The 113,425-nt window shown below is 59.4% G+C and carries 109 protein-coding genes, 1 other RNA gene and 1 pseudogene (1 of these 111 cut by a window edge); 65 read left to right on the top strand and 46 right to left on the bottom strand.

All coding sequences use genetic code 11. The features are described from left to right. The 6 genes from N4A58_RS02360 to N4A58_RS02335 all read left to right on the top strand — a co-directional run. On the top strand, positions 1–260 hold the 3' portion of the coding sequence (locus tag N4A58_RS02360; protein WP_293707448.1) for a TRAP transporter small permease. It extends 313 nt beyond the left edge of the window; 260 of the gene's 573 nt are visible here — the last part of the coding sequence; its start codon lies off the left edge, out of view; the stop codon is at positions 258–260. A gap of 12 nt (positions 261–272) precedes the next feature. Further along, positions 273–1,529 (top strand): TRAP transporter large permease subunit, encoded by a 1,257-nt coding sequence (locus tag N4A58_RS02355; protein ID WP_293707447.1) that lies wholly within the window; start codon positions 273–275, stop codon positions 1,527–1,529. Positions 1,530–1,697: 168 nt separating this feature from the next. Continuing rightward, a complete protein-coding gene (locus tag N4A58_RS02350; RefSeq protein WP_293707446.1) occupies positions 1,698–2,888 on the top strand; it encodes an acetyl-CoA C-acyltransferase in 1,191 nt (396 codons plus the stop codon). A 174-nt stretch (positions 2,889–3,062) separates the two neighbouring features. After that, positions 3,063–4,157, top strand: coding sequence for a carboxynorspermidine decarboxylase (locus tag N4A58_RS02345; protein ID WP_293707444.1), 1,095 nt, complete (start codon positions 3,063–3,065; stop codon positions 4,155–4,157). A 61-nt stretch (positions 4,158–4,218) separates the two neighbouring features. Then, positions 4,219–5,466 (top strand): saccharopine dehydrogenase family protein, encoded by a 1,248-nt coding sequence (locus tag N4A58_RS02340; RefSeq protein WP_072707482.1) that lies wholly within the window; start codon positions 4,219–4,221, stop codon positions 5,464–5,466. Between the two features lie 110 nt (positions 5,467–5,576). Continuing rightward, positions 5,577–6,692: a class I SAM-dependent RNA methyltransferase gene (locus tag N4A58_RS02335; protein ID WP_293707442.1), complete on the top strand. Its 1,116-nt coding sequence runs from the start codon at positions 5,577–5,579 to the stop codon at positions 6,690–6,692. Positions 6,693–6,696: 4 nt separating this feature from the next. Here N4A58_RS02335 and N4A58_RS02330 read toward each other — a convergent pair whose 3' ends face one another. Next, positions 6,697–8,316, bottom strand: coding sequence for a methyl-accepting chemotaxis protein (locus N4A58_RS02330; RefSeq protein ID WP_293707440.1), 1,620 nt, complete (start codon positions 8,314–8,316; stop codon positions 6,697–6,699). A gap of 249 nt (positions 8,317–8,565) precedes the next feature. On the opposite strand from N4A58_RS02330, the gene aroQ reads away from it, so the two are divergent. The 6 genes from aroQ (at position 8,566) to N4A58_RS02300 (ending at position 18,268) form a co-directional block, all read left to right on the top strand. Next, positions 8,566–9,000 (top strand): type II 3-dehydroquinate dehydratase, encoded by a 435-nt coding sequence (aroQ, locus tag N4A58_RS02325; RefSeq protein ID WP_072707476.1) that lies wholly within the window; start codon positions 8,566–8,568, stop codon positions 8,998–9,000. A gap of 396 nt (positions 9,001–9,396) precedes the next feature. Next, positions 9,397–10,281: a formyltetrahydrofolate deformylase gene (gene purU / locus N4A58_RS02320; RefSeq protein WP_293707439.1), complete on the top strand. Its 885-nt coding sequence runs from the start codon at positions 9,397–9,399 to the stop codon at positions 10,279–10,281. 712 nt (positions 10,282–10,993) lie between these two features. Next, positions 10,994–13,408 carry an Ig-like domain-containing protein gene (locus N4A58_RS02315; protein WP_293707438.1) on the top strand — a complete coding sequence of 805 codons (2,415 nt, stop codon included), beginning with the start codon at positions 10,994–10,996 and terminating at the stop codon, positions 13,406–13,408. Between the two features lie 100 nt (positions 13,409–13,508). After that, the gene (locus N4A58_RS02310) at positions 13,509–14,804 is read left to right on the top strand and encodes a TolC family protein (protein ID WP_293707437.1); all 1,296 of its coding nucleotides are present in this window, start codon (positions 13,509–13,511) and stop codon (positions 14,802–14,804) included. Further along, a complete protein-coding gene (locus tag N4A58_RS02305; protein ID WP_293707436.1) occupies positions 14,801–17,089 on the top strand; it encodes an ATP-binding cassette domain-containing protein in 2,289 nt (762 codons plus the stop codon). The genes N4A58_RS02310 and N4A58_RS02305 overlap by 4 nt, the downstream gene beginning before the upstream one ends. 3 nt (positions 17,090–17,092) lie before the next feature. Further along, a complete protein-coding gene (locus N4A58_RS02300; RefSeq protein ID WP_293707435.1) occupies positions 17,093–18,268 on the top strand; it encodes an HlyD family type I secretion periplasmic adaptor subunit in 1,176 nt (391 codons plus the stop codon). Positions 18,269–18,350: 82 nt separating this feature from the next. On the opposite strand, the gene dtd is transcribed toward N4A58_RS02300, so the two are convergent. The 8 genes from dtd to N4A58_RS02260 all read right to left on the bottom strand — a co-directional run bounded on the left by dtd (position 18,351) and on the right by N4A58_RS02260 (position 26,577). Continuing rightward, positions 18,351–18,794 carry a D-aminoacyl-tRNA deacylase gene (dtd, locus tag N4A58_RS02295; protein ID WP_293707434.1) on the bottom strand — a complete coding sequence of 148 codons (444 nt, stop codon included), beginning with the start codon at positions 18,792–18,794 and terminating at the stop codon, positions 18,351–18,353. Beyond that, positions 18,791–19,711 (bottom strand): carbohydrate kinase, encoded by a 921-nt coding sequence (locus N4A58_RS02290; RefSeq protein ID WP_293707433.1) that lies wholly within the window; start codon positions 19,709–19,711, stop codon positions 18,791–18,793. The genes dtd and N4A58_RS02290 overlap by 4 nt, the downstream gene beginning before the upstream one ends. Positions 19,712–19,771: 60 nt before the next feature. Beyond that, entirely contained in the window at positions 19,772–20,872 is a 1,101-nt protein-coding gene (locus tag N4A58_RS02285; protein ID WP_293707432.1) for a TFIIB-type zinc finger domain-containing protein, read from the bottom strand. 81 nt (positions 20,873–20,953) lie between these two features. Next, a complete protein-coding gene (locus N4A58_RS02280; protein ID WP_293707431.1) occupies positions 20,954–22,078 on the bottom strand; it encodes an SPFH domain-containing protein in 1,125 nt (374 codons plus the stop codon). Positions 22,079–22,102: 24 nt separating this feature from the next. Next, a complete protein-coding gene (locus tag N4A58_RS02275; RefSeq protein ID WP_293707430.1) occupies positions 22,103–23,083 on the bottom strand; it encodes a DUF2927 domain-containing protein in 981 nt (326 codons plus the stop codon). 20 nt (positions 23,084–23,103) lie between these two features. After that, positions 23,104–24,312: a toxic anion resistance protein gene (locus N4A58_RS02270; RefSeq protein ID WP_293707429.1), complete on the bottom strand. Its 1,209-nt coding sequence runs from the start codon at positions 24,310–24,312 to the stop codon at positions 23,104–23,106. A gap of 33 nt (positions 24,313–24,345) precedes the next feature. Further along, entirely contained in the window at positions 24,346–25,224 is an 879-nt protein-coding gene (locus N4A58_RS02265) for a 5-bromo-4-chloroindolyl phosphate hydrolysis family protein (protein ID WP_293707428.1), read from the bottom strand. Positions 25,225–25,650: 426 nt separating this feature from the next. Next, positions 25,651–26,577 carry a pseudouridine synthase gene (locus N4A58_RS02260; protein ID WP_293707427.1) on the bottom strand — a complete coding sequence of 309 codons (927 nt, stop codon included), beginning with the start codon at positions 26,575–26,577 and terminating at the stop codon, positions 25,651–25,653. Between the two features lie 63 nt (positions 26,578–26,640). Here N4A58_RS02260 and N4A58_RS02255 point away from each other — a divergent pair, with 63 nt between their 5' ends. The 8 genes from N4A58_RS02255 (at position 26,641) to N4A58_RS02220 (ending at position 31,796) form a co-directional block, all read left to right on the top strand. Beyond that, the gene (locus N4A58_RS02255) at positions 26,641–27,090 is read left to right on the top strand and encodes a nucleoside deaminase (protein WP_293707426.1); all 450 of its coding nucleotides are present in this window, start codon (positions 26,641–26,643) and stop codon (positions 27,088–27,090) included. Between the two features lie 175 nt (positions 27,091–27,265). Then, entirely contained in the window at positions 27,266–27,553 is a 288-nt protein-coding gene (gatC, locus tag N4A58_RS02250) for an Asp-tRNA(Asn)/Glu-tRNA(Gln) amidotransferase subunit GatC (RefSeq protein ID WP_072707451.1), read from the top strand. A 4-nt stretch (positions 27,554–27,557) separates the two neighbouring features. Continuing rightward, on the top strand, positions 27,558–29,039 hold the full coding sequence (gatA, locus tag N4A58_RS02245; protein WP_293707425.1) for an Asp-tRNA(Asn)/Glu-tRNA(Gln) amidotransferase subunit GatA: 1,482 nt from the start codon (positions 27,558–27,560) through the stop codon (positions 29,037–29,039). Positions 29,040–29,068: 29 nt separating this feature from the next. Further along, positions 29,069–29,803 (top strand): hypothetical protein, encoded by a 735-nt coding sequence (locus tag N4A58_RS02240; protein WP_293707424.1) that lies wholly within the window; start codon positions 29,069–29,071, stop codon positions 29,801–29,803. Further along, positions 29,767–30,477 (top strand): N-acetylmuramoyl-L-alanine amidase, encoded by a 711-nt coding sequence (locus N4A58_RS02235; RefSeq protein WP_293707423.1) that lies wholly within the window; start codon positions 29,767–29,769, stop codon positions 30,475–30,477. The genes N4A58_RS02240 and N4A58_RS02235 overlap by 37 nt, the downstream gene beginning before the upstream one ends. Before the next feature lie 12 nt (positions 30,478–30,489). Then, an RNA gene (gene rnpB / locus N4A58_RS02230) (RNase P RNA component class A) lies at positions 30,490–30,862 on the top strand. A 124-nt stretch (positions 30,863–30,986) separates the two neighbouring features. Continuing rightward, a complete protein-coding gene (rpmG, locus tag N4A58_RS02225) occupies positions 30,987–31,154 on the top strand; it encodes a 50S ribosomal protein L33 (protein WP_007814563.1) in 168 nt (55 codons plus the stop codon). 126 nt (positions 31,155–31,280) lie between these two features. Then, positions 31,281–31,796: a GNAT family N-acetyltransferase gene (locus N4A58_RS02220; protein ID WP_293707422.1), complete on the top strand. Its 516-nt coding sequence runs from the start codon at positions 31,281–31,283 to the stop codon at positions 31,794–31,796. Positions 31,797–31,868: 72 nt separating this feature from the next. Here the strand turns inward: N4A58_RS02220 and N4A58_RS02215 are convergent, their stop codons facing one another. Together N4A58_RS02215 and N4A58_RS02210 are read right to left on the bottom strand one after the other, a co-directional pair. Then, the gene (locus tag N4A58_RS02215) at positions 31,869–32,627 is read right to left on the bottom strand and encodes a Bax inhibitor-1/YccA family protein (protein WP_072707441.1); all 759 of its coding nucleotides are present in this window, start codon (positions 32,625–32,627) and stop codon (positions 31,869–31,871) included. 130 nt (positions 32,628–32,757) lie between these two features. Then, positions 32,758–32,976, bottom strand: coding sequence for a DUF1127 domain-containing protein (locus tag N4A58_RS02210; protein WP_293707421.1), 219 nt, complete (start codon positions 32,974–32,976; stop codon positions 32,758–32,760). Positions 32,977–33,094: 118 nt separating this feature from the next. Between N4A58_RS02210 and N4A58_RS02205 the strand changes: the two genes are divergently transcribed. Beyond that, a complete protein-coding gene (locus N4A58_RS02205) occupies positions 33,095–33,949 on the top strand; it encodes a LysR family transcriptional regulator (protein ID WP_072707440.1) in 855 nt (284 codons plus the stop codon). On the opposite strand, the gene N4A58_RS02200 is transcribed toward N4A58_RS02205, so the two are convergent. Continuing rightward, positions 33,950–34,909, bottom strand: a complete 960-nt coding sequence (locus N4A58_RS02200; RefSeq protein ID WP_293707420.1) for an NADPH:quinone oxidoreductase family protein — start codon at positions 34,907–34,909, stop codon at positions 33,950–33,952. It abuts the gene before it with no gap. 306 nt (positions 34,910–35,215) lie between these two features. Between N4A58_RS02200 and N4A58_RS02195 the strand changes: the two genes are divergently transcribed. The 3 genes from N4A58_RS02195 to N4A58_RS02185 all read left to right on the top strand — a co-directional run bounded on the left by N4A58_RS02195 (position 35,216) and on the right by N4A58_RS02185 (position 37,914). Further along, entirely contained in the window at positions 35,216–35,590 is a 375-nt protein-coding gene (locus N4A58_RS02195) for a helix-turn-helix transcriptional regulator (RefSeq protein WP_072707520.1), read from the top strand. 56 nt (positions 35,591–35,646) lie between these two features. After that, positions 35,647–36,462: a histidinol-phosphatase gene (gene hisN / locus N4A58_RS02190; RefSeq protein ID WP_293707419.1), complete on the top strand. Its 816-nt coding sequence runs from the start codon at positions 35,647–35,649 to the stop codon at positions 36,460–36,462. 108 nt (positions 36,463–36,570) lie between these two features. Continuing rightward, positions 36,571–37,914 carry an 8-oxoguanine deaminase gene (locus tag N4A58_RS02185; protein WP_293707418.1) on the top strand — a complete coding sequence of 448 codons (1,344 nt, stop codon included), beginning with the start codon at positions 36,571–36,573 and terminating at the stop codon, positions 37,912–37,914. A 74-nt stretch (positions 37,915–37,988) separates the two neighbouring features. Here the strand turns inward: N4A58_RS02185 and guaD are convergent, their stop codons facing one another. Further along, on the bottom strand, positions 37,989–39,284 hold the full coding sequence (guaD, locus tag N4A58_RS02180; protein WP_293707417.1) for a guanine deaminase: 1,296 nt from the start codon (positions 39,282–39,284) through the stop codon (positions 37,989–37,991). 125 nt (positions 39,285–39,409) lie between these two features. Between guaD and mgtE the strand changes: the two genes are divergently transcribed. Continuing rightward, the gene (mgtE, locus tag N4A58_RS02175; RefSeq protein WP_293707416.1) at positions 39,410–40,804 is read left to right on the top strand and encodes a magnesium transporter; all 1,395 of its coding nucleotides are present in this window, start codon (positions 39,410–39,412) and stop codon (positions 40,802–40,804) included. Beyond that, positions 40,801–41,358: a 5-formyltetrahydrofolate cyclo-ligase gene (locus N4A58_RS02170; protein WP_293707415.1), complete on the top strand. Its 558-nt coding sequence runs from the start codon at positions 40,801–40,803 to the stop codon at positions 41,356–41,358. Before mgtE ends, N4A58_RS02170 begins: the two co-directional genes overlap by 4 nt. Here N4A58_RS02170 and N4A58_RS02165 read toward each other — a convergent pair whose 3' ends face one another. From N4A58_RS02165 to N4A58_RS02150, 4 genes are all read right to left on the bottom strand, one after another. Continuing rightward, the gene (locus N4A58_RS02165) at positions 41,359–42,261 is read right to left on the bottom strand and encodes a DMT family transporter (RefSeq protein WP_293707414.1); all 903 of its coding nucleotides are present in this window, start codon (positions 42,259–42,261) and stop codon (positions 41,359–41,361) included. Positions 42,262–42,421: 160 nt separating this feature from the next. After that, positions 42,422–43,162 carry a YebC/PmpR family DNA-binding transcriptional regulator gene (locus N4A58_RS02160; protein ID WP_072707427.1) on the bottom strand — a complete coding sequence of 247 codons (741 nt, stop codon included), beginning with the start codon at positions 43,160–43,162 and terminating at the stop codon, positions 42,422–42,424. A gap of 96 nt (positions 43,163–43,258) precedes the next feature. Then, positions 43,259–45,037 (bottom strand): SLC13 family permease, encoded by a 1,779-nt coding sequence (locus tag N4A58_RS02155; protein WP_293707413.1) that lies wholly within the window; start codon positions 45,035–45,037, stop codon positions 43,259–43,261. Between the two features lie 126 nt (positions 45,038–45,163). Then, entirely contained in the window at positions 45,164–45,985 is an 822-nt protein-coding gene (locus tag N4A58_RS02150) for a TIGR00282 family metallophosphoesterase (RefSeq protein ID WP_293707412.1), read from the bottom strand. A gap of 183 nt (positions 45,986–46,168) precedes the next feature. Here N4A58_RS02150 and N4A58_RS02145 point away from each other — a divergent pair, with 183 nt between their 5' ends. The 5 genes from N4A58_RS02145 (at position 46,169) to N4A58_RS02125 (ending at position 50,765) form a co-directional block, all read left to right on the top strand. Beyond that, positions 46,169–46,492, top strand: a complete 324-nt coding sequence (locus N4A58_RS02145; protein ID WP_293707411.1) for a hypothetical protein — start codon at positions 46,169–46,171, stop codon at positions 46,490–46,492. A gap of 182 nt (positions 46,493–46,674) precedes the next feature. Further along, positions 46,675–47,310: a transcriptional regulator BetI gene (betI, locus tag N4A58_RS02140; protein WP_293707409.1), complete on the top strand. Its 636-nt coding sequence runs from the start codon at positions 46,675–46,677 to the stop codon at positions 47,308–47,310. Then, positions 47,307–48,761 carry a betaine-aldehyde dehydrogenase gene (gene betB / locus N4A58_RS02135; protein WP_293707408.1) on the top strand — a complete coding sequence of 485 codons (1,455 nt, stop codon included), beginning with the start codon at positions 47,307–47,309 and terminating at the stop codon, positions 48,759–48,761. The genes betI and betB overlap by 4 nt, the downstream gene beginning before the upstream one ends. A gap of 10 nt (positions 48,762–48,771) precedes the next feature. After that, the gene (gene betA / locus N4A58_RS02130; protein ID WP_293707407.1) at positions 48,772–50,427 is read left to right on the top strand and encodes a choline dehydrogenase; all 1,656 of its coding nucleotides are present in this window, start codon (positions 48,772–48,774) and stop codon (positions 50,425–50,427) included. A gap of 92 nt (positions 50,428–50,519) precedes the next feature. Beyond that, positions 50,520–50,765, top strand: a complete 246-nt coding sequence (locus N4A58_RS02125; RefSeq protein WP_072707416.1) for a YdcH family protein — start codon at positions 50,520–50,522, stop codon at positions 50,763–50,765. A 57-nt stretch (positions 50,766–50,822) separates the two neighbouring features. Here N4A58_RS02125 and N4A58_RS02120 read toward each other — a convergent pair whose 3' ends face one another. Further along, positions 50,823–52,214, bottom strand: coding sequence for a short-chain fatty acyl-CoA regulator family protein (locus N4A58_RS02120; protein ID WP_293707406.1), 1,392 nt, complete (start codon positions 52,212–52,214; stop codon positions 50,823–50,825). Between the two features lie 55 nt (positions 52,215–52,269). Next, positions 52,270–53,472, bottom strand: coding sequence for a multidrug effflux MFS transporter (locus N4A58_RS02115; protein ID WP_293707405.1), 1,203 nt, complete (start codon positions 53,470–53,472; stop codon positions 52,270–52,272). A gap of 181 nt (positions 53,473–53,653) precedes the next feature. Here N4A58_RS02115 and N4A58_RS02110 point away from each other — a divergent pair, with 181 nt between their 5' ends. The 7 genes from N4A58_RS02110 (at position 53,654) to N4A58_RS02080 (ending at position 59,444) form a co-directional block, all read left to right on the top strand. Further along, positions 53,654–55,186: an acyl-CoA carboxylase subunit beta gene (locus N4A58_RS02110; protein WP_293707404.1), complete on the top strand. Its 1,533-nt coding sequence runs from the start codon at positions 53,654–53,656 to the stop codon at positions 55,184–55,186. A gap of 18 nt (positions 55,187–55,204) precedes the next feature. Further along, the gene (locus N4A58_RS02105) at positions 55,205–55,552 is read left to right on the top strand and encodes a hypothetical protein (protein WP_293707403.1); all 348 of its coding nucleotides are present in this window, start codon (positions 55,205–55,207) and stop codon (positions 55,550–55,552) included. After that, positions 55,552–55,947 (top strand): DUF6497 family protein, encoded by a 396-nt coding sequence (locus tag N4A58_RS02100; protein ID WP_293707402.1) that lies wholly within the window; start codon positions 55,552–55,554, stop codon positions 55,945–55,947. The genes N4A58_RS02105 and N4A58_RS02100 overlap by 1 nt, the downstream gene beginning before the upstream one ends. A 220-nt stretch (positions 55,948–56,167) precedes the next feature. Next, positions 56,168–56,314, top strand: coding sequence for a hypothetical protein (locus N4A58_RS02095; protein ID WP_177218570.1), 147 nt, complete (start codon positions 56,168–56,170; stop codon positions 56,312–56,314). A gap of 84 nt (positions 56,315–56,398) precedes the next feature. Then, a complete protein-coding gene (locus N4A58_RS02090) occupies positions 56,399–56,764 on the top strand; it encodes a hypothetical protein (protein ID WP_072707403.1) in 366 nt (121 codons plus the stop codon). A 331-nt stretch (positions 56,765–57,095) separates the two neighbouring features. Next, entirely contained in the window at positions 57,096–57,302 is a 207-nt protein-coding gene (locus N4A58_RS02085; RefSeq protein WP_072707401.1) for a hypothetical protein, read from the top strand. Between the two features lie 141 nt (positions 57,303–57,443). Continuing rightward, complete coding sequence (locus N4A58_RS02080) at positions 57,444–59,444, top strand: acetyl/propionyl/methylcrotonyl-CoA carboxylase subunit alpha (RefSeq protein WP_293707401.1); 2,001 nt, start codon at positions 57,444–57,446, stop codon at positions 59,442–59,444. Between the two features lie 44 nt (positions 59,445–59,488). Here N4A58_RS02080 and N4A58_RS02075 read toward each other — a convergent pair whose 3' ends face one another. Next, on the bottom strand, positions 59,489–59,926 hold the full coding sequence (locus tag N4A58_RS02075) for a DUF4174 domain-containing protein (RefSeq protein ID WP_293707400.1): 438 nt from the start codon (positions 59,924–59,926) through the stop codon (positions 59,489–59,491). Between the two features lie 108 nt (positions 59,927–60,034). On the opposite strand from N4A58_RS02075, the gene scpA reads away from it, so the two are divergent. The 4 genes from scpA (at position 60,035) to N4A58_RS02055 (ending at position 63,912) form a co-directional block, all read left to right on the top strand. Then, the gene (gene scpA, locus N4A58_RS02070) at positions 60,035–62,164 is read left to right on the top strand and encodes a methylmalonyl-CoA mutase (protein ID WP_293707399.1); all 2,130 of its coding nucleotides are present in this window, start codon (positions 60,035–60,037) and stop codon (positions 62,162–62,164) included. Positions 62,165–62,265: 101 nt separating this feature from the next. Continuing rightward, positions 62,266–62,751, top strand: a complete 486-nt coding sequence (locus N4A58_RS02065; protein ID WP_293707398.1) for a GNAT family N-acetyltransferase — start codon at positions 62,266–62,268, stop codon at positions 62,749–62,751. A gap of 43 nt (positions 62,752–62,794) precedes the next feature. Next, a complete protein-coding gene (locus N4A58_RS02060) occupies positions 62,795–63,478 on the top strand; it encodes a molecular chaperone DjiA (protein WP_293707397.1) in 684 nt (227 codons plus the stop codon). 41 nt (positions 63,479–63,519) lie between these two features. Further along, entirely contained in the window at positions 63,520–63,912 is a 393-nt protein-coding gene (locus N4A58_RS02055; RefSeq protein WP_293707396.1) for a hypothetical protein, read from the top strand. Here N4A58_RS02055 and N4A58_RS02050 read toward each other — a convergent pair. The 4 genes from N4A58_RS02050 to N4A58_RS02035 form a co-directional block, all read right to left on the bottom strand. Then, entirely contained in the window at positions 63,909–65,453 is a 1,545-nt protein-coding gene (locus N4A58_RS02050; RefSeq protein WP_293707395.1) for a Ppx/GppA family phosphatase, read from the bottom strand. The two genes, N4A58_RS02055 and N4A58_RS02050, sit on opposite strands and share 4 nt — an antisense overlap. A gap of 64 nt (positions 65,454–65,517) precedes the next feature. Then, positions 65,518–67,692 carry an RNA degradosome polyphosphate kinase gene (locus N4A58_RS02045; protein WP_293707394.1) on the bottom strand — a complete coding sequence of 725 codons (2,175 nt, stop codon included), beginning with the start codon at positions 67,690–67,692 and terminating at the stop codon, positions 65,518–65,520. 38 nt (positions 67,693–67,730) lie between these two features. Further along, entirely contained in the window at positions 67,731–68,408 is a 678-nt protein-coding gene (locus tag N4A58_RS02040; protein ID WP_293707393.1) for a DnaA/Hda family protein, read from the bottom strand. 3 nt (positions 68,409–68,411) lie between these two features. Then, positions 68,412–69,479, bottom strand: coding sequence for an AI-2E family transporter (locus N4A58_RS02035; protein ID WP_293707392.1), 1,068 nt, complete (start codon positions 69,477–69,479; stop codon positions 68,412–68,414). Between the two features lie 157 nt (positions 69,480–69,636). Here N4A58_RS02035 and proS point away from each other — a divergent pair, with 157 nt between their 5' ends. The 5 genes from proS to N4A58_RS02010 all read left to right on the top strand — a co-directional run bounded on the left by proS (position 69,637) and on the right by N4A58_RS02010 (position 75,456). Further along, positions 69,637–70,992: a proline--tRNA ligase gene (gene proS / locus N4A58_RS02030; RefSeq protein WP_072707384.1), complete on the top strand. Its 1,356-nt coding sequence runs from the start codon at positions 69,637–69,639 to the stop codon at positions 70,990–70,992. A 228-nt stretch (positions 70,993–71,220) separates the two neighbouring features. Further along, positions 71,221–71,721 carry a DUF2937 family protein gene (locus N4A58_RS02025; protein ID WP_072707381.1) on the top strand — a complete coding sequence of 167 codons (501 nt, stop codon included), beginning with the start codon at positions 71,221–71,223 and terminating at the stop codon, positions 71,719–71,721. 53 nt (positions 71,722–71,774) lie between these two features. After that, positions 71,775–73,061: a lipoprotein-releasing ABC transporter permease subunit gene (locus N4A58_RS02020; RefSeq protein WP_293707391.1), complete on the top strand. Its 1,287-nt coding sequence runs from the start codon at positions 71,775–71,777 to the stop codon at positions 73,059–73,061. Further along, complete coding sequence (locus N4A58_RS02015) at positions 73,054–73,728, top strand: ABC transporter ATP-binding protein (protein ID WP_293707390.1); 675 nt, start codon at positions 73,054–73,056, stop codon at positions 73,726–73,728. Before N4A58_RS02020 ends, N4A58_RS02015 begins: the two co-directional genes overlap by 8 nt. Positions 73,729–74,748: 1,020 nt before the next feature. Further along, a complete protein-coding gene (locus N4A58_RS02010) occupies positions 74,749–75,456 on the top strand; it encodes a hypothetical protein (RefSeq protein ID WP_293707389.1) in 708 nt (235 codons plus the stop codon). Here N4A58_RS02010 and parE read toward each other — a convergent pair. Together parE and N4A58_RS02000 are read right to left on the bottom strand one after the other, a co-directional pair. Further along, positions 75,453–77,411 (bottom strand): DNA topoisomerase IV subunit B, encoded by a 1,959-nt coding sequence (gene parE, locus N4A58_RS02005; protein WP_293707388.1) that lies wholly within the window; start codon positions 77,409–77,411, stop codon positions 75,453–75,455. The genes N4A58_RS02010 and parE overlap by 4 nt on opposite strands. A 168-nt stretch (positions 77,412–77,579) precedes the next feature. Next, positions 77,580–77,915, bottom strand: coding sequence for a hypothetical protein (locus tag N4A58_RS02000; protein WP_293707387.1), 336 nt, complete (start codon positions 77,913–77,915; stop codon positions 77,580–77,582). A 285-nt stretch (positions 77,916–78,200) separates the two neighbouring features. Here N4A58_RS02000 and ppk2 point away from each other — a divergent pair, with 285 nt between their 5' ends. After that, positions 78,201–79,202 carry a polyphosphate kinase 2 gene (gene ppk2 / locus N4A58_RS01995; RefSeq protein WP_293707386.1) on the top strand — a complete coding sequence of 334 codons (1,002 nt, stop codon included), beginning with the start codon at positions 78,201–78,203 and terminating at the stop codon, positions 79,200–79,202. Positions 79,203–79,272: 70 nt separating this feature from the next. Next, positions 79,273–80,691, top strand: a complete 1,419-nt coding sequence (locus N4A58_RS01990) for an MATE family efflux transporter (protein ID WP_293707385.1) — start codon at positions 79,273–79,275, stop codon at positions 80,689–80,691. Here the strand turns inward: N4A58_RS01990 and N4A58_RS01985 are convergent. Together N4A58_RS01985 and N4A58_RS01980 are read right to left on the bottom strand one after the other, a co-directional pair. After that, the gene (locus tag N4A58_RS01985) at positions 80,688–81,116 is read right to left on the bottom strand and encodes a hypothetical protein (RefSeq protein ID WP_293707384.1); all 429 of its coding nucleotides are present in this window, start codon (positions 81,114–81,116) and stop codon (positions 80,688–80,690) included. The genes N4A58_RS01990 and N4A58_RS01985 overlap by 4 nt on opposite strands. Before the next feature lie 21 nt (positions 81,117–81,137). Further along, complete coding sequence (locus N4A58_RS01980; protein ID WP_293707383.1) at positions 81,138–82,340, bottom strand: pyridoxal phosphate-dependent aminotransferase; 1,203 nt, start codon at positions 82,338–82,340, stop codon at positions 81,138–81,140. Positions 82,341–82,429: 89 nt separating this feature from the next. On the opposite strand from N4A58_RS01980, the gene N4A58_RS01975 reads away from it, so the two are divergent. The 3 genes from N4A58_RS01975 (at position 82,430) to N4A58_RS01965 (ending at position 83,681) form a co-directional block, all read left to right on the top strand. Continuing rightward, on the top strand, positions 82,430–82,819 hold the full coding sequence (locus tag N4A58_RS01975; RefSeq protein WP_072707365.1) for a helix-turn-helix domain-containing protein: 390 nt from the start codon (positions 82,430–82,432) through the stop codon (positions 82,817–82,819). 44 nt (positions 82,820–82,863) lie between these two features. Next, positions 82,864–83,091, top strand: a complete 228-nt coding sequence (locus tag N4A58_RS01970) for a succinate dehydrogenase assembly factor 2 (RefSeq protein WP_072707513.1) — start codon at positions 82,864–82,866, stop codon at positions 83,089–83,091. A 92-nt stretch (positions 83,092–83,183) separates the two neighbouring features. Next, positions 83,184–83,681, top strand: a complete 498-nt coding sequence (locus tag N4A58_RS01965) for a winged helix DNA-binding protein (protein WP_072707363.1) — start codon at positions 83,184–83,186, stop codon at positions 83,679–83,681. Positions 83,682–83,768: 87 nt separating this feature from the next. Here N4A58_RS01965 and N4A58_RS01960 read toward each other — a convergent pair whose 3' ends face one another. Beyond that, positions 83,769–84,197: a VOC family protein gene (locus N4A58_RS01960; protein WP_072707361.1), complete on the bottom strand. Its 429-nt coding sequence runs from the start codon at positions 84,195–84,197 to the stop codon at positions 83,769–83,771. Between the two features lie 124 nt (positions 84,198–84,321). On the opposite strand from N4A58_RS01960, the gene N4A58_RS01955 reads away from it, so the two are divergent. From N4A58_RS01955 to N4A58_RS01945, 3 genes are all read left to right on the top strand, one after another. Beyond that, positions 84,322–85,101: a thymidylate synthase gene (locus N4A58_RS01955; protein ID WP_072707511.1), complete on the top strand. Its 780-nt coding sequence runs from the start codon at positions 84,322–84,324 to the stop codon at positions 85,099–85,101. Next, entirely contained in the window at positions 85,098–85,577 is a 480-nt protein-coding gene (locus N4A58_RS01950; protein ID WP_072707359.1) for a dihydrofolate reductase, read from the top strand. The genes N4A58_RS01955 and N4A58_RS01950 overlap by 4 nt, the downstream gene beginning before the upstream one ends. 138 nt (positions 85,578–85,715) lie before the next feature. Further along, positions 85,716–86,066 carry a hypothetical protein gene (locus tag N4A58_RS01945; RefSeq protein ID WP_293707382.1) on the top strand — a complete coding sequence of 117 codons (351 nt, stop codon included), beginning with the start codon at positions 85,716–85,718 and terminating at the stop codon, positions 86,064–86,066. A 71-nt stretch (positions 86,067–86,137) separates the two neighbouring features. Here N4A58_RS01945 and N4A58_RS01940 read toward each other — a convergent pair whose 3' ends face one another. Then, entirely contained in the window at positions 86,138–86,344 is a 207-nt protein-coding gene (locus tag N4A58_RS01940; RefSeq protein ID WP_072707354.1) for a cold-shock protein, read from the bottom strand. Positions 86,345–86,549: 205 nt separating this feature from the next. On the opposite strand from N4A58_RS01940, the gene N4A58_RS01935 reads away from it, so the two are divergent. Beyond that, on the top strand, positions 86,550–86,864 hold the full coding sequence (locus N4A58_RS01935; protein ID WP_293707377.1) for an ArsC/Spx/MgsR family protein: 315 nt from the start codon (positions 86,550–86,552) through the stop codon (positions 86,862–86,864). A gap of 62 nt (positions 86,865–86,926) precedes the next feature. Here N4A58_RS01935 and thrS read toward each other — a convergent pair whose 3' ends face one another. Next, positions 86,927–88,873, bottom strand: coding sequence for a threonine--tRNA ligase (thrS, locus tag N4A58_RS01930; RefSeq protein WP_293707375.1), 1,947 nt, complete (start codon positions 88,871–88,873; stop codon positions 86,927–86,929). Between the two features lie 112 nt (positions 88,874–88,985). Between thrS and N4A58_RS01925 the strand changes: the two genes are divergently transcribed. Together N4A58_RS01925 and N4A58_RS01920 are read left to right on the top strand one after the other, a co-directional pair. Continuing rightward, on the top strand, positions 88,986–90,248 hold the full coding sequence (locus N4A58_RS01925; RefSeq protein WP_293707374.1) for an MFS transporter: 1,263 nt from the start codon (positions 88,986–88,988) through the stop codon (positions 90,246–90,248). Positions 90,249–90,303: 55 nt separating this feature from the next. Then, the gene (locus N4A58_RS01920; protein ID WP_293707372.1) at positions 90,304–91,053 is read left to right on the top strand and encodes an alpha/beta hydrolase; all 750 of its coding nucleotides are present in this window, start codon (positions 90,304–90,306) and stop codon (positions 91,051–91,053) included. A gap of 315 nt (positions 91,054–91,368) precedes the next feature. On the opposite strand, the gene phaZ is transcribed toward N4A58_RS01920, so the two are convergent. Further along, entirely contained in the window at positions 91,369–92,625 is a 1,257-nt protein-coding gene (gene phaZ, locus N4A58_RS01915) for a polyhydroxyalkanoate depolymerase (RefSeq protein WP_072707342.1), read from the bottom strand. Positions 92,626–92,727: 102 nt separating this feature from the next. Between phaZ and N4A58_RS01910 the strand changes: the two genes are divergently transcribed. From N4A58_RS01910 to N4A58_RS01895, 4 genes are all read left to right on the top strand, one after another. Continuing rightward, the gene (locus tag N4A58_RS01910; protein WP_293707370.1) at positions 92,728–94,524 is read left to right on the top strand and encodes a class I poly(R)-hydroxyalkanoic acid synthase; all 1,797 of its coding nucleotides are present in this window, start codon (positions 92,728–92,730) and stop codon (positions 94,522–94,524) included. A 131-nt stretch (positions 94,525–94,655) separates the two neighbouring features. After that, a complete protein-coding gene (locus N4A58_RS01905) occupies positions 94,656–95,108 on the top strand; it encodes a phasin family protein (protein ID WP_072707338.1) in 453 nt (150 codons plus the stop codon). Positions 95,109–95,239: 131 nt separating this feature from the next. Next, a complete protein-coding gene (phaR, locus tag N4A58_RS01900) occupies positions 95,240–95,791 on the top strand; it encodes a polyhydroxyalkanoate synthesis repressor PhaR (protein ID WP_293707367.1) in 552 nt (183 codons plus the stop codon). 3 nt (positions 95,792–95,794) lie between these two features. Beyond that, positions 95,795–96,760 carry a LysR family transcriptional regulator gene (locus tag N4A58_RS01895; RefSeq protein ID WP_072707333.1) on the top strand — a complete coding sequence of 322 codons (966 nt, stop codon included), beginning with the start codon at positions 95,795–95,797 and terminating at the stop codon, positions 96,758–96,760. A gap of 67 nt (positions 96,761–96,827) precedes the next feature. Here N4A58_RS01895 and N4A58_RS01890 read toward each other — a convergent pair whose 3' ends face one another. The 13 genes from N4A58_RS01890 to secG all read right to left on the bottom strand — a co-directional run bounded on the left by N4A58_RS01890 (position 96,828) and on the right by secG (position 109,622). After that, on the bottom strand, positions 96,828–98,045 hold the full coding sequence (locus N4A58_RS01890) for an aminotransferase class I/II-fold pyridoxal phosphate-dependent enzyme (protein WP_293707365.1): 1,218 nt from the start codon (positions 98,043–98,045) through the stop codon (positions 96,828–96,830). A gap of 96 nt (positions 98,046–98,141) precedes the next feature. Then, positions 98,142–99,443, bottom strand: a complete 1,302-nt coding sequence (locus N4A58_RS01885; protein ID WP_293707364.1) for an FAD-binding oxidoreductase — start codon at positions 99,441–99,443, stop codon at positions 98,142–98,144. Beyond that, positions 99,440–100,798, bottom strand: a complete 1,359-nt coding sequence (locus N4A58_RS01880) for a glutamine synthetase family protein (RefSeq protein ID WP_072707327.1) — start codon at positions 100,796–100,798, stop codon at positions 99,440–99,442. Before N4A58_RS01880 ends, N4A58_RS01885 begins: the two co-directional genes overlap by 4 nt. Next, positions 100,795–101,478 (bottom strand): type 1 glutamine amidotransferase, encoded by a 684-nt coding sequence (locus N4A58_RS01875; protein WP_293707359.1) that lies wholly within the window; start codon positions 101,476–101,478, stop codon positions 100,795–100,797. The genes N4A58_RS01880 and N4A58_RS01875 overlap by 4 nt, the downstream gene beginning before the upstream one ends. 53 nt (positions 101,479–101,531) lie before the next feature. After that, positions 101,532–102,866: a glutamine synthetase family protein gene (locus tag N4A58_RS01870; RefSeq protein ID WP_293707358.1), complete on the bottom strand. Its 1,335-nt coding sequence runs from the start codon at positions 102,864–102,866 to the stop codon at positions 101,532–101,534. 83 nt (positions 102,867–102,949) lie between these two features. Beyond that, entirely contained in the window at positions 102,950–103,756 is an 807-nt protein-coding gene (locus tag N4A58_RS01865) for an ABC transporter permease (protein ID WP_293707357.1), read from the bottom strand. Further along, positions 103,753–104,640 (bottom strand): ABC transporter permease, encoded by an 888-nt coding sequence (locus N4A58_RS01860; RefSeq protein ID WP_293707462.1) that lies wholly within the window; start codon positions 104,638–104,640, stop codon positions 103,753–103,755. Before N4A58_RS01860 ends, N4A58_RS01865 begins: the two co-directional genes overlap by 4 nt. Positions 104,641–104,718: 78 nt before the next feature. Next, complete coding sequence (locus tag N4A58_RS01855; protein WP_293707356.1) at positions 104,719–105,450, bottom strand: transporter substrate-binding domain-containing protein; 732 nt, start codon at positions 105,448–105,450, stop codon at positions 104,719–104,721. Positions 105,451–105,475: 25 nt separating this feature from the next. Next, a complete protein-coding gene (locus N4A58_RS01850; protein ID WP_293707355.1) occupies positions 105,476–106,252 on the bottom strand; it encodes an ABC transporter ATP-binding protein in 777 nt (258 codons plus the stop codon). Between the two features lie 149 nt (positions 106,253–106,401). Further along, the gene (locus N4A58_RS01845) at positions 106,402–106,839 is read right to left on the bottom strand and encodes a TerB family tellurite resistance protein (protein ID WP_293707354.1); all 438 of its coding nucleotides are present in this window, start codon (positions 106,837–106,839) and stop codon (positions 106,402–106,404) included. Between the two features lie 42 nt (positions 106,840–106,881). Continuing rightward, entirely contained in the window at positions 106,882–107,319 is a 438-nt protein-coding gene (locus N4A58_RS01840) for a TerB family tellurite resistance protein (protein ID WP_072707311.1), read from the bottom strand. Positions 107,320–107,442: 123 nt separating this feature from the next. Beyond that, positions 107,443–109,086 (bottom strand): CTP synthase, encoded by a 1,644-nt coding sequence (locus N4A58_RS01835; protein WP_072707309.1) that lies wholly within the window; start codon positions 109,084–109,086, stop codon positions 107,443–107,445. 161 nt (positions 109,087–109,247) lie between these two features. Beyond that, complete coding sequence (secG, locus tag N4A58_RS01830) at positions 109,248–109,622, bottom strand: preprotein translocase subunit SecG (RefSeq protein WP_293707353.1); 375 nt, start codon at positions 109,620–109,622, stop codon at positions 109,248–109,250. A gap of 253 nt (positions 109,623–109,875) precedes the next feature. Here secG and N4A58_RS01825 point away from each other — a divergent pair, with 253 nt between their 5' ends. The 3 genes from N4A58_RS01825 (at position 109,876) to N4A58_RS01815 (ending at position 111,940) form a co-directional block, all read left to right on the top strand. Continuing rightward, entirely contained in the window at positions 109,876–111,171 is a 1,296-nt protein-coding gene (locus N4A58_RS01825; protein ID WP_293707352.1) for an adenylosuccinate synthase, read from the top strand. Continuing rightward, positions 111,171–111,413: a DUF2842 domain-containing protein gene (locus N4A58_RS01820; protein WP_293707351.1), complete on the top strand. Its 243-nt coding sequence runs from the start codon at positions 111,171–111,173 to the stop codon at positions 111,411–111,413. Before N4A58_RS01825 ends, N4A58_RS01820 begins: the two co-directional genes overlap by 1 nt. A 128-nt stretch (positions 111,414–111,541) precedes the next feature. Next, entirely contained in the window at positions 111,542–111,940 is a 399-nt protein-coding gene (locus tag N4A58_RS01815; RefSeq protein WP_072707300.1) for a hypothetical protein, read from the top strand. Between the two features lie 75 nt (positions 111,941–112,015). Here the strand turns inward: N4A58_RS01815 and N4A58_RS01810 are convergent. After that, positions 112,016–113,425: pseudogene (locus tag N4A58_RS01810) on the bottom strand (hypothetical protein); the annotation flags it as partial.

Here is a 113,425-nt window from a genome sequence, read left to right as displayed (position 1 = left end):
ACTTGCGGCGCGGTCTTCTGGTGATGATCGAAGTCGCGATCATCGTGATTTCTGTCACAGTTCTACAGTCCAGCCAGCCAATCCTGATTGCGTCCAAGTTCCAGACTTTGTCGACGCTGGGGATCAAGCAGTACTGGGGCTACCTGAGCCTTGTTTACGCATTCGCAGGTATGGGCCTGATCTCGGTGCTCGAGATTCTGCGCCTGCTGAGTGGTGCGTCCGTGGCGACCAGCGACGTCGAACGTCGCAGTTTGAGTTAAGAGGGGGAAGCCATGACCGGACCTATGATCTGGGTATTCTTTATCCTGCTAGCGTTTGCGGTGCCGATCGGGCACGCGATGCTGGGGGGCGTTGCAGCCGCCCTATGGCTGGATGGCAAGCCGATGGCGGTGATTGCGCAGCGCCTGTACACGCCGACGCAGAGCTTTCCGATGCTCGCGATCCCGTTCTTTATTCTGGCGGGCAACCTGATGATGTCGGGCCGGTTCGGGCAGTACCTCGTGAACATTGCGCGCCTGTTCGTGGGGAACATGAAGGGCGGTTTGGGCCAAGTCTCGATCATCGGCTCTGTGATGTTCGGCGGCGTGTCGGGTTCGGCTGTGGCGGACGCTTCGGCATTGGGGAACGCGCTGATCCCGGTGCAAAAGAAACAGGGCTACCCGTCGGGCTTTGCGGCTGCGGTGAACTCGGCATCCTCGACTGTGTCGGTGCTGATCCCGCCATCGATCCCGCTGATCCTGTTCGGCCTTGTGTCGAATGTGTCGATCGTGGACCTGTTCGTTGCGGGCGTGCTGCCGGGTGTTCTGTTGGGGGTGGGCATGTTCACCACCGTCTGGTGGACCGCGCGCAAGCAAGACCTGCCACGCTCGCCGCTCGAAGGGGGCTTCCGCGCCTTCAAAGGGCAGCTTTTTGCTGCGATCCCAGCGCTGATCATGCCCATCTTCGTCATCGGCACCCTGCGTTTCGGCATTGCGACCCCGACCGAAGTGTCGGTGATGGCCGTGGCCTACGCACTGCTGGTATCGGGTGGCATCTACCGTGATCTCGGCCCCAAAGAGATTTGGGACGCACTTGTCGATACGGCCGCCATGACCGGTGCGGTCATGTTGATCATCATGGCGTCTTCGATCCTCCAGTGGGTGATGACCGCAGAGCGCATCCCCCAGGAACTGGCATCTTGGGTCGCCGCGACCTTTGCGGACCCTTGGATGGTCATTCTGATGCTGAACCTCGTGATGCTGGTAGTGGGTGCCTTCCTTGACCTGCCCGCAGCTGTGCTGCTGCTGGGACCGCTGTTCGTGACGATTGGTCAGTCGATTGGTCTGGATCTGGTGCAGCTGGGTCTGATGATGGTCGTGAACCTTGCTGTTGGCCTGTATACGCCGCCGGTGGGAACGACGCTGTTTATCTCTATGGGGATTGCGGATTCAAAGTTGGGGCCGACAGTCAAATCGCTACTGCCGTTTTATGCGGTGGCGCTGATTGTGTTGCTGCTCATATCTTATGTGCCTGCCCTGACGATTTACTGATTGCAGCTATCCGAGACGTAGCGAACGCGGGTCCTGTGGGGCCCGCGTTTTCGTTTGTGTGACGTAGCGTGACTTCGCCCGACCGCTGGACAGGAGGGCAGGTGGCGGATCACTCTGGCGCGGACCGGCACGGAGGAGCGTGCCGCGGACGAAACAGGGGAGAGTTTCATGTCCAGCAAAGATCCGATCGTCATTGTCGGTGCATCTCGAACAGCGATGGGCGGTTTCCAAGGCGCGCTCGAAGGGGCCTCTGGGGCTGAACTGGGGGCCAGCGCGATCAAAGGTGCTTTGACCGGTGCAGGCCTGAGCGCGGATGCAGTGGAAGAGGTGATTATGGGCTGCGTCTTGCCTGCGGGGCAGGGGCAGGCTCCGGCCCGTCAGGCGGCTTTGGGCGCGGGGCTGCCTTTGTCTGCTGGGGCAACGACCGTCAACAAAATGTGCGGATCAGGTATGAAGGCGGCGATGCTTGCACATGACCTCATCCTCGCGGGCAGCGCGGATGTCATGATCGCGGGCGGGATGGAGAGCATGTCGAACGCCCCCTACCTGCTGCCCAAAGCGCGCGGCGGCTACCGGATGGGGCACGGTCAGGTGATTGACCACATGTTTCTGGACGGCCTGGAAGACGCCTACGACAAAGGCCGCCTGATGGGCACCTTTGCCGAGGACTGTGCCGAGGCCTATCAGTTCACCCGAGAGGCACAGGATGCCTATGCTATTGCGTCTTTGGACCGCGCGAATGCCGCGATCAAAGAAGGCAAGTTCACGTCAGAGATTACGCCGATCACTGTACGTCAGGGACGGGCAGAGGTTGAGGTCGATACCGATGAGCAGCCCGGCAACGCACGCCCTGATAAGATACGCGGCCTGCGCCCTGCCTTCCGCAAAGACGGGACGGTCACGGCGGCAAATGCGTCTTCTATCAGCGATGGCGCTGCGGCGATGGTCCTGATGAGGATGTCCGAAGCAGAGCGGCGCGGTTTGACGCCCCGTGCGATCATCCACGGGCACAGCACCCATGCCCATGAGCCGAACCTGTTCCCGACGGCCCCGATTGGGGCCATGCGCAAGCTGTCAGAGAAGACGGGCTGGGACCTGAAGGATATTGACTTGTTCGAGGTCAACGAAGCCTTTGCCGTCGTCGCGATGGCGGCGATGCGGGACCTCGATCTGCCCCATGACAAGGTAAATCTTCATGGCGGCGCTTGTGCCTTGGGCCATCCCATCGGGGCCTCTGGTGCACGGGTCATGGTCACACTGCTGAGCGCGCTGGAAACGTATGACCTGAAACGCGGGATGGCGTCCCTCTGCATCGGCGGCGGGGAGGCGACAGCTATCGCCATCGAACGTGTCAATTAGGTCCGCATAAGAATGTTGTGAGCTTTCAGTCTTTGGAGTTTTCGGCAACGGGCGCTAAGTATCCGCATGGGAAACGATTCCCGTGAATTATCGGCGATCCTTGGCTTGTCGGGTCTGGGGTCTTTCCATATATGCCGATGTCCTGTGCGGATGCGCTAACCGGAAGGCAGAGACATGCTCCAGACGCCCTATTACCTGATCGACAAATCGCGCCTGTTGCCGAACATGGAAAAGATCGCGTGGCTGCGCGAGCATTCTGGGGCCAAGGCTTTGTTGGCGCTGAAATGCTTTGCCACTTGGTCCGTGTTCGACATGATGAGCGAGTACATGGACGGCACGACCTCTAGCTCGCTTTACGAAGTGAAGCTCGGGCGCGAGAAGTTTCCGGGCGAAACCCATGCCTATTCCGTGGCGTGGGCCGATCACGAGATCGACGAAGTCTTGGCAAGTTCGGACAAGGTCATCTTCAACACCGTCGGGCAACTGAACCGTTTCGAGGAAGTTAGCCGCAACCACACGCGCGGTCTTCGTGTGAACCCGGGTGTATCGACCAGCGGTTTCGATCTGGCGGACCCGTCGCGCCCCTTTAGCCGCCTTGGCGAGCATGATCCTGCGAATATCGAACCCGTGGTCGACCTGATCAGCGGCTTCATGTTCCACAACAACTGCGAGAACGCGGATTTCGAGCGCTTTGATGCGATGCTGAACGGCATTGAGCAGCGCTTTGGCTACCTGATCCGCCAGATGAAATGGATCAGCCTCGGCGGCGGCATCCACTTCACGGGCGAAGGCTATCCGCTGGACAAACTGGCTGAGCGTCTGAAACGCTTTAGCGACCAGAATGAAGTGCAGGTCTACCTAGAGCCCGGCGAGGCCGCGATTACCAAATCCACCACGCTCGAGGTCACCGTTCTGGACACTCTGTTCAACGGCAAAAACCTTGCCATTGTGGACAGCAGCATCGAAGCGCATATGCTGGACCTGTTGATCTACCGCGAGAGCGCTCGGATGGAGCAATCCGGTGATCAGGAATGGATGGTCTGCGGCAAGTCCTGTCTGGCCGGTGACATCTTTGGCGAATTCAAATTCCCCGAGCCGCTAAAGGCAGGGGACCGCATCAGCATTCAGGATGCGGCTGGCTATACGATGGTCAAAAAGAACTGGTTCAATGGCGTGAAGATGCCCGCTATTGCCATCCGCGAATTGGACGGAACCGAGCGTCTGGTTCGAGACTTTGACTATCAGGATTTCGCGGCAGCATTGTCGTGATCGCGTCGTCTTCGGGCGATAGAACTTTTCCCTAAACACAGAGACAAGGGGGTTCGATACGTTGAAACAGAACGTACTCATCATCGGCGCTGGTGGCGTCGCTCAGGTCGTGGCGCATAAATGCGCGCAGAACAACGATGTGCTTGGTGATATCCATATCGCAAGCCGGACGCTTTCCAAATGCGAGGCGATCCTTGAGTCGGTCCGTGAGAAGGGCGCGATGAAGCAAGAGGGCGTTCTGGAAGCCCATCAGGTTGACGCGATGGACAGCGCGGCTGTTGCAGCGCTGATCAACAAGACCGGCGCGCAGATTGTGATCAACGTCGGCTCGGCCTTTGTGAACATGACCGTCATGGATGCCTGCATCGAAACCGGTGCGGCCTATATCGACACCGCTATTCACGAAGACCCGACCAAAATTTGCGAGACCCCGCCGTGGTACGCCAACTATGAGTGGAAAAAGCGCGACCTGTGCGCCGAGAAGGGCGTGACCGCCATTCTGGGTGCGGGCTTTGACCCAGGTGTTGTGAACGCGTTTGCGCGCTTTGCGATCGACGAATACATGGACGAAGTGAAGTCCATCGACATCGTGGACATCAACGCGGGCTCGCACGGCAAGTACTTTGCCACCAACTTCGACCCCGAGATCAACTTCCGCGAATTCACTGGCGTCGTCTACTACTGGGAAGACCAGCAGTGGAAAGAGAAGAAGATGTTCGAAACCGGCCATGACTGGGAGCTGCCGGTCGTTGGAACCAGCCGCGCATACCAGTCCGGCCACGACGAAGTGCACTCGCTTGCGACCAACTACCCGCAGGCAGATGTGCGTTTCTGGATGGGCTTTGGTGATCACTACATCAACGTATTCACCGTCCTGCAGAACCTTGGCCTGCTATCTGAACAGCCTGTTAAGACCGCTGAAGGACAGGAAGTCGTTCCGCTGAAAGTGGTGAAGGCCGTGCTGCCTGATCCGTCGAGCCTCGCGCCGAATTATACCGGCAAAACCTGCATCGGCGACCTGGTCAAGGGCACCAAAGACGGTCAGGACGTCGAGGTGTTCGTTTACAACGTGGCCGACCACAAGGACGCCTACAACGAGGTTGGCTCGCAAGGCATCAGCTATACCGCCGGTGTACCGCCCGTGGCTGCTGCGATGCTGGTTGCGACCGGCGAGTGGGACGCCAAGACCATGAAAAATGTCGAAGAGCTGGACCCCAAGCCTTTCTTCACCATCCTCGATAACATCGGTCTGCCGACCCGTGTGCAGGTCGGTGGCTTGGGCGGCGAGGATAAAGCCTGGAACGAATAATCTGTCTGATTGACAGATGCAGGGCGGGGGTTTCCCCGCCCTTTTTCGTTTGCGTGCCTATAACCTGATTTCTGTCGCGTGCCTGCCGGAATGCCGCTAATGAAGCGGGCATGGAATCTGAAAACACCTTCGACATCTTCTTGGTTGCCCCGCCGGGGCTGGAAAGCGTCATCGCCGCCGAGGCCCGCGAGCGCGGCTTCTCAGGCGTGACCCAGCAGGCGGGCGGTGTCACCGTTCGCGGCGACTGGCCCGAGGTCTGGCGCGCCAATCTGCAACTGCGGACTCCAGTGCGGGTCTTGGCCCGTTTTGCCAGTTTTCGCGCGATGCACTTGGCGCAGCTGGACAAGCGCAGTCGCAAGATCGACTGGGCCGCACTGCTGCCGCAGGGTGTATCCGTCAAGGTCGAGGCCACCTGCCGTAAATCCAAGATTTACCACGACCGCGCCGCAGCCGACCGTGTGAAGACCGCGCTGAAAGACAGTGTCAGTGCAGTCATTGATCCCGAGGCCGAGTTGGTGATCAAGCTCCGGATCGAGGATGACCTCTGCACATTTAGCATCGATACCAGCGGTGAGAGTCTGCACAAACGCGGCCACAAGGAGCGTGTGAACAAGGCGCCGATGCGCGAAAACCTTGCCGCCGCTTTCCTGCGGCAGATGGGGTATGACGGGTCGCAAGCGGTACTGGATCCGATGTGTGGGTCCGGCACCTTTGTGATCGAGGCGGCGGAAATGGCGATGGGTCTCTATCCCGGCCGCACCCGTAGTTTTGCTTTCCAGACGCTGAGGAATTTTGATGCAGCCGCGTTTGACGCGGTGAAGGCCGGTGTGCAGCCCCAAAAGGTCGCCGCTCAGTTCTACGGGTCGGACCGCGATACCGGCGCTATTCACATGAGCACCGTGAACGCAGAAAAGGCGGGCGTCGCTACCTTGACGGAATTCCGCCACGCAGCGGTCAGCGACTTACAGCGCCCCGATTGCGCACCCGGCATTGTCATCGTGAACCCGCCCTATGGTGGTCGCATTGGCAATAAAAAACAGCTTTTTGCGTTGTACGGCGCCTTGGGTAAAACCCTGTTAGAGCGTTTCAAAGGCTGGCGTGTTGGCATCATCACTACAGATGGTGGTCTGGCCAAAGCGACCGGTTTGCCGTTCCTGCCCACGACGCCGCCCGTACCCCACGGCGGCATGCGGATCACACTGCATCAGACAGACCCGCTGTCCTAGAATCTTAGGCGGGCGTGAAGTCTACTTTCTGGTCCTTCTTCTCCGCGGTCTCGTTCAAAGACAGCTCAATTGGTGTGTCGCTGGCAACAACGAATTCGCTTAGATCGGTCTCGGGGCTCGGTTCGTCGATGTAGTCGCTCAGGCGGAAGATGCGGATCGAATCGCGCAACGTGGCTGCCTGTGCAGACAGCTCTTCGGCAGTGGACGACAGCTCCTCGGAGGCGGCCTCGTTCGCCTGTGTCGAGCCATCAAGTTCCAAGATCGTCTGGCGCACGCTCTGCGCTCCCATCGAGATTTCAGCGTTAGACCGCGAAATACCCGCCACAAGGTCGGATGTCTGTTCGATTGCCGTGACCAGCTTGGACAGCATTTCGCTGGCGTTCTGGGCTGCATCGACGGTGCCATGAGAGATCGCGCCGATTTCGGTTGCGGCATACTGGCTGCGCTCGGCCAGCTTGCGCACTTCCGAGGCGACAACCGCAAACCCACGGCCATGTTCCCCCGCCCGAGCGGCCTCGACCGCAGCGTTCAGGGCCAGCAGGTCGGTCTGTCGTGCGATCTCTTGGACGACTTCGATCTTGGCCAGGATATCGTGAAGGGCAGACATGGACTGGTTCACCGCGTCGCCGCTCTGGCGTGCCTCAATCGCTGCTTCGGCTGCGAATTTCTCAGTCTCGGCAGCGTTCTCGGCCGTTTGAGCGATGTTGGCCGTCATCTGTTCGATTGCAGCGGATACACGCTCGGTCGAACTGGCTTGCGTGGTCGCTGAGGTGCGCAAATCCTCGGAGGTTTGTGCCATCTGGTTCGACCCGATCGCCACATTCTGAGCACCCGTCGACACTTCGCCGACGATCCCGCGCAGACTCGTCACCATTCGGTTCAAGTTGTCCAGCAGGTCGCCAATCTCGTTTCTGTCGTTGTGTCGTGCCGTCTGCGTCAGATCCCCATCTGCTACGCGCGCGCTCAGGTCATTAGCCTTGCGAAAACCGCGGGACAGGGTGGACACGGTGCTAATCGAAGACACGATAGAGACCAGAGCTGCGACAGTGAGAAGACCGATTGCAATCATCCGCGCTTGGTCAAAGGTTTTGGCTGATTGGACCAGTGCGGCGTCCATCGCCTTGCGTTCCTTGTCCAGAATGCCGCCAATCAGCGTGGCCATTTCGGAGTCGACGATAGAGCTGTTCATATAGAGCAACTCGCCTGCTTTGGACGCTCCGCCAAAGGTCAGGACCTGCATGACCTTCTTGTTGATCGTTTCCAACTCGTTTCGCAGACCAGAGTAACGGTCCAGCAGCGCCAGCGTCTCGGGCGAGGCCCCGTCGCGCGCTTTGGCTAAACGGTCGTCGAGTTGCGCGCGGTTCGCCTTGAGTTCCGCCTTGAAGGACCGGCGCTGCTCTTTGGCGTCGAGCAACAGGTAATCCCGCATGATGCGCTGGATCACGGCTTGGCGTTCGGCAAGCTCATCAAAGATTTGCACACGTTTGAAATTCTCGTTCACGATGGCGTCGCTGTTGGCCTGAATGCGGCTGAGTTCATAAAGAACCAGAACCCCCATGCCGACGAGAAATGCGAATTGCAGGAGAAACGTTACCACAAGGCGAAACTTGAGAGACAGGCGCATGGATGGGCTCCAAAGCTATCGGCTACCCCAATGGCATGCCGAGTGGACCGGAAGAGTGATCTATAGCTTAACCGCAGCGCGCAGACCGCCGCTCCGTGCATCGGGCTGTTTCACCTGTGAAAAAGTAGGCTCAGTTTTGGCACCCCACCCAGAAGTGTGTGGCCGCTGGTGATCGCCCGATGGCTCTACGCAATTGACCGGAGCGCCGGAATTTGAGAGGCCTTGGCCAAGTTATTCCGGAGCATTCCTATGTCGAAACCGATTTTTGTCCTGAACGGGCCCAACCTGAATATGCTGGGGACCCGCCAACCCGAAGTCTACGGCTATGACACGCTGGCTGATGTTGAAGCCAAGTGCCGTGCATTGGCGTCGGAGCATGGGCATGATCTGGTCTTTGCCCAGAGCAACCACGAAGGCGAAATCGTCGAGCTGGTTCAGCGCGCGCGGCTCGAGGCCTGCGGGATCGTGATTAATCCCGCCGCCTACACGCACACGTCGGTCGCGATCCGAGATGCACTCGTCACCTGCGAGATGCCTATCTTTGAAGTGCATATTTCGAACGTGCATGCGCGCGAAGCTTTCCGTCACCATTCTTATGTCTCTGATATCGCGACCGCTGTGATCGCCGGTCTGGGCATCGAAGGTTACATGGCCGCGCTGCGCCGTCTGGTTCAGTTGGTCTAACGTTCCCATCGGTACGAGGCGTCCATTATCGGAAACCCCTGTTCCCATGGCAGACATCGAAACGCCCCTTTCGTCAGAAAGCGGGCGTTTTTTCGTTCCGATAGGGCAGGGGATCGGGATACTCGCCCGCACGCCTCAGGTTCGGGGTGGACCTTGGAATTGGAGCAGAACCCGTATGGACGCTGCAGATACTCTTTGCCGCTCGCAACAGCGCAGGACGCTAATCGCAGGTGATCTGGCGTTTTCCGACAGATTCTTTCCAAAACGACGCGCTAGGAATTGCTTCAGGAAAGCTGCTCTGCGTCACCAAAGGGGAAACCACGCGGGCCGAGGCGCAGTTCTACGCCAACACTTATCGTATTTCACGCTCAAGACGACCGCTCAAGGATCACACGCATGACAAAGTATGCTCTGACCGTCACCTGCCCCTCGACCCGCGGGATCGTGGCCGCCATCGCAAACTACCTCGCCGACAAAGGCTGCAACATCACCGACAGCTCGCAGTTTGACGACAAGCAAACCGGCAACTTCTTTATGCGCGTCAGCTTCAGCAGCGAGAAGGGCAAAGAACTGCCCGAGCTGGAAGAGGGCTTTGGAGGTCTGGCGGGCGAGTTCGACATGGACTTCACCTTCCATGACGAGTCCGAGAAGATGAAAGTCGTCATCATGGTCTCGCGTTTTGGCCACTGCCTGAACGACCTGCTGTACCGCTGGCGTATCGGCGCGCTGCCCATCGATATCGTGGCGGTGATCTCGAACCACATGGACTACCAGAAGGTCGTCGTGAACCACGATATCCCCTTCCATTGCATCAAGGTGACCAAAGAGAACAAGCCTCAGGCCGAGGCGCAGATCATGCAGGTCGTCACCGACACCGGCGCCGATCTGATTGTTCTGGCGCGCTACATGCAGATCCTGTCGGACGAGATGTGCCAGAAGATGTCCGGCCGCATCATCAACATTCACCACTCATTCCTGCCCTCGTTCAAAGGGGCAAACCCTTACAAGCAGGCTTTTGAGCGCGGCGTGAAGCTGATCGGCGCGACATCGCACTACGTCACCGCCGATCTGGACGAAGGTCCGATCATTGAGCAGGACATCATCCGCGTGACCCATGCGCAGAGCCCCGACGACTACGTCTCGCTGGGCCGTGACGTCGAAGCCCAGGTTCTGGCCCGTGCGATCCATGCGCACATTCACCGTCGCGTCTTCCTGAACGGCAACAAGACCGTGGTCTTCCCCGCGAGCCCGGGGTCCTACGCGTCTGAGCGCATGGGCTAAGCGTCCGCCACAATTAAACTCTGCAAGGCCTGCACCCAGTGGTGCGGGCCTTTTTCTTGCCCAATCTTCGCCTCAAAGCGGTGCGGTTGCCCGAAAACGCAGCTATGCGACCGACAAAAATACAAAATAGAGAGCAGGGCCTGAGAGCTAAATACTGCGCATCCTCGTCTATACGAAAGAGAAATGGCACGCCTCCTATCTCAATTTGCGAGTGGGGCTCTTTCTGATGAGCTATCTAGAAATCGTAATTATGAATAACGGATATGGTCCGGAGGACTTCCTTTGCGGAAGGGCAGAATACGAATTGGGCGCGAAAAACAAAAGGAAAACGACGAAATTACAGATTCGCGATGCGCATGATCATGGACAGAAACTCGATTCTTCGGGCCTGTGGATAATCCGGAAATTCTGCGCGAGACGCCTGTGTTAGAGCAGGAAGCTCGTGCGATCCGCTCCTGCTCGCGTCTGGAGAGTCGTTGCAACAATCTTTGTGATCGGAATGTACTGTTGCAAAAATATAGATCAAACGGGCTAGGCTTCGGTGATTTCCGCCCTCCTATCCATGCGAATTGTCCGATAGAGCGTGATTTAGGCCACAATGGGCCCCGCTTCCCCAAAAATACTGGAGATTGTGTCCAAAAGGGGGTAGCTTCAGTACCAATGGTAATAAGGCCACGCGAAAAGACGGGCCTATTTGAGGCGGAGCAGAGCAATGCAGTCAGTTGACTATGTCGTCAAGGACGGCACAGGTATTTATCGTGGTGGCTTAGCAGGGGAGGGCGGTCAGACCGTTCTTCAAGTTACAGGTGGCCAGGAGATTTCTCTGAACTTGCGTCGTGATTCAGTCATGAATTACGTTCGTGAGGGGGCCAACCTTCAAATCGCGCTGGCCGACGGCCGCGTGATCGTGCTGCAAGATTATTTCAGTGGCGCGGAAAACAAGCTTTTCGTATCGGCCGACGGTGAACTGTCGCAGGTGATTATCACCGGCGAAGAAGGCGCGTCGACCTTTGGTGGATACGCAGACGTTGCGACCTGGGGCAAGTGGAGCCCGTCGGACGAACTGATCTTTGTCGATGGCGATGAGATTTTCGCCATGGCACCCGAAGATGACGAAGCCGTCGCGATGCTGGCACCCGCCGCACTCGCAGGCCTTGGACCGGCAGGTCTGGCGGCAGCGGGTCTCTTGGGCCTTGCGGCCTTGGCCGATGGCGATGATGACGATGGCAGCGGTGATGACTCGACCAACACGCCGGTCGTGCCCACCGTCGATCCAGGTGATTACACTGTCACCTCGGACGAAGAAACGCAGTCGGTTCCGATCACCGGCACTGCGCCTGCAGGCTCGACAGTTGAAGTTGTTATCGGCGACGTGACCCTGACAACCACCGCTGATGACGATGGCAACTGGGCCGTTTCGACCGAACCGGGCAATATTCCGGACGAAGGTAGCCACATCGCCGAGGTGACCATCACCGACCCCGATGGCACCGTGACCAACCTCGAAGGTCCGTCTGTCTTTGTCGACACGATTCCGCCGGAAACCATCATTACCGATGGTGCTGTTTCGACTGACGACGTGTGGAACGAAGAGGAATATGAAGATCAGGATGGCGTTCTGATCGTCGGCGAGGGCGAGCCGGGTTCTACCGTTGCACTGACCATTGACGGCACCACGCGTGACACCGTCGTTGCGGAAGACGGCTCTTGGAGCATCGCCTTCACCTCGGATGAAGTAGCGGACGGCGACGCGAACCCTGACGGTACGCGGAACACCCCGATCACCATCGTTTCGACCGACATCTACGGCAACTCGATCACCACGACCGATGAGCTGGCGCTGGATACCGAGACCTATGTGACCGCTGACTACGAGTCCTTTGGCAACGAAGGCACTGCGTATGATGACGACTTTACTGCGAATGCAGAAGAGGTCGCAGATGACGGCGTGACCCTGACCGGGACAGCCGAAGCCGGCGCAACCGTGACCATCCGCGTTGGCGGCGAGCAGGGCACCACGGAGTACACCGTCACTGCAGACGACACTGGCAACTGGGAACTGGTTGTGCCCGAGGACGAGGTCACTTTGGGCGACCGCTACGACGTGCCGCTCTACATCTATGCGACCGACGACGAGGGTAACACCGCAGTCGAGGGCAACCCCGATGCAGATCCCAACGATGGCACCGTCAGCGCGACCGGCACCGTTTATGTTGACACCGTTGTGACCAATCTGGCCATTGATGATCTGACGCCGACCGGCACCGTCTTCAATTCCGAAGACACAGCGGATGGCCTGACCCTGACCGGTACTGCTGAAATCGGCGCGACCGAGGTCTACGTGACCCTGAACGGCGATGACAGCACCCAGACGCTGGCGACGGTTGATCCGACTACTGGTGAATGGACTGTGACCTTTGACGCTTCGGTCGTTCCCGAGGTGAACAACGGTGAAGTTCTGGTTCAGCTGGACGTGACCGACCTTGCGGGTAACACCGACGGGATTGGCGACGACTACGGCGATGATACCACCATCACAGTCGACAATGTGGTCCCCGAAACGCTGAACGCTGGCTTCATCACCATCTCGCAGGACAACGTGAACACCGTTGGCTTCCGTACCACTGGTGAGAGCGAAGAAGTGCAGGTGTATTCGGTCAGCGAAGAGGGCGCGACTGCAGAAGTTGCGACCACTGCGACTGAACTCGCAACCTACACCAGCGTTGACTTCGCAACGGGTATCAATGGCACCTTGGGCAACGACGCGATCCTCGAGAACTCGGACGACGCAGGCAACTCCTCTTCGGTGTACATCGCATTGCCAGACAACGACGACACCGCAGTCGACACCGATTGGACGGGCCTTGACGAGTTCAACATCGACTCGATCGACCTGTCGTTCCTGTCGGATGCGACACTCGAACTCACCGAAGAGCAGATCCAAGGTCTGTCTGACAATGGTGACACTGTCACGATTGCGGGCGAAGGCGACGATACCGTCACCGTGACCGGCGCAACCGCCACCGGCGAGACCCAGACGATCGATGGTCAGACCTACGATGTCTACACAGTCGGCGACGATGGCGCGACCATCGTGGTGGACGAAGACATTCAGTTCAACACCTGATCATAACGAGCAAGACAGGGCGGCGCGGACCACGCGCCGCTCTTTGAGGCCCGCACCGAACTAAAAAATCATAACGGTGCACGAGCGGAGTTCTGAATACATGAGACGGGCAGCGACCCTCGCTGCCAGCGTTGCCGTCTTTGCGCTGGCTGGCTGTTTCGGTAAAAGTTACGAAGAGACCCATGGGTCTCCGTTTGCGTCTGGTGCTGCCGAGCCGGATGCGGAAATGATTCGAGAGCAGCGCTCTGAAATCATTGCCACCCTTCAAGCGCGTGAAAGCCTGCTGCCTGACCAAAGCCCGTATGACACCGTGGCCGATGCAGTGATGGCTGCGAACGCACGAGCGGCCGAGGCCGAGTTGCGTGCCGCGCTTCTGCGTTCCAAGGCTGCAGACAAGAACTGGCTGCCGCAGTTGGGGCCGTCGATCTCCTTGACCAGCATGAGCGATTTCGTTGCGAGCCTGTTCATCGAGCAGGTGCTGTTCGACAATGGCAAGCGCAAGGCCGAGCGAGAGCTAGCCCGTGCTGACGTCGAAGTCGCCGCTGTCACCCTGTCCGAGGACAGCAACCGCCGTGTAATGACCGCGCTGGAGCTGTACCTTCAGGCCGAAAAGGCCCGCGCCCGTGTCGGGATTACCCGTCAGGCCGCAGCTGATATGACCGAATTCATGCGCATCATGGAAGCGCGTGTGGCGGGGGGTGTATCCGATACCTCGGACGAGCAGGTGCTACGTCTGAAACTGGACGAGGCACGCGAAACCCTGAATGCTGACTTAGAGGCAGAGCGGACCGCGCTGGCCGAATTGGCCGCGATGTCGGCGTATCCGTTGGACCACGTGACTGGCGTGGCCGACGTGCCGATGTTTCCTGCAGGTGTGCAGCCGCTGGACGTGCTTCGTGCCCGGGCCGAGATGGAACGCGACGTCGCCGAAACCAAGATTGAGCGCGCTGGCTTCTTGCCGTCGCTGACCGCTGGCGGCACCGCGAGCAATGTGAGCACCGATTTGGGTGTCACAGTAGAAACCGATAATCTGATCGGTCTGGGGACCGGCGCCGCGTTGGGCGCCATCGAGGCAGACAAGAAAGCTGCCGCGGCCCGCATTGAACAAGCGCAAGAGGACTCGGATCGCAAGATTGCCCGCCTGCGTGAATACCTCGCGTCGCTTGACCGTCAGAGCGCGAATACTGGGACACTGGCCCGTCAATCGGTCTCGAACTATCGGACCTTTCAAGAGCAGTATGAGGCTGGCCAGCGTCAGGTGATGGATGTGGTGAATGTTTACGAAACCATGGTTTCGCGCCGGCTCGAACATGTCGGGCTGAAGTACGACGCGATCCTGACAAAACTGCAGATGGCCGAGGAATTCGGTCTGTTGGTAGACGGGGATGACGTATGAGCAGCAAGGCACCCATCGCACTGACCGTACAACCCGGTGGCAAGGACGCCGGAGGAAAAGCCAAGGCGGTTCTCCCGCCCGACGTCACGCCGCCCAAGAAGGCGGCGAATCCTATTCTGGGCATCGCCCAAATCGCGACCAAGTGGGCAACCAAGCCCAAGGCCGACCCCGAGGGCAGAGCCAAAGCGCGCGCCGATCTGGCTTCGGTCTACGCTGGATATCTGGGGGTGAACGTCCCGCCGCGTGATATTCTGGACGCGATGATGAAGTCGGGCTCGGCCGATGCCACCCAGCCCAAAGCGCTGGCAGCCGGTCTGCAAACCGCGGGTCTGCACACCAAGATCATGACCGTCGGCGCATTGACGCCCGCCCATTGGCCCGCAATCGCGCAGATGGTCAGCGGTCAGTCGATCCTTGTGCTGGATCAGATCGGCAGCGAAGTGGTGATCTACGACACCTCTTGCGTCGACAATCGCGCCTATGTGCCCCTGACCGAGTTCGAACCATTCTTCGCCGGTGTTCTGATCCGAGCAGAAGTCAGCGTCGAGCAGATCAAGAAGATCCACGCCCCGACCCAGGATGAATCCCACTGGTTCTGGGGAGAATTCCCCAAGTTCAAGCGCCAGATCGGCGAGATCGCTTTGGGATCGTTGATTGCGAACATTCTGGCCGTGTCGGTCGCACTATTCTCGCTGCAGGTTTATGACCGCGTGATCCCGCACCAGTCCGAGGCGACCCTCTGGGTGCTGGCCATCGGCGCACTGGTGGCCTTGGGGCTAGAGGCGATGATGAAGCTCGCCCGCGCGCGTCTGATGGACTCGGCTGGTCGCCAGATCGAGCTAAACATTCAGCGCATGCTAATGGAAAAGCTTTTGGGCATGCGCTCGGATCGCCGTGGAGTGTCGTCCTCGCAGCTGTTTGGTGCCATGCGCGAATTCGGCTCTGTCCGTGAATTCTTCACCGCGGCGTCCATCGGATCGCTGGCGGATCTGCCGTTCATTCTGGTTTTCCTGATCCTCGTCGCCTCGATCGCCGGTAGTGTGGTTTGGGTGCTGGTAATCGGCGGCATCCTGATGGTCGTGCCCGGCTTCTTCTTGCAAAAGAAGATGATCAAGCTGACTCGTGAGAGCCAAGGGGCGTCTACCCGCTCTTCGCGTTTGCTGCATGAGACCATCTTTGAACTCGATACCATCAAGACACAGCGCGGCGAAGATCGCATTCGCCGCCTTTGGATGGAGTTGACCGGTCTGTCCTCGATCAAGTCGGGCGAACAGCGCCGCATGGCGACCGCGCTGACCTACTGGAGCCAAGGCATCCAGCAAGCGACTTACATCGCAGCGGTTGTTACAGGCACCTATCTGGTCTTTATCGGTGAATTCACAGTGGGGTCGATTATCGCGGTCGGCATCCTGACCAGCCGGACACTGGCTCCTTTGACACAGCTCGCGGGAACCTTGGCCCGCTGGTCAAACGTTCGCGGTGCACTTGATGCACTGGACGCGATTGCCGAAGCCGAACAGGACTTGGCCGATGGCCGCACCTACCTGCGCCGCGATCAGCTGGAAGGCAGCTTCGAATTCCGCAACGTCCAGTTCAAGTACGACAAGGACAGCGCGCCCATTCTGGACATTCGCGCCTTGGCCATCGGCAAAGGTGAGTCCGTCGCAGTTCTGGGTGTGAACGGCTCTGGCAAATCGACCTTCCTCAAGCTGTTGTCCGGCCTGTATGCGCCGACCGAAGGCCGCGTGATGATTGACGGTGTGGACATGGGGCAGATTGCGCCCCGCGACCTGCGCCGCAACATAGGCTACTTGGGTCAGGACGTTCGCCTGTTCGCAGGCACCCTGCGCGAGAACCTGAACCTGCATCAGCTAGAGCGCGACGACGAGCGCCTGTTCGAAGCCTTGGATTTCGCGGGCCTTGGCCCCTTTGTCAAAGGCCACCACAAGGGTCTTGATCTAGAGATCACCGATGGCGGGCAGGGCCTGTCCGTCGGTCAGCGCCAGTCCATCGGTTGGGCGCGGATCTGGCTGCAGAACCCCCCGATCGTTTTGCTGGACGAGCCGACCGCGTCGCTGGACCAAACGCTCGAAGCCACTCTGGTTAGCCGTCTGGACAGCTGGCTCAAGGGACGCACGACGATTGTGGCAACGCACCGTCTGCCCATCCTGTCGCTGACCAAGCGCACATTGATTTTCCAAAATGGCCGCATGGCTGTGGACGGACCCCGCGAAGAAGTTGTCGCCCATCTGACAGCCAACGCGGCAGGCAAGATCACGAGGTAACCCATGACAACCCTCTCGACAGAATTCGAGGGCCGCACACGCGGCCCGAGCCGCATCATCTGGATGACAGGAGCGGTTCTTATTGCGTTTATCGTGTGGGCCGCTTTGGCACCCTTGGATGTGATCGTGCGCGGTCAGGGCGAGATGATCTCTTCATCCCGCCCTCAAATCATTCAGAACCTCGAAGGCGGCATTCTGGCCGAGCTCTATGTGAAAGAGGGCGATCAGGTCGATCGTGGGCAGATGCTGGCCCGCTTGCACGGTACCCAGTTCAAGTCCGAGGTGGACGACATCGCAGCGCAGGTCACCGCGCTAGAAATTCGCCGCGCACGCCTTGAAGCCGAGTTGGCTGGCGAGTTCTCTTTCGAAGTGCCCGCCGCAATGCAAGAGGCCGCCCCCGAGATCGTGGCATCTGAACGTAAGCTGCTTGAGGCGCGACAGTCCGACTACGTCAAAAGCCGTGATGGCGCGCAGCAGGTGCTGAACCAAGCCAGCGAAGAGCAGGCTCTGCTCGAAAAGCTGCTTGAGCGCAAAATCGTTGCGCTGATCGAGGTGACCCGCGCGCGAAAGGCGACTGCTGACGCGCAGAAGCGCTATGACGAGATCGTCACCCAGACGGATCTGCAGCGGGCAGAGAGCTATTCAGAGACGCTCAAAGAGTTGAACACCCTAAAGCAGAACCTGAAGGCCAGCCGCGACCAGTTGGACCGGACGACCCTGATCAGCCCCATGCGCGGTGTGGTGAACAATCTGGCTGTGACGACCATTGGTGGCGTTGTGCGCTCTGGCGAAGAGATCATGCAGATTATCCCAATGGACGATGAGCTGTTCGTCGAAGCCAAGATCAAGCCCAAGGACATCGCTCAGGTCCGTCCGGGTCAGAAAGCCACGATCAAATTGAGCTCTTATGACTACACGATCTACGGTGCCCTGAACGGCGAAGTAGAGTTGGTGTCTGCGGACACCTTCAAGGACGAACGTTCCAGCGCGCCCGATGGCGATCCGCACTACAAGGTCACCGTGCGGGTTGATCTGAGCAACCTGACAGAACGCCAGCGCGAGATCGAGATGCGTCCCGGCATGCTGGCCACGGTCGAGCTATACACCGGCGAAAAGACTGTCCTGCAGTACCTGCTGAAGCCCCTGTACAAGTCCCAAGAGGCGCTTCGCGAACCCTAAGTCCCCGCCCTCTTACCTCGTCGGCGGAATCACAAGGCCCGGGTGTTCGAAGCCCGGGCCTTGCGTCGTTCTGGGGAAGGGGTCAGGAAGCTGTGTCGACCCAGATGGTGACCGGCCCGTCGTTACAAAGGTGCACCTGCATGTCAGCACCGAACTGACCATTTTCTACGTGCACACCTAGCTTGCGCAGAGCCTCGCTGAAGTACTCGTACAGTGCGTTGCCCTCGTCGGGGCGGCAGGCGGTCGAGAAACCGGGACGGTTGCCGCGGCTCGTGTCGGCGGACAGGGTGAACTGGCTGACCACCAGCGCGGCCTTGTGGGTGTCCATCAGGGACAGGTTCATCTTGCCTGCGTCATCCTCGAAGATGCGCATCTTGCTGATCTTGGCCGCTAGTTTATCGGCGTCCGCTTCGGTGTCGCCTTGCATGCCACAGATCAGGATCATCAGGCCGGCGTCAATCTTGCCGACGGTCTCGCCCGTGATATCGACGCGGGCTTCGGAAACGCGTTGTAATAGTGCTCTCATAGCTCGTGGGTCCAGGGCGGGTTGGCTCCGGCCCGGCTGACCGTGATGGCCGCCGACCGTGCCCCAAGACTTAGCGCGTTCGCAATCACCTCGTCGGACAGGTTTGCGACCCCTTCCTTCGACAAAACGCCAGCCTGCTCCAGCGACGCCAGAACACCAGCATTAAACGTGTCGCCCGCGCCCACAGTATCCACAACGGTCACAGTGTTCGCAGCCACATCTACGCGGCCATTCGCGGTGTAGCCCGATGCGCCATCCTTGCCGCGGGTGATGCAGACCAGCTTGGGGCCCATCGCCAGAACCTGTGCGGCGTTGGCGTCGATATCCTCGCCGCCCATAAGCCACGCCAGATCCTCGTCCGACAGCTTCACGATGTCGGCCATGCCCATCATGCGGTCGATGCGCGCGCGATAGGCGGCCTCGTCCTTGATAAAGCCGGGGCGGATGTTCGGATCGATCATGGTGACGCGCTTTGCCGCCTCGCGGGTCATCAGCGCCTCGTAGGTCGCGCCGCAGGGTTCGACCACCAGAGAGATGCCGCCAAAGAACAGCGCGTTCACATCGTCCGCCAGATCGGGCAGGGCGTCGGTGGGCAGCATACGGCCCGCAGTGTTTTCGTCGTAGAAGGCATAGGTCGCGTGACCGTCCACCAGTTTGACAAAGGCCACGGTGCAGGGCGCATCGGCGCGGTGGACGTACTGGGTGGACACCTTGGATGACTCCAGCGTTTCCGCCAGCAGGTCGCCAAAGAAGTCGGCGGCCAGACCGGTGAACATCGCCACCGGTGCCCCGAGGCGGCCCAAAGCAATCGCGGTGTTGAACACCGCGCCGCCTGCATGGGGGGCAAAAGCGTTTTCGCCCGTCGTCGCCTGACGGGGCAGCATGTCGATCAGGGATTCTCCGCAGCACAGGATCATTGGGGGCCTCACTTGGTCATGTTTGCGCTACCAATACTCGAAGATCGGAATTCTTCAAGTTTATTGATTTATTGCCACCAAGTATCCCACCCCTGCGGCCACGATCAAGCCAGCGATGACCGCGAGCGTGATCTTCCATGCAGAATACGGCCGTTCACCCTGCACGCGGCCTGTCCGCCCGTTCACGACAAAACGGTAGGTTTTGTCGCGATATTTGTAGGCCGCAACCCAGACAGGCAGAAGGACGTGCTTGAAAGTCACGCCGCTGACCTGCGTGTCCATATTGCTGATCCGCTGACGGTCGCCGCCAATGTCGAACTTCACGTCGCGCTCGATCACGCGGGACATCTTGATGCGCGCAGTCTCGAACCCTTCGTCGAGGGCGACGGTGTAACCTTCGGCACGGAAACCGGCGAGGAATTCGGGGGAATAGGGTTCCAGCGCGGACAAGTCCCATGGCTCCAGCGCATCAGTGTATTTCTGCGGCAAGGATTTCGAGGCTAGAACCAGCACGTCATCGAACCAGCGCGCTACGCGGCCAGAGACGGGCGTCCAGCGGACCTTTTGAACCGTGCGGGTCTCGGATTTGCCATTCACCATTACGCGACGCGTTTCATGGTAAACGGTGCCCCGAGCGCCGGTGTATCGGGTCTTGGTATCCGCGTCGTAGGTGAAGTAGGGCACATAGACGCCCTGCATCTTGCGGCCCTTGCGAGCATACTTTTGCAGGCCATTCGGGGCGAACCATAGGCTGCCGAGCCAGTCATTCATCGCCACCCGTGCCCCGTTTTCATCGACCCCGAAGGGCAGAATGCCGCGCGGTTTGATGTGGCGGTGTTCGCCGGTGTCGGTGACCACTGGGGTCGCGCAGAACGGGCATTCCTTGGCGTGGGTTACGCCGTCGAACTCGACTTGAGCGCCGCAATTCGGGCAGTTCAGCACCCGTGTCGTCTCGGTTTCTGCCTCGGGCAGTTGGTGGTTCAGGGCGGCGTTGAAATCCAGTTCGGCGATCGCGGGCGCCGCGGGGCGGTCCACCATCGGCGCTGTGTTGCCGCAGTGATCGCAGACCAGCATGCCCTTTTCAGGAGAGAAACGAAAGTCCGCGCCGCACTGATCACAGGGAAAGCGGTGCTCTTGGCGGTCGGGAGTCTGGGGCGCCATATGTGGGGAACCTGAATGTCTTGGGTCGTTCTGAAAAGAAACCCCGCCCGCGCCGGATGGCAGGGGCAGGGGAGGGTCGGATCAGCCCGCAGGCGGCGGCGGAGGGGGCGGCGGCATAACGGTAAAAAGCTGTGCCAGCTCCATCACATCCTCGGCCCGTTTCCAGCCGTCCTGACCGGGGGTCCAAACGTAGGTGTCGCGTGTCAGTTGCCCTTCGGTTGCCATGCGGCCCATGCGCGCCTTGGAATAGGGGCCAGAGGTCGCGCCGTTCTCGGCGATGTGCCAGACATGCTCGACCGGCGGTGGGGGCGGTGCAATGGGCGCGGCTTGCGGGGCAGGCGCAGGCGATTGCATCGCGCCCCAAGGGCCCATCTGGTGCCCCATGGAGATGCCCATGCCTGCGCCCATGCCAGTTGCCATAGCCGCGCCTGCGGCAGAACCAGAGGCATTCATCGCTTCGGCTGCACGCCACTTCATATGATCGTCCAGATTGCCTGCAATGCCGCGTGAGGTACGGGCGTCCAGCGCCTTTTCGACCTCGGGCGGAAGGGAAATGTTCTCGACGTAGAACTCGGGCATCTCTAGCCCGTACTCGGCCAGTGTGGGCGAGACTTGCGCTGCGATCACCTTGCCCAGATCATCAGTGTTTGCCGCCATATCCAGTAGGGGAATGCCGCTCGCAGCCAAAGCCTGCGAGGCACGGGTCACGATGATGTTGCGGATCTGGAAGCTGATCTCGTCGCTGGTGAACTCGCCGTCGGTTCCGACGATTTCGGTCATGAAGCGCGCGGGATCTATAATGCGGATCGCATAGGTGCCAAAGGCCCGCAGGCGCACGGGACCAAATTCCGGATCACGCAGCATGATCGGGTTTTTGGTGCCCCATTTGAAGTCTGTGAACCGCGTGGTCGAGACATAGTAAATCTCGGACTTGAAGGGCGAGCGGAAGCCATGATCCCAGTGCTGCAGGGTGGTCATGATCGGCATATTGTTCGTTTCCAGCATATAAAGGCCGGGGGTGAACACGTCTGCCAATTGGCCCTCGTGGATGAACACGGCGGTTTGCCCTTCTCGGACAGTTAGCTTGGCGCCGTATTTGATGGCGTGCCCTTCGCGTTCAAAGCGCCACACCATCGTATCGCGGGTGTCATCCGTCCAATGGATGACATCGATAAATTCACCCTTGAGAAAATCGAAAATCCCCATAATGCGAGGTCCTTCTGATAAGTATTATCCCAGCAACTCAGCCGCGATTTGTCGAACAATCGGGACGGCTTGTTTTTTGGTCATGCCCGGCTGCAGTCTGCGATCATACAGGATGCGGAGCAAGAGTTCGTCGTGTCGCGTGAGGAGTGCAAACTCCTCGTCGTCATTAAAAATCGAAGGTCGCGCGGTCGGGCTGTCATTGGGCAGACCCAGGGCCTGTGCCATTTCCTCGTGCAGGCAGGACATCTTGAGCAGCTGCGGATGCTCGGCGCGGATCATGGCCATAGCCTTGGCAAAGCGCGGGCTGCCGTTCTGGTCGCGGAAGGTAACCGCCACGCACAGCTGGTTGCGCGGTGTGTATTTGAAAACATTCATCGCTGCCGTGTCGATTTCCGGAATGGCGCGTTTCAGGCTCTCGCCAAAGGGCATCCGGTCATCTTCGCCCATGAACATCACGTAGTAATTCGCGTTCTCGCGCGTGGTCATGCGGATGTCGTGGCCCGTCACGCGGGCCAAGCGGTTGGTGTAGGATGTGACCGACGCCATCATGCGTTTGCGTTCTGCCGGCGGGACGGACGCACCAAAGACGGTAAAGACGCGAACAGGCTTTTCCCAGCGGCGCAGGACACTGTCTCTGCTCTTATGCATGCGACCGGAGCCGCCGTGGATGTACTCGTTCTTGAGCGCGATCTCGACGAAATCTTTGGTCAACTGGTCAACCGTTAGCGGGATGTCTCGCCCCAGATCTTGACGCAGCTTGCCCGAGGTGAGCAGCTGGTCCTGCATACGGCTGTAATACGTGCCCACGGATTTGCTTTTGTAGCTGGCAGGCACGTATTCGGGGTTTGGATCGGGCAACAGCGCTCTGGCTTCGTCACTGACCGGATTGGCGGCGCGGGGCACCGCAACTGTCGGCGAAAGCGGGTCGGGTGCACATCCCGCCAGAAGAATTCCGGCGAGGCTCGCAGCGGTCAGCAGACGGAGACAGTTGAGGTATTGTAACAAAACAGAGTGCCTTTCGGTCGTTAACTCGGGGGTACAGAGGTGCCTGCAGTATCACCAAGGCCGGTCTTCTTGGCCTTGGCTGCCGCGAGCGTATCGCGCAGTTCGGTTTCCATCGCCTTGAGGTCGGCTTCGGCAGCCGCGCGCTTGGCTTTGCCCTCGTCGGCGATCTGCAGGCTTTCTTGTATCGTCGCGATAAGGTCCGCGTTGGCGGTCTTGATTGCTTCGATGTCAAAGACCCCGCGTTCCATTTCCTGACGAACCTTGCGGTTGGTTTCGCGCAGGTTGGCGGCGTTGGCGGTCAGAAGTTCGTTGGTCAGATCATTCGCCCCACGGATCGCATCCGCCGCTTCGGCGCTGCGCTGAATCGTGACGGCCTGCGCCAGCTGGGTCTCCCAGAGCGGCACGGTGTTCACGAGGGTCGAGTTGATCTTGGTGACCAGCGATTTGTCATTCTCCTGCACAAGACGGATCGAGGGCAGGGATTGCATAGTGACCTGCCGCGTGAGCTTTAGATCATGCACACGGCGTTCCAAATCGTCACGGGCGGCGCGCAAATCGCGTAATTCCTGCGCTTTGATCACCTGATCATTCTCGGCAGCGGCCTGAACCTCGGCTTCTTTGGCAGGGATGGTCTGGCTGTCCATCTCGGCGATCTTGGCCTCACCCGCTGCGATATAGAGCGCAAGCTCGTCGTAGAATTCCAGCGTCTTGGTATATAGCAGGTCGAGCGACTTGATGTCTTTCATCAGCTTGTGCTCGTGGCCCAACAGGTTGTCGGTGATCTTGTCGATCTGCTCTTGCACGGTTTCGTAGCGGGCAGCGAATTTGGCGGCGGGCGCGGCGCGTCCTAGCAGTTTTTCCCACCAGCTGCGGTCGCGGCGGATGTCCAGCTCGCTGATCGAGAAGCCGCGAATGGTGGTCACGATATCACGCAGACTGTCACCGGCAGGGCCGACATCCTTGTTGCGTACACCGTCCAGCATCTGTTGCGAAATTTCCTGCAATTCGGCCTGCGCGGCTGAACCGAACGTGACGATCGAGTTGGAATCGCTCATGTCCAGTTCGGCCATCCGGCGGGTGATTCCAGCAGAAGCAGGGGCGTCGGCAGTTTCCAAGGGCACAATCTCTTCGGTTGGGGGCGGCAGAATGGCCGCATTCAATTGTTCAACCTCTTTAAGGTCTTGAGCCGCTTGGACGTAGGCTTTTTGCGAAGTCGGAGTGGTGGTCATGGGTCAGTCCTCTGAAATGAACTCTGAACAAAATTACTCAGTATGACGAATGCCCTCTCGGGCGAGGCGGTCGCGAAGCACGCCGATCTCGACATCCAGATCGGCTTTGTCATTGACCATGAGTTTGCGGGTGCGGTCGGCGAAATTCTGTTGCAGGTCATCCAGCAGCGACAGGTAGTCGGCGCGGGCCTCTTGGGACGGCGCTCGTTCGGCCAGATCAGCGTATTTGACCGTCGCATCGCGGGCCCCCAGCAAATACACGCTCAGGTATTTGCGGACAGAGGTCAGGTCGCGGGGATCAGCCTCGACCGTGCGGAACAGATCGCGGGCAGTGTCGGCAAAACCGTTGACGCGAAGTTCTATCTGGCGGTCACGGGTCTGACGCGCGGCTTCGGACATGGCGGCCAAGTGCGCCTCGGCCTCTTCGACGGCGCGGGCCACGCGGTCGGTCTGGAAGGTGTCGACGCCCTCGGCTGATTTGTCCTTTAGCGGGTCGATACCAAACGCCAGTACGTGCAGCACCAGTCCGACAACTGCGTAGAGCACTGGTTCGATTACGCTACCTGAACCGGAGAAGGTACCGAGCGCGAGTCCCACGCCGATCAAAGCTGCTGCGAACATCTTGCGCGGAATTGCTGGACGGCGGGCAATACGTCGGGCGTTGTAGGCTTCTTCGGCGATCAGACCTTCGCGGGTCAACCACGCGGCCAGTAGAAGCGCGCCCATCGCGGCCAATTTAAAGGTCATCTCGACGGGACCAGAGCCAAAGACGGCCCCGATCATCGGCAGAGGTGCGATGAACAGCAGGTTTGCCCGCCCGCCTGCGCGCTTACGCTTGGGCGACTTCATGGGTTTCGACGCGCTGGTCTGGCTGCCATCAGGGCTGAATTCGCCACCATATCGCTGAGCCATCATACACCCCCCGAGATTGCGACGCGCAGGATCAGGATGAACAACAGAATAAACGCAATTTTCTGCAAGGTCGTGCCGGACACCCTCTACCTCTTTAGCTGAATTGATGGCTGGTTCCCGCGCGGTCTGTGAGCGGCGTCCGGCGCGATCGCGCGGACGGGACAGGGCAGGGCGGAGCTGGTGTCTTTGTGTCTCACACCCACTAAGGTAGGAAACAAACCGGCGGATTTCACCCCAAACCTAGGGAAAACCCGCCTAATCCGAGGGCAACTGGCGGTAACCCGCTGGTCCGGACGCGCGATGCGCACCCGATCTCTGACGCCGATCTGAGCGGCTGCCAGCATTGCGATACCTCTGCCTCACTAGAACACCTGCTAGGTGCATAGCCCAGCTTGGGCTCAAAAGATATGAAGGACTTGTGAAAAGTCAGGGTTTGCGGCGTGGCACACGAGGCGGGCGTCGTTTCGCAGCAGGCTTGCCCGGTTTTGCAGGGGTTTCCTCGGTCTCTGGTGCCGGACCTAGGCCAAGTTGATCACGCAGGATTCGCGGACGCACTTCTTCGACCTCGCCTTCCTTGAGCTGACCCAGCTGGAAGGGACCATAACTGACGCGCAGCAGACGGTTCACGTTCAGGCCGATCTCTTGCATGGCGCGGCGAATTTCGCGGTTCTTGCCCTCGCGCAGGCCGACTGTCAGCCACGCATTCGCGCCCTGCTGGCGGTCAAGGTTCACGATCATTGGCTGGAAGATTTCGCCATCCGCTTCGATGCCTTTGCGCAGCGGCTCCAGCGTTTCGTCGGTGGGGCGTCCATTCACGCGCACGCGATATTTGCGCAACCAACCGGTCGAGGGCAGTTCCAGCTTGCGCTTCAATTCGCCGTCGTTGGTCAGCAGTAGGAGGCCCTCGGAATTCAAGTCGAGGCGGCCGACAGACATCACCCGTGGCAGATATTCGGGCAGATTTTCGTAGATGGTGGGGCGGCCCTGTTCGTCCTTGTGCGTCGTCACGAGGCCCGTAGGCTTGTGATAGAGCCACAGGCGCATCGGTTCCGCAGCGGCCAAGGGTTGGCCGTCTACAGTGATGCGGTCACGCGCAGTGACGTTCAAGGCGGGGCTGTCGATGACCTTGCCATTCACCGCGACAACGCCGGCTGTGATCAGCTTCTCGGCTTCGCGGCGCGATGCAACACCGGCGCGTGCCAGAACTTTGGCGATGCGGTCGCCCTCGGGGGTGCCAGCTTGGGGCTTGGCCTGCGGCTTAGGGGCGGGCTTGGCCTTGGGGCGCGATTTGAACGAGCCTTTGGGGGCGGGCTTGCCGGACCGGGGACGGTTTTGCGGTGTTTTCTGGGTCATTGGGCGCGTCTAGCGAAACTCTGTGGATTGCGAAAGGGGGAACGCTACAGATAAGCCTAACCCATGACGTTCCGTTCGCATATGCAAATCGCCCTGACCGAAGCCGAGGCCGCGGCCGCCCGAGGAGAAATCCCCGTGGGGGCTGTGTTGTTGCGGGACGGCGAGGTCGTCGCGCAGGCTGGGAACAGGACGCGCGAGCTGAACGACCCCACCGCCCATGCGGAAATACTTGTGATCCGTGAGGCTTGCCGCGTTTTAGGGCAGGAGCGCCTGACGGGTTGTGATCTGTATGTGACACTGGAGCCGTGCCCCATGTGCGCGGCGGCTATTTCCAACGCGCGGATCGGGCGGCTTTATTATGGGGCCTCGGACCCCAAGTCGGGCGGTGTGGGGCAGGGGCCGCGTATCTTCAGTCATCCCCAGTGCCACCATGCGCCCGATGTTTATGACGGAATCGACGAGGCGCGATCTGCGGCCCTGTTGGCCGATTTCTTTGCGAAGTTGCGAGAATGAGCGCCTATGGCGCACAGGTTTGTTCGGGCTGACGCCCGGTGCCTCCGGCTGGGGTATTTTGGCCAAGATGAAGGATTGGGCGCGTTTCGTGGCGGGTGCGGGTGGTCTGATGCTTGCGGGCGCGGGCTTTGGGCGGTAAAGCCCGAGGGAAATACGAGACACACGGAGATGGCCCATGTCGATCGACACTGGCACTGCCGCAAAAGTGGCGAAACTGGCCCGGATCAAGGTCGAGGACGACCAGCTTCCTGCGCTGGCCGAAGAGTTCAACCGCATTCTGGGCTTTATCGAACAGCTTGGTGAGGTGGATGTTGAGGGCGTAGAGCCCATGACCTCGGTTACGCCGCAGCGTTTGAAGCGCCGCGAGGACGTGGTCACCGATGGCAGTTACCAGGACAAGGTCCTGTCGAATGCCCCCGACGCCCGCGAGGGCTTCTTTGCCGTGCCGAAAGTGGTGGAGTGATCCGATGAACGAGCTGAATAAACTGACGCTGGCCGAAGCGCGTGATGCGCTGCGCAAGGGTGATGTGACGTCGGTCGAATTGACCGAAGCGTGCTTGACTGCGATTGATGGGGCTGATGCGCTGAATGCCTTTGTCAACAAGACTCCTGAGTTGGCGCTGGAGCGCGCGAAGGCTGCGGACGACCGGATCAAGGCTGGCGATGCGCCTGCCATGTGCGGCCTGCCCATCGGTATGAAGGATCTGTACTGCACCAAGGGTGTGGCGAGCCAAGCGGCGAGCGGCATTTTGGAGGGCTTTGTTCCCGAGTATGAGTCGACCGTCAGCCAAAAGCTGCAGGACGCCGGCGCTGTCATGCTGGGGAAACTGAACATGGACGAGTTCGCCATGGGCAGCTCGAACGAGACCTCGGTCTATGGCGACTCGGTTAACCCTTGGAAGATTGACGACCGCAAGCTGACCCCCGGCGGGTCTTCGGGGGGGTCGGCGGCGGCTGTTGCGGCAGACTTGTGTCTGGCGGCAACAGGCACCGACACCGGTGGTTCCATCCGTCAGCCTGCTGCCTTCACCGGCACTGTAGGCATCAAGCCGACCTATGGCCGTTGCTCGCGTTGGGGCATCATCGCTTATGCAAGCTCGCTCGATCAGGCGGGTCCGATGACCAAAACCGTGCGTGACGCGGCGATCATGCTTGAGGCGATGGCCGGTCACGACATGAAGGATTCGACCAGCGCAGACCTGCCGGTTCCGAACTTCGAAGCCATGCTGACCGGTGATATCCGCGGCAAGGTCATCGGTATTCCCAAAGAGTACCGCCCCGAAGGGATGTCCGAAGAGATTGCCAAGCTGTGGGACGAAGGCGCGGAGATGCTGAAAGCTGCCGGTGCCGAAATCCGCGAGATCAGCCTGCCGCACACCAAGTACGCGCTGCCTGCCTATTATGTGATCGCGCCTGCAGAGGCCTCGTCGAACCTCGCCCGCTACGATGGTGTCCGCTACGGCCACCGCGCAAAGCTGTCGGCTGGCGATGGCATCAACGAGATGTACGAGAAAACCCGTGCCGAAGGGTTCGGTGACGAGGTGAAGCGCCGCATCATGGTTGGCACCTACGTGCTGTCCGCAGGCTTCTACGACGCGTATTATAACAAGGCGCGCAAAGTACGCACCCTGATCAAGCGTGACTTCGAAGACGCGTTTGCCGCTGATGTGGATGCAATTCTGGCGCCCGCAACGCCGACCTCGGCCTTTGGTCTTGGTGAGATGAAGAGCGCGGACCCCGTCGAGATGTACCTGAACGACGTGTTCACCGTGACGCTGAACCTTGCTGGTCTGCCCGGCGTCGCAGTGCCCACGGGTCTTGACTCCAAAGGTCTGCCGCTGGGTCTTCAGCTGATCGGCCGCCCGTTCGAGGAAGGTGATCTGTTGAATACCGCTTACGCGCTGGAACAGGCTGCAGGCTTTGTTTCCAAACCGTCGAAGTGGTGGTAAGTGCTGAAATGGCACAACTTTGAGGTGAGATGATGCTTCGACACACGGGATTGGTTCTGTTGGCTCTGGCTGGGTTGTCCGCATGTGGGCCAACCGTACCTGACAGCGCAGCGGGAATCACATCGAACAGCTATCGTTCAGCGCGTGAAGCGCAGCTGAACGGCGGCATCCCGTCGGCACCCGTAGTTTCGCAAGAGACCTTGGGCAATGTGGGCACACTGACCCCAGGCCAGCCGCCCCGTGCACGCACGCTGGCCGAGGTGAAAGCCGCGTCCGAAGAGGCGATCAACACCGCGAACCTTGCTGCATCCAACAGCGGGGCTGTGCCGTTACAGGCCAGCCCGTCCAACCCTGCACCTGAATTGGCGACAACGGCCAATGGGATCTCGTCCGAGAATGATTTCTCGGCAGTCAGCAACGAGCGGAGCATCGAGGACGACAAAGAGCTGATTGAGCGCAACCGCAGCCTCTATACCGTCATTCAGCCCGAGGCTCTGCCTTCGCGTCCCGATGGCAGTGTGAATGTGGTGTCCTATGCCTTGGCCACCAACAACCGTGTGGGGCAGCCGCTGTATCAGCGCAGTTCGTTCCGAGCAGAGGCTAAGTATGCGCGCGCTTGTGCGGATTATGCGTCTGCGGATTTGGCTCAGGCGGCGTTCCTCGCCAAAGGCGGGCCTGAAAAGGACCGCTTGGGTGTAGATCCCGATGGGGATGGATTTGCTTGCACATGGGATCCGCAACCCTTCCGCAACGCGGTGCGTTGAGCCGGTCCCCCAATCACGGCCCCCGCAAAGGGGATGTGCGGCCCGACATGATCGTGCTGCACTACACGGTGATGGACTTGGATGGCTCTCTCAACCGTCTGTGCGATCCTGAATTCGAGGTTTCGGCCCATTACGCCCTCTGTCCAACAGGGGGCGTTTTTCCGTTGGTGGATGAGGATCGCCGGGCATGGCACGCGGGGCTGTCCCATTGGGATGGCGTGGCGGATGTGAATTCGCGGTCTATCGGAATCGAGATCGTGAATGATGGAGAGAGCCCGTTTTCCGTGCCGCAGATGGATGCGCTTGTCACATTGCTGGACCAGATTCGCGGGCGCTGGGATATTCCTGATCATCGGATTGTCGGGCATTCGGACGTCGCGCCGGGGCGCAAGGTTGATCCGGGGCGCAGATTTGACTGGTTGGGCCTGTCGCGGCGCGGACACGGGGTGTGGCCGGACGCGGTGGGGCAGGGGGTCGACACCTGCTGGCACACGTTCCTGCAGGCGCTACGGGACTATGGCTACACCGCACAGGCAGAGCCCGAGGTCTTACTGGACGCCTTCCGTATGCACTTCCGCCCGTGGGCCCATGGGGTGCTGTCCGGCGCGGATGTGGCGGCCGCTGTAAACCTTGCCGACCGCTTTGCCGTTGACCGCGCGCCCGACACCCAATAAGGCCCCATGTGCGCGGAGGGCCGGATGGCCGCGGGCAGGTCTCTGTCCGAGGAAAGTCCGGACTCCACAAGACAAAGGTGCCGGGTAACGCCCGGCCGGGGTAACCCGAGGGAAAGCGCCACAGAGAACAGACCGCCCCGTTTATCGGGGTAAGGGTGAAACGGCGGTGTAAGAGACCACCGGGGGACTGGTAACAGGCCCCGCATGGCAAGCCCCACCTGGAGCAATGCCGAATAGGAGCCTCGCGCGGCATGTCCGCAGGGTCGTCTTGGCCCTGAGGTTCGGGTTGGCAGCTAGAGGCACGCAGGCAACTGCGCGCCAAGATGAATGGTCATCCAGAGCGTTTACGCTTGGACAGAATCCGGCTTATAGGCTCTCCGCGCAATTAACCTGCTTTTTCTGCTCGAATGGTGTTGACTCTTTGCCCGCCAACCGTAAAAGGCGGGGTTCAAGAGATTACACGCGGGTGGCCGCAAACACCGCCCGACCTAGCGAAAGACGAGAGTACCATGGCGAAGCCTACCACTATCAAAATCCGTCTGAACTCGACCGCTGGCACGGGCCACTTCTACGTGACCAAGAAGAACGCACGCACTATGACCGAAAAAATGGTCGTACGTAAGTACGATCCGGTGGTGCGCAAGCATGTCGAGTACAAAGAAGGCAAAATCAAGTAAGCCTTCTGGATCACCAGACAAAAGAGCCGCACCAGCAAACACTGGCGCGGCTCTTTTTATTTTTAAAGCATGGTCGCGCCGGAGATTTCTCAAAGAAATTTTCACCCGGCGAAATGGAGAGAGACCATGCCACCCTTACCTTTAATCTATACCATCAGGCCTGCCGAAATAGGTGATGCTGAGCGGGTGACCGCCCTGCTGCAACTGTCCTACCCGGTGCTCTTGGAACGCGACTATCCGTCCGAGCTGTTGCGGCGCGCGTTGCCGCGGATCAGTGTGGCCCGCCCCGAGCTCTTGCGCTCTGGCTCCTACTACGTGGCAGAGACGCCACAGAGGCAGATCGTCGCTGCAGGGGGGTGGAGTTGGTCAAGCCCGCTCAGCGCCTCTACGCCCGCTGGAATGGGGCACATCCGTCATGTTGTGACCTCGCCCGATTTTGTCCGTAGGGGCGTTGCACGGGCCATTCTGGACCGCGCTATGGATCATGCCGCGGAAGAGGGCGTCAGGCGGCTGGAATGCCTGAGCACCCGCACCGCTGTCCCGTTCTACGAGGCTCTAGGCTTCAAGACCTTGGCCGAGATTGAACTCTCGCTAGGACTGGACGTCCGTTTTCCCTCTGTACACATGACCACGCTTCTATGACCCAGACCCGACGCAATAAAAAAGGGCCGGTCTTTGCGACCGGCCCTATCTGTTTCTAAGCTGCCGCAGTGATTATTCGCGGTTGCCCATGAACTGCAGCAGGAACATGAACAGGTTCACGAAGTCGAGGTAGAGCTGCAGCGCGCCCATGATTGCCGACTTACCTAGCCATTCCTGATCGCCCGAGTGAGCCATCTGCAGGTAGGTGTTTTTAATGTTCTGGGTGTCATACGCAGTCAGACCCGCAAAGATCAGAACACCAAGGACCGAGATCGCGAACTGAAGTGCGCTCGATGCAATGAAGATGTTCACCAGCGACGCGACGACCAGACCGATCACACCCATCATAAGGAAGGTGCCGAAGCCCGACAGGTCTTTCTTTGTGGTGTAGCCATACAGGGATAGACCCGCGAACGAGATCGCCGTCACGAGGAAGGTCTGGATGATGGACACGCCGGTAAAGACCATGAAGATCCAGCTGAGCGACAGACCCATTGCGGCCGCGTAGACGTAGAAGAACACCTGAGCAGCCGCAGCCGACATTTTGTTCAGCATCGCGCTGAACGCGAAAACCATGACCAGCGGAAGGAACATGATCACCCACTTCAGGGGCGAGTTGTACAGCGCTTGGCCCAGACCAGTCAGAACGGTGTTGCCGGTGGCCGGATCGACAGTTGTCGCAAGGCCAGAGATCGCCCAAGAGGCTGCTGCAGTGATGAGCATGCCCACGGACATCGTGCCGTAAACCTTGTTCATGTGGGCGCGCAGGCCCTCGTCGATACGAACCGCACCGGCGCTAGTGCCAGCGTGCGTCGTGCGGAATTCAGCCATTTCGATCCTCCAAAAATCCGAAGCTGTTGGGTGCACAAACAAAAACGCACACCCGTTACCTGTGAATATCGGCAGGGATGTGCGTGATTTCAAGTACACTTGTTCGGGTTTTTGGAGGATCCTCTGTCAATTAGACCCGCCAATGTGCAGGGACGTCCCAAGGGGCGCGGTCAGCTTCGGATTTTGCTTCGGTCTGGGTCAGGCCGATATCCTGAAGAAGCCGGTCATCCAGCTGGGAAAGCGCGTGCCGCTGGCGCGAGATCGCAGCGTAGTTGGCAAAGGCGCTAAAGAGGGAAGAGAACCGGAAAGGTCTGCTTGCGATCGCAAGTCTGCCGAGTTGAGTAGCCATGTCATTCACCATTATTTGATTGATTGCGCGCGTTGCATCAACGCGCTTGATGTATGTGGCATTTTCTGGTTCATTTTGGAAATGAATGAATGTGACGTATTTCATCAGGAGTTGTGATATGGCCAGAAATCTGGATCTGACTGCGCTGCGGTCTTTTGTGGCGGTGGCAGATGCAGGCGGGGTGACACGTGCTGCGGGGTTCCTGAACCTGACCCAGTCGGCCGTTTCTATGCAACTGAAACGTCTAGAAGAATCGCTTGCGACGAATCTTTTGGACCGAACGGCGCGCCAAATCGCGCTGACCCCTGCGGGCGAGAAACTGTTGGGGTATGCGCGCCGGATGCTGGAGCTGAACGACGAGGTTTGGTCGCGCCTGACCGATGATGTTTACGAAGGTGAAATTGTTTTGGGGGTGCCCCACGACATCGTCTACCCAGCGATTCCGCGCGTTCTCCAGCAGTTCAACTCCGAATTCCCGCGCATGCGAGTGCAGCTGATCTCGCTGTATACCAAGGGGCTCAAGGTCGCTTACAGCCGCGGTGAATGCGACATCATCCTGACCACCGAAGATGGCGTGTCGGATGGCGGTGAAACTCTGAAAACCTTGCCGCTGCTCTGGATCGGGGCACCGGGGGGATCAGCTTGGCGCCAGCGGCCCTTGCGTCTGGCGTTCGGTCGGCACTGTATCTTCCGCGCCGGTGTGATCCGACGCGTCGAAGAGGCAGGCATCCCGTGGGAATTGGCCGTGGAGTCCGAGATGGATCGCGCGATCGAGGCGACGGTGAGCGCCGACCTCGCCTTGAACGCCATGCTCGAAGGCACCGAGCCGCCTCATTTGGAGCGGGTGCAGCACAAGGGCGCGCTGCCAGAACTGCCGTCAAAGAAGATCAACATGTATCTGTCCGACGCGATCAAGGGTGAGGCCGGCCTGCGGATGGCCGACCTGCTGCGACAGGCCTACGACCAGATGTAATCAGATCGTAATGACGACTTTGCCGGTGGACTTGCGGGCCTTCAGCATCTCGAGCCCATCGGCGACCTGGTTCAGCGGAAACGTCTCGCTGACGTGGGGCTTGATCTTGCCTTCGCTGTACCATGCAAACAGCTGCGCCATGCTGTCGGTAAGAGCCTTGGCGTTGAATTTCAGATAACCGCCCCAGTACATGCCGATCACGGTCAGGTTTTTGACCAACATGTGGTTTGCGGGAATGGGCGGCACGTCCCCGCTGGCAAAGCCGATGGCCAGCAGGCGCCCGTCTGGGTTCGTCGCGCGGAAGGCCGCTGTGAATTGCTCTCCGCCGACGGGATCATACACCACATCTGCGCCACCCAAGGACTTCACGACGTCGCGGATGTCTTCTTTGGTGGCGTCGATTACGTGGTCTGCGCCATAGGCTTTGGCGATCTCCAGCTTCTCGGGGCCGCGGGCGCAGGCGATGACCTTGGCTCCCATGACTTTGCCGATCTCGACGGCGGTTAACCCAACGCCGCCCGCTGCGCCCAACACAAGCAGCGTCTCGTTCGGCTGTAGACGTGCTTTGTAATCGAGAGCTAAGTGTGAGGTCCCGTAAGCAATTTGGAAGCCCGCTGCATCGACCTCTGACATGTTGTCGGGCAGGGGGATTGCCCTTTCGGCAGGAAAGCATCCGTACTCTGCCAGACCACCTTGCCCCGCAAATAGGGCGACCCGCGTCCCGATCGCAGGCTCTGAAACGCCTGGTCCATGTGCGTCAACGATGCCTGCGACCTCCATCCCCAAGGTAAAGGGTGCCTGCGGTGTGTCCTGATATTTGCCTTTGATCATCAGAAGATCGGCAAAATTGAGACCACAGGCCGTAATCCTAAGGCGTATTTCGCCTTCTGCGGGATCACCTTTTGGTAGATTGACCAGTTGCGGGGCTTCCCCAGAAGTATAAATATGATAGGCTTTCACGCGAATGTTCCTCCGTTTGAAGGTAGAACACGGTCTGCCTTTGCGTGTGTCAATGGGACATAGGGCTCTTATTATCCTTAGGAATACCCCTATCGATCATAAGGCTAGCTTGGTTTTTCCGCATAGGTTTAGTTACATATTGTCTTACATGGGTTAAGCAGGGCTTGAAGTCGCTCTGGTTGTGTGGCCTTAAGTCGCCGGTATCGCTGATGGGGGTGTGAGTGTCGGCGGATTTTGGGGAAAGATACGAAACAAATTACAGCTCGCGCAAAGATTGACGACGGGCTGACCATAATGGAGCTAAAAATGACGCACCCTGTGGATGTCCACGTTGGCCGTCGTATTCGTCACCGCCGATGGATGATCGGCATGACGCAACAACAACTGGCAGAGCGGGTTGGAATTAAATTCCAGCAAATCCAGAAATACGAAACAGGAGCTAACAGGGTTAGCGCATCTCGCTTATGGGATATCGCCACCACTCTTGAAGTTCCGGTGAGCTTTTTCTTCGAGGGCCTCGAAGGACAAGACGCACCTGCCGCAGACAAAGCCCCCGCACTGCCTGCTGATATCTTGGGCGACAAAGAAGCTCTGGACCTGATCCGCTCCTATTATGCGATTCCGGAAAACCAGCGCCGCCGTCTCTTTGATCTCGCACGTGTTCTGAGCGACGTGGCTTGATTTGAAACGCCCTACGGGGTAGCGCCCTTTGAAACCACTCACCAAAGGGCTGCCCCATGTCGCGTTTCACATCCGAGACCCAAACCACTCTGATTGATGTGGCTTCTGAAATGGCCGACGCTGCCCGCGCGGCCATTTTGCCGTTTTTCCGCAATCCAGACCTGATGGCGGACAACAAGGAAGAAGATGGCTTTGACCCCGTGACCGAAGCCGACCGCGCTGCCGAAGCTGCGATGCGCAATGTGCTAGAGCGCCGGCGCCCGCAAGACGGCATCTTTGGCGAGGAAATGGGCAAGCAAGAGGGCGAGAGCGGGCTGACTTGGGTCCTAGATCCCATCGACGGCACGCGCGGTTTTCTCAGCGGCACACCGACATGGGGCGTCTTGATTGCGCTGTCTGATGAAAACGGCCCGATCATGGGCGTCGTGGATCAGCCCTACATTCAGGAACGCTTCTTTGGCGGGTTCAACCAAGCTTGGTGTGATGGGCCCCATGGTCGCCGCAGCCTTCGGGTTCGAGGTCCGCGCCCTTTGAACGAATCGATCCTCTTTACGACATTCCCCGAGGTGGGCACGCAGGACGAGCGCCGCGCCTTCCACTACTTGGGCGATCGCATGCAATTGGTGCGCTATGGTATGGATTGCTACGCGTATGCTTTGCTCGCGGCGGGCCAAATCGATTTGGTGGTCGAGGCGGGGCTGAACCCCTACGATATCCAAGGGCCTCAAGCTGTTGTCCAAGCGGCGGGTGGGATCGTCACCGATTGGCACGGAGGGCCGGCCCACAATGGTGGTCGTGTCATCGCCGCCGCGTCCGAGGCGCACCACGCCGAAGCGATGCGTTTTCTGGAAGAAGGTCTTGCGAACATCTGATTTGCGGGCTTAGAGATGTGAGAGCGGTGTATCCTTTGTCCTTCTCTGGCGCCGCGCATCTCTGATTGTGATCTGAGAGGGACATGGCTGACCAGAAGGGGAAATGCCGTGTCCGACATTCTCATTCGCAATATAGATACTCTCATCACCATGGACGACGACCGTCGCGAGTTGACCGGCGTGGATCTGCGCCTCTCTGGCGGCGTAGTAGCCGAGATCGGGCAGGGGCTCGAGTCTGGCATGGCGGAAACGGTTGATGCGCGCGGCTGCGTTGTCACGCCGGGCCTCGTAAACACGCACCATCATCTGTACCAATCGATGACACGCGCCGTACCCGGGGCGCAGGACGCGTTGCTCTTTGGCTGGTTGCAGAAACTCTATCCAATCTGGGCTGCAATGGGACCCGAAGAGATGTTTGTCTCTGCCCAAGTTGGGCTGGCAGAGTTGGCACTGTCGGGCTGTACGCTCAGCTCGGACCACTTGTATCTCTACCCCAATGGCGCAAGGTTGGATGACACTATCGCTGCTGCACGCGAAATCGGGCTGCGGTTCCATCCGACCCGTGGGGCCATGAGCATCGGCGAAAGCGATGGCGGCCTTCCACCTGACAGTCTGGTCGAGCGGGAGGCGGACATCTTGAACGACTGCATCCGTGTCATTGATGCCCACCATGACGCATCCGTAGGGGCAATGGTCCGTGTGGGTATTGCGCCGTGTTCGCCGTTTTCCGTCAGCCGCGATCTGATGCGGGATGCGGCGCTTTTGGCGCGCGACAAGGGTGTGATGCTGCACACCCACTTGGCCGAGAACGAAGAAGACATCGCTTATAGTCTGGCAAAATTTGGGTGCCGTCCTGGCCAATACGCTGAGGAGCTGGGCTGGACCGGTCCCGATGTGTGGCATGCACACTGTGTGAAGTTGGACGGTGCTGAGATTGATCTGTTCGCCCGCACTCGGACAGGGGTCGCACATTGCCCCTGTTCGAACTGCCGCCTTGGGTCGGGCATCGCACCCGTCCGAGCGATGCGGGATGCGGGCGTTCCCGTTGGCCTTGGCGTGGACGGGTCGGCCAGCAATGACGCTGGCAACCTCATCGCCGAGGCGCGGCAGTCCATGCTCTTGCAGCGGGTGCAGAACGGAGCGGACGCCATGAGCCCACGCGAAGCGCTAGAGATTGCAACGCGGGGCGGCGCCGATGTTCTGGGACGTCCCGAGTGCGGCCGTGTGGCGGTCGGCAAACGTGCAGACATCGCCATCTGGGATACGCGCGGGATCGAAAGTGCCGGCAGTTGGGATCCTGCGGCCTTGCTCTTGGCGGGCCCGTCCCGCGTGCGCGATCTATTCGTCGAAGGTCGTCAGGTTGTGTCAGACGGGCAGCTATCCACAGTCGACTTGGGGCAACTTGTGGAAAAACAAAACCGCCTTGCGAAGCGGTTGGCCGAACGCACCTAAAAGGTTAATAAATCGTTAACGCCTGTGGATAACTCTGTGTGGGAAATTCGCCGCAATGGCGATTTCCCTTACCTTCATTCGCCTGTGACCGGATGACCGTTGACCCACACGGATTTGATAGCGCGATCGTCGCCCATCATAATTGTTGGGAAGAGTGTTTCCCAAATGTCTTTCGCACGGGCGTGGCGTTGCGCGATTGCAGGGGTGGAGGCCAGATCCAGAACGGTGATGTCAGCCTCGCTGCCGATGGCTAACGTGCCGATGCGATCCTCGGCCTTCAGGGCGCGCGCCGAGCCTTCGGTGGCAAGCCACAAGAGTTGCGCTGGGTGCAGCGCAGTGCCCGCCAGCTGACCGATTTCGTAGGCGGCTGCCATCGTCCGCAGCATTGAGAAGCTAGACCCTCCGCCAGTGTCTGTCGCCAGCCCGACGCGAATGCCCCGCGACGCCATCTTGGCGGCCTCGAAGACCCCGGACCCGATAAAGGTATTAGACGTTGGGCAGTGTACGACCGCTGCGCCCACTTCGGCCAGACGATCCATCTCGCGCGGCTCCATGTGGATCACATGACCATAAAGCGCGCGTTCCCCGAGTAGGCCAAACTGCTCATAGGTCTCTAGGTAGTCTTTTGCGTTCGGGAACAATGACTTGACCCATTCAATCTCGTCGGTCTGCTCACTAAGGTGCGTTTGCATCAGGCAGTTCGGATGCTCTGCCCACAGAGCGCCAAGCGCCTCGAGTTGTTCCGGAGTCGAGGTGGGTGAAAACCGCGGAGTGATGACGTATTCGGCGCGGCCCTTGCCATGCCATTTGCCGATCAATTCTTTGCTCTGATCATAGGCGGTTTGCGGTGTGTCGCGCAGGCCATCGGGCGCATTGCGATCCATACAGGTTTTGCCTGCAAAAACACGCATTCCACGCGCTGCAGCTGACTCAAAGAAAGCATCCACACTGCACGGATGAATGGTGCAGTAGCTGACCTGCGTGGTGGTTCCATGTGCGAGCGCCAAGTCCAGCGTCAGGTCTGCACGGGCACGTGCCTCGGCAGGATCGGCAAGGGTCACTTCCTCGGGAAAGGTGTAGGTATTCAGCCAGTCAATCAGACGCTTGCCCCAACTCGCGATCATTCTCGTCTGGGGATAATGCATGTGGGCATCTACGAAACCGGGCAGGATTAGTCCTTCTCCACAGTCCACGACGTCTGCCTGTGGATAACTTTTTCGGAGGTCATCTGCATCCCCGCGGTCTGCGACTTTTCCACCGTCAATCAGAATGCCGCCGCGCCGATGATAGCGTGCTGCATCAGCCACGTTTTGCATGGCATCGCCTTCAAACCACAGGGTTTGGCCGATCATCAGCGTTTGATTGGACATGAACGTCGCCTCCTACTTAGCGGATCAGACCATAAGTGGCGTCGCGGCAAAGGAAAAGGTGGCTTCCCTCTGTCCCTTTTTATAGTGGCTCGCTAAGGTGCCCACAAATCAGAATGGAGGGCGACATGTTGGATGACAAAGACGAGTCCGAAGTACATGACGTTCTGGACAACGAGGATGAGGCGATCCTCGACGGCAAGCGCGTGGCAGCCATTCGGCTGGCGCTGGCGGCTGGCGATTCTGAACGTGTCTCAGCCTTGCTCGAGCCGCTGCACGCAGCGGATATTGCCGACTTCCTAGAGCAGATCGATGGCGGAGAGCGGCGCGAAATTCTGCTGCTGGCCCCTGCCTTGTTCGACGGTGAGGTACTGTCCGAACTGGACGAGGCGATCCGCGAAGATGTGATCGAGTTTCTGCCGCGCCAGTACCTCAAGGATGCGGTCCGGGATCTGGAATCCGATGACGTTGTTGACCTGATCGAAGATCTGGAAGGCGAACAGCAGAGCGTGATCCTGCAGGCGCTGGATGGCGCTGATCGTGCCGCAGTCGAGCAGTCTCTAGGCTACCCCGAGTATTCTGCCGGCCGTTTGATGCAGCGCGAGGTCGTGTCTGCGCCCGAACATTGGACCGTCGGGCAGGCGATTGATTTTCTGCGTGCCTCCGAAGAGTTGCCAGAACAGTTCTACCATGTGACGCTCGTGGACCCGCGCATGCGGCCTGTCGGGAACGTGACCCTTGGGCGTCTCATGGGCAGCCCCCGCGCGATTTATCTGAGCGACATCCAAGAAGACACCTTTCGGACGATCCCCGCGACCACCGCGCAGGGAGACGTCGCCTACGCCTTCAACCAGTACCACCTGATCTCAGCGCCGGTCGTAGATGATGATGGGCGGCTGGTCGGGATGATCACCATCGATGACGCGATGATCGTTCTGGACGAAGAGCACGAAGAAGACATCCTGCTGCTGGCGGGTGTCAGCGACGGCAGCCTGTCCGACCGCGTGATCGAGACGACCAAGCAGCGCCTACCGTGGTTGGCGGTGAACCTGCTGACGGCGATCCTTGCCAGCCTCGTGATTGCCCAATTCGAGGACGCGATTGCAACCGTGGTTGCCTTGGCTGTTTTAATGCCGATCGTTGCATCTATGGGCGGTAACGCAGGCACGCAGTCGCTGACTGTGGCTGTGCGCGCGCTCGCGACCAAAGACCTGACTGGCTCTAACGTCTGGCGGGTCATCCGTCGCGAGAGTTTCGTGGGCTTGATCAATGGGGTCGCTTTCGCGGTGATCATGGCGATTGTCGGAATTATCTGGTTCGGCAGTCCTGTGCTTGGCGGCGTGATCGCTGTCGCAATGGTGGTGAACCTCGTCGTTGCGGCGCTCGCTGGGACGGTCATCCCGATTATCATGGAGCGTGTCGGCGTCGATCCCGCTCTGGCGTCCGGCACGTTCGTGACCACCGTGACTGATGTGGTTGGCTTCTTCGCCTTCCTCGGTCTCGCCAGCGCTGTGATGCTATGACCGACCTGACCGCTATTAAGGCAGAGGCCCGCAAGGCTGCCTTTGCCCGCCGCAAAGAGGCGCACGCCAACCATCGCCCCGGACGGGCAGGGGAGCTGTCTTCGTTCCTCGCCGGGCATCGCGGCGTGCCGATTGCAGGCTACATGCCCATCCGGACCGAGATTGATCCGCTGCCTGCGATGGCAGAGGCTGCGGCCTACGGCCCCGTGGGCGTTCCGGTGATCGAGGCTGAGGGCAAGCCTTTGCAGTTCCGCGCGTGGGAGCCGGATTGCGCGATGACAGATGGCCCGTTTGGGGCCAGAGTCCCTGCTGCAGGTGACTGGATCATTCCGCAGATCGTCATCGTCCCGCTGGTGGCCTTCGACCGCAGGGGCGGGCGTCTGGGCTATGGTGGCGGGTTCTACGACCGGACTTTGGAACTGCTACGCGCCGCGGGGCCTGTGCTCGCTGTTGGCTTTGCCTATGCTGCCCAAGAGGCGGAGGATCTGCCGCTAGAGCCGACGGATCAACCGCTCGATATGATCATCACGGAACAGGGCGTGGTCAGCCTGTGATCAGGACTTGGTTGCCGCTGCGGGCGGCGTGATTTTGCGCTTTATCATTGCCTCGCGCCACGTGATGTAGCTGACCGACGCGATGATCACCCCACCGCCCAAAACGGTGAAGGGGTCGATACCCTCTCCGAACACAAGCGCCCCGAGCGCAACTGCCCACACCAATTGCAGGAATGTTGCGGGCTGGGTGACCGCGACCGGCGCCTCTTTGAACGCGAGCGTCATGGTGTAATGCGCGCCGGTCGCGAGCCCCGCAACCGCCAGCAACAATCCAAGCTGGGGTAGGGTCGGGTTCACCCAATGGGTCACCGCCATCGGCATCAGACCAATGGTGACTGCGATAGAAAGCCATGCCACCACATGCGCCGAATTCATCTGCGTGCTCAGCTGCTTGGCGATCAAGTAGCTCGTGGCCAGCCCAAGCGATGTCCCGAGCATCGCAATGTGACCGGGATCCAGTTCTCGAAACCCGGGCCGCAAAATGACAACCGCGCCAAGCAGTGCAATCCCCACCGCGATCAATCTGCGCAGTGCGAGCCGTTCCCCCAGAAACAGGCTCGCGCCCAAGGTCACGTAAATTGGATTCAGGTAATTCAGCGCAGTGACATCCGCCAAAGGAATGCGCACCATCGCATAGAACCAAAGAGACACGCCGATGGTGTGCGCGACGCCGCGCGCTGCGATCAACCGCACTTGTCGGCCGGTGGGCAAAGCTCGCATCAGCGAAGGCACCAAGGGGATAAAGAATACCAGCCCCAAAGCGAACCGCAGAAACGCGCTTTGATAGACCGGGATCGCCGTCCCCAGTGATTTTACCAGAGCCGTCATTCCGACGAACTGGAAACCGGTCAGAACCATCCAGAAAATGCCCCGACCGGGGCGATGTGCACGTGTGTCTTCCATTGCGCTATCACACCCGAAATCCGTGCGTGCGCAAGCCCCTAGAAACGCAGCCCCATCCCTGCAGCAGAAAACACCACTGCTTCTTTTTGCCTTAAATACTCAAAAGGGCGCGCCGGTTTGACCGGTCGCGCCCTTGATGCTTTGCAGAAATGACAGCAGATCAGAGCTGCGCCATCACCTCGTCGCTGGCTTCGAAGTTGGTAGTGACGCGCTGAACGTCATCATCATCTTCGAGCGCGTCAATCAGCTTCATCAGCTTCTGCATGCCTTCCAGATCCAGCTCGGATGTGGTGGTCGGCTTCCAGATCAGCTTCGTGGATTCCGACTCGCCAAGGTCCGCTTCCAGTGCGTTCGACACTTCGGCCAGATCGGTGTCCGCAGTGTAAATGGTGTGACCATCTTCGGACGACTCGACGTCTTCGGCGCCCGCTTCGATCGCGGCCATCATGACGTCGTCAGCATCGCCGACCGACGCGGGGTACGTGATCTCGCCCTTGCGTTCGAACATAAAGCCGACAGAGCCGGTTTCACCCAAGTTACCGCCGTTTTTGCTAAACGTCGAACGCACGGTCGACGCGGTGCGGTTACGGTTGTCAGTCATCGCTTCGACGATCACGGCCACGCCGTTGGGGCCGTATCCCTCGTAGCGGATTTCTTCGTAATCATCGCCTTCGCCAGCCTGCGATTTTTTGATGGCGCGGTCGATCACGTCCTTAGGGACAGAGTTCGACTTGGCTTCCTTGACGGCCAAACGGAGGCGCGGGTTCTTGTCCGGATCGGGGTCACCCATCTTTGCAGCGACGGTGATCTCTTTCGCGAGTTTCGAAAACAGTTTGGAGCGAGCCGCGTCCTGACGACCTTTGCGGTGCTGGATGTTAGCCCATTTAGAGTGGCCGGCCATGGGTGCCTCCGATTACCTAATTCTCAGCTTTGTGCCTCTATAAGGTAGGCACACGGTGGGCTGCAAGCGCCCCCGTGTGCACAAATCTGGCCAAGCTTAGTTATATAGAGGCCAAATCAGCGGAATAAGCGCCGCAGAGATCAAGCCGATGCTCAGGTTCAAGGGAATACCGACGCGCATGAAGTCGGTGAACTTGTACCCGCCGGGTCCGTAAACCAGCGTGTTGGTCTGATAGCCAATCGGGGTCGAGAAGCTGGCAGACGCCGCAACCATGACCGCAACAACCAGCGGCCTCGGGTCTGCGCCGATGGCTGCCCCAAGGCCGATGGCGATCGGCGTCACCACCACAGCCACCGCGTTGTTGGTCACCAACTCCGTCAGCACTGAGGTCAGCAAGAAGATCGACCAGATGATGATGAACGGCGGCATGGTTTCCAGCACGGGGGCCACGCCGGACACGATCAGGTCCACCGCGCCCGAGTTCTGCAAGCCCGCTCCGATCGCGAGCATCGAAAAGATAAGTGCGAGCAACCGTCCCTCGACGAACTCAAACGCCTCATCAGCGTCAATGCAGCGCGTGACCAGCACGATCGCCACCGAAAAGACCGATAGCATGAGAATGGGCGCGACACCGATTGCGGAGAGAAAAACGATCGCAAACAGGGCGATGATCGCGATGGGAGCCTGCTTGCGGCGATACGCTCGCTCGGTCGGCTGCGCGATATCGACCAGCTCCATGTCGAGGGCGAGACGTTGGATGTCCGCAGGAGAGCCCTCGAGCAGTAGCGTGTCACCGACGCGGACCACCAGATCATCCAACTGGCGGCCAATGTTCTGGTTTCGGCGGTGGACGGCCAAGGGGTAAACACCGTAGCGACGACGCAAACGCATGGAGCCTAGGCTGCGGCCGACCATCTTGCACCCGGGGGTGATCAGGACTTCGACAGTCTGCGTTTCAACCGAGGACAGCTTGTCGACCATCTTCAGGTCTTTGGATTGCTGTAGGCCGAGAAGTTCGGTCATCTCGGTGCGTAGAACCACGCGGTCACCGGCTTGCAGGACCACAGTTGTCAGATCACGGCGGAGCGACGCGTCCCCGCGCAGCACGTCGATCAGGCGGACGCCGTCGCGCTTGAACAGGTCAATGGATACCACATCCTGACCAATCAGGGCACTGTCTTCGGGGACCGCAACCTCGGTAAAGAACTTCATCTTTGACCGGTTGCCGACCATACCTGCAAGGCTATCGCGCTTAGGCAGCAGGCGGCTGCCGATAAACAGCATATAAATCGCGCCCCATGCGATCAGGACAACGCCCAAGGGCGTGACTTCGAAAATGGTAAACGGCTCTAGCCCCTGATGACGGGCGACACCATCAACCAGCAGGTTGGTCGAGGTGCCAATCAGTGTGGTCGTGCCCCCAAGGATCGTCGCATAGCTCAGGGGAATCAGCAACTGAGAGGGCACCATGTTTAGGGTGCGTGACAGTTGAATGAACACGGGGATCATGACAACGACCACCGGCGTGTTCGAGACGAACGCGGAAAAGATCACCACAGCAATCATCAACCCGAACAGTGCTGTCTTGGGATTTTGCTTGGCCCTGTGGTCCGCAAATTGGGTAAAGGCAGCAAGCGCGCCCGTGCGCACCAAAGCGCCCATAACAATAAAGAGTGCGCCAATGGTCCACGGGGCGGGGTTGGACAGGATGTCGAGCGCGCTTTGATAGGGTAGAATACCAAGCGCCATCATCAATGCCGCGCCCATGATGCCCACCACTTCGGTGGGATACGTCTCGCGCATGAACAGAACGAACATACCGATCACAATGACCAACGCGAGGATCGCCTGATAGGCGTCTGGTAGTGCTAACACTTAGACTAGTCTCCGCTCCCTAGGGCACAGCAGAGGCATTCTTTCGCAACTGATCGACCAGAGCAAGCGTGCAGTGGTCCAACATTGCAATGGAAACCGGCAAAAGTTGGCGCAATAGGCATTCTATCAGGAGGCGACCGGACCCGAGGGCTGAAGTCGTCCACCCTGACGCACCATGCAAACCGTTTTCGCCAGACCTGTGCGGTCGTCGGTTTCGACGTAGACGCCAGACAGGGTCGCCTCGCCATTGGCGGGGGTGTAGCGGCCCTTGGACATGCCCGTCACGAAACGGCGCAGGGGTTCGGCTTTGTCCATTCCGATCACACTGTTGTAGTCGCCGCACATGCCTGCATCGGTCATGTAAGCGGTGCCGCCCGACATGATCTGGGTGTCGCCGGTTGGGACGTGGGTGTGCGTGCCAACCACAAGACTGGCCTTGCCGTCCATCCAGTGCCCAAGGCCCATCTTTTCACTGGTCGCTTCGGCGTGCACATCCACAATCGCGGCGTTCACCGTCGCGCCAAGCTTGTGCGTCTTAAGCACTTGGTCAATGGCAGAAAACGGGTCGTCAAACGGACGCTTCATGAACACTTGCCCGAGGATTTGCGCCACCAACACCTTGCGCCCACCCGGGGCGTTAAAGATGCGGAAGCCGCGACCTGGCGCGGTCTTGGCAAAGTTGATCGGGCGGACGATGCGGCTGTCGCTTTCGATATGCTGGAGCATGTCTTTTTGGTCGAACGCGTGATCGCCAAGGGTGATGCAATCGGCACCGGCCTGAAAAATCAGGTTCGCGTGCTCTGCGCTCAGGCCCATGCCGTTCGAGGTGTTCTCACCATTCACGACCACAAAATCCAGCGCCCACTCTTCTTTCAAGCGGGGCAGGTGCTCTTGGATGGCAGCGCGTCCTGCGCGGCCCACAACATCGCCGAGGAACATTAGTTTCATGGCCCGTCCGTAGGCCCATGCCCGCCCAAGAGCAAGGCGGAATGCCGCCGCATTTTGTCACAAACCGCAATTTGTCGCCGGATCGACGCTCTTGCAGCGGTGTTCACCGGATTGTGGCTGTACTCGTGGCGTGATCGGTTAGAATGGGCCGATCAGGCAGTGCAGATAATAACAGGACTTCACATGAACACAGGCACAAAGGCGCTCGCGATTGCCCTGCTCGCTGCAGGGTGCAGCTCCACCAACCCCGAAGAAAAGGCCGTGATGGGGTACTATTCGCCGCCGTGGCAGTCGGGCCTCAAGGAAATCCGGCCCTATCCCTTCCAAAACAGCATCTGCAAAGAGATTGGCTACAATCTGGTGTCCCGAGATTTCTATGACGACTCGAAACTGCTGGTCGGATGCCCGCGCACTGAGCAAGGCGCGATTGCAGACCGGACCGCCGAAGGCGGGGTCGAGGTTGGCTATGTCCATCACTGGACCCTTTTACATATGCCCAAGCCCTGAGCGCAGAACGGGGGCGCGCTGACAGATGGTCGCAGCCCCCGATTGATTTTCCTGAACAATTTTTGACCACTTCGCATGCGTTGGCCGTGTTGACGCAAGGGGCATTGCGCCATTTTCCAGTTTTGTTGATTGACTAGTCAATAAAAAACCTACTTACTAAGGGCCAAGCCGAGAGGAAAGCTATGCCCAAAGTCGGAATGGAACCGGTGCGCCGCAAAGCGCTTGTCGAAGCCACAATCCACGAGATTGGTCGGGCGGGGACTCTGGACGTGACGGTCAGCCAGATCGCCAAACGCGCAGGTATGTCCAGCGCGCTGGCCCACCATTACTTTGGCGGTAAAACGCAGATTTTCATGGCGGCCATGCGGCACATCCTGTCCCAATACGGGCTCGAGGTGCGGCGCCGCCTGAAAAAGGCCAAGACCCACGAGGAACGCTTGCGTGCCCTGGTCGATGCGAACTTCGCCCCCTCGAACTTCCGCGAGGAAGTGGTGAGCGCGTGGATGAACTTCTACGTGCTGGCCCAGAATGTGGAAGAAGCGCGGCGCCTGCTGACGGTCTATTACCACCGTCTCCATTCTAACTTGGTGCACGACCTGCGCCCCTTGGTCGGGGACGAGGCGGTCATCATCGCCCGTCGGATCGAGGCGCAGATTGATGGTGTCTACCTGCGCCAGAGCTTGCGAAACGAACCCGCAAATCCGGCGACGGCGTCGGATTTGGTTCTCGGCACACTCGAAAACGAATTGGCTCGCTGCGGGGCGCAGCGCCCTGCGGCCACACTCAGCCTGATTGCACAGAAGGAACGCTCCGAATGACGATCGACGTAAAGCCGACCGCCAGCCATTTCATCAACGGTGAATATGTCGAAGGTGGCACCGAGGATCTGCCCGTTATCTACCCCTACACCGGCGAAGTTGTCGCGACACTGAAACTGGCCGACGATGCGCTGGTGGATCAAGCGGTTGCCGCAGCCAAAGCGGCTCAACCTGCTTGGGCCGCCATGTCTGGTGTCGAACGTGGCCGCATTCTGCGTCGTGCCGCCGATATCATGCGCGAACGGAACCGCGAACTGTCCGAGATTGAAACCATGGACACCGGTAAACCCCTGCAGGAAACGCTGGTCGCAGACGCGGCCAGCGGGGCAGAGGCCCTGGAGTACTTTGGCGGATTGGCTGCCTCTTTAGGCGGTGAACACATTCAGCTTGGGAGTGATTTCGCCTACACCCGCCGCGAGGCTTTGGGCGTTTGCGTTGGTATCGGTGCATGGAACTACCCGATCCAAATCGCCAGCTGGAAGGCCGCGCCTGCGCTGGCCTGCGGCAACACAATGGTTTTCAAGCCGTCGGAAACCACGCCATTGTCGGCGCTGAAACTGGCGGAGATACTGATCGAAGCGGGTGCGCCTGCGGGCGTCTTTAACGTCGTGCAGGGCAAGGGCGCTGTCGGCTCGCGTCTGGTCACGCACCCAGATGTGGCCAAGGTGTCCCTGACCGGTTCTGTCCCGACAGGCCGCAAGGTTTACGCCGCCGCCGCCGAGGGCCTGCGCCACGTCACGATGGAGCTTGGCGGGAAGTCTCCGCTGGTGATTTTTGACGACGCCAATGTCGAGAATGCGGTCAGCGCCGCGATCAACGCGAATTTCTATAGCTCTGGTCAGATTTGCTCGAACGGCACCCGCGTTTTCGTCCAAAGGGGCATCAAAGAAGCGTTCCTGTCGCGTCTGGCCGAACGCCTGAAGGGCGTGAAGATGGGCGATCCGATGGACGAAGAGGTCAACTTTGGCCCTATGGTCAGCGAACAGCAGATCAACATCGTCGAAGGCTATCAGGCGAAAGCACAGGCCGAAGGCGCCCGTCTGATTTCCGGCGGAAAACGGCTTGATGGTCCGGGCTACTGGATGGAGCCGACCGTTTACGCCGACGTCACCGACGACATGACCATCGCCAAAGAAGAGATCTTTGGCCCCGTCATGTCCGTTCTGGACTTCGAGACCGAGGAAGAGGCGATCACCCGCGCCAATGCGACCGAATTTGGTCTGGCTGCAGGCGTGTTCACCAACGACCTGTCGCGCGGCCACCGTGTCGCAGCCGCGTTCGAGGCGGGCACCACTTGGATCAACACCTACAACCTGACGCCGGTCGAAGTGCCTTTTGGTGGCTCGAAAATGTCTGGGGTTGGCCGCGAAAACGGTCGTGCTGCGATCGAGCATTATTCCGAGTTGAAAACTGTTTACGTCGCCATGGGTGACACCGAAGCGCCGTTCTAAGGAGGCCCCGATGCAAGCCGATTACGTCATCGTAGGCGCGGGCAGCGCCGGTTGTGCCATTGCCTATCGTCTGGCAGAGGTGGGGAAATCCGTGATCGTCATCGAGCATGGCGGTACGGATGCAGGCCCGTTCATTCAGATGCCCGCGGCTCTGAGCTACCCAATGAACATGCCGCTCTATGACTGGGGTTTTCAGTCAGAGCCTGAACCCCATCTGGGCGGGCGCCGTCTGGCGACTCCGCGTGGCAAGGTGGTCGGCGGATCGTCTTCGATCAACGGGATGGTATATGTGCGCGGGCACGCCCGCGACTATGACCATTGGGCCCAGTCCGGTGCCCGTGGTTGGAGCTATGCGGACGTGCTGCCCTACTTCAAGCGGATGGAGCAGTGGGATGACGGCGGCCATGGTGGCGACAAGGAATGGCGCGGCAAGGACGGCCCGCTGCACGTGACGCGCGGTGCCCGCGAAAACCCGCTGTTTGACGCCTTTGTTCAGGCGGGCAAGCAAGCTGGCTATCCGGTCACAGGCGATTACAACGGCGAGCAGCAAGAGGGCTTTGGCCCGATGGAACAGACGGTCTACAAGGGTCGCCGCTGGTCTGCCGCGAATGCCTATCTGAAGCCTGCGATCAAGACCGGCAAAGTCGAGGTCGTGCGCGGGCTGGCTTGCCGCATCGTCATCGAAGAGGGCCGCGCCCGCGGCATCGAAATCGAGAAGGGTGGCGAAAAGCAGATCATCAAGGCCACCAATGAGGTCATCATTTCGGCATCCTCGATCAATTCGCCCAAGCTGCTGATGCTGTCCGGCATCGGCCCTGCTGAACATCTGGCCGAGCACGGGATTGACGTCATCGCGGATCGCCCCGGTGTGGGGCAAAACTTGCAGGATCACCTAGAGCTGTATCTGCAGGTCGCGTGCAAGCAGTCGATCACGCTGTTCAAGTACTGGAACCTCTGGGGCAAGGCGCTGATCGGGGCCCAGTGGCTGTTCACCAAAAAGGGTCTGGGTGCGTCGAACCAGTTCGAAAGCGCTGCGTTCATCCGCTCCAAAGCTGGGGTGGAATATCCAGACATCCAGTACCACTTCCTGCCCATCGCAGTGCGCTACGATGGCCAAGCGGCCGCCGAAGGGCACGGGTTCCAAGCTCATGTCGGCCCCATGCGCAGCCCCTCGCGCGGGCATGTCACGCTGGCGTCGAGCGACCCCAAAGCCGCGCCTAAAATCCTGTTCAACTACATGTCCAGCGAACAGGATTGGGAAGATTTCCGCACCTGTATCCGCCTGACCCGCGAAATCTTTGAACAAAACGCGTTTAAACCCTACTACAAGCACGAGATCCAGCCGGGTGCGGACGTACAAAGCGACGAAGAATTGAACGCCTTCATCAGCGAGCACGTCGAAAGCGCCTATCATCCCTGCGGCACCTGCAAGATGGGCGACCGCAATGATCCGATGGCTGTCGTTGACGAAGAGTGTCGCGTGATTGGAGTGGATGGTTTGCGTGTCGCGGACAGCTCGATCTTTCCGCAAATCACCAACGGTAACCTGAATGGCCCGTCGATCATGACTGGCGAAAAGGCTGCGGACCACATTCTGGGCCGCAAGCTGCCGCGTGACGAAAGCGAGCCGTGGATCAACCCCGACTGGCAAACGTCCCAGCGATAAAGCAGAGAAAGAGGCGAGTTTGATGCGTATCAAAGTCGCCTTTTTTCTGTGCGGTTACTCTGACTGTGAACTTGAAGAGTAAGGAGTCGAGAATGTCTCACACACCGCACCAGCTGACAGAAGAATTCCCGCAGCATGTTGACGCGATCGCGCGCTTAAAGGCCGAGGACGCTCACTTTGCCAAGCTGGTCGACACCTATAACGAGGTGAACCAGCGTGTGTATCTGGCTGAAAGCAACGTCCAACCCATGGAGCAGCTGGCCGAAGAACAACTGCGCAAGGAACGTTCTCTGCTCAAGGACCAGATCTGGTCGGCGCTGTCGGCAGTTTCTGCCTGATTGACGCTGCTTGAGAACTAAGGGTCGGAGTGCCGGAGGGGGCGCTCCGGCCCTTTTTTATTTGTCTACGCGGTAGGGCAGGACGCCGCGCTCGTCGGGGGTGATGGTCAGGCGACGCTCCAGCGGCGGGACGGAGCGTTGATGGCAGTCCGTGCGCTCGCAAATGCGGCAGGATATGCCGATGGGTTCGAAAGCTGCTGAATTGGTCACATCCAAGCTGTCTGCATAGACCAGATCGCCAGCGTGGCGGACCTCGCACCCAAGACAAATCGCGTAACGACGGGTCGGCGCTCCGAATGCACCCCCGGGTTTTGACACGTCGCGCGCAAGGCAAAGATAACGCACGCCATCGGGCGTTTCGGCCAGCTGACGCAGGAACTGCGCGGGCGTTTCGAAGGCGCGGTGCACGTTCCAGAGGGGGCAGGCGCCGCCAAACCGGGCGAATTGCAAGCGTGTGGCCGAGTGGCGTTTGGTGATCGTGCCCGCTTGATCCACGCGAACGAAAAAGAAGGGGATGCCCTTGTTTCCAGGCCGCTGGAGGGTCGAGAGGCGGTGTGCGACCTGTTCGATCGACGCGCCGAAACGGGTGGCCAGAAGTTCTAGGTCATGCCGGTATTTCTTCGCTGCCTCGAGAAAGCGCGTGTAGGGCATGAGCGCCGCGCCCGCGAAGTAATTGGCGAGGCCGATCTTGGCGATGGAACGCGCTTCGTTCGAATGGAAGCGGGCGAGGTCGAGCGTGGCGTCCAGCAGCTTGTTTTGTGTGATCAGCGCGAGTTGCAGCAGGATCTGGAAGCGACGCGTCTCGGGCGCAGCTCGGTTCGAAATCGACAGCACCATGTTTTCGGAGTCGAAATGACGCAGGCGCGCGCCTTCGGTCAAACGCAGGGTAATGCCGTTGTCATTCAGGGCGTGCTCTGCACCCATAGGGCCTGAGAATTTCTCGGCAAAGTGTTCGGCGGCGCGGTCGACCGCGTCGATGTAGTTGTCACAATAGTGAAAGAAGTCGCGCACCTCTTCCCAAGGCGATGGCTGCACGCGGGCATCCTCGCGGCCCAAGGCTTCGTCCAGGGAAGCCAGTCGTTCGTGGGATTGCCGATAGGCGCGATGTAAATGCAGGAAGGCCCGTGCCAGAGCAGGGGCGTTGCTGGCCGCCAGTCGTAGGTCGGCCAAAGGCGGCGGTTGGTCAGTGAACACTGGGTCCGCCAGAGCTTCACGCATGTCAGACACAAGCCGCTCACTGTCGCCCGCTGACAGCTCTGTCACATCGAACCCGAACTCCGACGCCAGCGCCAGCACGACCGATGTGCTGACGGGGCGGTTGTTGTTCTCCATCTGGTTCAGATAGGGCAGGGACACGCCAAGCTTGGCTGCGAATTCCTTTTGTGTCAGGCCGAGGCGCGAGCGCAGTTCGCGCAGCTTGACGCCTGCATAGAGTTTCTGGGGTGCCATCTGGGTGCCTTTGCGGGTTTGCTAATGCAGGTCATACCATTTGCAAATTACAGCCTCAACGGACCAGTTGTCGCTCTCGGTGGTAGACGTAGAAGATGGCCAGAATCGCGGCCACCGCGCTGGCGAACATGATCAGCAAAAGTGGCACTGCACCGGTTTCGAGCGTCAGGAGCGATCCGGCAAGAGCTGACAATGCCGCGCCGCCCCCGATCATGATCGCACCGCCCAAGCCGGATGCTGTGCCCGCAAGATGCGGGACCACAGACAAGGAGCCCGAGGTGGCGTTCGGAATGACCATGCCGTTGCCAAAGCCCACGGCTGTCATGAAACCAAAGAACACCAAGACAGAGCCAGCACCGCTCAGGTGGATGAGCAAGGAAATCCCGACGCCCACAGCATTCACGACCGATCCCCACAGAATCATCCTGTTGATTCCCCAACGGCGCGAAAATTTGCCCGACATGAAGTTTCCGGCGAAATATCCGATGGCAGGGGCACTAAAGTAGAAGCCCAAGGTTTCGGGCGGGAGCTTGTAGATTTCGCTGCCCACAAAGGGTGCACCGCCGAGATAAGCAAAGAAGGCACCCGAGGCAGCCGCCGCAGCCAGCGCGTATGCCCAAAACCGGCGCGAGGTTAGGAGCACGGGATATTCTCCGAATTGGCGAAAGAGCGAGATGTCGCGCGGGCAGCCAGTCTCCCCCAGGTCGGCCCACGTGAGCCAGAACATCACGCAGCCCAGTAGGAACAGTCCCCAGAAGTTGGCCTTCCATCCGAAGGCCGCATCTAGCACGCCGCCAATGGCGGGGCTGATCATCGGTACCAAGGCCATGCCCATGGTCACATACCCGATCATACTGGCCGCAGAGTCTTGGTCATGGACGTCGCGAACAATGGCGCGCGACAGAACCATGCCAGTGACGATGACAGCTTGGCTCATCCTGAATACCAAGAAAAGTCCGGCAGTTGGCGCGAACAGACAGCCCAGAGTGGCCACCAGAAACAGCGCAATTCCCCAGAGCAGAACCGGTCTGCGCCCGTAGCGGTCCGCGATTGGCCCGATAAACAGCTGGAGCACGGCATTCACGCCTAAATAGAGTGCGACGGATAGCTGCATCAGCCGGTAGTCGGTTTGAAAGTAGGCCGTCATCCCCGGAAGCGATGGTAGGAAAATATTCATCGAAAGGGCGGCGAGTCCTGCGAGCATTATCAAGGTCGCGATATGCGGCGCAGTATTTTTGTTGAGCATTTTAAAAGCCATCACGGAGTGGGACGTTGGGCCGACGCTACGGGGTCGGGGGCTCTGATGTCCAATTCCGATTGGTGATTTAGCAGATTTGCATTTTCAATCGGAGTTGCTGAGAAGAATTTGCAAATTTGCCAATGATTGCTTTGCGGGCGCAGAAACGCATCCTATGGTCGCGTCAAAGCGGAGGGCACAGATGAAAGATATCCTGCAAGAACTCGAAGATCGTCGCGAACAGGCGCGTGCCGGTGGCGGTCAGAAACGCATCGACTCGCAGCACGCCAAGGGCAAGCTGACGGCGCGCGAGCGCATCGAACTGCTGCTGGACGAAGGCAGCTTTGAAGAGTTCGACATGTTCGTGGCGCATCGCTGCACCGAATTCGGGATGCAGGAAAACCGTCCCTATGGCGACGGTGTTGTGACCGGTTGGGGCACCATCAACGGTCGCATGGTCTATGTGTTCTCTCAGGACTTCACTGTGTTCGGCGGCTCGCTGTCGGAAACCCACGCGCAGAAGATTTGCAAGATCATGGATATGGCGATGCAGAACGGCGCACCTGTGATCGGCATCAACGACTCGGGCGGTGCGCGTATCCAAGAGGGCGTTGCCTCGCTGGCCGGTTATGCCGAAGTATTCCAGCGCAACATCGAAGCCTCAGGCGTTATCCCCCAGATCAGCGTGATCATGGGCCCCTGCGCCGGCGGCGCGGTGTATTCGCCCGCGATGACCGACTTCATCTTTATGGTGAAGGACAGCTCCTACATGTTCGTGACCGGCCCTGACGTGGTTAAGACCGTGACCAACGAGCACGTGACCGCAGAAGAGCTGGGTGGTGCGCTGACCCACACCAAGAAAAGCTCGGTTGCCGATGGCGCATTCGAGAACGACGTTGAGGCTCTGACCGAAGTGCGCCGTCTGGTGGACTTCCTGCCCCTGTCGAACCGCGAGAAGGCGCCCGTGCGTCCCTTCTTTGATGCGCCGGATCGTGTGGAGAACAGCCTTGATACGCTGATCCCCGAGAACGCGAACACGCCCTACGACATGAAAGAGCTGATCAACAAGATCGCGGACGAGGGTGATTTCTACGAAATTCAGGCCGAATACGCCAAGAACATGATCACCGGCTTCATCCGCCTCGAAGGTCAGACCGTTGGTGTTGTCGCGAACCAGCCGATGGTTCTGGCGGGCTGTCTGGACATCGACTCCAGCCGCAAGGCCGCGCGGTTTGTGCGCTTCTGTGACTGCTTCGAAATTCCGATCCTGACCCTGGTGGACGTGCCCGGCTTCTTGCCCGGGACTTCGCAGGAATATAACGGCGTCATCAAGCACGGCGCGAAGCTGCTGTTTGCTTACGGCGAAGCGACCGTTCCAAAGGTCACTGTCATCACCCGCAAGGCTTATGGTGGCGCGTATGACGTTATGGCGTCCAAGCACCTGCGCTCGGACTTCAACTATGCATGGCCGACCGCAGAGATCGCGGTGATGGGCGCCAAGGGCGCGACCGAAATTCTGTATCGCAGCGAACTGGGTGATCCCGAAAAGATCGCGGCCCGCACCGCAGAATACGAAGAGCGATTCGCGAATCCCTTTGTCGCGGCAGAGCGTGGCTTCATTGACGAAGTGATCATGCCGCACAGCACCCGCCGCCGTGTGTCCCGCGCCTTTGCGGCGCTGCGCCAGAAGAAGCGCAGCATGCCGTGGAAGAAGCACGACAACATTCCTCTCTAAGACTGGATACGCGTCCAAATGGCAAAAACACGCTGGCATATCGTCAAGGACGGGCAGGGGGGCATCACGGTGTCCCGCCAATTGCCCGCCCGTTTCGACTTCGCGGTCGAAGCGACGGTGCCGGCGTGTCATCCCGTTCGGCTAGCTCATCAGGTCCGGCAGGATATGTGGCGCGCATTACAAAGCTTGCGCGGATTTCTTCCTGTGGTAGAAATCGTTTGCGATGGCAACCATGCACGCATTCGTGCAGGCGGTTCTGTCCAAGGAAGCTTGCCTTTGGCGCACGTTGAGGGTTTAGTTTCACAGTTGCTTCATGATCCCAAGCGCCGTGCGCGCTGGGTCATGCACGCGAAGCGAGCATCGTAATGCTGCGTTTCGCGACCATAAGTTTCGTCGCCCTCCTGGCAGTGGCGACCACGGTTCGGGGGCAGGAGGGGGCTCCCGCCGTGCCCTCGGGCCTAGACCTGACCTTGTTTGAGTTGATTCTCGAGAATCAGCCCGACGGTCAGGTCTGGGCCCGATATCGTTTCGTGGCCCCCGATCTGCAGCAATCCGATTTTGACCGAGTCTCTGGCGATTTCCCCGAGATTTGTGCGTCTTATGCGCTGCCGGAATTGGATGCCCGTGGCACCCATCCTGCGATGATTGTCCTCAGCTATGCCGACCGTCCGATTCCATTCGGCGAGGCCGCGCCAGAGGCTGTGCAATTCGTCGAAAGCTTTCGCGTAGATCAGGGTGCTTGCATCTGGGAGGTCTATTAATGACCACCTCTCATTTGCATTTTTCCCTTTGTACACTGGCTGATGGGGATTTTTCGCCACAGGCCAAATATGCGGAATCTGCCCCATATCAATCGGCAGAGATTCGCGCTATCGTTGCGTCGGGAGTATCCCAAGACCCCCATACCTCGAAGCAGTGGTCGGGCAAGGACGCAGAGTTCACCCCGACAAATAACGATAGAAGTACATACAGGAGACACGCATGTCGAAAGTCGTCATCACCCTTGCTGCGTTCGCAGTTGCCGCATCGGTTGCAGGCTGCGCGAAGAAGCCCGCAGAAGAAGAATACGTGGTTGTTCAGCCCGAACCCATTTCGGTGGAACCCACTTACACCGGCAAGTACAAGTAACCGTACTCTGACGAAACCGGGGCGGGCCGTCGGGCCCGCTTTCACAGGCCGCGACCATCGCCCCTATACCCAATGGGGGCTTGTATGCTGAAACATCGTGGCTTCCCGGGCCGTATGCCCGGAACTGATTATCAATTCGTAATTCGCCGCGCGAATCCGCGCGGGGTGACGCCGCTCAAGGCGCTTCGCCGCTTTCCTGACCGCAAGCCTGCGGACAAGAGAGCTGACGAATGCTTCCTTGCTGCGCTCTGGCTTCACTTCGGAGAAGAGACTTTCGAACGGGGTAACTTGGATGCCGGACGCCTGAATTGGCTGTTCGAGCGTGAAGTCGTGCCCGCAGAAGAGCCCTTTGACCCCGCGGATTACGGCGCACTGCTGCGCATCGACATGGACGAAGCAGAGCGATCCTTCCCTCAGATCTTCAACGGGAGTTCGGAATGGGTCGGCTAAGCTTTGCCCAGTGCATACAGGCAGTTAAGCGGATTTCGGCGCACGTTTTTCGTGCGCCCGCCGCCATGCTTGCAAGCACGGGCGAAGCAGCCAATCTAGGGCTGTGTAAGTCGCGCATTGCGCGGCGGACGATGTCTCTTACCGAGACCCCTTCCCCGACTTGCGCGCTGGGCTCTACAGGCCTGAGCGCGCATTTTTTCGGATTGCCTCACGGTTTCGTGTGGTCGGCTTTTAACGGGCGTGGGAACCAGGTGCAGGGGGGTGACGTTGCTTACACATCAGAACGTCGCACCCGTGTGGGTGGACACGGGATTGTTGAAAGGATTGCACAATGCTTAAGAAAACTTGGATCGTTGCTTCGGTTGCCCTTCTTGGTCTGGCCGCGTGTGGTGACACGCTTGGCGAACAGGCTCTGCTGGGTGCAGGCGCAGGCGCAGCCGCAGGTGCTGTCACCGGTGGTGACATGGTCACTGGTGCCGTCGTCGGTGGTGCAGGTAACGTTGCGTACTGCCGTACTTACCCCTCGCGCTGTAACTAAGCAGCCGCGCGGCAACGCGCCTATCCATTCTTATGGCTTTTTGGCCGCCGGACCTCGTCTGTCCGGTGGCCTTTTCTTTTGCCCGACGGCCGGTGCGACCGGCCGAGGCACAATCTAATAAGACGAAAGGGACGGAGACAAATGATCGACAAGATCCTCATTGCCAACCGTGGCGAGATCGCATGCCGCGTGATCAAGACGGCGCAGAAGATGGGCATCAAAACGGTGGCCATCTATTCGGACGCAGACAAGAACGCTCTGCATGTGAGCATGGCAGATGAGGCGGTCCACATCGGTCCTCCGCCCGCGAACCAGTCGTACATCGTTATCGATAAGGTGATGGATGCGATCCGTCAGACTGGCGCCAATGGTGTGCACCCAGGCTACGGCTTCTTGTCGGAAAACTCCAAATTCGCCGAGGCTCTGGAAGCCGAGGGCGTCGCGTTTGTTGGCCCGCCCAAAGGCGCGATCGAGTCGATGGGCGACAAGATCACCTCGAAGAAAATCGCTCAGGAAGCGGGCGTTTCAACCGTTCCCGGCTACATGGGGCTGATCGAGGACGCCGAAGAAGCTGTGAAAATCAGCAACGACATCGGTTACCCCGTCATGATCAAAGCTTCCGCTGGCGGCGGCGGTAAGGGCATGCGGATCGCGTGGAACGATGAAGAGGCCCGAGAAGGCTTCCAGTCCTCCAAGAACGAGGCGGCCAACAGTTTTGGCGACGACCGTATTTTCATCGAGAAATTCGTCACTCAGCCGCGCCACATCGAAATTCAGGTGCTCGCCGATAAACATGGTAATTGCATCTACCTTGGTGAACGCGAGTGTTCGATTCAGCGCCGTAACCAGAAGGTCATCGAAGAAGCGCCGTCGCCGTTCTTGGACGAAGCGACCCGCAAAGCGATGGGTGAGCAGGCTTGCGCATTGGCCAAGGCCGTCGGCTACGCCAGCGCAGGTACCGTAGAATTCATCGTTGATGGCGACAAGAATTTCTACTTCCTCGAAATGAACACTCGTCTGCAGGTGGAACACCCTGTGACCGAGCTGATCACCGGTGTCGACCTTGTGGAGCAAATGATCCGCGTGGCGAACGGCGAAGAGCTGTCGCTGAAGCAGGAAGACATCACCCTGAACGGTTGGGCGATGGAGAGCCGCCTCTACGCAGAGGATCCCTACCGGAACTTCCTGCCGTCGATCGGCCGTCTGACCCGCTACCGTCCCCCCGCCGAGATCGCCGAAGACACACGCGCTGTCCGCAACGACACCGGCGTTTACGAGGGCGGCGAGATCAGCATGTACTACGACCCCATGATCGCAAAGCTGTGCACATGGGCACCGACCCGTCTGGAAGCCATCGAAGAGATGCGCGTCGCGCTGGACAGCTTCGAGGTTGAAGGCATTGGTCACAACCTGCCGTTCCTGTCAGCTGTGATGGACCACGAGAAGTTTGTCAGCGGCGATATCACCACCGCGTTCATCGCCGAAGAATACCCCGAGGGTTTCGCTGGCGTCGATCTGCCCGAAGCGGATTTGCAGCGCATCGCAGCGGCCTGTGCCGCCATGAACCGCGTTGCCGAAATCCGTCGCACTCGAATTTCGGGCACCATGGACAACCACGAGCGCAAGGTCGGTGATGACTGGGTCGTGCGTCTGGGTGGCGCAGAGTTCTCTGTCACCGTTGCCGCGGACCCCGCTGGGTCGGATGTGACCTTTGCTGACGGCACCACCCTGCGTGTCGAAAGCGATTGGACCCCAGGTGATCAGCTGGCGAAACTGTCGGTCGGTGGCAGCCCGCTGGTGCTGAAAACGGGCAAGATCACCAACGGCTTCCGCATCCGCAGCCGCGGCGCGGATCTGAAGGTGCATGTCTACAGCCCCCGTCAGGCGGAACTGGCAACCTTGATGCCCGAGAAGCTGCCGCCCGATACTTCGAAGATGTTGCTCTGCCCGATGCCTGGCGTTCTGGTGAAGATGAACGTCGAAGTTGGCGACGAGGTCCAAGAGGGGCAGGCGCTCTGCACCATCGAGGCGATGAAGATGGAGAACATCTTGCGCGCCGAGAAGAAGTCGGTCGTCACCAAGATCAATGCTGGCGCGGGCGACAGCCTTGCCGTCGACGAAGTGATCATGGAGTTCGAATAAGCCATGGCGCTGGCCGCTGACATATCGCGCAACTTGCGGGGTGGTCAGCGGCTGTCGCGGATCTCTTGTTGGCGCATCGGCATTTTGTCGATCGTCCGAGAGATTTCCCGCACGGTCCACGGGGAAGGTTTGCGTAGTTTGACGCCGCCGTCTTTGCCGATCAGCACAAAGCCGAAGCCGCGCGGATGCAACGCTTGGCGGAGCGCTGATCGGGCGTCGGGGTCGGTATCGATCAGAACGATGACGTCCCGCTCGACCAGACCGTCGAGTTCGTCTTCGATCAGGTCCATCTGCTGCACGAAGGCAGGATCATACGGGCTGTCGGCGAACACGATCAGCGGGCGGTGCGTCCATTTGAACTCGGCCAGATCGGCGGTCCGACCGTCAAGGATCACGGCCTCTGTCATATCGGTCTCCTGTGCCCACGCGTGCGGGGCGGTCACTGACAATAACATTGCGAACAAAGCGGCAAGTCGGGTCATGGCTCCTCCTGTCGCTGTAGAGATAGGGGCGATGTCCCCGATTACGAAGCTTTTTTCCGCGGAAATGTCAGGAGATGGCAGGCCCGCGTCGATTGGAGGAACGGACAGATGACCCAAGATAAAGACGCCTGGCGCGCACTGGCCGAAAAGGAACTGCGCGGACGCCCCCTTGATGACCTGAACTGGCAAACGCTGGAAGGGATCGAGGTCAAACCGCTGTACACCGAAGAGGACACGGCCGGTCTGCCCCACATGGGCGGCACCCCCGGTTTCGCGCCCTTCACCCGTGGTGTGAAAGCGACCATGTACGCGGGCCGTCCTTGGACGATCCGCCAGTATGCCGGTTTCTCGACCGCCGAGGAGTCGAACGCATTTTATCGTAAGAACCTTGCTGCTGGTCAGCAGGGCGTGTCGGTGGCTTTCGACCTTGCGACCCACCGCGGCTACGACTCGGATCACCCCCGTGTGGTGGGTGACGTGGGCAAAGCCGGTGTGGCCATCGATAGCGTCGAGGACATGAAAATCCTGTTCGACGGCATCCCGCTGGATAAGGTGTCGGTGTCGATGACCATGAACGGGGCGGTTATCCCAATCCTCGCGAACTTCATCGTCGCGGGCGAAGAGCAGGGCCACGATAAGTCGGTGCTGGCGGGCACCATTCAGAACGACATTCTGAAAGAATTCATGGTCCGCAACACCTACATCTATCCGCCCGAGCCCTCGATGCGAATTATCGCGGACATCATCGAGTACACCTCGAACGAGATGCCCAAGTTCAACAGCATCTCGATTTCCGGCTACCACATGCAGGAAGCGGGCGCGAACCTCGTGCAGGAACTGGCCTACACGCTGGCCGATGGTCGTGAGTACGTGCGCGCCGCGATTGCCCGTGGCATGAATGTGGACAAGTTCGCAGGTCGCCTATCGTTCTTCTTTGCGATCGGCATGAACTTCTTCATGGAGGCCGCCAAGCTGCGGGCTGCGCGTCTGCTGTGGTCGCGCATCATGGATGAATTCGAGCCCAAAGATCCCCGCTCGAAAATGCTGCGCACCCACTGCCAAACCTCTGGCGTGTCGCTGCAGGAGCAGGATCCCTATAACAACGTGATCCGTACGGCCTACGAGGCGATGTCGGCTGTACTGGGGGGCACCCAGTCGCTGCACACCAACGCGCTGGACGAAGCGATCGCGCTGCCCACCGAATTCAGTGCCCGCATCGCGCGGAACACCCAGCTTATCCTGCAGGAAGAGACCGGCGTCACCAACGTCGTCGATCCGCTGGCGGGCAGCTACTACGTTGAAAGCCTGACCAACGAACTGGCCGAGAAGGCTTGGGCGCTGATCGAAGAAGTCGAAGAGATGGGCGGTATGACCAAGGCGGTTGCGTCTGGCATGCCCAAGCTGCGCATCGAAGAGACCGCAGCCCGCCGTCAGGCGGACATTGACCGCGGCGACGAGGTGATTGTCGGCGTGAACAAGTACCGTAAGGACAAAGAAGACCCGATCGATATTCTGGAGATCGACAACACCAAGGTGCGCGAAGCTCAGGTCGCGCGTCTTGAGCGCATCCGCGCATCGCGTGACGAGGCAGCTTGCCAAGCCGCGCTGGAAGAACTGACCCGCCGCGCCAAAGAGGGCGGCAACCTGCTCGAGGCGGCTGTGGAAGCAGCCCGTGCTCGTGCCTCTGTCGGAGAGATCAGCATGGCAATGGAGAAAGAGTTCGGCCGCCACCGTGCCGAAGTAAAGACCTTGGCTGGCGTCTATGGCGCGGCCTATGAGGGTGACGAAGGGTTCGCAGCCATCCAGAAATCGGTCGAAGATTTCGCCGAGAAGGAAGGCCGCCGTCCTCGTATGCTGGTGGTGAAGATGGGGCAGGACGGTCATGACCGTGGCGCCAAAGTCATCGCTACGGCCTTTGCGGATATCGGGTTCGACGTTGACGTTGGCCCGCTGTTCCAGACCCCCGAAGAAGCAGCTCAGGACGCGATCGACAACGACGTGCACGTGATCGGGATTTCCTCGCAGGCGGCAGGTCACAAGACGCTGGCGCCCGCGCTGATCAAGGTGCTGGAAGAGCAGGGCGCCGGTGACATCATCGTCATCTGCGGCGGTGTGATCCCACAGCAGGATTACGACTTCCTGAAGGCGGCGGGTGTGAAGGCGATCTTTGGCCCTGGCACCAACATCCCGAACGCGGCGCAGGACATTCTGCGCCTGATTGAAGAAGCGCGCGCCTAAGGCTAGCGTGGCCGGGAGGGGGCTGTCTGCCCCCTCTTGGCGCATCCTGCGCCAATTCACCCCCGAGAGTATTTCGGCAAAGATGAAGTGGGTTTGGCGGTATGGCGTTTCTGGTGCGGCAGGCCTGTGCGGCTGATGCGGCGGCGATTGCTGAGTTGTGGAATGGATTTATCCGGAACACGGCAGTCACTTTCACGACATTGGAAAAGACGGAAGAAGGCATCGCGGCGGACATTGCGGCGCGGGGGCCTTGCTTTGTTGTGGCTGAAGCTGATGGGGCGCTGCTGGGGTTTGCGACCTGTTTTGCGTTCCGCGGCGGGCCCGGCTACGCGCATACCAAAGAGCATTCGGTCATGCTGGCCGAGGCTGCGCGAGGGCAGGGGGGTGGCCGCGCGTTGATGGACGCCTTGATGGCGACGGCGAAGGCAGAGGGCTGTCATTCCATGTTCGCAGGTGTGAGCGGCGAGAATACCGAGGGCGTTTTGTTTCACAAAGCGATTGGCTTTGCCGAAGTTGCGCGCTTGCCGCAAGTCGGACGCAAGTTCGATCGCTGGATGGACCTTGTGCTGATGCAGAAATTCCTGTGAATCCGGCCTGACAAGTTCTGCGTTCAAAGGTAGTCTGCCCGCCATGTCGATCTGGACCTGCATTTCCGAAGCACTGGCCGCCCTTGCAAAAGGCGAGGGGCTTTCTGCTGTCTTCGAGCGTCTGCGCACGCCGCCTGAGCGGACGGTGGGTTTTACCATCGCGGTGATCGCTCTGTCGGCTAAAATGGCCAAGGCTGATGGTCTGGTGACGCGCGATGAGGTGACGGCGTTTCGCGAGGTGTTTCACATCGATCCGTCCGAAGAGGCAAACGCGGCACGCTTGTTCAATCTGGCCCGTCAGGATGTCGCCGGGTTCGAGGAATATGCCCGCCGCATTCGGGCCATGTTTGATTCCGAGTCCAGCGCTCTGTGCGATTTGATGGAGGGGCTGTTTCACATCGCGATGGCGGACGGCACCTACCACCCTGCTGAGGATGCTTTCCTGCGCCGCGTTGCAGATATTCTGGGGCTGGATGAGCGCCGGTTCACCTCGCTCAAGTCGCGATTTGTGCCGGGGGCAGAAGCGGATCCCTATGACGTGCTTGATGTCTCGCATGATGCGCAAAATGCAGAGGTGCGGGCCGCGTGGCGCGCAGCTGTTCGAGAGGCGCACCCCGATCAAATGATGGCGCGCGGCGTTCCGCCAGAGGCGATCAAGCTGGCCGAGGGTCGTATGCAGGCGATCAACCGCGCATGGGAAACGATCCGCGCAGAACGCGGGCTCTGACGCTCTAGGAATGGTGTGGGGCGAAGCCTATATTGCAAAATATGAAACAGACTTTGATTGTTGCGACCCTGCTGCTTTTGCCGTTCTCGGCACTGGCGCAAGACCAGAACGCGATTGAGCCCGCCGAACCCGAGAGCGGGTTCGAACGGATGCAGCGTGGCTTTGGGATGATCTTTGACGGCCTTCGCGAAGAGGTTGATCCGACCGTAGAAGGCCTGAGGGACAAAGCGCGCGAGATGGCGCCAGAGATGCGGGATTGGGTCATGGCGATGGGGCCAGATCTGCGCGATCTGGCGGACAAGATCGGCGATCTGAACGACTATCACGCACCGGAAAAGCTGCCGAATGGTGACATTATTCTGCGCCGCAAAGAGCGGGCGGACGACGCGCCGCAATCGGACTTGATTGCGCCGTCGGGACCGACCGATATCTAATCCGCGATAATCACTTCGTGGGTGGCATCCAGCGCTTTGGCGAGCGAGTCTAGGCGCGCGGCGGCCACTTCGGAAAAGAGATCGGCGGCGTCCTTGTGAAGCACGAGCTTCAGCGCCTTGTCTTCGGTGTTCAGCTTGAATTTCCCTGGCGCGCGGTCTTTGTGCATCCAAAGCATTGCCCCGAACCGCATAGCTTTGCCAAGAACTTCGGCCTCTCGGGTATCTTCTTCGCTTAGGAGTGGCGCGAGCATTTCGAACTGACTGGAACTGGGCTTGTTCTTGTAGCGATAGAGCAGCGAAAGGCCGATATAGATGCGTTCGCTGTGGGACAGACCGCCAAGGTTCGCGCGGGTCGAATTGTCGAAACAGATTTCCGCACGATAGTCAGGGTGTGCGCGCCACGTGACGTCGTGCAGTAAGCAGGCGGCCTTGATGATCCGCGCTTTCTCGGGAGTCACTTTCGGAAAGAGCGGCGAAATAAAGCTGAACAGGATTTTGCCAAACCCCGGCATCCGCGCGTCTTTGATTTCCGAAAAGCGGCAGGCTTCGATCAGCGGATCCCGATCCCTTAGGTCTTGGGGCATCTGTTCGTACAGCAGCCCTTCGCGGATGCCGTAGCTCGAGATTGCGATGTCATGAGGATCAAGCCGTTTGACCACCGCCTCTAACACTTCGGCGGCCAGCGGGACCAAGGCCATACGGGCGCTGGAGATGCCGCAATCCTTGCGCAGGCTTTCCAGATCCTTGTGCTCTTTGATGAACTCTAGCGTATCCATGAGTTCTGAGCAGGTGATCTGGTATTCATGCAGAACGTGAAGCGGGTAATTCATACGCTCCATGTTGATGCGGCCGATGGCACGCCAGCTGCCGCCAACCAGAAACAGGCGGTCGTGCTGGGGGCCCAATTCTTCGAGCAGTTGGTCTAGCGTTTCTTCGATATGGGTGCGGCGGGCTTTCGCGCCGCCCTCGATATCCTGAAGCTTCAGCGGCGCTAGGGGCGAGGTCACGCATTTCCCGATTTTGCCCTTGCTGATTTCGGCCAACTCCATCGACGAGCCGCCAATGTCACACACCAGACCATAAGCACCGGGCCACCCCAGCAGCACACCCTGTGCGGACAAGCGCGCTTCTTCGGTGCCATCGACCACATGGATGGTCATGCCGGTTTCGGATTCGATCTGCTCTTTGAATTCGGGGCCGTCTTTGGCCTCTCGCATGGCGGCGGTCGCGACCACATGCAATGGTGCGCAGCCAATGCTGCGGGCCAAAGCCTGAAAACGGTGCAGCGTCGCGCGTGCTTTGACCTTGCCTTCGGGGTTCAGCATGCCGGTTTCCAGCAATCCTTTGCCCAAGCCGCACATGACCTTTTCGTTAAAGAAATAGGCGGGACTGCGGGCCGCGCCGTCAAAAATGACCAGTCGGACCGAGTTCGACCCGATGTCTACGACGCCGACCTTGGACATGGCGCGCGCCTGTGGGTCTACGATCAGTGGGCGGGCAAAGATCGCGCGGTCACCGAACATGGGTTGGCTGGTCGTCATTGGCTCGAACCTAAAAATTGCAAAGTTCTCATTCGGGGCACCTTGGGCAAAGCGCTCCCCAAGGTCAATCGCCAGTATGCGTCAGTTTGGGTACGTCGGCCGCACCCGCAGAGCCCCGACCCGAGAGGGAGGGGTTCTCCATAAAAAAGCGGTGGCAGCTGAACGCAAACTTCCCTTCCTCTAGGTTGGCGCGCTTGAACTTGCCGTCTGGGCCCATCACCCAGCTCTGGGCGACGTCGGCCATGTTGGCGGCCATGATCTGGTCGACAATCTGCGCTTTAACCGTGGGGTTCTCGATCTCGATCAACGTTTCCACCCGGCGATTCAGGTTGCGACCCATCCAGTCAGCAGAAGACATAAACACCCGCGCCTGCCGAGAGGGCAGGGCATGCCCGTTTCCGAAGCAGGCGATCCGCGAGTGTTCTAGGAACCGGCCGACGATGGATTTGACGCGGATATTTTCGGACAGACCCTTGATGCCCGGACGCAGCCCACAAATGCCTCGGATGACCAGCGACACGGGAACACCTGCCTGAGACGCGCCATACAGAGCGTCGATCACGTCAGGCTCGATCAGTGAATTCATTTTGGCCCAAATACCCGAAGGACGCCCGGCACGGGCGTTCTCTGCTTCCTCTCCGATCATGCGGATCAGGTCAGCCTTCATGTTGGTGGGGCTGATCGACAGGTTTTCTAGGTGCTCGGGCATGGCGTAGCCCGACAGGTAGTTGAATACCTTGACCGCGTCGCGCCCGATCGACGGGTTGCAGGTGAACAGGCTGAGGTCAGTGTAAATCTTGGCCGTAATCGGGTGGTAGTTGCCGGTGCCAAAGTGGCTGTAGGTGACCAACTGGTCGCCTTCGCGGCGGACCACTGTGCTGATCTTGGCGTGGGTTTTCTGGTCCACAAAGCCATACACCACGTGGGCGCCCGCGCGTTCCAACCGGCGCGACTGGCGGATGTTGGCAGCCTCGTCAAAGCGGGCCTTTAGTTCGACCAAGGCGGTGACGGATTTGCCATCCTCGGCGGCCTCGCAGAGGGCTTCGACAATGGGGCTGTCTTTGGACGTCCGATAGAGCGTCTGCTTGATCGCCACGACACTCGGGTCGCGCGCAGCTTGCTGCAGGAACCGAACCACCATGTCAAAGGTCTCGTAGGGGTGGTGGAGCAGCATGTCCTTCTGGCGGATCGCCTTGAAGATATCGCCGTCGTGGTCGGTCACACGTTCGGGAACGCGGGGGGTGAAACTGGGCCACAACAGATGTGGCAGGTCGTCGATCACCAGTTCCTTGAGGTCAGAGACACCGATCACGCCGTCTACTTCGATGACCTCTTCGTCGCTCAGGTGGAGTTCACGCATGATGATGTCGAGCAGGTTCTTGGGCGCGCCGGCAGAGACCTTCATCCGGATCACTTCGCCGCGGCGGCGACGCTTTAGGGCGCTTTCGAATTCGCGCACCAGATCTTCGGCTTCTTCTTCGACTTCCAGATCGCTGTCGCGCAGCACGCGGAAGGTGCAGTGCCCCTTGAGCCGGTAGCCGGGGAACAGCTGGTTCAGGTGCAGCAGCAGCAGCTCTTCGAGCGGGATATAGCGGAACTGATCGGGCTCGGAGGGCAGGCGCGTGAAACGCGGGACCTGCGCGGGAATAGGCAGCAGGGCGTGCAGGATTTTGCCGTCGCGGCTGCGTTCCAGTTGCAGTGCCAGCGAGAAGCCTGTGTTCGGGATGAACGGGAAGGGGTGTGCGGGGTCAATCGCCAAGGGGGACAGAACCGCGAAGACTTGGTTGAGGAAAACATCCGCCAGATAGTCTTCGTCCTCTTCGGTCAACGAGGCGCGGTCGTAGATGGTCAGATTGTTTTCTTCCATTTCGGCCCGCAGGTCTCGCCACGCGCTTTGTTGGCGGTCCATCAGGTCGCGAGCGTCCGCATCGATCAGTTTTAACTGCTGGGACGGGGTCAGGCCGTCTTGGGCTGGGGTCGTGTTGCCCTCGCGCTTGAGCTCGCGCAGACCGGCAACGCGGACGGTGTAGAATTCATCAAGGTTGGTGGCCGAGATTGACAGGAAGCGCAGGCGTTCCAGCAAGGGTACGCGCGGGTTCTCGGCCTCTTCCAGAACGCGCATATTGAACCCCAGCCAGCTGAGTTCGCGGTTGTATAGGCGCTTGGGGCCTTCGATCTCTTCGGCGGGCAGCTCGATGGGCTCTGAAAAGCCTGCGTGCAAGAAATCAACTACGTCCACGGTCAGAAGTCCTTCTGGGGTTTTATCGCCTAATCACTTTACCTGCTTCGTAGCTTGTCCAGCACCTCTGAGGCAAGCTTGCGATTGACCGCGCGGTTCTGTTCGAGGCCAGTTTTGTCAATCGCTGCTACGACTTTGATAGCGCTGGAAAAAGATCGGTCCATGTGCCGGAGCAGATAGGTGATCGTATCCGGGCTGGGGAACAACTGACGGTCGGCGAACAACTTGGTCAGTACGGCGGTCAGCAGCGCGTCATCAGGTGCTTCGAGGCCGATGGACTGCGCCCCCTGCATCCGGCTCTGTAGATCGGGCAGCGTCAGGCCCCAGACCTGCGCGGGGCGGGTGTCGGTCAACAGCAGGCGATTGCCCTCGGCCAGGACCAGATTGTGGAGGTGGAACAGCAGCTCTTCGGCCGTGCGGTCACCCGCAATGGCCGAGATATCCTCGATCGCGACGTGGTTTTTTGCCAGCGACGGAATGTCGAGCCCCGACAGATCGCGGCTGTTCAGGATCGTGGCGTTGGTTGTTTCGGCCCACACATGCGCCAAGTGGGTTTTGCCAGAGCCTTCGGGGCCATACAGAACCAGCTTGCCACCTGCCCAATTGCGCCAGCCATCCAGCAGGGCAACTGCCATCGCGTTGCCCGGCGAGACAAAGAAGTCCTCGCGGCCCAAGGCAGGGCGAACTGGCAGATCAAAGCTGAGCTGGCGTGCCATCGGTTACGGTGCGTCCCTGCCGGTCAGGCCTCTGTACAGGCGGCTGTCTTTGTATTGTGCGGCGATGTAACGGATCACAACCCCAAGAGAGGCCGCCAGCGGTACAGCAACCAGAAGGCCGATGAAACCGAAAATCGACCCAAAGACAGACAAGGCCAAGATGAGCCAGACCGGGTGCAAGCCAACAGAATTGCCGATCAACATCGGGGTCAGCACGTTGCCCTCTAGGATCTGGCCAACTTGGAACACCGCAAAGACCGCGGCGATCATCCACCAGTCCCCCCAAAACTGGAATAGCGCCAGACCAATGGACAAGACGCCGCCCACGATTGCGCCCACATAGGGGATAAAGCTGACAATGCCCGCGATGAATCCAACCACGAGGCCAAAGTTCAGCCCCACGATCATCAGCGAAATCGCGTAGTACGCGCCAAGGATCAGGCAGACGGTGCCTTGGCCCCGTACAAAGCTGGCGAGCGTCGCGTCTATGTCATTGAAAATCTTGCGAACCACGGGGGCGTGGTCGCGGGGCAATAGATCGTCAATTTTGGCGATCATGTTGTCCCAGTCCAAGAGCAGATAGAACGACACCACCGGCACCACGACAAAGAACATGGCGATGTTCAGCAGGGATGCAGCAGAGGAGAGGGCGCCTTGGAGCAGCGTGCCGCCCTTTTCCTGAATGGTTTGGCCCGCCGAAGTCAGCGCATTATGCACTGGGCTGCCGCTGGCGATCAGCTCTGGGAAGCGCGATGTCAGGCTCGACTTCAGGCGGTCCATAATCTCTGGCGCGGTTTTGAACAGGTTGACCGCTTGCTCTGTCATGGTCGGGATGATGACCAACGCTGCCGCTGCAAACACCAAAATAGCGACCAAAGTGATGACCACTGTTGCCATCGAGCGGCTCAGCCCTCTTTCTTCGAGCCAGTCGGCAACTGGATCTAGGAAATAGGCGACAGCCGCGCCCACAAAGAACGGCAACAGCGTGTCCCCAAGCACCCAAAGAATGGCAAAGAAAACGACGGCGGCGATTCCCCAATATTTTGCCTGTTGCTTTGCAGGTAGAGCCATGGGTCATCCTCCGATCAATCATTCAGGTTTTCGCCGAAGCTGCGTGATTATGCAAGCGCAGCGCCGGTTTGGCGGGGTCTGGCCCGACTTAGCTGTTTCCAATGGGCGTTTGGCGCTTTAAACCCCTGCAAAACGAAATCACTGTTCCGAGGGTTCCATGCGCCTGTCCCGCTACTTCCTGCCCGTGCTTAAGGAGACGCCTGCCGACGCGCAGATCGTCAGCCACCGCCTGATGCTGCGGGCCGGTATGATCAAGCAAACCAGCGCCGGTATCTATTCCTGGCTGCCGCTGGGTTTCAAAGTCCTGCGCAAGATCGAAAACATCGTCCATGACGAGCAGATCAAGGCTGGCCACATCCCCATGCAGATGCCAACCCTGCAGTCGGCGGATCTGTGGCGCGAGTCCGGTCGCTATGACGGCTACGGTCAGGAAATGCTGCGGATGAAGGACCGTCACGACCGTGACATGCTGTTCTCGCCTACCGCAGAAGAGCTGTTCACCGACGTCTTCCGCAGCTACGTGCGCAGCTACAAAGATCTGCCGCTGACCCTCTATCAAATCCAGTGGAAATTCCGCGACGAAGTCCGCCCTCGTTTCGGCGTGATGCGTGGTCGCGAATTCTACATGAAGGACGGCTACAACTTCGACCTGACCAAAGAGGACGCGCTGCACGCCTACAACCGTCACCTTGTTAGCTACCTGCGCACCTACGAGCGCATGGGCCTGCAGGCGATTCCGATGCGTGCTGATTCCGGCCCCATTGGCGGCGATGACACTCACGAATTCCTTGTTCTGGCGGACACTGGTGAATCCGAAGTCTTCTACGATGCCGAGATCACCGATCTGACCTTCGGTGATCGCGAGATCGATTTCGCGGACAAAGAGCAGTGTCAGGCCGTACTGGAAGAGTTTACCAGCCGCTACGCCCGCACGGATGAGACCCACGACGAGGCTGTCTACAACGAAATCCCCGAAGAGCGCCGCCGTGTTGCGCGCGGGATCGAAGTTGGCCAGATATTCTACTTCGGCACCAAGTATTCCGAAGCCATGGGCGCAACCGTTCAGGACGCCGATGGCAACAAAGTCCCCGTTCATATGGGCAGCCACGGCATCGGCGTCAGCCGCTTGCTGGGTGCGATCATCGAGGCCAGCCACGACGAAAACGGCATCATCTGGCCCGAGGGCGTGACCCCCTTCCACGTTGGTATCGTGAACCTCAAGCAGGGTGATGAAGAGACCGACGGCGCGTGCGAGAGCCTGTATGCCGAGTTGGTCGCTGCTGGTTTCGAGCCCCTGTACGACGACCGCAAGGAACGTGCAGGCGCGAAATTCGCAACGATGGATCTGATCGGTCTGCCTTGGCGCATCACCATCGGTCCGCGTGGCCTGAAAAACGGTGTGGTCGAGTTGACCAGCCGCCGCACTGGCGAAAGCGAAGAGCTGTCACCCGAAGCCGCGGTCCAAAAGATCAAAGAGATCTACGCGAAACACCCGGACCCCAAGGGTCTGTAAGGCCACATATCCATTTCGATCCAAGGCTCCGATTTCGCATCGGGGCCTTTTTTTCCACGTCGCGAATCAAATCGCTACAGAAATGACCGCGAGACTGGAAAACCCGATTGGTCGCTTGGGGAAATCCATATCTTTTCCAACGATCCAACGGGGTTTGCAGAAAACGATGGTCGCTTTCTCTTTTGGATTCCGATAAGCCTATGCGCCAGTTTTAGACGCGAAGAGGTCATGGTCCTAAGGGCATTTCTAGTCAGTTTCGGTATTGTGTCGGGCGCTGGTTTTTCCCAGTTTCCGGAGTTCTCGCAGCAGTATTTGCAGCGATTGGGCGGAGCTGTGGACGAACTCTCGACTGTGGTGAGCGACTTTGACCGCTCTGCCGCGACCTTTGGAATGACCCGTCATCAAGCTTTGGAAGAGATGAATGGCTCGCCATTTCTGCAAAGACGGCAGGCCGACCTGCGTCGGACGATTTCCCGCTACGAAGAATTGAGCGAGGCCTACATCGCCCTGCGATATGCGGGCCCCTTTACGCGGTTCTACGAGGTGCAGCACATGGGCGATCCTGAAATCCTCTCAGGCACGTGGCAAGACTATCGGCCCGCTGTACCGCTGACCTTTGAGGGTGGCATGTTCTCGCTCTTTGGGTTCTTGGTCGGCTACGGATCGCTGTCGGCGCTGATCAAAATCGTGCGCCCCAGCCGTCGCAGGAACAAACCCACGGCTGCGTGACTTGACCCACGACGCGCGATTTGCGCATCTACGCGCGACAGTCGAGGAAGAGCATGGCCCATACCACCCCCCCATTCGCACCGTTCGAATTCATGATTGCTTGGCGCTATTTGCGTGCCAAACGTGCCGAAGGCGGGGTCAGCGTGATGACCTGGATTTCGCTGCTCGGAATTACCTTGGCGGTGTTCGCACTAATCGCCACGTTGGCCGTGCGGTCTGGCTTTCGAGAAGAGTTTGTGGACACCATCCTTGGAGCCAACGCGCATATCACTGTTTACCAAGATATGCGTATCTCCGAAACCGGAGCTGCCAGCCGCAAGATCACCGAGTACACAGAGTTGGCCGAACAGATCGCCGCTGTACCGGGCGTGACGCATGCGGCGCCCTTGGTCAAAGGGCAGGTGATGGCCAGTGCGCGTGGTCGCAACGCTGGGGTCGAAGTGTTTGGTATCAGCGCGGAGGACCTGCAAGGCATCCCGCGGATTGCGAACCCCCAAGAGTCTCAGGGCAGCCTTGATAACTTCGAAGGCGGGATTGCGATCGGCTCTGGTGTTGCCCGAGAATTGGGCTTGCTGGTCGGGGATAAAGTGCAGCTGATCTCGCCTAACGGGGTAAAGACAGCCTTTGGCACCAGCCCGCGGGTCAAGGCCTATGACGTGGTCTACATCTTTACGGCGGGGCGCTATGACGTGGACCGCACGCGGGTCTATTTGCCCTTTGCAGAGGCGCAGGCCTACTTCAATTCTACCGGTGCGGCGGATGAAATCGAGGTCATGCTAGAGAGCCCGAACAACGTCGACGACATGGTTTTGCCGATCTTTCAGGCGGCAGGGGACCGCGCGATGGTCTGGACATGGAAAGACGCCAGCGGTGCCTTCCTGAGGGCACTGGAAGTCGAGGATAACGTCATGTTCGTGATCCTCTCGATCCTGGTGCTGATTGCGGCCATGAATATCACTAGTGGTCTGATTATGTTGGTCAAAAACAAAGGCCGCGACATCGGTATTCTGCGAACCATGGGCCTGACCGAAGGCGCTGTTCTGCGGGTATTCTTCCTGTGTGGGGCGTTCACAGGCGTACTGGGGACGATCGCTGGCGTGATTCTTGGATGTTTGTTCGCGATCTACATCGACCCGATCTTTTCGCTCGTTAACTATGTTGCGGGCGGTGGGGTATGGGATCCTCAAATCCGTGGTCTGTATAACCTGCCTGCCAAACTCGAGTTGGCGGATGTGCTGAGCGCGGTGTTCCTGTCCTTGGGCCTGAGCTTTGTCGTGACGATTTTCCCGGCCCGACGCGCGGCGCGGATGAACCCTGTGGAGGCGCTGCGCTATGAGTAAGGTACTGGAATTAAATGATATTGAGAAAATATACAAGCGTGGCGAACCGGGTGAAGTGGCCGTTTTGCGCGGCGCGGAGCTGACGCTGGAAGCCGGAGAGGTCGTGGCCTTGGTCGCGCCGTCAGGGGCAGGAAAATCGACCTTGCTGCATATCGCAGGGCTCTTGGATACGCCCGATGCGGGGCAGGTCGTTGTGGGCGGTCAGGATGTGACTGGCGCCAGTGACCGGCAGCGGACGCGGGTGCGGCGGGGGGACTTGGGGTTTGTGTACCAGTTCCACCATTTGCTGCCGGAATTTACTGCTATTGAGAATGTGGTGCTGCCGCAATTGGCCAATGGGGTGAGTGCGCGGGACGCGCAAAAGCGGGCTGAAAAGTTGCTCGATCACATGGGGCTGAGTGGGCGGATGACGCATCGTCCGGCGGCGCTTTCGGGCGGGGAGCAGCAGCGGGTTGCGATCGCGCGGGCGCTGGCGAATGGGCCCAAGGTTTTGCTCGCGGACGAGCCGACAGGGAACCTTGATCCCGGGACCAGTGAGCGGGTGTTTGACGCGCTTATGGATCTGGTGCGCGAGACCGGATTGGCGGCACTTATTGCCACGCATAACCCTGAATTGGCAGGGAAAATGGACCGGACCGTGACCTTGGAGAACGGGGTGCTGCGCTGAGGGCGCGGGTATCCGACGGGGTAGGCGCACCGCCCAAAGAGATCGCCAATTGGCCCTTCGGGCATGTGGTGGCGGGGCGGGGGCGTTGGTATCAATGACCTTAGGAAAAGCGTTGTGAAACCACTTAGACTATCCCGGTAGTGGTCGCGGCGTTTGACTTGCGAAACTTGTTAGGTTTCGCCTCCAGAACTCGAACTTTCGCCCAGGGCTTTTGCTCTGGGTATTTTTTTGCCCGATTGCAAATTCTTCGAGTGTTAACGGGGTGCGCTGCGGAAATGTCTGGTCTGTCTGACGTATGGTTTACGTATGGCTCGCGTCATGACGTTGGGTCTGGCACGGGCTGGGCGGGCGCGAATTTGCGGATGGTTAAGGACTTGGGTCAGACGGGCCTTTGGGCTGGGGGCGCCCCTTGCGATCCGGTGCCGGTGGGCTGATTGGCTGGCGGCGGGATTTGAGTATTTTTGGCAAAAAGAAGCCTTGGGTCTTGGGCGCTGGGGATGGGCCGTGATCTGCGGGCGGCTGGGGCTGGAGAGGTCCCTTAGGCGCGGTGCGGCTTTGGGCTGGGTGCCGGTTGAGTATTTTTACAAAGCAGAAAGGGTTGGGCGTGGGCGGGGCCGTCTGGGCGTGCTGGTTGCGCTGGAGACGGTTGGGGCCTGTGGGGCTTTGGGCGCAGTGGTTGGCTCTGCCTTTTGCTGGCTGGTGCCGCAGTGGCGCGTAGTCGATGAGGGGGAGCGGTGCCTGTAGGATGCTGGGCGCGGTGGTGATCCCCTGCGCTTAGCTCGCCGTGCTCTTGTGGCAGGCGACTGGGGTCTTGTGTTGGCGTTGAGGGGGGTGGTGCTGGTGGGGTGCCGGGTGCGGTGGTCACCTCCTGAGTTCGAGCTGGCCCGAACGCTGCGCCCGACCCGCCCCCTAGGGCGGGCGCATTTGCGCCCTCCCTCGGGTACAGGCGCAAAAACGAGTATAGGATATTAAAAGCTTTTGGGAAATCCTATCTATTTGAAGTGCTCTAAAAGGTGATGAATGTCGAAAGAACCATCTGAAGAAGAAATGATCTCATCTGTGTTCAAAGAAGTTTACGCTTTGCGAAAGAATTGGAGGATTTATTGTGAGGTATTTGGCACATCAAAAGAGCGCGTGGATGAGTTCAATAGCGCTTGCGCCGAGGTGTCGGTAGCTTTTGAGAAAGCGCTTTTCGAAAAAATAGTAATGCAGATTTCTCGCCTGACCGATCCGGCCAAAGGGCGCAAGTCCGACATGGTCAACGTCAGTCTCTACTCAGTAATTGACGAGGCTAAATCTAGAGGTCAGATGAATAAAACTTTGTGGGAGAGGTGGCATGAGGTTCAGCGTTTAGCCGCTCCGCTGCGTAATCACAGAGATAAATATTTAGCGCATAATGACAAAGAGTTCGGGGCTCGGCTTACGGAAATTGCTGGTTCGGCCCGCAAGGAAATAGAAGATCTTATATGCGCTATGTGCGAATTGTTTGCGGAACTAGGTATTTTACTTAAAGACACGACCTATGCAACGAACCCACTGGTTGGAAGTTTTGAAATTCAAAAATTCTTTCTAATATTGAGTCTTGGCAACAAGGCTTGGGACGAAAAATTTAAAGAAGACGCCAAGGCAAGAGTAACTCCTGCGACTTTCAAAGGACTTTGGTACGAAGACACTGAGTATGAGCCGCTACGACGATCAATTAAACGCCGTAGCGATGGTATCATCTAAACATCCACATCCTCGACGAACTTCGCGTTCTCTTGGATGTATTCAAAGCGCAGTTCGGGCTTTTTGCCCATGAGGCGCTCGACGAGGTCTCCGGTTTCGCCGGGCAGGTCTTCGTCGATGGACACGCGGATGAGTTGCCGTGTGGCGGGGTTCATGGTGGTGTCCTTGAGGTCTTTGGCGTCCATCTCGCCTAGGCCTTTGAAGCGGCTGACGTCGATCTTGCCGCGGCCGCCGAGGCCTTTGGCCAGCCATTCGTCGCGCTCTGCCTCGTCCTGACAGTAGACGCGTTTTGCGCCTTGGGTCAGGCGGTAGAGGGGCGGGCAGGCCAGATAGAGGTGGCCGTGGTCAATCATGGGGCGCATCTGGGTGAAGAAGAAGGTCATCAGCAGCGCGGCGATGTGCGCGCCGTCGACGTCCGCATCGGTCATGATGATGATCTTGTCGTAGCGCAGGTCGTCAACACGGAAGCGGGTGCCGAGGCCAACGCCGAGCGCTTGGGTCAGGTCGTTGATTTCCTGGTTCGAGCCGAGTTTGGAGCTGGCCGCGCCAAGGACGTTCAGGATTTTACCGCGCAGGGGCAGGAGGGCTTGGGTTTTGCGGTCGCGGGCCATCTTGGCCGAGCCGCCCGCCGAGTCGCCCTCGACCAGAAAGAGTTCGGTGCCGGCGCGGTTGGAGGCGGAGCAGTCCACGAGCTTTCCCGGCAGGCGCAGCTTTTTGGTGGCGGTTTTGCGGGCTGTTTCCTTTTCGGCGCGTCGGCGGAGGCGCTCTTCGGCGCGCAGGACGAGATAGTCGAGGATGGCGCCCGCGGATTTGGTGTCGTTGGCGAGCCAGTTGTCAAAGTGGTCTCGGACCGAGTTTTCCACCCATTTGGCGGCCTCTTCGGTGGACAGGCGGTCCTTGGTCTGGCCGACGAAGGAGGGTTCGCGGATGAAGATCGACAGGAGGGCGCAGCCGCCGGTGGTCAGATCCTCGCGGGTGATTTGGGCCGCCTTTTTGTTGTTTACCAGTTCGCCGTAAGCGCGGATGCCCTTGAGGATCGCGGCCCAGAAGCCGGATTCGTGGGTGCCGCCCTCGGGGGTGGGGACGGTGTTGGTGTAGGACTGGATGAAGCCGTCGCGGCTGGGGGTCCAGTTGATCGCCCATTCGACCGAGCCGGGGACGTTGAATTTATCCTCGAAGCTGACTTTGCCCGCGAAGGGGCGGTCGGCGTAGGTGGAGGCGTCTTTCAGCGTTTCGTTCAGGAAGTCCGAGAGGCCGTTGGGGAAGTGGAATGTCGCCTCGGTCGGGGTTTGGCCGTCGTCGATGGCGGATTTCCAGCGGATTTCCACGCCCGAGAACAGATAGGCCTTGGACTGGACCATCTTGTAGAGGCGGGCGGGTTTGAGTTTGAGCGAGCCAAAGATTTCGGGGTCCGCGTGGAAGGTCACGGTGGTGCCGCGGCGGTTCGGGGCGGCGCCGATTTTTTCCACGGGGCCTTGGGGGACGCCGCGGGAGAAACGCTGTTCGAAGAGCTCTTTGTTTTTGGCGACCTGCACGACCATCGAATCGGAGAGGGCGTTCACGACCGAGGAGCCGACGCCGTTCAGACCGCCGGAGGTCGAGTAGGCCTTGTTCGAGAATTTGCCGCCTGCGTGGAGGGTGCAGAGGATAACCTCGAGCGCGGATTTGCCCGGGAATTTGGGGTGGGGGTCGATCGGGATGCCGCGGCCGTTGTCGCGGACCGAGATTGCGTAATCCTCGTGGAATTCGACTTCGATGCGGTTGGCGTGGCCGGCCACGGCCTCGTCCATAGAGTTGTCGAGGATTTCAGCCACCATGTGGTGCAGGGCGCGTTCGTCGGTGCCGCCGATATACATGCCGGGGCGTTTGCGGACGGGCTCCAGACCTTCGAGCACCTCGATCGAGGAGGCGTCATAGGTTTCCGGTTCGGTCCCGTTCAGAAGATCGTCGGCCATGCTGCTCGCTTTCCTTGGTAGCTTTGAGCGCTAGAGATACAGCACCTTGTAGGGGCGCTGCAAGCGGAGGGCATACGGGGAAACGGATAGAGAGCGCCTGCTGCAGCGTGGTGCCGTGAGTATTTAGGCAAAGCAGAAAGAATGAGGCACTGCGCGAAAACCGGGGACTTAGGCGGTGCGGGCCATGACAAGTACCGCGCCGATGGCAAGGGTGATGCCGATGACGTCGCGGTGGGCGATGCGTTCTTCGAAAAAGACATGCCCGAGGGCGGTAAGGGCCAGAAGGGTAAAGATCGAGGCCGCGACCCCCACTTGGGCCAGAGAGATGAACCGCATGGAGACGAACCAGAGCCCTGCTGAGGCCGCATAGAGGGCGCAGCCGAGGAGGACCTTGGGCGAGACGAGTCCCTGTCCCTCTTCTACAGCGAGTTTGAAATAGTAGTCCCCCGCGATGATGACGCAGGTCGCCATCGCGCAGAGGAAATATCCCCAGAACACGGTCATCGGAATGCCTAAAATTGCCAGTGATTGTTGGGGAAGCTTAGCATCTGACGGGCAGGAATGGTTACGCAAAGTGACGGTGGTCGGGAATACGTGACCTTTGGCTTAGCAGTTCTGAAGGGTCGGCACGGCAGTTTTGCAAATAGTTGCAAGGGCCGACGGACTAAGCGCGTTATGCGTCTGCGGTGCAAGAGGGCTGCGGAAATTGCAGGGGTGTGTTTGACCCATCGCAAGGCGCGCGCGGGCCCGTGCCTGCATAGTTCCGGCGTGTTGAAAAAGGAGCGCAGGATGGAAGAGGCAATGGGGTCCCTGAACGAAGAGAGTGGTCTGGCGGAGGTGGTCGCCGCGCCAGTGGATGCGGTGCCTGCTGCGCCGCAAGACGCGCCGCCTGCGCTGACCAAAGAGACAGTGCGCCGGCCACATGCGGCCACGCCCGAGGAGGTGCGCCGCGCCTTTGAAACCGGCGAGTATCCGTACGACACCAAGATGTCGCGCCGCGCTTATGAGCGGGAAAAGGCAAAGCTGCAGGCCGAGCTGCTGAAGGTGCAACTGTGGGCGCAGGAGACGGGGCAGCGGTTCGTGATGCTGTTCGAGGGCCGTGATGCGGCGGGCAAGGGCGGCACGATCAAGCGGTTCATGGAGCATCTGAATCCGCGGGCGGCGCGCGTGGTGGCCCTGAACAAGCCCACATGGGAAGAGAAGGGCCAGTGGTATTTCCAACGCTACGTCAAAGAGCTGCCCACCGTGGGCGAAATGGTTCTGTATGACCGCTCTTGGTACAACCGCGCGGGGGTTGAGCGGGTCATGGGGTTCTGTGAGCCCAATGAATACCTGGAGTTCATGCGTCAGGCTCCTGATCTGGAGCGGATGCTCGTGCGGTCTGGGATCAAGCTGTACAAGTACTGGTTCTCGGTCACCCAAGAGGAGCAGCGCCGCCGATTCAAGGCCCGCGAGACCGACCCCTTGAAGCGGTGGAAGCTGTCGCCGATCGATAAGGCCAGCCTGAACAAGTGGGACGACTATACCGAAGCCAAGGAGGCGATGTTCTTTTACACTGACACGGCGGATGCGCCTTGGACCATTGTGAAGTCCGATGACAAGAAGCGGGCGCGGATCAACTGTATGCGCCACTTCCTGAGCACCCTCGATTATCCGGACAAGGACCCCAAGATCGTCAAGGCGCCGGATCCCTTGATCGTGGGGGGCGCAAGCCACGTGATCCACAAGTCAGAGCATATTCTGGGGACCGCGCTGCACCCCGATACGCGGCGCACTGGGGACGATGCGTAAGGCTGCATTTCTGCGGGCATAAAAACGCAAGAATATGTGTGCATTCGGGCAGGGGAAACATCTTGCCCGGATGGTGGGGGCGCTCTATGCCGACCGCATGGTCAAAAATGTAGCACTCCCGTATTCCACCCACTTTCGCGCCACGCTGCTGCTGGGCCTGCCGCTGATCGGCGGGCATCTGGCGCAGTTTGTCGTGTGGGCGACCGACACGCTGATGCTGGGGCGCTACGGGGTCGAAGAATTGGCGGCGGTGGTTCTGGCCACCTCGCTGTTTATGACGCTGTTCATCCTTGGGTCGGGGTTCGCGTGGGCGGTGATGCCGTTGGTCGCGGCCTCGCAGGCCGAGGGGGACGAGGTCGCGGTGCGCCGTCAGACACGGATGGGGCTGTGGCTGAGTTTTCTGTTCAGCCTGCTGTGTCTGCCGTTTTTCATCTGGTCCAAGCCGCTGCTCGTCCTGATGGGGCAAGAAGAGGATCTGGCCCAGTTGGCGCAGGATTATCTGCGGATTGCGGGGTGGGGCATGTTGCCCGGCCTGTTCGTGAACGTGATGAAAAGCTATCTGGCCGCGCTCGAGCGGACGGCGGTGGTGCTGTGGATCACGATCGCGGCGGCGGTGGCGAATGCCATCGTGAACTACGCGCTGATTTTCGGGAACTGGGGCGCGCCTGAAATGGGCGTGCGCGGGGCGGCCTTGGCCTCGGTCACGGTGCAGGTTGTGTCGCTGATTGGCTGCGTGTGGTACGCGCTGCGAGTGCTGCCCGAACATGCGCTGTTCCAGCGGATGTGGCGCCCCGATTGGGACGTGTTCCTGACGGTGCTGAAGCTGGGCGTGCCGATCGGTGTCACAGCCTTGAGCGAGGTGACGTTGTTCGCCTTTGCGGCGGTTGTGATGGGCTGGCTGGGGGCTGTGCCCTTGGCCGCGCACGGGATCGTGCTGCAGGTGGCGACGGCCACGTTTATGGTCCACATGGGGCTGTCGAATGCGGCGACGGTGCGTGCAGGCACGGCCTATGGACGCAAGGACGCGGTCAATCTGGCGCGCGGAGGCATTGCGGCGATGACGCTGTCCTTTGGCGTGTCGGTGATTGCGGTGATCCTGATGCTGGTTTTCCCCGAAGAGATGATCATGCTGTTCATGCGCAAGGACGAGGTGCAGATCGACGCTATTCTGGCGGTCGGCGTGGCCTTGATGGCGATGGCGGCGGCGTTCCAGTTCGTGGACGCGGCGCAGGTTCTGGCCATCGGTTTGCTGCGTGGGCTGCAGGACACAACGCTGCCCATGTGGTTCGCGGCGTTCAGCTACTGGGGCATTGGCGCGCCGGCGGGTCTGGCGTTCGGCTTCTGGCTGGACTGGGGCGCGCAGGGCGTGTGGCTGGGGCTGGTGCTGGGCTTGGCGAGTGCGGCTGTGTTGTTGATGGGCCGCTTCTGGCTGGTCAGCATGCCAAAGATTCGCGCTGCCGAAGCGGCGCTAGAGGCCGAGGCGGCCTAGTTTTCGGTGTTTCCGGCGGCCGCTTGGGCGGCCAGAACGCGTTCCGCTTTCTTGCGGGTCAGAACGGTGCGCAGATCGTGCATGGCCAGCAGCAGCGAATCCGAAATCTGTTCAAGCTGATCATCGGTGGCTTTGGTCTGGGCCCAGTGTGTGGTCAGGTTCAGGTGATCGACGGTGCGCAGGATGTCGTCGATCTGGCGCTGCGAAACCGTTTCGGTCCGTTCCTTCATCCAAGCACGGATAACGCGCAGGTCTTCGTCGGTGAGGGCGCGGTCGCCATGGGGTTTGACCTCGCCGTTGCGGATGTTCACAACGGCGATCTGGTCCATTTCAATCCGGCGCATGCGGTTTTCGGTGTCCACACGAAACACAAAGGCCCCGTTTTCTCGGACACGGAAATAGTATGGGGGCAGTTCGGTCGACATAAATCGCTCTCGTCTATGGGCTTATTTCAAATTTGCACAGAACCGCTGGATGCGGGTGCAGGCCTCTTGGAGGGCCTCGTCCGAGGTAGCGTAACTGATGCGGAAGTTCGGAGACAAGCCGAACGCTGCGCCAAATACGACAGCCACGTTTTCTTCTTCGAGAAGGGCGGTGGCGAAATCTTCGTCCGTTTCGATCTTGGTCCCGCCTGCGCTGGTTTTGCCAATGCAGCCCGCGATGTTGGGGTAGACGTAAAAGGCGCCGTTAGGCACGGGGCAGGTGATGCCGTCAGCGGCATTCAGCCCCTCGACCACCAGATCGCGGCGACGTTTGAACATCACGTTGTTGGGCTCGATAAAGTCCTGCGGGCCGTTAAGCGCCTCTAGCGCGGCATACTGGCTGATCGAGCAGGGATTCGTGGTCGACTGGCTCTGGATCTTGCGCATGGCGGCGATCACCTTTTCGGGGCCTGCCGCATAGCCGATGCGCCAGCCGGTCATGGCATAGGCTTTGGACACCCCGTTCACGGTCAGGGTGCGGTCATACAGCTGGGGCTCGACTTGCGCGGGGGTCGCGAACTGAAAGCCATCAAAGGCGAGGTGTTCGTACATGTCGTCGGTCATCACCCACACGTGGGGGTGCCGCAGCAGCACGTCGGTCAGGCCCTTGAGCTCGTCTGCGGTGTAGCCCGCGCCGGTGGGGTTCGAGGGCGAGTTGAAAATGAACCATTTGGTGTTCGGCGTGATCGCGGCCTCGAGCTGAGCGGGCGTCATTTTGAAGCCGTTTTCGATGCCGCATTCGACGATCACAGGCTCGCCCCCCGCCAAGCGGACCATGTCGGGATAGCTGACCCAATAGGGCGCAGGGATCACCACTTCGTCGCCCGGGTTCAGGGTCGCCATGAGCGCGTTATACAAAACCTGCTTGCCGCCGGTGCAGACGATGACCTGTGCGGGCGTATAGCCAAGGTTGTTGTCGCGGGCGAATTTGGCACAGATCGCTTGCTTGAGCTCGGGGATGCCATCGGGGGCCGTATACTTCGTTTTGCCCGCGTCGATTGCCGCTTTCGCTGCCTCTTTGATGTGATCTGGCGTGTCAAAGTCAGGCTCACCGGCCCCGAGGCTGATCACATCCCGGCCCATTGCCGCCAGTTCCCGCGCCTTTTGCGTGACGGCGATGGTGGGCGACGGCTTTACTCGGTCAAGGGCGGTAGACAGGAAAGACATTCTTTAACCTCGGTCATTTGAAAAGCGCTCTGGCCTGTCCTAGTCTCGGCGCGATGACCAATCAAGACAGATCCGAGAAAGGGAGTCTGATGGGAGATAACTGGTATAGCCCCGAAGCTGCAACTTTTGGCGATCGCGTGGCTGCTGCCCGCGAAGCCGCCAGCATGACTCAGGTGCAACTGGCCAAACGGCTGGGTGTGAAACTGGGCACGCTGCAGGGCTGGGAAGACGACACAGCCGAGCCGCGCGCCAACAAACTGCAAATGTTGGCCGGTTTGCTGAACGTTTCGATCATGTGGCTCTTGAACGGTGAGGGTGATGGCGTAGAAGGTCCGGTAGAGGATAACGCCGTCCCCGTCGCGATCACCGACATCATGCGCGAGATGCGCGAGATGAAGATCCAGATGCAGCAGGGGGCAGACCGCCTGGCTCGGCTTGAGAAAAAGCTGCGCCTGACCCTGAAGGAGATCGAGCAGTGACAGACGTCACCGAAACCCACGAAACCCGGTTGAAGCGCCTGAACATGCGCTCCAACTATCGGGGCATCAAGGAAATGGACCTGATCCTGAAATCTTTTGCGGATCGCCGTCTGGCAGAGATGTCAGAAGCCGAGCTGGACCTGTACGAGGACCTGCTCGAGGAGAACGACCATGACCTGTACCAGTGGGTGAGCGGGCAGGGGGCAACCCCTGCGCGGTATCTGAATCTGGTGACCGATATCGCGAGCGGTTTGACGCAATTCTCGAAATAAGGCGCATTTTAGCCATCTTCTTGGGCATTTAACCGAATATTCGGCATTATCCCTTCAGTCTCTGTTTTATCGAAAAACTGCGGAGACATCAGATGGTCCTTCATTCGCCTCCGGCCAAGTCGGCCGACCAAAGCTTTATGGCGCGCTACCTTGACACCCTGTCCTTGGTAGAGCGCCTTCATCGCCTGCTGCTTGACGTCATCAAGGACGAATTCGAACGCGTCGGCGTTCTGGAGATCAATGCAGTGCAGGGCCTATTGCTGTTCAATATTGGTGAACACGAGGTCACTGCGGGCGAACTCAAATCTCGCGGATATTATCAGGGCAGCAACGTCAGCTATAACCTGAAGAAGCTGGTGGACATGGGCTACATGCACCACGAACGCTGCGCCATGGACCGCCGCGCCGTGCGCGTGCGCCTGACCGAACGGGGCCGCGCGGTGCGGGATGTGGTCGCTGACCTGTTCATGCGCCATGCGGACGGGCTTCAGTCCAAGGCCGTGCTGGATATGGACGGGGTGGACACCATCGCTGGCGCGCTAAAGCGCGTAGAACGTTACTGGACCGACCAGATCCGCTACATCTACTGACAAACGCCGGGGGGATGCTTTGTCTGCCAAATGAAAAGGGCCTCACGCGATTGCGGAGGCCCTTTTCATTGTGTCGCGGATCGTGGCTTACCAGTGACCAGTGTTTTCCATGCTGGCCCAAGGCTCTGCGGGGGCCAGTGCGTCACCCTCTTGCAGCAGTTCGATGGACACGTTGTCGGGCGAGCGGACAAACGCCATGTGGCCATCGCGGGGCGGACGGTTGATGGTCACGCCATTGTCCATCAGGTGTTGGCACATCTCGTAGATATTCGGTACGCGGTAGGCCAGGTGCCCGAAATGACGGCTGTCCGAGGGCAGCCCATCATCGCCATCCCAGTTATAGGTCAGCTCGACGGGGCACTCTTCCTGACCTTCGGGCGCCATGAAAACAAGGCTGAAGCGGCCTTTTTCATTGTCGATGCGGCGGGTCTCTTTCAGTCCGAGCAGTTCGAAAAAGGCCATGGTTTTTTCCAGATCCAGCACGCGGACCATGGTGTGCAAATAACGAACGGACATAATAACTCCTTTGTCTTTGGCACTAACGTAGGTGGCGTGGGTCTATGATCAAAGGGCCAACTGGCATTTCCTGATTTGCACCGATAGAACATCAGGCAACGACGCAGCGAACTCGGAGGCCCCCGTGCAGCAGTATCACGAGGCACTACAGACCATTCTCGACCATGGGGAACAATCGACCGACCGCACAGGCACCGGCACGATCAGTTATTTCGGGATGCAGCAGCGCTATTCCCTGGCTGACGGGTTCCCGCTGGTCACCACCAAGAAGCTGCACCTGCGGTCGATCATCCATGAACTGCTGTGGTTCCTGTCAGGGGACACCAACATCAAGTACCTCAAGGACAACGGCGTTTCGATCTGGGACGAGTGGGCGGACGAGCACGGCGATTTGGGCCCCGTCTACGGCAAACAGTGGCGCGATTTCGGCGGTGTCGACCAGATCCAGACCCTGCTGGAGATGATCAACACCAGCCCCGACAGCCGCCGCCTGATTGTGTCCGCTTGGAATCCTGTGGACGTGCCGAACATGGCGCTGCCCCCGTGCCACACCATGTGGCAGGTCCGCATTGTTGGCCGCAAAATGCATCTACAGCTGTATCAGCGCTCGGCGGATATGTTCCTTGGGGTGCCGTTCAACATCGCCTCTTATGCGCTGTTGCTAAAGATGCTGGCGCACGTAACGGGCTACGAGGCCGGCGATTTCGTCCACGCCATTGGCGATGCCCACATCTATTCCAACCACATGGAGCAGGTAAAACTGCAGCTGTCGCGCGCACCCAAGGCGCTGCCGCAGCTAAATATCACCCGCGATGTGCAGTCCCTGTTCGACTTCAAATACGAAGACTTCGAGGTGGTCGGCTACGACCCCGATCCCGCAATCAAAGCACCGGTGGCCGTATGATTTCCCTGATAGTAGCGCGCGACAAAAACGGCGCGATTGGCAAAGACAACACCATCCCGTGGGAGGCGCCCGAAGACCTGAAGTTCTTTCAGCGCGAAACCAGCGGGGCGGCGATTATCATGGGCCGGAATACGTGGGATAGCCTGCCGTTCAAGCCTCTGAAAAATCGCATGAATATCGTCGTTACCTCGCAAGAGGTCAGCGCCGAACATACCGCTGACTCGGTTCAGGACGCGATCGATATGGCGCACGCTGCAGGCCACCGCCGCGTCTACGGCATCGGCGGCGCGGGCATTTACCGCGAAATGCTGGCCTATGCAGACCGCTTGCTGATCACCGAAGTGGACACCGAAGTGACTGCGCCGGACACCCACTTTCCCGAAGTCTTGGATGCGGACTGGCGGCTGATCGGCACGACCCTGTTGCGGACCGAAGCGCCCCGCTGCGCGGTACGGGAACTCCTGCGTCGGGGCTAACGCGCAACCATCAGCCTTTTCATCTTGGCAAAAATACCCATTAAATTGCGGGCGGCCCACCATGTGGCCGCTCTTTTGCAGTGTGCATGTCACGATTGGCCTTCCGGTATTTCCCGACATAGACCCAAAGAGATGACCATGCAGAAATTGACGACCCTTGCCTTTATTTCCGTTACCGCGCTGGCGGGCTGCGCGACGCCGCCGTCGAAAATCGAGCCGGCGACTGTGTTGCCTGCGGCCTACGCTGATCTGGACTGTCGCGCGCTAGAGGCGCGTAGAATCGAAGCGGCTGCCAAACTCGCCGACGCAGAAAAACGCCAGCGCGAGGCTGTGGCGGCGGATGCCGCCGGTGTTGCGATTGCCTTTGTCCCCGTGTCCAGACTGACCGGCGATGCCCACGAAGAGGTTGCGCTTCACAAAGGACAGATGGCCACGATTCGCCAGGTGCAGTTGTCGAAGTCCTGCATCATGCGCGCCCCGCAGGACTAAGCCACGCACAAAAAAACCGAGGCACGGAGGGCGCCTCGGATTATAAATTCAATGGGTAGAATGCCTCGAAGTCAGAGGAGGGTCAGATCGCCTGCCATCTGGCGGCCATCACGGCCTTCTTTCAGCTCGTAGCCCACTTTCTGGTTGTCAGCCAGACCGGTCAGACCCGACCGCTCTACTGCAGAGATGTGTACGAACACGTCCTTGCCGCCGCCATCGGGCGCGATAAAGCCATATCCTTTGGTGGTGTTGAACCACTTGACGGTTCCTGTGGGCATAGCCCCTTACTCCTTCTAGTCGTCTTCCCCGCGCAGCGGGGCCTTGGCGTAACTTCCACGCGACAGTCAAACGACTCGCTCCGAGGTTTCGGCTGCTTCGAGGTGGTCACAACTCCAGCGTTGCATGCCCAACGTAAAAATCAAGCAAAACACAGTTGTATTCGCCGTCACTTTCTCGAAAGTGGCAAAAAAATAGGAGAAGCGAATGATCCTCTATGGGCTAAAGACCTGTGATACTTGCCGCAAAGCGGTCAAAGCGCTGCCCGATGCCAAATACGTCGATGTGCGCAAGGATGGAGTTGCGCCAGAGGTGCTGGAGCGGGCTTATGGGCGCTTTGGCGACAAGCTGGTGAATAAGTCGAGCACCACGTGGCGGCAGTTGGACGAGGATCAGCGTGCCCGTCCGGCGCTGGATCTGATCGCCGAGCATCCGACCCTGATGAAGCGCCCCTTGATCGAAGAGGGCGACCAGATGTGGTTGGGTTGGGGCAAGGATGTGCAGGCGGAACTGGTAGGGTAACCGCCGCCAGCCAAGCCATGAAAAAGGCCGCCCGATTGGGGCGGCCTTTGATGTTTTAGAGCTTACTTCAGGTCGGGCGGGGTGCCTTCGGCCTTCAGGGTGGTGACGATCTCGTCCAGCGTCGCCATGGAGGTCTGCTTTTCCCCCAACCGGCGGACCGAGACGGTGCGCTCTTCGACTTCTTTCATGCCGACCGCGATGATCACAGGCACCTTGCCGAGCGAGTGCTCGCGGACCTTGTAGTTGATCTTCTCGTTGCGGAAGTCGGCTTCGGCGCGGACGCCAACGGCCTTGAGTGCGTCGACCACCTCTTGGACATAGCCGTCCGCGTCCGAAACGATGGATGCGACAACCACTTGGCGCGGGGCCAGCCAGAAGGGCAGTTTCCCTGCTGAGTTTTCGATCAGGATGCCGATAAAGCGTTCGAACGAGCCAAGGCAGGCACGGTGCAGCATGTAGGGCCGGTGCTTGGATCCGTCTGCGCCGATGAAGTTGGCGTCCAGACGTTCGGGCAGGTTGGGGTCAACCTGCAGGGTGCCGCACTGCCAGTTCCGGCCGATCGCGTCGGTCAGGGTGAACTCGAGCTTGGGACCGTAGAACGCGCCTTCGCCCTCGAGGATTTCGTAGTCATAACCCGCCGCGCGGCAGGCATCGCCAAGGGCCTTTTCCACGAAGTCCCAGCTTTCATCGCTGCCAATCCGCTTTTCGGGGCGGGTGGACAGTTTGATGGTCCAGTCGTGGAAGCCGAGGTCTGCATAGACCTTGGACAAGAAGGCGATGAACTTGGCGGTTTCGGACTCGATCTGGTCCTCGGCGCAGAAGATGTGGCCGTCATCTTGGGTAAAGCCGCGCACACGCATGATGCCGTGCAGGGCGCCCGAGGGCTCATAACGTGCACAGCTGCCAAATTCGGCCATGCGCAGGGGCAGGTCGCGATAGGATTTCAGACCCTGATTGAACACCTGCACATGGCAGGGGCAGTTCATGGGCTTCAGAGCGTTGATCGCCTTTTCGCGGGCATGATCTTCGTCAACTTCGACGATGAACATGTTTTCCTGATACTTGTCCCAGTGCCCCGATTTTTCCCACAGCTTGCGGTCCACGACTTGCGGGGTGTTCACCTCGACATAGCCGTCGCGTTCTTGCTGGCGGCGCATGTAGTCCTGCAGGGTGGTGTAGATTTTCCAGCCGTTCGGGTGCCAGAAGATCTGGCCGGGCGCCTCTTCTTGCAGGTGGAACAGGCCCATATCCTTGCCAAGTTTGCGGTGATCGCGCTTAGCGGCCTCTTCCATCATGGTTTCCCATGCCTTGAGGTCTTTGCGGTTCTTGAACGCCACACCGTAAATGCGCTGCAGCATCGGGCGCGAGCTGTCTCCCAGCCAGTAGGCACCAGCCACGTGGGTCAGTTTGAAGCCATCCGCGGGCACCTGACCGGTGGTTTGCAGGTGCGGGCCACGGCACAGATCCTGCCAGTCGCCGTGCCAGTACATCCGCAGGTCTTCGCCTTCGGGGATGCGGTTGATCAGCTCGACCTTAAAGGGTTCTCCGCGATCCTCGTAGTATTTGATCGCGCGTTCGCGGTCCCAGACCTCAGTGGTTACGGCGTCGCGGGCGTTGATGATGTCCTTCATCTTGGCTTCGATTTGGCCAAGGTCCTCGGGGGTGAAGGGCTCTTCTCGGTCGAAGTCGTAGAACCAGCCGTTGTCGCGCACGGGGCCGATGGTGACTTTGACGTCGCGCCAAATTTCCTGCACGGCGCGGGCCATGATGTGCGCCAGATCGTGGCGGATCAGTTCCAGCGCTTGGGTGTCATCCTGCATGGTGTGGATGGCGACGCTGGCGTCTTCGGTAATCGGCCACTGCATGTCCCAATGCGCGCCGTTCACGGTCGCGCTGATTGCTTTTTTCTGCAGTGACTTGGAGATCGATTCAGCGACTTGCGCGGGCGTGACGCCTGCGTCGTATTCGCGAGAGTTTCCATCGGGGAAGGTCAGGGAAATCTGGGCCATAAGCCTTGATGCTCCTCGTCGGTTTGGCGCCCACGGAACGCCCGGTTGCGGGTTTGGTTTCGCGGGCTATGTGACCGCATGGGGTAGGCAAGTCAAGTTTAGGTTCCGATTGATGACAAAAGACATTTCTGCAGAGGTTTTCGAAGCACTCAGCGGCGCAGAGGATGACGCGCCCGACCTGAGTGACCACGCCCAACAGGCCGAGGCCCCCAATGGGCTGCGCCACATGGCATCGCTGAGCATGACCAAGGTCGCGGATGGGCTGATTGACCCGAAGCTGGTGTTGAGTTGGCTGCTCAATGCCTTGGGCGCGCCTGCGGTGTTTGTGGGGCTTCTGGTTCCGATCCGAGAGGCGGGGGCGCTGCTGCCGCAAATGTTCTTGGCCGGATGGGTTGGGCGTCTGCGTCACAAGAAATGGGCGTGGACCGTGGGCAGCGCAGGGCAGGGGATCGCGGCTGCGGTGATCGTGCTGGTCGCGCTGATGGTCCAAGGCGCTGCGGCGGGGGCGATGATTTGTGCTGCGCTGGCTGTTTTGGCCGTCGCGCGCAGTGCGTGTTCGGTCAGTTTCAAGGAAATCTTGGGCAAAACAGTTGGCAAATCGCGGCGCGGGGCAATCACGGGGACCGCAGGAACGGCCAGTTCGGCGGCGGTTCTGGTGTTTGCCGCGATCCTGATCTGGCAAGGCGCGAGCGAGGTGCTGGTGATCAGCGCCATCGCTCTGGCTGCCGTGCTTTGGCTGTTGGCGGCTGGGCTTTTTTCGACCCTGAACGAAGAGAAGAGCGAAACAGATGATCGCGGCGGGCTGCCTGATATCAAGCTCTTGTGGCAAGAACAGGACTTGCGCCGGTTCATCATTACGCGTGGCTTGCTGGTCGGAACTGCACTGGCGCCGCCCTATCTGGTGGTGATCTCGGAGCGGGCCGAACTGGAGCAGCTTGGCGCGATGTTGGTCGCCAGCGCGGCGGCCAGTTTCCTGAGTTCGTATGTCTGGGGGCGCCTGTCGGATCGGTCCAGCCGCAAGGTTCTGGCCTTGGCCGGGTTTGTCGCGGCGCTGGCGCTCTTTGGCGGCGTGGCGCTGTCTTGGATGGACTACGGCGACACGCCCTATGCCATTCCAGGCGTGCTGTTCGTGTTGATGATCGCCTATCATGGGGTGCGTCAGGGACGCTCGACCTATCTGGTGGACATGGCCCCAAAGGACGAAAAGGCAGCCTATGCCGCCCTGTCTAATACGGTGATCGGAACGCTGCTGCTGGTCGCTGGACTTGGCGGAGGTTTGGCCGCGCTGATTTCAGCGCAGTGGGCGCTCGTGGTGTTCGGCGTGATGTCACTGGCGGCTGTCGCCTCGGCCCTGTCGATGCGCGAAGTCGAATAAGTTGATGCCCCCAGCGGCGCTGCATATGGTGGCGCCGCAATCAAAGGAGACACCTATGACCACCCCCAGCTTCCTGACGACCTCGACCGGTCGCAAGATCGCCTATCACCGGACCGAAGGCACAGAGCCGGGCATCGTGTTTCTGGGGGGCTTCAAGTCCGATATGGACGGGACCAAGGCCGTCTGGCTGGAAGAGTGGGCGAAGTCCCAAGGGCGCGCGTTTCTGCGGTTCGATTATTCGGGACACGGTCAGTCTTCGGAAAAGTTTGGGGACGGCGCGATTGGCGATTGGGCGGCGGATGCGCAGGAGGTGATCGAAACTCTGACCGCTGGTCCGCAGGTTTTGGTGGGCTCCAGCATGGGCGGCTGGATCAGTCTGCTGATGACCCAACGCATCCCTCAGCGCGTTTGTGGTCTGGTGGGGATCGCTGCGGCACCTGATTTTACCGAGGATGGCTTTTGGGCTGGCTTCACCGAAGAGCAGCGCGCGGCGCTGGAGGCGGACGGCCAGATCGCGCTGCCGTCGGATTACGATGAGCCCTACATCATCACTAAGCGTCTGATCGAGGATGGGCGGGATCAGTTGGTGCTACGTACGCCGCTGCCGCTGCCTTTCCCCGTTCGGTTTTTGCAAGGGACGGCGGATACCTCGGTGTCTGTTGCGACGGCGGTGAAGCTGCTCGACCATGCAGAGGGCGCGGACATGCGACTGACGCTGGTGGATGGCGCGGATCACTCGTTCTCGGCGCCAGATTGTCTGAAGTTAATCGCCAATAGCATTTTGGAGGTCACAGCGCGGGTCTAGCTGTCGACCAGAGTTACGGGGAAAACACGGCAGCCTGTGGATAACTCGGTGCACAGATCTGAATAGGTCTTAACATCCTATGGAAAACTTTTCCTATCGCGCTGTATCTTGTGCGTTTTCCCGTTTGGATAGGAATATATCCGAAGGATGATGCAGATTTGCGGATGTGAAAGTTAACGCGGCTGATTGGGACAACTTTTCCCGCTCAGATTGAGTGTGTAAATTCAGGTAACGGGTTTCGCTGAACCAGTGCGCAAAGAAAAAGGCCAGACGCGGATGCGACTGGCCCTGATGTTCGTTCTGGTGTGCCGATGCTTACTCGGCGGCGGCTTTCGCCTTGGTCCGCTGGTTCGCGTCGATGAATTCGAGCACAAGGGGGCGGATGTTGTTGCGCCAGCTCTTGCCCGCAAAGATGCCGTAGTGGCCTGCGTCGGGCTCCAGATGGCTGGCCTTCATGTTGTCGGGCAGGCCGGTGCACAGGTCCAGCGCTGCGACACATTGTCCAGGCGCAGAGATGTCATCCTTGGCACCTTCGACCGTCTTGACGGCCACATCGGTGATTTTGCCGATGTCCACACGCTTGCCCGCGACCACGAATGTGTTCTTTGCCACCTCGCAGTTTTTAAAGATTCGCTCGACGGTCGACAGGTAGAATTCCGCCGGCATGTCCATCACGGCGAGGTATTCGTCGTAGAAACGGTTGTGCCGGTCGTTGTCACGAGACTCGCCCTTGGAGGCGCGCATGATCTGGTCGGTGAACGCCTTGGAGTGGGTTTCCGCGTTCATCGCCATAAAGGAGGTGAGCTGCAGAAGGCCGGGGTACACCTGACGGCCGACGCCGGGATATTTGAAGCCAACGCGCTGGACCATCATCTCTTCGAGTTGACCCATGGTGACGCGATTGCCAAAATCGGTGACGTCGGTGGGCGCGGCCTCGGGGTCGATCGGACCGCCGATCAGCGTCAGCGAAGAGGGCTGTGCTGCCGGGTCTTCTTCGGCCAGATACGCGGTCGCGGCAAGGGTCAGGGGCGCAGGCTGACAAACGGCGATCACGTGGGTCTGGGGACCAAGCTCTTTCATGAAGTCGACGAGGTAGAGGGTATAGTCCTCGACGTCGAATTTCCCTGCAGAAACAGGGATATCACGGGCGTTGTGCCAGTCGGTGCAGTAGACTTCGCAGTCGGGCAACAGGCTGACAACGGTCGAGCGCAAGAGGGTCGCGTAGTGGCCCGACATTGGGGCAACCAGCAGCACTTTGCGCGGCTTTTCGGGGCGTCCGAGCACGTGGAAATGGACCAGATCGCCAAAGGGGCGTTCGACGATGGTGTCCACGGTGACAATGTGGTCGCGTCCATCTTCGCAGGTATACGAATGAATACCCCAGTCAGGCTTGGTGACCATGCGGGCAAAGCTACGCTCGGTCACTTCACCCCATGCTCCCATCCACTGGAAGACAGGGTTCGGAAACGCTGCGATGGCCGGATAGCCTGCGATCGCTTTGGCTGTTGCGCCAAGCCATTGGTTCGTGTTGCGAACCGTCTCCATCAGATCATATGTCGCCATATAGCGCATGGTGTTCTCCTTCGGTTGCCGGTCGGCCCGGTTCAAATCGTCACTTTGCCCCCTCCGGCCTGCAACGCTATGGTGCAAACAGAGTAGGGGGGAATCGCAGGCATGACAACGCACGACGGCGATACTGGAACTGAGCTAGTCCGTTTGAATGAGAACATTTCGAAAATCGAAGAACTTTCCAAGCGTCTTGTTACAGCACTTTCGCATTATAAGGCCGTAAATCCTGCCCTTCAGGGCCCAGGTCAGGATCTGTATATGAAGGCCGCAGTGGGCTACTGGGCGGAATGGGTACAGAACCCGACCAAGATTTTGGAGCATCAGGTCGAGTACTGGGGCAAGTCGCTTCAACACTATATGGAAGCGCAGCAAGCCCTGACCCAAGGGCTGACGGGCGGCACCGAAGAGGCCGAACGCCCCAAGGACAAACGCTTTGCCAACCCGATGTGGCAGAGCCATCCGTATTTCAACTATGTTAAGCAGCAGTATCTGCTCAATTCCGAGGCGATCTCCAAAGCGGTCGATGATGTGGTCGATCTGGACGATGTTGATCGCAAGCGCCTGCGGTATTTCTCGCAGCAGATCGTGGATCTGATGGCGCCGACGAACTTCCTCGCGACGAACCCTGATGCGCTGGAGCGCGCGGTCGAGACCGAGGGGCAGAGCCTTGTGGATGGTTTGGAGAACCTCGTTCGCGATCTAGAAGCGAATGACGGTCGCCTCTTGGTGACGTTGGCTGACGAAAAAGCATTCGAGGTGGGCGGCAATATTGCAACGTCGCCCGGCAAGGTCGTCTTCCGGAACCACATGTTCGAGTTGGTGCAGTACAGCCCGACCACCGACACTGTTCATGAAATTCCGCTGCTGATCTTCCCGCCGTGGATCAACCGGTTCTACATCCTCGACTTGAAGGAAAAGAACTCGATGATCAAATGGGCGGTTGATCAGGGCTACACTGTCTTTGTGGTGAGCTGGATCAATCCTGATGCGTCCTACCGCGATGTGAAGCTGGATGACTACATCACCGACGGCTACCTGACCGCGATCAACGAAGTGCGCGACATCTGCAACGTCAAGCAGGTGAACGCCGTGGGTTACTGTATTGCGGGCACCACGCTGTCGCTGACGATGGCGCTGTTAAAGAAGCGGGGCGAAACTCCGATCAAGTCGGCGACACTTTTCACAACGCTGACCGACTTCTCGGATCAGGGGGAGTTCACAGTCTTCCTGGGCGATGACTTCGTGGATGGCATCGAAGAAGAGGCGATGGCCGAGGGCTATCTGAACAGTTTCTTCATGTCGCGGACCTTTAGCTTCTTGCGGTCGAATGACCTGATCTACGGTCCGGCAATCAATCGGTACATGAAGGGCGAAGCGCCGCCGGCGTTCGATCTGCTGTTCTGGAATGGCGACAGTACGAACCTGCCGGGCGCGATGGCCATCCAATATCTGCGGGACCTGTGCCAGAAGAACAAATTCGTCGATGGCGGGATCGAGATCTGCGGTGAAGTGCTGAACATTAAGGATGTCACTGTCCCGATCTGCGCTATTGCCTGCGAGACTGACCATATCGCTGCGTGGAAGGCGAGCTTTAATGGTGTGCGCAAGATGGGCAGCCGGTCCAAGACCTTTATCCTGTCCCAGTCCGGTCATATCGCGGGTATCGTAAACCCGCCCTCCAAGGGCAAGTACGGTCACTACACCCACACCAAGATTGCGGTGGAGCCGGATGACTGGCGCGCCGAGGCGGAGTTCACGCCAGGATCGTGGTGGCCCCGCTGGGATGAATGGCTGGCGAACCGTTCTGGTAAGCAAATCCCTGCGCGGGAAGAGGGTGATTCTAATCATCCTGTGCTTGCAGACGCGCCCGGTACCTATGTGACCATGCAGTCAACCGGTTGAGGGCCATAACCTTTTCCCTGTTTTGCTGCACTGCAGAAAAAAAACTTGATTTTCTGCAGTGCAGCATCCATATTGGATTTAGCTGATCAACGGGGTGGGCCCGAACACAGCAAGAAAAGGGATTTGGAACTATGACTGCTAAGACACCTGACTTCACCGCAATGATCAAAGACATGATGGGCGCATTCCCCATGGACATGTCGGCCATGGAAGGCTCGTTCAAGTCGCAGGCTGCTCTGTCGGAGAAGCTGTCGGCTGTCGCACTGGACGCGGCTGAAAAGTCGACCGAGATTTCCACCAAGTGGACCAAAGACGCTCTGACCAAGATGAGCGAACTGACCAAAGCCAAGTCCGAGCCTGCAGACTACGCCAAAGCGATGACCGATTTCGCAAGCGCGTCGGCTGAAATGGCTGCCGAGAACATGGCTGCTTTCGCTGAAGTTGCGAAAAAAGTTCAGACCGAAACCGTTGAGCTGATGATGGCTGCCGGCAAGGACATGAGCGAAGAAATGACCGCCGCTGCTAAGAAAGCGACCACCGAGATGTCCGCGACCGCTAAAAAAGCGACCGCAGCAGCGAAGTGATGAAGGCCCGGATATAGGGTGCCCTCCCGCCCAACAATCCGGTAAGTTAAGGGCAGGCGTAAGCCTGCCCTTTCTTTTTTTATTTTTACGTCCTAGGCTTTTTGCAGCGATGCAGCATGGGAGGGGAGTCCTTGTCGGATAACGATAAACCGCTTTTGATCAAACGTTACGCAAGTCGCCGTTTGTACAACACGGAAACCAGCGATTACGTCACGCTGGAAGACATTGCAGGGTTCATTCGCGGTGGCCGCGAGGTAAAGATTGTCGATCTGAAATCGGGCGACGATTTAACCCGTCAATATTTGCTCCAGATTATTGCCGAACATGAAAGCAAGGGCGAAAGCGTCCTGCCTTTGGCTGTGCTCAACGATCTGGTGCGCAGCTATACGACGCAGGCCACCAGCGTTGTGCCGCAATTCTTGGCTATGTCGTTCGAAATGCTGCAGGACGGCCAATCCAAGATGGTCGAAAACATGTCGGCCATGAACCCGATGGCCAAAATGCCAGGTTTCGAAGCGATGCAGGCGCAGCAACAAGCCTTTCTCAAGGCGATGACTGGCGGTCTTGCGGGCAACTGGGCCAGCAGTTCGCCGGAACGCGAGGATGGCGGCGAGCAGGGCCTTGATGACATCAAGAAGCAACTCGCCGAATTGCAGGCCAAGCTGTCGAAGATGAGCAAGTAAACAATGGTCGATTCCCCGGGAAGGATCACCCTCTGGGGGATCGAGGTCTTTGTGGCCGCGGCCGAAGAAGGCGCGATCTCTGCCGCCGCGCGCCGATTGGGGACCAGCCCCTCTACCGTGTCCCAACAATTAACGAGCCTAGAGACCGCATTGGGCACCACACTGATGGTGCGCAACGCGCGGCCCATGTCACTCACACCGGCGGGCGAGGTGTTTCGTCGCCGCGCTAGTGCGATCCTGAACGAAGCGGCTCTGGCGCGCGCTGAACTTGCGATGTCGGACCTATCCTCGTTGACCCGTCTGCGCCTTGGCATGATCGAGGATCTGGAGGCTGACGTCACACCCGCGCTGATCACACGCCTTGCAAATGATATTTCAGGCAGCCAGTTCCTGCTGGAGACGGGGCCGTCCCACGCGCTGTACGGGCAGCTCGATGATCGGGCGCTCGACATTGTTGTTGCGGCGGAAATGGGGGCAGAGGCCGATTGGATGGAAGTTCACCCCCTGCTGACCGAGCCCTTCGTCTTGGCCGTGCCCAAGGGCCGCGTGGACCCCGAAAATGATTTGCTCGGTCAACTGCGGACGATGCCGTTGATCCAGTACTCGGCACGCTTGGCGATGGGGCGGATGATTGCTGCACATTTGGTGCGTCAGAACCTGAAGCTTTCGCATCGGTTCGAGATCGACAGCTACCATTCGGTGCTCGCACTGGTCGCGGGGCAGGTCGGCTGGTCGATCCTGACGCCTCTTGCGCTGATGCGGGCGCGGCGCTGGCTGGATCGCGTTGATGTTTTCCCTCTGCCGTTTGAACCGCTGTCGCGTAATATTTCCCTGACTGCCCGCCAAGATCTGCTTGGAGACCTGCCAACGCAAATTGCAGTCCACCTCAAGGACCTGCTGTCCGCTCATGTGGTCACGCCTGCGCTGTCCGACTTCCCTTGGCTCAAGGACGCACTGATCCTGCGCTAACGGAAAAAGGAGAGCATGCGCTCTCCTTTCTGCTTTGCAAAAATACTCTGATTTCGACCGGCGCCGCTCAGGTCCCGTAGGCGCGCGCTTCTTCTTTGGCACTCTCTGCGGCAGCGACAAGGGTCCGTGCAATGTAATCCAGATCGTCCTTGGACAGCCGCGCGGGCAAACGCACGTCGCAGGCGTTTTCCAGCATGGCGCGGGTGCGGGGCAGGTCGGGCATCTCGGGCAGGAATTGCCAGTTCCAATAGGCACGGGCGTTGTCTATTGACTGTCCAAACACCTGCACAGAGACACCATTTTCCTTGGCCACGCGGGCAAAGGTCTTGGCCTCTTCGCTATCCATTCCAATCAAGTTGAACTGGATTGAGTCCGGTGCCCGCTCTTCGGGGGCCAGCTTTTCAGGCACCGACAGCGAAGCTGAGGTGTTCAGTTGCGCAGCGACATAGTCGTGGTTCGCGCGGCCATCCCGCACGCGGCGGGCAACTTCGGGAAGCTGCGGGCGGATGATCACGGCCGATAGGTTCGACATGCGCAAGTTATACAGTGGCAGCTTGTTCTGGTGACGGGCGAACGCCTCTTCCAGATCAGAGGTGTTGTCGCCAGCGCGGCTCTTGTGCTTTTTCCAGTTGTGCTCATAGGCACCGGACATGATGACCGCGCGGGCCACCAGATAGGCGTCGTCAGTGATCAGAATACCGCCTTCGCCCGCGTTCACCAATTTGTAGGATTGGAAACTAAAGCAGCCGATTTTGCCGATCGTTCCGATGTTTTTGCCATGCCACGTCGTGCCGAGCGAATGCGCGGCGTCTTCGATCACGGGAATGCCGCGCGCATTGCAGAGCGCCATGATCGCGTCCATGTCGCTGGTGTGGCCGCGCATGTGGCTGATGATGACGGCGCTGATGTTGTCGTCCAGACGTGTTTCGAAATCCTTGATGTCGATGCGGTAATTCTCGCCGACTTCGCAGAGGACGGGGATGCAATCGGCATGCACGACCGACGATGGCACAGCTGCAAAAGTAAAACCGGGGATCAAAACACGTGCGTCGCGGGGCAGGTTCAGCGCCTTCAGCGATAGAAACAGAGCGGCCGAACAGGAGGACACGGCGAGCGCATATTTCGACCCCAGAAGCTCTGCGAACTCGGCTTCGAGCAGGGCAACAGGCGCATTTTCGGGCGCGGTGTAGCGGAACAGATCCCCTGTCTGAAGCAGGCGCTCGATCTCTTCTCGGGCGGCAGCAGGGATGGGTTCGGCGTCGTAGACGTTGGGCGCTTGTGTCATATTCCTGTAGCTTTTCTGAAAACTCTTTTCGGAATTGCTAAACGCATCCCGTGTCTTCACCAAGCCTTTTCTACAGAAGCAGGCGCTTCCCCGCCGTCAGATACCCAGCTTGTCCCTTAGGGCGTACCAGCTCATGGCCATGACCAAGAGCGGTGTCCGGAACGCGCCGCCGCCTGGAAAACGCGGTGAGGGCAGGGCGTTAAGCACATCAAAACGTCCCATCTCCCCGCTGATCGCCTCGGCCAGAATGCGTCCGGAGAAGGTGGCGAGTGCGACACCGTGCCCCGAGTAACCCGATGCGGCCCAAAGCCTTTGGGCGGGGCGGTCGAACACGGGCAAGCGCTGCGCGCTGATGCCGAGCGTTCCGCCCCAAGCGTGGGTGATTTTCACGCCCTTGAGCTGGGGGAAGACGGTTTCCAGCGGTTTGCGCACGGTACCTTCGATGTCTGACGGGAATTTGTAGCCGTAGGATTCACCGCCGCCGAACAGCAGGCGGCCATCTGCGGATAGGCGGAAATAGTTGATCACGAACTTGCTGTCGGCCACGGCGATATCGCGGGCCAGAACGCTGGCGGCTCGGTCACCCAAAGGCTCTGTCGCGGCGATGAAGTTGTTGATCGGCATGACGCGAGAGGTGACCCCGTTGACCAGACGGCCCAGATAGCCATTACCAGCAAGGATCACGTGTTTCGCGCGGACGAAGCCCTTGTCACAGCGCACGACGGGGTCTGCGCCTGGTTCGACACGGTGGACCAGCGTATTCTCGTGGATGGTCGCGCCCGCCGCTTCGGCCTTGCGTGCGAGCGACAGAGCAAGGGCGAGCGGGTTCACATGGCCCGCGCCCCAGTCGACACTGCCGCCCTGATAGCAGGGGCTACCGATCAGGGCCTGCATGGCGTCGCGGTCCAGCTTTTCGACTTGGTCATAGCCATAGTGTTTGGCCAGATGGTCCGCGTCGGCCTGTGTGTCCGGCACATCGCTGGCGTGCCATTCAGCATGGGCGACACCGGGGCGATAGGCGATTGCGGGGTCTTCGTCCGCCAATGCGCGGACCAAGGCTTTGGCATCTTGGCTCAGGTCCCACAGCAGGCGGGCATTGCCCGCACCCATGCGGGCTTCCAGCCATTCCTGACCTTTGTTGAACCCGCTGCCGACTTGGCCCCCGTTGCGGCCAGAGGCGCCCCAGCCCGCGCGGTGCGCCTCGACCACGATGACTTTGAAACCGCGCTCGGCCAATTGCCACGCCGCAGACAGACCGGTGTAGCCCGCACCCACGATGCAGACATCGGCCTGTGCTTCGCCGCGCAGCGGTGGGCGGGCATCTGGCACATCCAGAACGTCGGCATACCAGCTTGGCGGGTAGTGACCTTGGCGGTCGTTGGCAAAGAGCAGATTCATACGTTGGTCAACAGATGCTCACGTTCCCAAGGGCTGATCACTTGCAGGAACTCTTCGTATTCAGCGCGCTTCACGATGGCGTAGACACGGGCAAAATCGATCCCGAGGATTTCGTGCAGCTTGGTGCAGTCGTCGAATTCATCCAGCGCTTGGCCCAAGGTTTGCGCGAAGTCGCCGTCGCCATCATAAGCATCGCCGCGGAATTGCTTGGTCGGGCGAATGCCCTCCATCATCCCAAGATACCCAGCGGCCAAGGACATCGCGATCCCCAGATAGGGGTTGCAGTCCATCCCCGCGAGGCGGTTCTCTACACGGCGCGACTGCGCATCCGAGATCGGAATGCGGATGCCTGTCGTGCGGTTGTCGCGAGCCCACTCAAGGTTAATCGGCGCCGCATGATCTTTGACGTAGCGGCGGTAGCTGTTCACGTAGGGGGCCATCACGGCAATCCCAGCGGGCAGGTAGCGCTGGAGCCCGCCGATAAAGTGATAAAATGCGTCCGTTTCCCCGCCCTGAGGACCAGAGAAGATATTTTCGCCGGTTTCGGTGTCGATCACCGAGTGGTGGATGTGCATCGCGCTGCCCGGCTCGTCCGCAATTGGCTTGGCCATGAAGGTCGCATAGCAGTTGTGACGCAGAGCGGCCTCTCGGATCAGGCGTTTGAAGTAGAACACCTCGTCCGCCAGCTTCACGGGACTGCCGTGGCGCAGGTTGATCTCGAGCTGGCCCGCGCCGCCTTCTTGGGTGATGCCGTCAATCTCGAACCCTTGGGCTTCGGCAAAATCGTAGATGTCGTCGATCACGGGGCCGTATTCATCTACCGCCGACATCGAATAGGCCTGACGCGCGGCCGCCGGGCGGCCCGAGCGGCCCATCATCGCCTCAATCGCTTTGGAGGGATTGGTATTCGGGGCGACCAGATAGAACTCCATCTCGGGCGCGACGATCGGCTTCCAGCCTTGGGCTTTGTACAGATCGACGACTCGTTTCAGCACGTTGCGCGGCGAAAACGAGATCGGGTTGCCAGCGCGGTCAAATGCATCGTGGATCACCTGAAGCGTCCAGTCGCCTGTCCATGGCGCCGCCGTCGCGGTGCTCATGTCAGGCTTTAGGATCATATCCCGTTCTATGAACCCTTCATCGCCTGCAGCTTCGGCCCATTCACCGGTGATGGTTTGATAGTAGATCGAGTCTGGCAGGTAGAAATGGTTCTGACGGGCAAACTTCGAGGCCGGAACGGCCTTGCCACGGGCGATGCCGGGCAGGTCAGAGATGATACACTCGACCTCGTCGAGGCGGTTATCGCCTAGGTAGGATTGAACGGCTGGCGGCAGGTTGCTCAGCGTCGCACTCATGAGATGCCCTCTCCGCGCATCAGGCGAGTCACTTTGCTCGCGATTTGCGCATTGTCATTGCGTTTGGTCAGGTGGTCTGTCGCGCTGTCCAAGAGCGCGTCGGGAACCACCCCTTTGCCGCGATACTCTATCAGGCCTTGGATGAAATCCGACTGAAATTCGGGATGTGCCTGTGTGGTGAAAACATGGTCCCCCCACGCCAAAGCCGCGAATTTACAGAACGGACTAGAGGCGACCACGCGGGCCTCTGGCGGTAGCTGGACCACCTGATCCTGATGCCACGCATTCAAGTCCAGCGTATGGTCTCCGAAATCATAGGTCTGAAGGCCGACGGACCACCCGTCCTTGAACTTCTCGACTTTGCCCCCAAGCGCTTGCGCGATAATCTGATGGCCAAAGCAAGCACCGAACATAGGCTTCTTGGCGGCGTAGATCTGGCGGATCAGATCCTCGAGCGGGGGAATCCACGGGTGATCCTCGTAGGCGCCGTGGCGCGATCCGGTGATGATATAGCCGTCCGCCGCGTCAATGGTTTCGGGGAAGTCGCCGTCCACAACGTTCCAGGTTCGGTAGTCAAAGCTGTCCTCACCAAGCATTGCACGGAACAGCAGAGCGTAGTCAGGGGCGATATCTGCCATGTCGGCAGGGGTATGGCCCGTTTGCAGGATACCGATTTTCATAGGGCACCAAAGTGTTTGAGGGGTCGTGTGGGGACGTGGCCAGTGCGGCCACGTCAGACCGTATCAAGATAAATCTCAACCTGTTCGCGATCGTCCAGTTCCGCCATGTAAAATAATTCCTGACGTTTGGTCGCGACATAATTGCGGATTAGTTCGGGGGTGAAAATACGGGCGATATGCTCGTCCTTTTCAAAGCGCTCGATGGCGCTGTCCCACGTATTTGGCACTTGGGGCAGGTCCTGATTGTAGGCGCTGCCCTTGATGGGTTCGCATGGTTCGGAGCCATCGTCGATGCCGTTCATCGCCGCCCCAAGGATGCCCGCGATCAGCAGGTAGGGGTTCACGTCGCCGCCCGCCACGCGATGCTCGATCCGGCGCGCGCGTGGATCGCCCGACGGGATACGAATCGCAGCGGTGCGGTTTTCGTAGCCCCAGCAGATGCTGGTCGGCGCGTGGTTGCCTGGGACCATGCGGTCATAGCTGTTGGCGTGCGGCGCAAAGAGCAGAGTGCTGCCTTGCATCGCATCCATGCACCCTGCCACCGCGTGACGCAGATAGGCGCTGCCTTGCTGGCTGCCGTCGTCAAAGATGTTCTGGCCATTGCGGTCGATGACCGAGAAGTGGGTGTGCATCCCGCTGCCTGAATAATCGACGTAAGGCTTGGCCATAAAGCTTGCGGCAAAGCCGTAGCGGCGGGCCAGACCCTTGACCAGCATCTTGAAGAGCCACGCATCATCGGCGGCGCGCAGGGCGTCATCGCTGTGCATTAGGTTGATTTCGAACTGCCCCAGACCAGCCTCGGAAATGGCGGTGTCGGCGGGGATGTCCATCTCTTCGCACGCGTCGTAGAGATCGGTGAAGAACTTGTCGAACATGTCCAGAGCGCGGACCGAGAGGATCTCGGCGGCTTTACGCCGCTTGCCCGAGCGCGGGCTGGCGGGGACTTGGAACGATTTGCCCGAGTCGTCGATCAGGTAGAATTCGAGTTCGACCGCGACGACGGGTTTCAGGCCCTTTTCATCATAGCGCTCTAGCACGCGGCGCAGTGCGTGGCGGGGGTCGCCTTCGAATGGGCGGCCATCTTCGTGGAACATCCAAAGCGGAAGCAGGGCGGTTGGCCCTTCGAGCCACGGCATGGGCACAAAGCCGCGTTCGGTCGGTTTCAGAACGCCATCACGATCCCCCGTCTCGAACACAAGGGGGCTGTCGTCGATGTCTTCGCCCCAGATGTCGAGGTTCATCACAGACATGGGAAAGCGCGTGCCGCCTTCGACCACTTTGTCTGCAAATCGGGTTGGCACCCGTTTACCGCGGGGCTGACCGTTCAAATCTGCCGCGGCCACACGGATGGTGCGCACCATGGGGTGCTTGCGTAGCCAGTTTTTCATAAATCACCTGCGTTGCCCGTTCGTCGAGCTAATTTGATCAAATTCACTGTCTCTAAGAGCAGCGACGAAATCAAGGGGTATTGTTAGCGGATCAAGCGCGGGCGCAGCTTGATCTTTTGGCGTTTGTTTTGGGGCAAGTGCTGGTTCAAGAGTTTGTTAATAAATCCGAAAATGCTGATTACGATCAGCGTCAGGATGATGAAGTACATCGCAAGGATCGGGTAGGGCACAAACGGGTTGAAGGTCTTGTCCGCAAAATAGTTGGCGTAATATAGGGCATCGCCCATCTGCTTGAACGCTGGGAAGCCGCTGAAATAGACCAGCGCGGTCGACTGGAACAAGAAGATCGCCTCATTCGTATAGGCGGGCCATGCCAGACGCAGCATCGTGGGCCAAACCACGCGCTTGAACCGCGGCCAGCCGGTCAGGCCATAGGCATCGGCGGCTTCCAGATCGCCCTTGGGAATCGACTGGAGCGCGCCATAGAAAATCTCGCCAGAATAGGCGGCAGTGTTCAGCAGCAGCACCACAAGCGCACCTGCCCAGGCCGAGGTGAGCGGGTCAAAGAAGCCACTGACGCCTTTGAGGCTGAGGAACAGGAAGTAGGCAAAGAAGAACTGGATGAAAAGCGGGGAGCCACGGAAGATAAAGATCACCCACTCCGCCGGTTTTCTGAACAAGGGGTTCGCGCTGTTTTTGCCAACAGCGAGCAAGACGGCCAGCACGAAGCCCGCGATCAGGGCGAGCGTGCCGAAGTAGATATTCTGTAGCATCCCTGACCCGATCAGGGTGAACTGCTGACACAAAGTGAAGTCCGAACGCGGCAGGAGCCGCTCGCCAATCCCGATGGACCGGAGGCTGTAGTCTGCGATGGTTTGGAGACAGCTCATGCGGCGGCCCCTTTGCGCTGAGCCTCGCCGCCCGCGGTCGCTTGGCCGTGGGTCAGTTTGCGCATGATCCGATCAAGGAAGACTTCGGAGACTTTGGTGAAGCCGAGGTAGAAAATCAGAAGCACGAGGAAGTACCAAAGGCGCCAGTCAGGGTGCGGATAGTCGGTGAAGCGGGCAGTCTTGGCACCGCCAAGTTCGCGGGCCCAATACACGATATCTTCGACACCCAAGAGGAACAGAAGAGGGGTGGCCTTGATCAGAACCATCCAGAGGTTCCCGAGGCCGGGCAGAGCATAGACCCACATTTGTGGCACCAGAATGCGCCAGAAGGTCTGACGAGGTGTCATGCCATAAGCTTCGGCAGTTTCAAGCTGCGCACGGGGCACAGCGCGCATGGCCCCGAGCATCACGTTGGCAGCGAAAGCCCCAAAGACGATGGCAAACGTCACCACGGCGAGGGTGAAACCGTACATTTCGTGAATCCATTGGGCCGCGTTGCCGAGGGGCATCTTGGCAGCGGTGCAAACGACGAAATCGTTGCCCTGGCGGATCGGTTCATCCCAGTCGGGGCACTTCACCTGATGGCGCAGCCACTCGATGCCTTGGTCCAAAGCGATCACGAAGAAAAGAAAGAACGCGATGTCCGGAACCCCGCGGACGATAGCGATATAAATTTTCCCGAGCCAACTGACCGGCGTGAACGAAGACCGCGCCGCCGAAGCGCCAGCAAAGCCGAAAAGCAACGCAGCGGGGGCCGTGATTGCCAGCAGCAAAAGCACGGTGCCAAAGGAGTAGTAGAAGGCCATGTGCTTGCCGGTCGTGAGGTAACAGGCGAGCCACTGGAATTGGCCAAGTGTGTCGGGGTCGGTGCAGAAGCTGAAAATGGCGGGCCTCTTGGCGAGGTCTGGATGTGAGTATTTTTGGCAAAAAGAAGGGAGGGGCGTGCCCTCCCTTCGGAGCGATTAGAAGGTGGCCGAGTCGGGCAGCCACTTGACGATCAGCTCGTTCAGGCTGCCGTCTTCTTTCATCGACTGGATCGCTGCGGTGAACTTGTCACGCAGTTCGCTGTCGGATTTGCGGATGCCAAGGCCGATGCCGCCGCCGATCAGAACATCTTCGCCGGTCAGCTCGAGGTCTGCATTCTCTTCGGCGATGGGGGCGAGGAAGGCTTTGTCGGCCAGAACTGCGTCAGCTTCGCCGTTGCGGACGGCTGCGACGGTTTCGTCAGGCGATGCGAATTCCAAGAGGGTCGCGCCCGAGTCGGTGATGTGGCTGGCCTGAATGGTGCTGGCCTGCGCTGCGATCACGCCACCGGTGAAATCCACATCCGCGCCAGCCATCGCCATGTAGGCAGAGGGGTCGGGCTGGGTGTAGTTTTCGGTGAAGTCGATTTTTTCCATACGCTCTTCGGTGATCGACATGCCAGCGATGATGGCGTCGTAGTTGCCCGAGACGAGGTTGGGGATGATTGAATCCCAATCGTTGGTGACCCACTCGCAGTTCAGCTCTGCGCGCTTGCACAGCTCGTCACCCAACTCGCGCTCGAAGCCATCCACTTCGCCCGCATCGTTAATGAAGTTGTACGGAGGGTAGGCGCCCTCGGTGCCCAGACGGACAACATCGCCATGGCCTGCAGCGAACAGGCTGGTGGCTGACAGAGCCAACGCGGCGCTGGTGATCAGTAGTTTTTTCATTTGGTTAACTCCCCTTGAGTGTTGTTCAGGCAGCTGTCGTATGGCTTAGGAATTGCTGCAGCCGCTCTGATTTGGGCGCCCCGAATAGGGTTGCGGGATCGCCCTGTTCTTCGATCAGGCCTTGGTGCAAAAACACGACATGATCGGAAACATCGTGGGCCATTTTCATGTCATGGGTGACGATGATCATGGTCCGGCCCTCTTCAGCGAGGGCTTTGATGACGCGCACCACTTCTTGTTCCAACTCGGGATCTAGTGCGGAAGTGGGTTCGTCAAAGAGAAGAGCTTTGGGTTCCATGCACAGGGCACGAGCGATCGCGGCGCGCTGCTGCTGTCCGCCGGATAGTTGCGCGGGCCACGCATCGCATTTGTCGCCGATACCGACCTTGTCCAGATACATGCGGGCCTTTTGTTCAACCTCGGCCTTGTCGCGTCCCAGAACGGTCACGGGGCATTCCATGACATTCTCGAGTATCGTCATGTGAGACCAAAGGTTGAATTGCTGGAAGACCATCGAAAGGTTGGTACGGATACGCATGATCTGCTTGGCGTCAGCTGGACGACGGGCCAGTTCTTGGCCCTTCCATTTTACGGGCTCGCCCTCGAACAGGATTGCGCCCTTCTGGCTGTCTTCCAACAGGTTGGCGCAACGCAGAAGCGTGGACTTGCCCGACCCCGAAGAGCCGATCAGCGAAATGACATGTCCGCGCGGGGCGGTGATGTCGACACCCCGCAGAACCTCTAGCTCGCCGTAACGCTTGTGAAGGTTGCGGATTTCGATAACTGGTTGATTATTGACCACAAGAACCCTGATGGTTGCATTTGGAATGAGCGATAGTAACGCTGATAACGCCGTGAAATGCAACGGTTGGTCAAATTTGACCCTAGGTCAAACGGTAATTTCACCTGCAACGGATTGAAAGATGGGCGCGGGGCTATCCCAGAAAGTGATCAGTCACCTTGTACGCGCTGACGGGCAAGGGCACTGTCCATATCCGAAACCCCCAAAAAGCGCGAGACGGTCCGCAGAAGGGCGTCTTCGGCTTCGTCCCGTTTGCCGTCAGCCAGCACGACCTTCCACAGGGATTCGATCACCCCGAGACGGTGTTCATAGGCGACGCCCTGTTTGATGGCTGTGGTGAATTTGACGGTGTCGGGCGCTTCGGCCTCTAGCTGCTCTGCGTCGTGACGCAAGGCAGAGGCATCGTCTGCGCTGAGCTCGTAACGTTCGGCGACAATGCTGTCGATCAGCTCGATTTCCGATTTTTGGTAATCCTCGTCCGAGCGGGCGATCCGCACGAGCAAAGCTGTCAAAGCAAGTCGCGAATCCCCTTCGGTCAGGGGATCAACGGCAGGTTCGGTGAGGCGGCGTAGAAAATCGGCAAACATAATGATGATATAGGCGGGACAACTGGCCCCGCCAAGGTGTGATTACATGGAGGCGAGTGCGTGCTCGCGGGCGATCTGCGACTCGGCACGGCGAATGCCGAAGCCGCGGCGCGCGCTGTTCAGCAATTCGTCCAAGCCGCGCGTGCGGGTGTCACTGGTCAGAACGACCTCCCAAAGACCGCTCAGAACGCCAAAACGCTCTTCTGGGTCCAGCGCGTCGCGGATGGCTGTGATCATGGACTGAGGATCAATCTCGGCGCGTTCCAGCTTCTCGCCTTCTGCGCGCAGTTTCATGGCTTCGATGACGTTCAGGCCAAAGTGACGGGCGAGGCTGCGATCAATCGCTCGGATTTCGTCGTAGCTGTAGGTGCCTTCGGATTTGGCCGCGCGAACAAGTAAAGCGGCGACAGCTGTGCGGCTGTCATAGGTCGGCGCTGCATCAGCAGGGGCGGCAAAGAGTGTTTTCAGGCTGGCAAACATTTGGAACGCTCCACTTTCAGAACCGTGTGTCTTGGGTGGATAACGCTGTGGTTGCGAAAAAGTTTCGGGGCCACCCACAGAAAGTGAGCGGCCCCGTTAAATCTGGCTTTCAAGCTTGGTGGATTACACCAAACGAGAGCTTTCTTTTGCTGCGCGCACAAAGTCGCGGAACAAGGGGTGCGGCTGGAACGGCTTGGACTTCAGTTCGGGGTGGAACTGGACGCCGATGAACCACGGATGATCTTTCCATTCGACAATCTCTGGCAGCCGTCCGTCGGGCGACATACCAGAGAAGCTGAGGCCGCAAGCCTCGAGCTGCTCACGATATTTCGTGTCTACCTCATAGCGGTGACGGTGACGCTCTTCGATCTGGGTCGCGCCGTAGATTTCGGCCACTTTGGAGCCTTCGGCGAGAGTCGCGTTGTATGCGCCAAGGCGCATGGTGCCGCCCTTGTCGTCCTTGACCGAACGCTCGACCTTGTGATTGCCCTGCACCCATTCTTTCAGGTGGTACACAACAGGGGTAAAGCGCTTCTGACCGGCTTCGTGGTCGAATTCTTCCGAGCCTGCGTCGTCCACTTTGGCTACGTTACGGGCCGCTTCGATCACTGCCAGCTGCATGCCGAGGCAGATGCCGAGGTACGGTACTTTGTGTTCGCGGGCGAACTGGGCCGCTTTGATCTTGCCCTCGGTGCCACGCTCGCCAAAGCCGCCGGGCACGAGGATCGCGTCGTAACCTTCGAGGTGGGGCGCGGGATCTTCGCGGTCAAAGATTTCCGAGTTCACCCACTCGACTTTGACCTTCACACGGTTGGCCATGCCGCCGTGGGTCAGCGCTTCGGCGATCGACTTGTAGGCATCTTCTAGTTGCACGTACTTGCCCACGATTGCGATTTTGACTTCGCCTTCGGGGTTATAGATGCGGTCCGCGACATCGTTCCAGCGCGCCAGATCGGGCTTGGGCGCGGGGCTGATCTGGAAGGCGTCCAGAACGGCCTGATCCAGACCTTCGCGGTGATAGGCCAGAGGCGCTTCGTAGATCGATTTCAGATCCTGCGCGGCAATCACGGCGTCGGGGCGCACGTTGCAGAACAGGGCCAGCTTTTCGCGCTCTTTCGCGGGAATCGGGCCTTCGGAACGGCAGACCAGAATGTCGGGCGCCAGACCGATCGAGCGCAGCTCTTTGACGCTGTGCTGTGTCGGCTTGGTTTTCAGCTCGCCCGACGCCTTGATGAATGGCAGCAGGGTCAGGTGCATGAACAAGCACTGGCCACGGGGCTTTTCGTTGGCGAACTGGCGGATTGCTTCGAAGAAGGGCAGGCCTTCGATGTCGCCGACGGTGCCGCCGATTTCACAGAGCATGAAATCAACTTCGTCTTCGCCGATCGAAATGAAGTCCTTAATTTCGTTCGTGACGTGGGGAATCACCTGAATGGTTTTGCCCAGATAGTCACCGCGGCGCTCTTTCTCGAGGACGTTCGAATAGATGCGGCCCGACGAGACCGAGTCGGTCTTGCGTGCTGCCACACCGGTGAAACGCTCGTAGTGTCCCAGATCGAGGTCGGTTTCGGCCCCGTCGTCGGTGACAAACACTTCGCCGTGCTCGAAAGGCGACATCGTGCCGGGGTCAACGTTCAAATAGGGGTCCAGCTTGCGCAAGCGGACTGAGTATCCGCGCGCCTGAAGCAAAGAGCCAAGCGCCGCCGAGGCAAGACCTTTGCCCAACGAACTCACAACGCCACCAGTGATGAATATGAATCGCGCCATTCGGTCTGCGCTCCCGTGATGTTCCGCCAAAAAGCAATGCCCGTGCGATCCCGAAGAATCGCAGCATCACGGGGTTTGAGCCTTAGCGGATTCGCAAAGTTTTAGCAACCGGACCTCAAGATGCTGTTAGGTCCGGTTCGCTATGTTCTAATGGTTGTAGCTTAGTTAGCCGAGGGTACCAAAGGCGCGTCCGACGAGGACGGCGGCAGCAGGTCAGAGCCTGCAGGTGCATCGGATTGCTCTTCGGTTGCGGTGGGGGCGGTGCCACCCAAGCGGTCCAGAACAGAGCTGTCAGACGAATTGCTGGCTGCAATCACGGTCAGGGCGATCGAGGTGCAGATGAATGCAGCCGCCAGAGCCCAAGTGATTTTTCCCAGAGCGGTTGCAGCTGCGCGGCCGGACATAACGCCACCGACGCCGCCGCCACCACCGCCGCTGCCCATGCCAAGGCCGCCGCCTTCGGACCGCTGCATCAGAACGATACCGATCAGAGACAGTGCCAGAATGAGGTGGATAATCAGAACGACGTTTTCCATGAAGGACCTGCAGCAACTCTTTTGTTGTCCGCCCATGTAGGGAAAATCGGCGCGGGGGGCAAGCCGTGTGGCCCAGACTTTCGCCAAATCCGCTGAAAACAGCCGTAAGGATAGTGTGAACGCCGTTACTAACCCTGTTTAACTGGCCCTGCGGCTTATGGATGCGCCGGATCGGCGCAAATAGAGGTTTCGCCTGCCCAAGCACATCGCTATAGGAGGCACGGTTTGAAGATCTGACAATAGGGGATCCCTTATGGCCAACGTTGTGGTTGTCGGCGCTCAGTGGGGCGATGAAGGCAAAGGCAAGATCGTGGACTGGCTGTCCGAACGCGCAGACGTGATCGCGCGCTTTCAAGGCGGACACAACGCCGGCCATACGCTGGTGATCGATAGCAAAGTTTATAAATTGCACGCGCTACCTTCGGGTGTTGTCCGCGGCGGCAAGCTGTCTGTTATTGGGAACGGCGTGGTTTTGGACCCCTGGCACCTGATCAAAGAGATCGAGACTGTACGCGCGCAGGGCGTCGAGATCACACCCGAGACTCTGATGATTGCGGAAAACACGCCGCTGATCCTGCCGTTCCACGGTGAACTGGACCGCGCCCGCGAGGAAGCAGCCAGCAAGGGCACCAAAATCGGCACCACCGGTCGCGGCATCGGTCCCTGCTACGAAGACAAAGTGGGCCGCCGCGCCATCCGCGTTGCCGATCTGGCCGACCGCGCGACCCTCGAGGCGCGTGTAGACCGCGCGCTGCAGCACCACGATCCCCTGCGCAAAGGTCTGGGCATCGAAAGCATCGACCGCGAAGCGCTGATCGAACAGCTGGCCGAGGTTGCCAAAGACATCCTGCCTTACGCCGCACCCGTCTGGAAGGTCCTGAACGAGAAGCGCAAGGCCGGTAAGCGAATCCTTTTCGAAGGGGCGCAGGGTTCTTTGCTGGACATTGACTTCGGCACCTATCCCTTTGTGACCTCGTCGAACGTGATCGCAGGTCAGGCATCGACTGGTGTGGGCATCGGCCCGGGCTCGATCGACTACGTTCTGGGCATTGTCAAAGCCTACACCACACGCGTGGGCGAAGGCCCATTCCCGACCGAACTCGAGGATGCGGACGGCCAGCGTCTGGGTGAGCGCGGCCACGAATTCGGCACCACCACTGGCCGCAAACGCCGCTGTGGGTGGTTTGACGCCGCTCTGGTCCGCCAGACTTGCGCAATTTCGGGCATCAATGGCATCTCGCTGACCAAGCTGGACGTTCTGGACGGCTTCGAAACTCTGAAGATTTGCGTTGGCTACAATCTGGACGGTGAGCAACTGGACTACCTGCCCACCGCCGCAGACGAGCAGGCCCGCTGCACCCCGATCTACGAAGAAATGCCCGGCTGGTCGGAATCGACCGAAGGCGCACGCTCGTGGGCAGACCTGCCGGCCAACGCGATCAAATACGTCAAGCGCGTCGAAGAGTTGATCGAGTGCCCTGTTGCACTACTCTCCACTTCGCCCGAGCGCGATGACACAATCCTAGTAACCGACCCGTTTGCTGACTGATGGCCCTTAGTTACAAGACACGCCGCCGCCTTTCCTTGTTGATCCTGCTTTTGGGTCTGCCGGGCTATGTAGTGGTGGCGGTCACGATCATGAGCACGATCGACCGTCCGCCGCTCTGGCTGGAATTGTTGATCTACATCGGGCTCGGGATTCTGTGGGCGCTGCCGTTCAAGGCTGTCTTCAAGGGGATTGGTCAATCCGACCCAGATGCACCGCCAAAACGGTTCGACTACGATAAATAGATGCGAAGGGGCTGCAATTTTGTAGCCCTTTTTTGTTGTGCGCGATTTTCTGCCCTGAATTGTTTGGGAGCACATGACAGAGTGTTCTCAAAGGGATAGGCTGACCTCATTCATTCAGAGGATTTGAAATGAGACAGATTCCCCGCAAGGCCCTGACCCTCACTCTGGCGCTGGGGCTGTCCGGCTGTATCGTGATCCCGATCCCGAACGTCCGAGACAAAGCACGTTACTGTACCGTCGAAAATGCTTATAGCGTGGCCCGCGAAACCGGCGCTGGCTTGCAAGATGTCTGCGGCGAAACGAACGCCGAAGCGCGCGCCATGGCGACGGACCGCGGCCTGAAATATTACGAGCTGTCGCGCAAGATCGAACTCTACCAAGAACTGCTTGATGACCCCAAGCTGGAAAGCGTTTTGGCTAACGCGCCGGAGCCGATCCCGAACTTCCTGCTGCGCGAGAAGATCAAGCGCCTGATCGCAGAGCGCCAGCAATATGCCATGGCGCCCGTGGTGATTCCGGCCTCTTAACGGCGGACATTGGTTCCGAAATAGAAAAAGGCGGCTCCAATCGGGCCGCCTTTTGCGTGGTGTCGTAGAAATGGCTTATTCGCCGGACGCCATGGCGCGCGGCTGATACCGGATTGTCTCGGTGACCGTAAAACGACCGCCCTGCAGTTTCGAGATTTTCTCTTCGCGCAGCAGCTGGCCAAAGGCCCGCAGCGCATCCTCTCGGCTGAGCCCATCTTCCATCACCGACTTCAACAGCGTCATGACCTGCGGGCGGGTAAAGGGATCGCGGCCCTGAACACAAGCAGTGTAGGCGGCTGCCGCTTCGAGCAATTCCGGCAGGTTCGTCGCGCCTTTTTCCTCGGCGTAGGCTGCAAAGTTTGGGCGATCCCGGCGCGCGGCTTCGTCCGAGCCGCTCGATATGCGGCGGGGGACGATCGGCGTCGATTTGGATGTGTCGACGCGCTGTTCTTCGACCAAACGCAAGGGAGCTTCGCTCGGGCGGGGGCGCTCTGCGCGGTTGCTGTCACTGAGCTGTGGGCGGCGCGGACGGATGATCTCTTTGGTTTCCGGAATTGGCTCGGGCTTGATGAGCGGTGTCGCCGCCGTTTCAGTTTCGGGCAAGTCCCGTTTGCGCACCACGTTCTTTTCGGCGCGAGTCGCTGCGACCGCGGCCTTCAGATGTGCCAGCGCAGTGCGGCGGCGGTTGCTTTCAGGCGCATCCATCTCGGTCTTGGCTTTTTCCAGCAGGCGTGCTTCGGCGTCTTCGCTGGTGTCAGCCTGTTCCAAAAGCTCTCGGCCAGCAGGGCGCTCGTCGCGGACGATGATCTCTTCAGGTTCTTCCGCTTTGGGTTCTTCTGCCGGTGTTTCCGCAACCGGATCCATTTCGGCTTCGACTTCAGCGAGCGCGCGCATCAGGTCGGCTTCGTCCTCGTCGCTCAGGGCGCTTTCGGCTTTGGCTGCAGTCTCCTGAGCGTCTTCTTCGCTGAGCGCCTTGGCCATGTCCGAGCGCTTGAGACGCAGCACACGTACGCGGCGGGGGCGATCATCGTAGGCAGCTTCGTCGTCTTGCTCTTCGATCTCTTCGTCTTTTTCGGCTGCAGGGATGGTTTGCTCGACTTGGATAACCTCGGCGCTGACTTCGATTTCTTCGACGACTTCGGCCGTTTCCTCTTCGGTGATGATGTCGGTCAGGTCGAGTGTGTCGTCTTCGGGATCATCCTCACCAGCAGCTATTTCGGAGGCCGCTACGATTTCTGTCTCATCGGCAGCTTCGTCTTCGTCGTGGGTCAGGTTTCCCAAGACACTCGCGATGCGAAGGGCGTCTTCGTCGTCCTGATCTTTGTCTTGCGCATCATCGTTTGTAGTGATCGCTTCCTCAGCCTCAGCCTCAGCCTCAGCCTCAGCCTCAGCCTCAGCCTCAGCCTCAGCCTCAGCCTCAGCCTCAGCCTCAGCCTCAGCCTCAGCCTCAGCCTCAGCCTCAGCCTCAGCCTCAGCCTCAGGGGC

This window comes from Donghicola sp. (genome assembly GCF_025210255.1).
Taxonomy (GTDB): domain Bacteria; phylum Pseudomonadota; class Alphaproteobacteria; order Rhodobacterales; family Rhodobacteraceae; genus Donghicola; species Donghicola eburneus.
This window is presented reverse-complemented; position numbering and strand designations above follow the sequence as displayed.

Bases quoted from the DNA above. Each gene is read 5' to 3' on its own strand.
- N4A58_RS02355 (WP_293707447.1), top strand. From the start codon at position 273: ATGACCGGACCTATGATCTGGGTATTCTTTATCCTGCTAGCGTTTGCG.
- N4A58_RS02350 (WP_293707446.1), top strand. From the start codon at position 1,698: ATGTCCAGCAAAGATCCGATCGTCATTGTCGGTGCATCTCGAACAGCG.
- N4A58_RS02345 (WP_293707444.1), top strand. From the start codon at position 3,063: ATGCTCCAGACGCCCTATTACCTGATCGACAAATCGCGCCTGTTGCCG.
- N4A58_RS02335 (WP_293707442.1), top strand. From the start codon at position 5,577: ATGGAATCTGAAAACACCTTCGACATCTTCTTGGTTGCCCCGCCGGGG.
- N4A58_RS02330 (WP_293707440.1), bottom strand. From the start codon at position 8,316: ATGCGCCTGTCTCTCAAGTTTCGCCTTGTGGTAACGTTTCTCCTGCAA.
- aroQ (WP_072707476.1), top strand. From the start codon at position 8,566: ATGTCGAAACCGATTTTTGTCCTGAACGGGCCCAACCTGAATATGCTG.
- purU (WP_293707439.1), top strand. From the start codon at position 9,397: ATGACAAAGTATGCTCTGACCGTCACCTGCCCCTCGACCCGCGGGATC.
- N4A58_RS02315 (WP_293707438.1), top strand. From the start codon at position 10,994: ATGCAGTCAGTTGACTATGTCGTCAAGGACGGCACAGGTATTTATCGT.
- N4A58_RS02310 (WP_293707437.1), top strand. From the start codon at position 13,509: ATGAGACGGGCAGCGACCCTCGCTGCCAGCGTTGCCGTCTTTGCGCTG.
- N4A58_RS02305 (WP_293707436.1), top strand. From the start codon at position 14,801: ATGAGCAGCAAGGCACCCATCGCACTGACCGTACAACCCGGTGGCAAG.
- N4A58_RS02300 (WP_293707435.1), top strand. From the start codon at position 17,093: ATGACAACCCTCTCGACAGAATTCGAGGGCCGCACACGCGGCCCGAGC.
- dtd (WP_293707434.1), bottom strand. From the start codon at position 18,794: ATGAGAGCACTATTACAACGCGTTTCCGAAGCCCGCGTCGATATCACG.
- N4A58_RS02290 (WP_293707433.1), bottom strand. From the start codon at position 19,711: ATGATCCTGTGCTGCGGAGAATCCCTGATCGACATGCTGCCCCGTCAG.
- N4A58_RS02285 (WP_293707432.1), bottom strand. From the start codon at position 20,872: ATGGCGCCCCAGACTCCCGACCGCCAAGAGCACCGCTTTCCCTGTGAT.
- N4A58_RS02280 (WP_293707431.1), bottom strand. From the start codon at position 22,078: ATGGGGATTTTCGATTTTCTCAAGGGTGAATTTATCGATGTCATCCAT.
- N4A58_RS02270 (WP_293707429.1), bottom strand. From the start codon at position 24,312: ATGACCACCACTCCGACTTCGCAAAAAGCCTACGTCCAAGCGGCTCAA.
- N4A58_RS02265 (WP_293707428.1), bottom strand. From the start codon at position 25,224: ATGGCTCAGCGATATGGTGGCGAATTCAGCCCTGATGGCAGCCAGACC.
- N4A58_RS02260 (WP_293707427.1), bottom strand. From the start codon at position 26,577: ATGACCCAGAAAACACCGCAAAACCGTCCCCGGTCCGGCAAGCCCGCC.
- N4A58_RS02255 (WP_293707426.1), top strand. From the start codon at position 26,641: ATGACGTTCCGTTCGCATATGCAAATCGCCCTGACCGAAGCCGAGGCC.
- gatC (WP_072707451.1), top strand. From the start codon at position 27,266: ATGTCGATCGACACTGGCACTGCCGCAAAAGTGGCGAAACTGGCCCGG.
- gatA (WP_293707425.1), top strand. From the start codon at position 27,558: ATGAACGAGCTGAATAAACTGACGCTGGCCGAAGCGCGTGATGCGCTG.
- N4A58_RS02240 (WP_293707424.1), top strand. From the start codon at position 29,069: ATGATGCTTCGACACACGGGATTGGTTCTGTTGGCTCTGGCTGGGTTG.
- N4A58_RS02235 (WP_293707423.1), top strand. From the start codon at position 29,767: ATGGGATCCGCAACCCTTCCGCAACGCGGTGCGTTGAGCCGGTCCCCC.
- rpmG (WP_007814563.1), top strand. From the start codon at position 30,987: ATGGCGAAGCCTACCACTATCAAAATCCGTCTGAACTCGACCGCTGGC.
- N4A58_RS02220 (WP_293707422.1), top strand. From the start codon at position 31,281: ATGCCACCCTTACCTTTAATCTATACCATCAGGCCTGCCGAAATAGGT.
- N4A58_RS02215 (WP_072707441.1), bottom strand. From the start codon at position 32,627: ATGGCTGAATTCCGCACGACGCACGCTGGCACTAGCGCCGGTGCGGTT.
- N4A58_RS02210 (WP_293707421.1), bottom strand. From the start codon at position 32,976: ATGGCTACTCAACTCGGCAGACTTGCGATCGCAAGCAGACCTTTCCGG.
- N4A58_RS02205 (WP_072707440.1), top strand. From the start codon at position 33,095: ATGGCCAGAAATCTGGATCTGACTGCGCTGCGGTCTTTTGTGGCGGTG.
- N4A58_RS02195 (WP_072707520.1), top strand. From the start codon at position 35,216: ATGACGCACCCTGTGGATGTCCACGTTGGCCGTCGTATTCGTCACCGC.
- hisN (WP_293707419.1), top strand. From the start codon at position 35,647: ATGTCGCGTTTCACATCCGAGACCCAAACCACTCTGATTGATGTGGCT.
- guaD (WP_293707417.1), bottom strand. From the start codon at position 39,284: ATGTCCAATCAAACGCTGATGATCGGCCAAACCCTGTGGTTTGAAGGC.
- mgtE (WP_293707416.1), top strand. From the start codon at position 39,410: ATGTTGGATGACAAAGACGAGTCCGAAGTACATGACGTTCTGGACAAC.
- N4A58_RS02170 (WP_293707415.1), top strand. From the start codon at position 40,801: ATGACCGACCTGACCGCTATTAAGGCAGAGGCCCGCAAGGCTGCCTTT.
- N4A58_RS02165 (WP_293707414.1), bottom strand. From the start codon at position 42,261: ATGGAAGACACACGTGCACATCGCCCCGGTCGGGGCATTTTCTGGATG.
- N4A58_RS02160 (WP_072707427.1), bottom strand. From the start codon at position 43,162: ATGGCCGGCCACTCTAAATGGGCTAACATCCAGCACCGCAAAGGTCGT.
- N4A58_RS02150 (WP_293707412.1), bottom strand. From the start codon at position 45,985: ATGAAACTAATGTTCCTCGGCGATGTTGTGGGCCGCGCAGGACGCGCT.
- N4A58_RS02145 (WP_293707411.1), top strand. From the start codon at position 46,169: ATGAACACAGGCACAAAGGCGCTCGCGATTGCCCTGCTCGCTGCAGGG.
- betI (WP_293707409.1), top strand. From the start codon at position 46,675: ATGCCCAAAGTCGGAATGGAACCGGTGCGCCGCAAAGCGCTTGTCGAA.
- betB (WP_293707408.1), top strand. From the start codon at position 47,307: ATGACGATCGACGTAAAGCCGACCGCCAGCCATTTCATCAACGGTGAA.
- betA (WP_293707407.1), top strand. From the start codon at position 48,772: ATGCAAGCCGATTACGTCATCGTAGGCGCGGGCAGCGCCGGTTGTGCC.
- N4A58_RS02125 (WP_072707416.1), top strand. From the start codon at position 50,520: ATGTCTCACACACCGCACCAGCTGACAGAAGAATTCCCGCAGCATGTT.
- N4A58_RS02120 (WP_293707406.1), bottom strand. From the start codon at position 52,214: ATGGCACCCCAGAAACTCTATGCAGGCGTCAAGCTGCGCGAACTGCGC.
- N4A58_RS02115 (WP_293707405.1), bottom strand. From the start codon at position 53,472: ATGGCTTTTAAAATGCTCAACAAAAATACTGCGCCGCATATCGCGACC.
- N4A58_RS02110 (WP_293707404.1), top strand. From the start codon at position 53,654: ATGAAAGATATCCTGCAAGAACTCGAAGATCGTCGCGAACAGGCGCGT.
- N4A58_RS02105 (WP_293707403.1), top strand. From the start codon at position 55,205: ATGGCAAAAACACGCTGGCATATCGTCAAGGACGGGCAGGGGGGCATC.
- N4A58_RS02100 (WP_293707402.1), top strand. From the start codon at position 55,552: ATGCTGCGTTTCGCGACCATAAGTTTCGTCGCCCTCCTGGCAGTGGCG.
- N4A58_RS02095 (WP_177218570.1), top strand. From the start codon at position 56,168: ATGTCGAAAGTCGTCATCACCCTTGCTGCGTTCGCAGTTGCCGCATCG.
- N4A58_RS02090 (WP_072707403.1), top strand. From the start codon at position 56,399: ATGCTGAAACATCGTGGCTTCCCGGGCCGTATGCCCGGAACTGATTAT.
- N4A58_RS02085 (WP_072707401.1), top strand. From the start codon at position 57,096: ATGCTTAAGAAAACTTGGATCGTTGCTTCGGTTGCCCTTCTTGGTCTG.
- N4A58_RS02080 (WP_293707401.1), top strand. From the start codon at position 57,444: ATGATCGACAAGATCCTCATTGCCAACCGTGGCGAGATCGCATGCCGC.
- N4A58_RS02075 (WP_293707400.1), bottom strand. From the start codon at position 59,926: ATGACCCGACTTGCCGCTTTGTTCGCAATGTTATTGTCAGTGACCGCC.
- scpA (WP_293707399.1), top strand. From the start codon at position 60,035: ATGACCCAAGATAAAGACGCCTGGCGCGCACTGGCCGAAAAGGAACTG.
- N4A58_RS02065 (WP_293707398.1), top strand. From the start codon at position 62,266: ATGGCGTTTCTGGTGCGGCAGGCCTGTGCGGCTGATGCGGCGGCGATT.
- N4A58_RS02060 (WP_293707397.1), top strand. From the start codon at position 62,795: ATGTCGATCTGGACCTGCATTTCCGAAGCACTGGCCGCCCTTGCAAAA.
- N4A58_RS02055 (WP_293707396.1), top strand. From the start codon at position 63,520: ATGAAACAGACTTTGATTGTTGCGACCCTGCTGCTTTTGCCGTTCTCG.
- N4A58_RS02050 (WP_293707395.1), bottom strand. From the start codon at position 65,453: ATGACGACCAGCCAACCCATGTTCGGTGACCGCGCGATCTTTGCCCGC.
- N4A58_RS02040 (WP_293707393.1), bottom strand. From the start codon at position 68,408: ATGGCACGCCAGCTCAGCTTTGATCTGCCAGTTCGCCCTGCCTTGGGC.
- N4A58_RS02035 (WP_293707392.1), bottom strand. From the start codon at position 69,479: ATGGCTCTACCTGCAAAGCAACAGGCAAAATATTGGGGAATCGCCGCC.
- proS (WP_072707384.1), top strand. From the start codon at position 69,637: ATGCGCCTGTCCCGCTACTTCCTGCCCGTGCTTAAGGAGACGCCTGCC.
- N4A58_RS02025 (WP_072707381.1), top strand. From the start codon at position 71,221: ATGGTCCTAAGGGCATTTCTAGTCAGTTTCGGTATTGTGTCGGGCGCT.
- N4A58_RS02020 (WP_293707391.1), top strand. From the start codon at position 71,775: ATGGCCCATACCACCCCCCCATTCGCACCGTTCGAATTCATGATTGCT.
- N4A58_RS02015 (WP_293707390.1), top strand. From the start codon at position 73,054: ATGAGTAAGGTACTGGAATTAAATGATATTGAGAAAATATACAAGCGT.
- N4A58_RS02010 (WP_293707389.1), top strand. From the start codon at position 74,749: ATGTCGAAAGAACCATCTGAAGAAGAAATGATCTCATCTGTGTTCAAA.
- parE (WP_293707388.1), bottom strand. From the start codon at position 77,411: ATGGCCGACGATCTTCTGAACGGGACCGAACCGGAAACCTATGACGCC.
- N4A58_RS02000 (WP_293707387.1), bottom strand. From the start codon at position 77,915: ATGACCGTGTTCTGGGGATATTTCCTCTGCGCGATGGCGACCTGCGTC.
- ppk2 (WP_293707386.1), top strand. From the start codon at position 78,201: ATGGAAGAGGCAATGGGGTCCCTGAACGAAGAGAGTGGTCTGGCGGAG.
- N4A58_RS01990 (WP_293707385.1), top strand. From the start codon at position 79,273: ATGGTGGGGGCGCTCTATGCCGACCGCATGGTCAAAAATGTAGCACTC.
- N4A58_RS01985 (WP_293707384.1), bottom strand. From the start codon at position 81,116: ATGTCGACCGAACTGCCCCCATACTATTTCCGTGTCCGAGAAAACGGG.
- N4A58_RS01980 (WP_293707383.1), bottom strand. From the start codon at position 82,340: ATGTCTTTCCTGTCTACCGCCCTTGACCGAGTAAAGCCGTCGCCCACC.
- N4A58_RS01975 (WP_072707365.1), top strand. From the start codon at position 82,430: ATGGGAGATAACTGGTATAGCCCCGAAGCTGCAACTTTTGGCGATCGC.
- N4A58_RS01970 (WP_072707513.1), top strand. From the start codon at position 82,864: ATGCGCTCCAACTATCGGGGCATCAAGGAAATGGACCTGATCCTGAAA.
- N4A58_RS01965 (WP_072707363.1), top strand. From the start codon at position 83,184: ATGGTCCTTCATTCGCCTCCGGCCAAGTCGGCCGACCAAAGCTTTATG.
- N4A58_RS01960 (WP_072707361.1), bottom strand. From the start codon at position 84,197: ATGTCCGTTCGTTATTTGCACACCATGGTCCGCGTGCTGGATCTGGAA.
- N4A58_RS01950 (WP_072707359.1), top strand. From the start codon at position 85,098: ATGATTTCCCTGATAGTAGCGCGCGACAAAAACGGCGCGATTGGCAAA.
- N4A58_RS01945 (WP_293707382.1), top strand. From the start codon at position 85,716: ATGCAGAAATTGACGACCCTTGCCTTTATTTCCGTTACCGCGCTGGCG.
- N4A58_RS01940 (WP_072707354.1), bottom strand. From the start codon at position 86,344: ATGCCCACAGGAACCGTCAAGTGGTTCAACACCACCAAAGGATATGGC.
- N4A58_RS01935 (WP_293707377.1), top strand. From the start codon at position 86,550: ATGATCCTCTATGGGCTAAAGACCTGTGATACTTGCCGCAAAGCGGTC.
- thrS (WP_293707375.1), bottom strand. From the start codon at position 88,873: ATGGCCCAGATTTCCCTGACCTTCCCCGATGGAAACTCTCGCGAATAC.
- N4A58_RS01925 (WP_293707374.1), top strand. From the start codon at position 88,986: ATGACAAAAGACATTTCTGCAGAGGTTTTCGAAGCACTCAGCGGCGCA.
- N4A58_RS01920 (WP_293707372.1), top strand. From the start codon at position 90,304: ATGACCACCCCCAGCTTCCTGACGACCTCGACCGGTCGCAAGATCGCC.
- phaZ (WP_072707342.1), bottom strand. From the start codon at position 92,625: ATGCGCTATATGGCGACATATGATCTGATGGAGACGGTTCGCAACACG.
- N4A58_RS01910 (WP_293707370.1), top strand. From the start codon at position 92,728: ATGACAACGCACGACGGCGATACTGGAACTGAGCTAGTCCGTTTGAAT.
- N4A58_RS01905 (WP_072707338.1), top strand. From the start codon at position 94,656: ATGACTGCTAAGACACCTGACTTCACCGCAATGATCAAAGACATGATG.
- N4A58_RS01895 (WP_072707333.1), top strand. From the start codon at position 95,795: ATGGTCGATTCCCCGGGAAGGATCACCCTCTGGGGGATCGAGGTCTTT.
- N4A58_RS01890 (WP_293707365.1), bottom strand. From the start codon at position 98,045: ATGACACAAGCGCCCAACGTCTACGACGCCGAACCCATCCCTGCTGCC.
- N4A58_RS01885 (WP_293707364.1), bottom strand. From the start codon at position 99,443: ATGAATCTGCTCTTTGCCAACGACCGCCAAGGTCACTACCCGCCAAGC.
- N4A58_RS01880 (WP_072707327.1), bottom strand. From the start codon at position 100,798: ATGAGTGCGACGCTGAGCAACCTGCCGCCAGCCGTTCAATCCTACCTA.
- N4A58_RS01875 (WP_293707359.1), bottom strand. From the start codon at position 101,478: ATGAAAATCGGTATCCTGCAAACGGGCCATACCCCTGCCGACATGGCA.
- N4A58_RS01870 (WP_293707358.1), bottom strand. From the start codon at position 102,866: ATGAAAAACTGGCTACGCAAGCACCCCATGGTGCGCACCATCCGTGTG.
- N4A58_RS01865 (WP_293707357.1), bottom strand. From the start codon at position 103,756: ATGAGCTGTCTCCAAACCATCGCAGACTACAGCCTCCGGTCCATCGGG.
- N4A58_RS01855 (WP_293707356.1), bottom strand. From the start codon at position 105,450: ATGAAAAAACTACTGATCACCAGCGCCGCGTTGGCTCTGTCAGCCACC.
- N4A58_RS01845 (WP_293707354.1), bottom strand. From the start codon at position 106,839: ATGTTTGCCGATTTTCTACGCCGCCTCACCGAACCTGCCGTTGATCCC.
- N4A58_RS01840 (WP_072707311.1), bottom strand. From the start codon at position 107,319: ATGTTTGCCAGCCTGAAAACACTCTTTGCCGCCCCTGCTGATGCAGCG.
- N4A58_RS01835 (WP_072707309.1), bottom strand. From the start codon at position 109,086: ATGGCGCGATTCATATTCATCACTGGTGGCGTTGTGAGTTCGTTGGGC.
- secG (WP_293707353.1), bottom strand. From the start codon at position 109,622: ATGGAAAACGTCGTTCTGATTATCCACCTCATTCTGGCACTGTCTCTG.
- N4A58_RS01825 (WP_293707352.1), top strand. From the start codon at position 109,876: ATGGCCAACGTTGTGGTTGTCGGCGCTCAGTGGGGCGATGAAGGCAAA.
- N4A58_RS01820 (WP_293707351.1), top strand. From the start codon at position 111,171: ATGGCCCTTAGTTACAAGACACGCCGCCGCCTTTCCTTGTTGATCCTG.
- N4A58_RS01815 (WP_072707300.1), top strand. From the start codon at position 111,542: ATGAGACAGATTCCCCGCAAGGCCCTGACCCTCACTCTGGCGCTGGGG.